The sequence below is a fragment of the Chryseobacterium sp. WG23 genome, from assembly GCF_024586575.1.
In the GTDB taxonomy this organism is placed as follows: domain Bacteria; phylum Bacteroidota; class Bacteroidia; order Flavobacteriales; family Weeksellaceae; genus Chryseobacterium.
Window position 1 is genome coordinate 115,344 of sequence record NZ_JALCZE010000002.1, and the last position, 115,343, is coordinate 230,686.

Sequence of the window (115,343 nt, forward strand, 5' to 3'; positions counted from 1 at the left end):
CAAAAGGATTTTCTTTTTTTAATATCTCTTTTAATACTTCGTTTTCTACTTCTAAAGTACTGTCTACCCCTGTATTTAATTCCTCAATCCTTTTCTGATTGATATCGAAACCTACAACCGGATATTGGGTTGCAAATAACCGTGCTAAAGGTAAACCTACGTATCCTAATCCGATAACGGCAATTTTATATTGTTTTTCCACAAAGACTCGATTTAAAGTTGTTTATTTTAAATTTTCCCAATACCAGCTGATAGCTTCTTTTAGTCCCTTATCTATAGTATGGGTAGGCTGGTATCCTAATAGTTTTTCTGCTTTTTCAACTGATGCTAATGAGTGCGGGATATCTCCTACACGGTTCGGGCCATAGTTTATTTCTACTTCAGCAATTTTCTCATCAAATTCACTTAGATATTTTTTAAGGTATCCCACCAGATCATTCAATGTTGTGCGGTCTCCTACTGCTGTATTATAAACCGTATTCACGGCTTCCAGATTCTCTGTAAGCATTGCCCGTTCATTCATCTGAATAACATTATCGATATAAGTAAAATCACGTGAATAATCTCCTGTACCGTTAATTGTAGGGGATTCGTGATTGATTAGCTGCTTTACAAATAATGGAATAACTGCGGCGTAAGCCCCGTTCGGATCTTGTCTTCTTCCAAATACATTGAAGTACCTTAACCCGATGCACTGCATTCCGTAAGTTTTTCCAAATACATCAGCATACAGTTCATTTACATATTTAGTAATGGCGTATGGTGATAATGGTTTTCCGATCACATCTTCCACTTTGGGTAATGATGCAGAATCACCGTATGTAGATGATGAAGCAGCATATACAAAACGTTTCACATTGGCATCGCGCGCTGCAACAAGCATATTTAAAAAACCTGAAACATTAACATCATTACTTGTAATAGGATCTTTAATTGATCTTGGAACAGAACCTAATGCTGCCTGATGTAATATATAATCTACCTTTTCTACCGCCTTCCGGCAAACTTCCAAATCACGTATATCTCCTTCAATGAGCTTATAGTTTGGGTTTTTAAGAAAAGGCTCAACATTATGAAGGTGCCCTGTTGCAAAGTTATCTAAGCAGACCACATCATAGCCTTTATTTAAAAAATACTCCGTTAAGTTAGAACCAATAAAACCAGCTCCCCCTGTAATTAAAATTTTATACATTTCTATGATTTAAAAATTTTTTTCAACCAATTTTTTTTATCCTTGGTCTGGCTGTAGCCATATCCATAGCTATAATTATATCCATATCCTCCTGCACGTTTAGAAACATCATTAACGACAAAAGATACATTGGTCAGTTTAGAGTCTTTCACCAGATCGTTTGCAAAATCTATCAGGATATTTTTAGATACTGCAGATCTTACTACATAAAGCGTAGCGTCAGCAGTATCAGCAATACTAAGGGTATCCGAAACCAACATAAGTGGTGCAGAATCTATAACTATATATGCATACTGAGAAGCCATCTGCTCAATAAGTTTTTGGTACCTTCCATTGGAAAGCAATTCCTGAGGATTAGGAGGAATAGCTCCTGCATAAATAACATCACAGAAAGGATTGGTGGTGGATGTATGGATAAGCTCCTCTACATTCACTGACTCATCATACAAATACTCTGTAAGACCTTTTCTTTTAGTAGGTTCACTGTCATATCGCTGAATCTGGGGATTACGGATATCTGAACCAATCAGAAGACTTCTGCCGTTTTTATTGGCTAATGTAAGGGCCAGATTTACCGACACCAGGGTCTTCCCTTCTCCTTTTACCGATGAGGTTACCATAATTATTTTGGCAGAGTCTTTTACCGGCAAAACAAATTTAAGATTGGAAACAAGTACCCTGAAGGCTTCCGCCAACTCTGTAAAGTCATTCTTCTGTACTAAATGGTTTTCGTTATCTTTAAGCGAAGGTATATCAACCAGTACCCCTAGTCCGGAACGCTCCTTAATATCATCTCTCGAATAAATCTTATCATCCAAGCTGAACAATAAATAGAAAATAGCAAAAGGAACTAATAATCCCAGAAAAAATGCCCCTAACAGAATAATATTTTTCTTAGGGAAAACCGGAATTTCCTCAGTAAACGCAGGATTCACAATTTTAGCCTTCGGTACATTTACTGATAAATTGATGGCATTTTCCTCTCTTTTTTGCAGAAGAAATAAAAACAGCTGCTCTTTAAGGTTCTGCTGGCGTTCTATTCCTCTGTAAATTTTGGATTGACCGGGAACCTTTTCTATAGCACTCTTGCTTGTGGTAATCTGATTCTGCAATTGGGAGATACCCGCCTGTACACTTACCTTCTGCTCGCGAATATTGTCCCGGATTATATCTTTTAAAGCAGCAATCTCCCTGTTCATTTCTATTACTGCAGGGTTTTCATTGGTTGCCTGTTTAAGGGTTTTATTTCTACTGATGAGAAGTGAATTATACTGGGAAATAGATTGCTCCAACGAAGGGCTTAATCCTAAATTGGATGGCATAAGCTGATTGTTACTTTTTGAAGCTTCTGCAGTAAGAGAATTCAGAAGATCAAGCTGCGTCTGCTGAAGAAGAAGAGCCTTGGTGTTATCACTTGTATTCTGAAGAGCCAACTCAGCCTGTGCCTGCAAGTCAACAATATGATTACGATTTTGGAAATCTTCTTTCTGATTTTCCACCCCGGAAAGATCTTTTGTAATTACTTCCAGTCTTTTATCAATAAACTCCTGAGTATTCTGAGCCTGCAAGTTTTTATCTCTCTGACCATCCAGGTTATACTGTTTTGTCACTTCATTAAGAATAGCTTCTGACTTTTCAGGCAGGGAGCCTATTAGACTGATTTCCATTAACATAGCTTTTTCCTCCGGTAAACTTACCCGTACTGTTTTTTCAAGTTTTTTTACCTTTTCAATAGGGTTCCAAAAAATAACCTTATATTCAGATTTAATGTCAACAGAAGAATTTCTTTGAAATATCACTGTTCCAAAATCCACTTGTACAGGAATATTGAATTTACCTACAATATCTTTTTTCTTTTGGCTATGAAGGGTAAACTGGTCTCCTTTTATATCAGTTAAGGTATATGCAGAGGATACAAAGTTTTCTTTAGTATAAGCTAATATTTTTGCGGTAATAGGAGCTTTGGTAAACAGCTGTGAATCTTTAATTTCTCCAGTGTTGAAATATTCAACATTGAGGTTAAGATTTTCAACCACCTGTATAAGGATAGGCCTCGAGTTCACTACTGCTGCTTCACTTTTCAGTTCATCTGCGTTCCCAAGACCAATTCCGAGATTATTAAGGTCAGACAAAGCTGAGGAAAGGTCATTTTGTTTTTTATCAAATTTAAGGGTTGTTTTGGACTGATATTGAGGTACACTATACCTAAGGTAAATAAAAGCAACGATTACAAATAACAGAACAGAGGCAACAAACCATGGCCATTTGTAAAGGTATTTAGAAATAGTCTTTTTTATATTGAATTTTTCTTGTTTTGCCTGAAATTCCATCTGCTGCATATCTATCGTGTTAAAGCAATAATAAGAGTACCTGCCGTTAGTAAAGCACCAATAATCTGGAAGGTAAGGGCTCTGTTTGGGTTAGTATTGGCCTGAACCTGTTTATTTTTATCCGGCTGTACATATAATATGTCGTTTTGCTTCATATAATAGTACGGTGAATTCACAATATCGGATCTGCTAAGGTCAACATTTACAATCTGGTCTACCCCATCATCTCCTGTACGGATAAGCTTCACATTCGTACGGTCTCCATAATCTGTCATATCTCCGGCAAGACCCAATGCCTGAAAGACATTAATCTTTTGTGAAACACTTTCTTTCTGGCCAGGGTTTTTCACTTCCCCTAAAACGCTTACGTTAAAATTTTTCAGAGTAATAGATACCATAGGATCTGTAAGGTATCTCTTGAGACGGGATTCCAGCTCTTGTTTAAGCTGTACCTGAGTCATTCCTTTGCTGTATACATTTCCCAATACCGGAAAAGAGATATACCCTTCTTCATTTACTAAATATTCACTTGGCTGTACATATTGATTGATTCCGGTATTTCCTTCACTACCTACCTTATTTACTGTATTAAGATTGAAAGGTTTTACAGCTGTTTCATCAAGTGCAGTAACAAGAATAAGAAGAACATCTCCTTCCTGAATATGCAGCCCCTGAAATTTCGCTCTGGTAACTTCCTCTTCCATGTTATGCTTGGACATGTATACCATATTCTGTTTCGGCTTACATGATAGTAAAATAACCGACAACAGCACTAGATACGTAATAATAGTTCTCTTCATATATTTTTTTAGTCTATTGGTGTTAATGCTCAATTTCTCTAGAATACGTATTTGTATTGCAGTGAAGCGAGCTACGTATACTTTAATACAAATATCAATTTCACTTTTTCGTGAAAATTTTCAATGTATTATGTGGTTTTTAGATTAATTCTTCTCGATGCAATTTCCGTTCCGATTAAGGTAATTTAGCAAAAATAATTGCTTATTTTTTTATTATTTACACGTTTATTACACTATGTCACTGATATACTTCATATTCCGGTGTTTTATCTAATATTTCAAATTCTGAATTGTTACTTATAAATTCCGGTACAATGATCTTTAAAATCTTAACCACCTGTAACCCGTCTTTTTTTATAGCTGATCTCATAATCTGCTTGCATAAAATTTCTATATCTCCAAACTCCATTACCGGATCTTTTGATATCATAATTTTCTCATGATGCGTAGGAATAGTAGTGGAATTATCCGTTAAAAGTTCCTCATATAACTTTTCACCAGGCCTTAAACCGATAAAGTCAATTTCAATATCAACATTTGGTGTATATCCTGATAATTTGATCATCCTTTTTGCCAGATCAAGAATTTTAATAGGCTTACCCATATCAAAAACATAAATCTCACCTCCATTTCCCATTGTTCCTGCCTGAAGCACCAATTCACAAGCCTCAGGAATCGTCATAAAATAGCGGATGATATCGGGATGGGTAATGGTAACCGGACCTCCCTTTTCAATTTGTTTTCTGAAATGCGGGATGACAGATCCATTAGAACCCAGTACATTTCCAAAGCGTGTTGTAATAAATTTGGTAGTATTATCAGGCGTATTTTGCAAAGACTGCACAAAAAGCTCAGCAGCTCTTTTTGAAGCTCCCATTACATTAGTAGGGTTTACAGCCTTATCCGTAGATACCATCACAAAACGATCAACATTATATTGTCTGGATAGCAACGCCAGGTTTTTAGTCCCTCCGATATTTACAAAAATAGCTTCGTGTGGATTATCTTCTATTAAAGGAACGTGTTTATAAGCTGCTGCATGATACACTATTGAAAACCGGTAATCGTCAAATAGTTTTTCCAGTCTGTAGAGGTTGGAAATATCTGCCAGTACAAATTTGAATTTTTGATTGGGAAATCTATCCAATAATTCAAGTTTCAGCTCATGCAAAGGCGATTCTGCCTGATCTACAACAACAATAAGTGATGAACCCAGCTGAGCAACCTGTCTTACAATTTCGCTTCCGATAGACCCTGCTCCCCCAGTAACCAAAATACTTTTATTAAAATGACGGCCTTTTACCTCTTCACTTTCTATTTTTATTGGGGTACGGTCTAACAAATCTTCAATCTGAAGAGGACGAATTCCCCCGATAATCCCATCTTCCTTCGTTTTGTTTACTTTAGGTGCTTTGAGTACCTTCCATCCATTGTCTAATGCAAAAGCCGTCCATTCTTCCATCTTAGGTCTGGACATTGTCTCGTTGATTAAAACTGCATCAAACTGACGTAGCACATGATCATTTTTAAGAAGCTTCTTTTTATTATAAATTTTATGCCCCAGCAACATTGCTTTTTTAGAGTCTGATCTGGCACTGAGAAATCCCGCCAGCTGATAAGGATGATCCGGATTATGAATAATAGCATTCGCCAGTGAAACAGATTCACCTTCTATTCCTATAACAGCAATTCTTATTTTGGATGAATCTTTCCTGGAATCCATAAGCAACTTAAAAAGCTGTTTGGTAACCATTCTGAAAAAGAACATCAAAAAAGTAGAAATAAAGAAAAATAAAAAAAGAACAGGATACAGATATACCGCTTTTCCCAGTATAAATTCTGATATAAAATTCAACCCCAGCAAAACAATAAGCGTGCTGCCTGAAGCCCATACAATTTTGAAAAAATCAAAAAAGGTAGAATACCGTATAATTCCTGCATATGTTTTGAATAAAAACATAAAGAAAACATTGACTGCGATAATAACAAAAACCTTTTCATTGAAATATTCAATAAAATTAATCTTTACCTGAAGGTTTTTTAAAAACAGATATGAAATTAAAATTGAAAAAGAAAAAATCGAAATATCAATAAAAAAAACCAGCCATCTAGGTAAATACCTTAACTCTTTGATCCTGAAAACATTCCCCATATTAAAAAAATAGAACTAAAAAGTATTAAAACTTTATTTAATTCAACATTTGGTGTCTTTTTTTTTCAAAGCAAATGTAACAAATTATTATTTACATTTTCATTACCATAGATCAATTTTTGTTCACAAAAAAATAATATATTTACTATATACTTTAAACTGAATCATATATGTTTTTATTATTTTAAAAATTTAACAAATTTCATAAATATCTAAAAAAAATGTTAAAAAAAGTAGAGATATACTATCGCTAAAATCAGCTAAACACCTTCCAATACAAGAAAATTTACGCTTAAAAATTTTGCGTTATGAATAATTTTATTAAGATTCAGACAGGTCCAAAAACTTAATTATTCACAATAGGCATGAGATATTATAATTTAATAAATAATAAAATTAGTTATTCATTAAAAACAGATTAATCAATTAACCCATTTAACAATAAAAATTAAACGAGACTTAAATAAAGCTTAAAAAAAAATTAAAAGATCAAATTTTGTATTTTTTGAACTGTATTTATAAGGTTTTTACAATCCAATTTTTTTTAATATTCCCAATTTATCCCGATAATTTTTTTACCGAATATATTTTATATTTATTAACTGTTTGAAAAAGGGAAAGTCTTCAAAAACAGGGAAGTTTACCCCACCACCATTTTCTGCTCTTTTTAATTTCTTACAATACTCTACTCATGTATGTTGAGGAGAATTATATTTATAAATTCTCTCAACATACATTCGGGAAAAATTTGTGTTTTTAGACAATTTAAAACACTGTCTATTTACAGGATTTCAAAAATGACATAATATGAAACTTTCCCCATAATTAGTATAAAGCAATCCTATGGATATTTTACGGCATCTGACAGCTCAATAGGGTTATTATTTTGTTTTATTACTTCCTGTTTATTTTTCGCTAATTCGTTCCAATTAACATTTTTAACTTCATTCCCTTTCTCATCAACAAAATTCATTTTTATTTTCCCCATTTTGGCTTCTTTGTAAGGATCAAGATAATTATTTAAATATATTTTATTAAGTTGATCCCCATTAACCTTTATAATATTATGATTTCTGAAATTGACTCCATCATATGGGTCAAAAAAGCTTTTAAATAATTTATTTAAAAAAAAGTCATAGTTACCTTTATCATCATACATCCAAATAATTAAACCCGGTAACCCTTTAAATAAAAAAGGACCTTCAGAAATAGGGATATCTTGCGTAAACCAAGCTGTCCATTGTCTGTTTTTATATTTCAATGTTGCTTCCTGGCATTCATATTCTCCTATCTTTTTTTTACCTGAAGCTATTTTCCACTCTAACTGAGGTACTTCAGTTGTTACTTCGTAAACATCTACGAGTAAACGATAATATTTTTTTAAAGTGTTATTGTTTTTAACAACAGCATTATTAAAATTTATAGAAAAAGATTGGGGGTTTGCTCCACTATTTCTAATTGAATCGCTCTTATATAGGTTCTCTGCATAAAAACGAGACGAATTTGTGTCATAAATATCTAAAAACATGATGCTTTCTTTAGTTGCAGTTTGAGTAGAATCAGGTCTATATTTCATCTGATATGTTACTCTTATCTTTTGAGCTGCGAGCAATTGAATGGTAAAGGCTAAAAATAAAGTATTAGTTAATGTTTTCAAGTTCATAATATTTAATAGCATTAAATTTTAAAGGATTTTTACTCCAATCTTCCCAGATTCCTGTATATGGATCGTAACCACACTTTAAAGGTTTAGAGAAAATATTTTCTGGATTTTCTCTATACATCCGGCAATCAGTACAAAAATATCTATATTCACAGTCTTTGCAAACATCTATTTGATCTTTGGTAATAAACCTTTCTTTTTCAGTATTTATTTCCTGAGTTAAAGAAGAAATTGAAGCTGTATCTATATTGTTAGTGATTTTTTCTGCTGACGGACAGTTTTTTAAATCACCGCTTGAGGAGATAAATAATTTACCATAAAGGCAATTATTAACAGTCTTACTTTTGGATATATTATTTATATCATTCAGAAAATAATCCTCCTGAATTATGCCACAGTATTTTGGGTTTGTAATATTTTTTTCGTAATAAATTACAGTGAATAAGTTATCATCATCGACAATTGATTTATTTTTAGGAGCATTATAAAAATAAACCGTTTTTACTCGAAGATTTTTTTTCAATATTTCTATTGCGGTCATATCCTGTGGTAGTCCTGTATAAGGAAGTAAAATTTCAACTGTTCTTATACTGGAAAACTCAATAAAAGATAAAATTTCGTCCAATCTGGCCAAGGAAAATTCTAGGAACCTAATTTGAAGAAAGCTTGTTGAAAGATCCTCTATGATTCTGTATGCTCCAGCAGTTTCAAAATCATCTTTAATTTTATGTTCAATTATAACTTCGTTGATCTTGTTCGCTGTTCTCCATTTAAATTTTTTGCGGAACTTCTCCGGGGTAAAATTTTCTGTAAGGCTTCCGAATTTTTCGGCTATTAAAAAAGAAATTATTTCTGAAAGATCATCATCTACAGGGAAATAATAATCCTCGAAAAAAATGTCATAAAAATCTGTGATGTCTATAATTTTATTAAAATGAACATCGCAGAGTAAAATATTTTTAGCCCCCTTAACGATAAAGCAGTCCTGATATAATTCAAAATATTGTTTCATCTTTCGAACAATTTTAAATCTATAAACGGTGTGCATACCTTGTCATATACTTTTACCTTATAATTTATAGAATTATATTTATTAGAAATAACTCTATACTGTTCCTTCTCTGAAATGAATTTTTTAAGGGTATTGGCAAATTGATCATCAAGCAAAAAGTGAATGAGATTTATGTGTTTTTTATACTGCATCTTTTAATATTTTTTTTAATGCCAGGGCAATTTCAATTTCTAAATAGGTATTATTAAACACTGAATGATATGTGAACTGTCCTACAGGGTTTACTTCAAGAAAATAATATTCATTTTGGTTATTAACAATAAAATCTACAGAAGCGCAGTTCAGTTGGAGAATATCTAAAAGACTTCGGAGCTTTTTCTCCACATCTTCTGGAAGTTGGCAAATTTCAAAACGACAGTCATCATTAGCTACAGAAATGCGATGATCCACCATCTCATTATTATTGGTGATTATTTTTGTAGAGAAAAAATTCCCCAGAAGATAAAATACCCGAATTTCGTACTGCCGTTCAATTTTTGACTGAACTAAAGCCGGCCTAAAATAATCAGGAATAGAATTGATCTTATCATTTATTGAGGTTGTTTGCATCGTAATAATCCGATTTTCTGATCTAAAATTGATACAGTTTTCAAATGGCTTTGTAATAAGTTCCTTTCCTTCCTCCAGAAGAGATTCGACTGTTTTTTTATTATTGATAATAAAAGTTTCAGGAGTCAACAGACCACAAGCTTTTGCCGTTTGCATTTGAATAAGTTTATTTTCTGTCATAAAAAATGGATTGGTCAGCCAAACCACATTTCTTTTTTTTAGCTCAAATAATAGGTATTCACGCAATGCTCTTGCTTCAATCAGATTGTATTCTACAAGTGAAAAATATAAATTATTTCTAATATCTTTCTTCTGGTTTTCCCGCAGAGCATAAGGAAATTTTCTGAACCAAACGACTTTAAAGACATTAATAGAATGTTCACCAATAAATATCTCTCCGCTTTCGAAATTAATAGTTAAGACGTCATAAATATTATCATTGAGCACATAAAAGGGAACATTGTATTTGTTTAGCCAATTTGCAACCTGCTCGGTTGGGGTATCATCTGATTTTGAAATAATTAAAATCATAATATATTACTCTTTCAAGCATTTGAAATCTTTAAAATAAAATTGCATTGTTTCATCAAATGTAGTTCTGGATATTTTAAATGATAATGCAGAATTACCACATTGTATGGTTTTAGTGATGAATTGTTTTGATTCTTTTGTCTGTTCCGAAAGTTTTTTATTCTCAACCACTAGAGCGCAATCATATGTTTTGTACGTAGAATTTTGAAGATAAAATAGTTTATCCCCTTTGTATTTATGGATAGGCTTATGAAGTGCTTTTTTTAGAGAATCGAATTCTTTTTTATTTTCTGCCATTTCAAAACCTCCAAATATTAGCATAGTTACATGAAGAGAATCATTTTTAAAACGATAATAATCACCTTCTCTTTCAAAAGAATTATATTTAGATAGATGACTATATTTATTAGTGTTACAGCTGTATAAAAAAAGAATGCACAGACCTATTATTAATTTATACATATAGTTTAGAATTAAATTTGAAAAACTAAATAGTGTGAAATACAACTACCTCAGATTAATCTGAGGTAGTTAATTTTTTAAATATTAAATTTTAGTAAGGACCATCGTTAGTTTGGTCAATAGGTGCGTCATCATCTTCCTGTAAATGATGAACTGTAATTACAATTTCCTTAATTGATCTTGTAGGAGCTCCTTCTCCACCGAATACTTTTTTACCAAAAGTTTTAGTAAAATTTCCTAGTTCTTTTGCTTCAAGATTCTTGATAGATTTTTCTTTTTTCATAATTGATTTTGTTTACAAGTTAAAAATATAAAATATTAATTAAATAACTCTAATCAATAGTGAATTTTTTATTATGTTAAATCCTTTAAACAAAGGCATTTACAAGAAGCGACAAACGTGTCGTTTTTTTTCTTATTTTGTACTAATCGAAAGTAGACAATATTTTTATATAAGTTTATAACGTATTTTCTAATTTTCATAAAAAAAATTCCTTAATTATTTATCTTTACAATATGGTAATAGGTGCAAAGCTTAAACAAGCAAAAGAAAGTAAGAGGATAAACCAAGAGGAATTCGCACTCATGCTAAAAAACCACGCAAAAAACAATCTCCAACTGGGAGAGTGATAAGAGTATTCCCTCGTTAGGTTATTTAGCAAAAATAGAAACTGTTTTGGAAGTTGATATTTAACCGCTTTATTTTCGTTTCCGGATTGTTCGGTGATGTCAATTCAATAGTGCTTTTAATTGCCAAAAGGTCTAATACCCCTGCTTTTGTCGGAATAATGATAACATCTGCAAGATTACACAACTCAGGTAGTGTATTGGATAAATATGGGGGAGTATCAATAAAAAGCAAAAGTCCCAACTCATAAAGTCAAGTTCAATGCTACAATAAATATCCACTGTAAATATTCCCATTGTTATACCTGATATTGATTATAGCACTTTTACTTTTGCTTATCACGAACTTTTACTACTAAAATATAACCTTATTTCTATGCATATAGGGTTCAGTGTATAAAACAAAATGCCTATCTCGAGCACAACTAGCAACATCAATAAATTTTAATCTTACTAAAATTATCAACATGACAAATTCACAAAATTGTCTCGACAATTCCTCCGTTTATTGTGGGACTTATCACAAGCACAAAAATTCAAGCCTTTACGGCAAATGGTTAAATTTTTTACACTATTCAAGCTATGAAGAATTACAGGAAGCAATGTACAAGCTGTTTGAAAGCTAGGATTAATTGGAGAAAGTTTTAATTAGGTATAACCGAGCTTTTAAACTACACATAAACAAAAAAGCCCCTCAAAAAGGAGCAATTTGTGACCGCGAAGGGATTCGAACCCCCAACCCTCAGAGCCGAAATCTGATATTCTATCCAGTTGAACTACGCAGCCATATTCATAAATAATGAATGATAAGTAATGAGTAATTCCAGGATTACTTATCATTCATTGTTTATTATTGATGATTAGAAAGTGATCTTCACTCCTCCCAAAATCTGTGCACCCAGGACTTTATATCCTTTGTATGTTTGGTATTTTGAGCTTAGAAGATTATTTCCGAGTGCGAAAATACTAAAATTTTTGTGAATTTTATACTCTGCGGAAAGATTTAAATCAGCATACCCCCCAACTTTATCGTTGGTATTCTCCGTAGACTGGAAAACCATGTCCGGATTAGCTATGCCTTCGATCATATAAGAGTTTGTAGTTCTGTCACTTGCGAAAATTCCTTTGAAGCCTAACAACAATTTCTTATCCAGCATTGTATATTTGGCTCCGATGCTTGCATTAAACAAAGGAACGTTATAAATGTCATTATAATTCTTCAGGTTGTATTTTGTAAACCTTAATTCTCCATCCAATACCAGGTTTGCCAATGGGAAATACTGTACACTTCCTTTGATATCGCTTACATTTCCATCGTCATACACCGTAGAGAATGTGTTGGCAAAGTTATAAGATGAACGGTTCAAAGTAAAGTCATTATCAAAAAGTCCATTCGCTTTAAAGAACATAATATCTTTCATCTTTCCATATCCTGCTGAGAAGTCATATTTCAATGTTTCATCGATATCACCTCTCAATCCTACATAAAAATGATATTGGGTCTCTGTAGGCTTTAAATATTGATCAGAAACCAGGAATGGATTAGCCTGCAGAAGGTCTGCATAGGTATTCAGCTTCAGACCTCCATCTACCCCACCATAGAATTTAAATTCTTTAGCTGCAGCAAACTGGAATTCCGCCTGTGGAAACCAATAGGTTTTATTAGTTTTCAAACGCTCTGCCATGAGATCATTTGAATTTTTAGCATTCAGGAAAGAGAATGAAGAACCTAACATCAAATAAGAATCTCCCTTTCTGAAAGTTACTTTAGGAGTCAGATTAGTGTTAAAAAAATTAGCCGAATTTTTATCCCGGATTGCAAAATCTGTTTTTACCGCATCTATTCCTACTCCTAAATCTGCATTCAGGTTAATTCCGGATTTACCAAGCTCAACAGCATGTTTTGAGAAATTAGCCAAAATAGAAACCTGATTTTCCTGGGCATCAAAATGATCTTTCAGGAATGATGATTTCACTCTTACATCATTTAAAATTTCATTGGAATAGAAATCATAATATCCGTTCACCTTAAACTGATTAACCTTTTGTTTCAGATCAACATCAGCAGAGGGCTGCAGGGCATAAATACCATAGTAATTGTAGTTATCCAATCCATATTCAGCGTTGATATTGAATTTTCCTTTATCTCCGTAGGAATTAAGGAAAGCTGCAAAATTCGCTGATGTCTGCTTTGACTTCCAGTCATAGTCTTTTTTAAGGCCATTTGTAGAAAGTACATGCAGATCTCCACCTACTTCAATTTTGTTCTCCAGCGTCTTGGAAATATTTCCATCCGCCAGTATTTTACCATAATTACCCATTCCGAACTGGAAATAATTATTCTGTGCCGTTCCATCGAATTTCGGAGCTACATCCTCCCCCTGAATCGTTGAAGTTTTAAAATCTGAAACCGCAGGAACATCCGTGATGGTATATTTCACAGGGCTCTGAGATTTCTCTTCCGGTGGATAATTTTTAATAGTTTCCACGGAAGTTTTCTTCTTCTCGATCTTCTTCACTTCCGGCTCTCTCTTTTTGTTAAGAACAAGCTTTTCCTCCTTGATCTGGGAAAACGCAAACTGCGAAGCCCCTAAAAATAATATGGATAATAATTGAATTTTTCTGTTCATATTTTCTTTATTTGAAAAATATAATGGGATCTATTTACTGGAAGCAATATAATTTCCCAACAAAGCTTTCCCTGACTGTTTTGAAAAAGTTCTGCCTAGCCTGAATATATTAAACAGCCAAAGGCTCTGATAAACTTCTAAATTATATTGATAATTTTTCGTGGTACTGTTCTCCGCTACATCATAACTGTAAGCAATAGTGTATGGGAAGCCTGAAGGCAGCAATCCTGCTGTGATCATAGTTCCAATCATAGGGTTTCCACATGAAGGAGTACGGGTAAGCATCGGATGCAGAGTTATTTTAGCTGCATTAGTACTGTCTTCCACCATTTCATAAATACCAGCATGCTTTAAAATATTATACTCTTTTTTAAGATCTTTATTCACCACAAAAGCTTTTTGCTTCGGAAAATCAGCTTTAGCTTTCCTGTATTCTTTGGGATAAGCACTGTATGAAGGGATGCAGCTCCAAAGGGACGCAGAAATCAAAAAAGAATATATTGTTATTTTAAACATCTTTAATTCTTATTTTTTAATCTGTTTTTTAACTTCTTTTGCTTCTGCAACAATTTCCGGGAAATCTTTATAATTGGCAATAATCTGATCACAGGTATAACTTGCCTGGTAATTGTCTTTCAGACCGATATAGTTTTTCGCCATCAATACCAGCGCTTTTGCTCCCCAATATTCTTCTGATGAATAATTGTTGGCAAGCTTAAAGATGGCTTCGTTGGAAGATTTGAAAGCTTTTCCTTTATTCTGATAATACGCTTTTGCATACAGTGCTTCTGCAGCAACAGAGGTATTGGATGATTTCTCAAGAGCAGTATAGGCAGACTGGGCGTCTTTATCTTTTCCTGAGTTCATCAGGCTTCTCGCCTTAATTACTTTAGCCGTCTCTATAACAGCTGCAGAGTTTTTAGAATTGGCAATAACGGCATTTGCTAATTTTTCAGCTTCAGAGAAGTTCTTTTCATCAGCATAGAGCTTCATCAGTTCAACATTTGCATAGTTTTTAATGCTGATATCGGAAGAGTTTTTAATTCCCTCCAGATACTTTTTAGCTTCAGCAGTATTCCCCTGTGCAAGGAAGATCTGTACTAAGCGGGTTTGAGCATCATCCTGATAATCATTCTGAACACCAGCCACCTCTTGAAGAACAAGCAGCGCTTTTGTTGAATTATTGGTTTGGTAATAGCTTTCCCCAAGTTCATATTTCGCCTGGTAAAGCCCCTCACCTGTTGGATTCTGCGTCAGATACTTCTCGTAATAAGAAATTGCGTTTTTATAATCCTTCTTAGAGAAATACTGTTTTCCTGTAGATAAGTTGATCTCATCAATTTCGGAAGCATCCACATTAACTCCAATCGTCCTGGCAAAATTTTCATAACCGGAAACATCTCCGTTCTTCGTGAAAATAGGTTTTGCTGCCTGAACGATCTTTTGAGCATATGCTGTATTTTTATACTGCTCACCCAAAGATTTCAGCTCAGAAAGCGCTTTGTCATTCTGGTTCTGATCGATATAATTCTGTGCCCTGTAAATAGAAGCATTCGCAATCAGATCTTTGTCTGAAGATGTTTTAATCACCTTTCCAAAATAATCATTGGAATTGGCAAAATCATCCTGAGCAGCATAAGCAGTTCCTATTTCGTATTGTGCATCATCATAATATTCAGAGTCCGGATATTTTGATATGAGATTTTTTAAATTATTGATTTTTGCCTGCGTATCTCCTTTAAATCCTAAAGCCATTGCTTTCTGATATACGGTATAATCTGTAGCATCTTCATTTTTATCATAAATGGCGATAGCTTCGTTCAGATCATTATTGGCGTAATGAATATCTGCCAGACGAAGTTCTGCATCATTTTTAAACTCAGGTTTAGGATTCGTAAGATACTGTTTGAAATAAGCTGCGGCCTGGTCAAATTTCTTAGATTTAAAATAAGCATATCCTAAATCATAAGGCAATTGTTGTTTTTCAGGGAAGCTCTCGGTAAGAAGTTTTTCATAACGGCTTATAGCAGACGGATAATTTCCCTTCTGGTAATATACCTGTGCCAGCCAATATAAAGCTCTGCTGTTAAATTCTTTATTGATATTAAATCCAAGGCTTCTCAGAAAATACTTTTCAGCTTCGTCATAATTCCCTTTGTTGAACTCTTCTGTTCCCAATAAATAGGAAACCTCCTGATCTACTTTATTGATTTCCGGGGTAGAGCTTTGTAATCTGTCGATAGCATTCAGGGTTTCTTTATAGTTACCCGAATACAGATAAGATTTTACCAATAACGATCTCATCTCTGAGGCATTGGCAGCGTTCTGATTCTCGTTGATGTAGCTTTGGATTACCCCTGAAGGGCTTTCAAACGGGTTTCCGATATCATAGCTTAATTTAGCATATTGTTCATGGGCAAGCTTTTTCACTTTCGCATCATAATCCATCTGATAAGAAGAACGGAATGCCGAAAGTGCCTCCTGTTTTTTATCTACTGCCAGATAAGCATTTCCTAACTGGTAGTAAGCATTCTGTGCCAGTGCTGAATTACTGTTAACAAGCTGGTTGTAATAAGAAACTGCCTCATCATATTTTTTAAGCTGAGCGGCTACGAATCCCATTTCATACAAATCATTTTCAGATGGATTCTGCTGCACGTTCAGATAGTCTTTTAAGTGAGGATAAGCAGACGTGTAGTCATTTTTCATAAAGTAACTTTCCCCAATAATCTTATGAACCTCTGCTTTATAAGAATCTGAAATATTTTCGTTCAGTAAGGCATTCCCTTCAGAAATAGCCTGGTCATAGTTCTTATCATTATAATACAGTTGTACATAATAAGGACGCACCAGTTTTGAGAATTTATCCTGATCTTTTATAGAATCAAAATATTGGAAAGCTTTATCATTTTGCCTGTTGCTGTAATACAAATGCCCCAGCATATAGGCAATATCCCCTTTTTGAGACTGATCAGCCGACTTATAGGCTTCTTCCAATGCGTCGGTAGCACCTTTAGAATCTCCAGTCATAAATTTGGCATAGCCCAGTTTCAGAATGTACTGTGTATTCTCCTCTTTGGAAAGCTGATACTGGTTTACTTTTTTCAAAGTTTCCAATGCTTTATCAAAATCTTTCTTTGCCAGATAATAATCCACTAAAGGGAGATTAGCCTGGGCGAAATACGCAGAATTAGGATATTCTTTAATAAAAGCAGTTAAACCTTCTTCAGCATGATTTTTCTGGAGAATTACCCCAATCACATTGTCAAAAAACTGAGCCGCTTCCTTCTTTGAACGGGACAAATTCTGATTGTAGAAATATTGTCTTGCATATTCATATTGGGAAGCGTTGTATATTTTGGTCTGATAAAGATTTTCTGCCAGATTAAATCTATAATTTTCTTTCTGTGTAAAATATTGGGACTGTTGGGCATCGGTAATTCCGAAATAGATCACAGCAGCCGCTAAAAGTATTTTTTTTGATTTCATTCTTCTTGATATAAGAAAATTAGTCTAAATAAGTTAACGAAAATATTAAAAACTTATTGTTTAAGCAAGTTTTAACAGATTTAATAGCTTGGAATATCAATTCAACAACAATAAAAACTTTTCACTGTCTCATGATAAAATTTCTTACTTTAGTCTGATAAAATGTAAACAATTTTAGTAACCAGTTATCAAAAATACATTTTGATCTGATCCTTTTTCTACAGCAGCTAAAAACATACCATTACATGGAAATTAAGATACTTTTAGCATTAATTTTTGTAAACCTGATGCAGGCACAGAAATTTCACTTCCCCCAAACTGCTGTAACAGACTCTCTTGTTTTAGAAAAGCAGATGCGGGGTCTTGCTATGGAAACATGCTCCTGATCTTGATAAAATGCATAATACTACGCATAAGTTTTAACTTCAGGATCGTAAAAACAGCTCATCCGTTTTTGACAAACCCAACAATAGAAGTTTCACAACGCACACTGTTGATTTTAAAGACCGGGATAAAAAAGGTTCTTATTATACAGTCAGTAAAAAAGACAGCTTCAAAATGACAAATTCCGTATATTTTGAAAGTAAAACAATAGATAAAGATTTTATCATCAGTGGAAACCTGTCAGGATTCTTCAATATCTCCATCAATAAAAAAGACTTTGATACGGATACTTATTTATACCAGATAAAATCAGAGGGTAAAGCATTTTTATTGTCTACTCATATTGCAAGAGCCAGCTATGCAAAAGACCATTCTGTACGCCAGCTTCTGAAACCCGGGAAAGATGAACAGATTCCCATCCATAACTCGATCTTCATCAGCAAAAAAATAGAAAAAGGAAGCAAATTGGTGTTATTAGTAGGGGCAAATAAAAATCCAAGCTGGCAAATCAATTACGGAACGGTAAGGATGTAAGAAACCATACAGAATTCCGCGGAACCTTTGGAAATAAATGGTATAATGACAGCTATGTGGAAATACCTGTTTATAAAGACTAACAGCTTTTGATTGAGCATTTTTACCTAAATGTTCTTAACAACTGTTAACATCAAAATAAAAAATCATTACATTTGCTTTTTTTCAAATCAAATATAGTTATTGAATGAGTCAACTTTTTAGAAGAAAAATCTATTCAGATACGGATACTTCAACGGGACTTTTAAGGGTCTTGGGTGTATGGGACATTGTATTTTTTGGGATAGCGGCCATTATTGGAGCCGGAAGTTTCAGTAGTTTGGGAGAAGCTGTTTTCAGAGGAGGTCCCGGTGTTATCCTTCTATATTTGATTTGTGGTTTTGCCTGCGGGTTTACCGCTTTATGCTATGCTGAGTTTGCCAGCAGAATTCCTACAGCAGGTTCTGCTTATACGTATGCCTATGCCAGTTTCGGAGAATTGATTGCCTGGATTATCGGATGGGCACTGATTATGGAGTATTCCTTCGGAAATATTTACGTTGCTTTCTCCTGGTCGGATTATTTCACCAGCTTTCTAGGCCGTCTGGGAATGCATATCCCCGATTATCTTACCTGCAGCTATACGGAAGCCAGCAAAGCCGTTGCAAATGGCTCAGAAAATAAAGAATTACTGAATGCATGGAAAACTGCTCCATTAATTGGAAGTTTAAAGTTTATTGTAGACATTCCGGCCTTGGTGATCAACGGTTTGATTACCTGGCTTTGTTATGTAGGGGTAAAAGAAAGTAAGAACTTCAATAACTCCCTTGTTATCTTAAAACTGGGGGTCATTATATTGGTAATTCTGGTTGGTTTTTCCTATATCAATACCGATAACTGGACTCCAATAAGCCCGGTAACGGGAGCTCCATCCTTCATGCCTAATGGTTTTGCAGGGGTCATGAGCGCCGTATCGGGAGTATTCTTTGCCTATATCGGATTTGATGCTTTAAGTGTTCTTTCTGAAGAAACCAAAGATCCTCAAAAAACCTTACCAAAAGGAATGATCATATCGCTTGTTTTATGTACGGTAATTTATATTGCCCTGACCTTGGTATTAACAGGTATGGTAGACTATAAAAAGTTTGACGGTGTTGGTGATCCGCTATCGTTTATCTTTGAAAAAACCAATGCTAATGTAGCATGGATGGAACTTGTTGTTTCTTTTGTTGCTATTGTTGCTATTACAACCGTATTATTGGTTTTCCAGATGGGGCAGCCAAGAATCTGGTATGCCATGAGCCGCGACGGATTAATGCCTCAAAGATTTCAAAAAGTACATGCTAAATATAAAACACCTTCTTATGCCACTGTGGTTACCGGAATTGTCGTAGGAATTCCTATTTTATTTACAGATAAAACATTTATCCTGGACTTTACCAGTATCGGTACTATCTTCGCCTTCGTATTAGTTTGTGCGGGAGTGCTTATGCTTCCGGCTAAAGAAAAAATAAAGGGAAGGTTTCATCTTCCTTATATTAATGGTAAAATCATCTTCCCTGTTGTTTTCATTGGCGGACTGATTGTATTCTACTACTGGCAGCCAGAATTTTTCCAAACTTTAATGGACTGGAAAGATCCTAAAGAAGGGGAATTCAGAGCTTCAATTTTCTTCTTTATTCTGATCAATATAGCCTTGTGTATTTTGACTTTTATAAAGAATTTTTCATTAATTCCATTAGTGGGTCTAAGTTCCTGCCTCTACCTTCTTACCGGTATGAGTCATGAAAACTGGTTCTGGTTCGGAATGTGGTTCCTTGTAGGAATGGTCATTTATTTCTGCTACGGCTACAAGAACAGTAAACTTGGAAAAGAGTTAAGAAAAAAATAATGAATAATTAATATATATCAAGGCGAACGGGCATTACGGCAAGTTCGCCTTTTTATTGCTTACCATTTTGCTTTTCATAAACTTAGTTTAAAAACCGGCAACATTATTGCTATCAATTTAACATAACCAATAAACTAATGTGCCATGTCTGAGAGAATAAAAACATACAGAGAATTTTATCAGTTTTATCTTACCGAACATAGTAAAACAGGAACACGGATCTTCCACTTCATAGGAACCCTACTCGTATTTGCAGTGATTGGATATGTGATCAATTCCGGAAAAGAAAGATTTCTATGGTATATTCCTATTTTCGGATATGGTTTTGCATGGTTTAGCCATGCGGTTATCGAAAGAAATAAGCCTGCAACTTTTAAATATCCTGTATGGTCTTTGATCTCAGATTTCCGGCTATTTTTTGAATTACTGATTGGAAAACAGAAATTTATAACCCCTGTTCAGCCGAAGGCATCCCAAAATCCTGAAAGCTCACTGTAAGCCTAGATTTATTTTCTTTAATAAGATTAGCCTAACGTAATCTATAAGGGAAATAAGATTTATCGTCAATATTGTTTCTCAAGGATATCATAATGGATTGTATTCACAACCTTTTCTGTTCGCGAATCACCTTTCACTTTAATCGGTTCAGGGATATAGCTTGAGAAAGTCATCGTTTTATCTTTATTCAAAGTGACTGTTACTTCTTCCAGAATAGTGTTATCATCTACATAAAACTGAATTCTGTTTTCTACGATTCGCCAAAAGGAAAGTCTTGGCTCGGAGGGTATGCAGTCTCCTATGCTCCCTTCTATATAATTGTAAACAGCAAAGCCATCTTCCCTTATGGCATAATTCCTCATGAGACGACAGTTATCAAAGTCCTTCACGGTCTTTTCTTTATTTTCATAAAATCCGGCTTCTTTTAACTTCCAGAATCCAATTACATTTTCTTTTGCTAATTTTTGGGCATTTACAAATGAAGAGGCTGCCATAAGAAAAGCAACCGGCAATAGTTTATCAATCATTGAAAGAACAGGTTTGTGTTATTTTAAACGAAGATACAATAATTGAAATAAAAAGATTTGGAAATGGGTTCGGCGGGCAGCTTTGCTGCCCGCCGAACCTTATATCTTTATTTAAATCTTTTCTTAAAACTGAATTTAAGACTGTTCATCAATCCGGGTTCAATGATATCAATTCCCAGTCCGAAATTACTGTCTGCAACCGTGTGATGATCCGTTCTGAACTGTTCAAAGTCTTTTTGCGGAATTTCAATGTTAACTAAAGGATTGGATTCTATATAGACACTTGCTCCATTCTTAGTCACTTTCTTACGGCTGCTATATTCGAAATAAGGATTTTTTATGGTGCTTTCCTGCATCGTATATTTTTCTGCGGTATCAATTTTCTGATCCGTATACAAATTGATTTCATATTTTTCACTGTCGAAACTATGCCAGAAAGGAAGGTCTTTATGCATAAAGTCCCTTGCGCTGGCCTTTATTACATTACGGTCAAAATACATCAGAAAACGATTATTCTGCGGATCAACATAATAAGGATTTTCTACTGTAGCAGTATACTGGATCTTCATTTCATTCAGTTTTTTATCATCACTTACTACTTCTATTTCCGCATCTTTGAATACATTTCTGATATCTGTACCATTTCTGTCATTGGAATAATTAAAACCATAAAAAAGGAAACTATTCCAGCTGTCTATGATCTCCCTTTTATTAGTACTTTTAAAATATCTTCTCATGGCATTTGCCCGATTCCCTTTATAGGTAGTAACCAGATTAAGCTTGCCAATATTGCCTTTTACATTGAAATCCACCTTTTCATCTACGCAATAATAAGGAAACTTATAAGGTGTTCTAACTTGCAAGTCCTGATCTTTCTTCGTCTCCAGATAATGTATAAAGAACATAAACCCTCTGTTTTCAATCAATCCAAATTCATCACGGGTAGTAGCATCTACAAAATATTCTTCTCCTTTGTAATTAATCTTCACGACCACATGATTGAAACTTAACAGTGAAGGCAGATAGTATTTAATATAATAATCTGTATTAAAATTTACCAAAACCACCGATGCTTCCACACCGATATAATCAAGGATAACTTTCAGTAAAACCGATTTTGCCTTGCAGTCTCCCTGCTTATTTTCATAAGTTACTAAGGGTTCCTGGGGTTTGTGACCATTCATTTCATCTGCATTGAAAATATAGTAGATATGATTCTGAACATATTCTATGGCAAACTGAATTTTCTCGCCCTGGTCTGCAATAGCATCAATCTTTTCAACAAGATTAGGTGCAAAGTCTCGTAAAGCAGCTTTATTAAAAACTTCATCATAAAGGGGAGCAATATAATTGGAAAGATCTTTCCAGCTACTTTCTGTTGCAAAATCTACATAAGGAAAAATTTCACGCCCTGAATCCACAGGGTTGATATAATTAGGCTTTTCAATCACAAAGCATTGTCCCTGCTTCAGAAATTTGATTTCGGGTTCCAGCACTTCACCTCTTTCATTGCGGAAGAAAGTTTTCTTATAGGCTATGGTCTGCTCCCGGGCATTGATAAAGGTAAATTTAAAATGACCATAAGCCCAGTAATTATCAGGGCTCACCCATACGTATTTTGAAAATTCCTTTCTCAGAAAATCACGGTCTGTAAATTCTTTAATCCGCGAATCTTCCAGAATCAACACATCATATAACCTCAGATCTTTGATCGTAATATTGATCTTTTTATTGCTGCTCAGCACTCCTCCGCTACTCTGGTTTTCACTATCCAGCACTTTAATCCGGGTATCTGGAATTTTGTCCACCAGGACACCATCTCTTAAAACACTGATTCTATGGATCTGATAGACTTCATTTTCTTCTACCACAACATCAGAAACTGAGGCTCTTTCTAAATTTCCGGGCTCATTCAGGGTATAAGCCATGCAGACATATTCACTGTTTTCATTATTGCTTGTATAATATTTTTTATCTAAAAAGTAGCAGTAATCTTTACCTTCTTCAATTTGTTTCCTGGCAAATTCCGAGTCCTTGATTCTATCTATAATTTCCTGGTCTCCAATATTTCCTGCCCACACTTCAGGTTTTTGAATCTTATAATTTTCCATTTGAATTTGATTATCCGTATTTCTATTTAATAGTTTTGTTTTTTGGGTATACTTATTAGAAAGTTCAAATTAAATAATTAATAAAATAAAAAACAATAGAAGAACTGCGACAATTCAGGCTGGAAATTCGGCATGGTAATTGCGAGTAAGGTTTTAAAATCAAGTTTTATGAAAAGTATAGCAACAATTCTAAAAGGGACAGTTCCCGCGTTAGCATTATTTGCAATGACACAATGTACAACTACTGCAGGTGCCTCCGCAGCTGATGAAAAAACTTTCATCGTAGGACCACAAACAGCAGACTGTACAGGAGTGGCTCCTATGAAATGTCTGCAGGTAAAAGAAAAAACTTCTGAAAGCTGGACTAATTTCTACAGCAATATTGAAGGATTTACGTATGAACCGGGGTATGAATATGTATTAAAAGTAAAAACTGAAAAAATTGCCAATCCACCAGCTGACGGGTCTTCTGTAAAATACACATTGGTAAAACAGGTTTCTAAAACAAAAAAAGAAGCAGCAGCAAGCAATGAAAAAACACTTATTATAGGAGCACAGACTGTAGACTGTTCGGCAGGTGCAGGACGTATGAAGTGTTTACAGGTAAAAGAAAATGCTTCTGAAGGCTGGACAAACTTCTACACCAATATTGAAGGATTCACTTATGAACCGGGATATGAATATGTTTTACAGGTAAAAACTGAAAAAATAGATAACCCACCGGCAGATGCGTCTTCTATAAAATACACATTGATCAAACAGGTTTCTAAAACCAAGAAATAACACTAAAAAAGCTACTGAAATTCAGTAGCTTTTTTTCCGAAAGAATGAAGTTAAAACTTCGTTCCTTTTTAATATCCTGATTCTTTTTGAGGAGGTTCCGGGTATTTACCTTTGGTGGCTTCCCCTACGGTATTTGCTGTGGTCATGGCAACTACCAGATCATTCAGCATACTGCTTGCTGCAGTAGGTGAATTGGGAAGAAGCACCAGATTACTGCGGGTGCTTGCCCCTACAGAATGTAAAGTATCATAGTGTTGGGTTACCACAATAAGAGCAGATGCTTCATGTGAATTAATCTCTACATTGTTCAGCATTCTTACAGATTCTTCAAGACCTTTTGCAATTTCTCTTCTTTGATCTGCAATCCCCTGCCCCTGCAGTTTTTTAGATTCCGCTTCGGCTTTTGCTACGGCTACAATTCTTATTCTCTGCGCTTCTGACTCATATTCGGCAGCTGTTTTCTCTCTTTCTGCGGCATTGATCCTGTTCATGGCATGTTTCACCTGCTCATCAGGATCTATATCAGTTACCAACGCTTTGATGATATCATATCCATAACTGTTCATAGCTTCCTGAAGCTCTCCTTTTACGGCTACTGCAATATCATCTTTTCTTACAAAGACATCATCCAGTTTCATCTTTGGTACTTCAGCACGCACCACGTCAAAGACAAAAGAAGTAATTTGATTTTCAGGATTTTCCAAACGGTAATAGGCATCTCCCACCTGGTTTCTGATGACCTGGTACTGAACAGAGATTTTCATTTTTATAAATACATTGTCCAGCGTTTTTGTGTCAATCATAACATCCAGCTGCTGAATTCTAAGATTCAGTCTTTTGGCAATCTGATCAATAATAGGAAGCTTAAGGTGAAGCCCTGAATGTTTTACTCCCTGGAATTTTCCAAAACGTTCTATAATAGCAGCTGTTTCCTGTTTTACAACAAAAAATGATGCAAATAAAATAATAAGCCCGAAGAAAATAACGGGTGCAAGATAAATTCCCATAGTTTAAGTTTTTATAATAAGTAGTAATAATTGATGTTTTGTTAAAACACTGGAAGTTATTCCTAAGGTTTTAAACAATTTAAACTCTTTCTATAAATATACTACTTATTTTCAAACTAAACGGTCATTCCTATATCGATACCTTTAATCTTTCTATAGAGATCCGTAGCATAATTATCCGTCATTCCTGAGACAAAATCAATGATTCCAAGGACTTTCTGATAATCTGTTCCGGTTTCATATACAAACTGTCTTGGAAGCAGCTTCAATGCTTTTTTATCATATGATTTTCTTTCGTCCTCAGGTTTCAGGATAGAAGGAATAAAATGATCCAGCAATTCATACATTACATTATATCCTGCATTTTCAATTTCCACTACTGCTTTGTGATTGTAGATCTTTTCTATAGAGAACGATTCTATATCCTGTAAAGCTTTATTCTCAGATTTGTACATATCCAGCAGACCATTATCCAAACCGCCTTTAAGAATAGTTTCAAAATTCTGTTTATAGATTTCAAGTGATTTATTGATCAATGCATTGATTGCTTTTGCTCTCAGGTAAGAGATCTTTTCGTTTTCATTAGAAATGGAAACCAGCTTATCTTTCACTTTATTAATATCGTTACTTTCGGATTTTACCAGCTCAAAAAACAGGTTTTCACACTCGGCAGTTGATACTATCCCCAGTCTGTGGGCATCTTCCATATCAATAATATTATAACAGATATCATCAGCAGCCTCTACCAACCATACAAATGGGTGTCTTTTGAAAATATAGGGCTCCTCGCTTTCAGCAATCAGATGGGTTCCTTTTGCGATTTCCAGGAATATATCTTTCTCATTCTGGAAAAATCCGAACTTCTTTCTATGGATAACTCCTTTTTTCCTGGCAACCGCTTCACATGGGTATTTGGCGATACTTGCCAGTGTGGAAAAAGTAAGCTGAATACCTCCGGCATCTTTTCCCTGCTGCTGCTGGGCCAATACTCTTATAGCATTTGCATTTCCTTCAAAATTAACCAGATCTGCCCATTCCTTTTCATTAAATTTTGATTTCAGATCTTTCTCATTCCTTTCAAAATAACTTGCAATAGCATCTTCACCGGAATGACCGAAAGCCGGGTTTCCTACATCATGGCACAAACATCCCGCAGCAATTACATTTCCTAAATTATAGAGATAAAAATTCTTGGAATCTTCACTAAGTTCATTTTTAAAATCTTCAGCAATAAATTCACCAATAATACTTCCTAAACTTCTTCCTACCGACGACACTTCTAAGGAGTGTGTAAGCCTGTTATGCACAAAAACGCTTCCGGGAAGAGGGAAAACCTGGGTTTTATTCTGAAGTCTTCTGAAGGCAGAAGAAAAGATAATTCTATCGAAATCCCTTTGAAAATCAGTCCTTGAAGCTTTGGTATGCGGATTATTTCCTGTACGTTGATTGGTGAAAATCTGGTTTAAATTCATCATTTTTCAAAATTACTTCAAATTTTAGTTTTATGGAATACTATTTAGATTTTTATTAAACAGCAATCTCATTCAAAAAATCTATTATAATCACTGTTTTTTCGGTAGAAAAAACCAGCAGAAAAGGCTTTACATTTGGGAAGACTTTAAAAACTTGGCTTTACCTATTATTGATTTAAAAAAAATTACCAATGAAAGACAATGCATGGCTTGAGAAATGGGATGAAAGATACAACAATGAAGAGTTCGTATACGGAACAGATCCCAATCTTTATCTGCAAGCACAATTAAAACAATTAAAGCCCGGTTCTATCCTCTTCCCTGCCGATGGTGAGGGACGAAATTCCGTTTATGCTGCTCTTCAGGGATGGAAAGCATCAGCATTTGACATCAGTACTGAAGGGCAGAAGAAAGCACTGCAGCTCGCAGAACAAAACCAGGTAGCTATTGATTATCAGGTAGGCGAATTATCAACCTTAGGATATCAGGAGCAACAGTTCGATGCTATTGCTCTTATCTATGCTCATTTTCCTGCTGAAATAAAATCATCAATCCATAGAATACTTGATGTGTATCTTCGCAAAGGCGGTTTTATTATTTTTGAAGCTTTCAGTAAGAATCATCTTGATTATATTGCAAGAAATGCCAGTGTAGGAGGTCCGAAAGATATTGAATCGTTATTCTCCATTGATGAGATCAAAGCTGATTTTCCTGGTTATGATATTGTGGAGCTGATAGAAACAGAAATAGAACTTAAAGAAGGTTTATTTCACAACGGAACCGGTTCTGTAATACGGTTTGCAGGAAGGAAGCAATAATTACAGATAAAGAATAAGCACAGGTCAGCATATTTTTTGAATATTCTGACCTTTTCAGTATTGGATAAAACAATGATTCACTTGGAATAGTATTTGGACTTTTCATAAAAAAGAAAGCTATGCCTGAAGGACCATCTATAATTCTAATGAAAGAAAACCTGCAGCAGTTTGTCGGCCAAAAGGTAACAGAAGCTTCAGGTAATGCCAAATTTGACAAAGAACCATTTGTGGGTCAGCCCCTTCTGGAAATCCGTACTTTTGGAAAGCAGACGTATCTGGTTTTTGAAAAAGCGGCTATTCGTATTCACTTGTTAATGTTTGGCTCTTACAGTATTAATGAGCAGACGAAACCGGACAAAAGCTTACGTTTAGCCTTAATCTTTTCAACGGGTGGTATATACTTTTATACCTGTTCTGTAAAACCTGTTGAGAAGGAACACCTTTCTTCAATAGACTGGGAAGCCGATGTACTGAGTGACTGCTGGAATCCTGCAAAAGCAAAAAAGAAACTGAAGTCAAACCCTGAAATGATGGTTTGCGATGCCCTGATGGATCAGAATATATTTTCGGGAGTAGGTAATATTATTAAAAACGAAGTGCTTTTCAGAATCGGCGTTCAGCCCGAAAGCTTACTTGGAAACCTTCCCGATAAAAAGCTAAAAGAACTTATTGCAGAGGCCAGAAATTACAGCTTCGATTTCCTGGAATGGAAAAGAGAATTTACGCTGAAAAAACACTGGCAGGTTCATACAAAAACAATATGCCCAATATGCGGATTAAAACTGGTCAAGAAACAGACCGGCTTAGGCAAAAGACGAAGTTTCTATTGCGAAAAAGACCAAAAACTGTATGGATAACCATTAATCCGATTTAAAAATCCACCGGCATATTTTGTGAAAAATTCTTCCCTGTATACTTCCCCTATCGGAATTTCCGATACATCAATGTATAGAGTATGATTATCAAAGGAGTCAATATAGTTTATATTGACAACATATGATTTGCTGACCCGTATAAAAGTTTCTCCGGAGATCTTCTGATGGATGGTTTTCCCAAAAAAGTATTAGTACGGAAAAACATTCTTGCCAACGGAAGACTTTCTCTGGGAACGGAGATGGATAATACTTCCTTTTATATGTACAAGAATAGCAGGACCTATGAATTCCGTCAGCTGGAGATCAATTCCGGGGTTATTTATGAACACAGCCTTGGCAATAATTTAACAGGAACATTAAAAACCGGAATGAGGACCGTTCCGCAAGCCAGAGCCTTTGATAAAGAAGAATCTTTCAAAGACTATATTTTTGAAGCCCGCTACAAACCTTCATTCTATTTCAATGTCGGAATATCTTATAATCCTTTTGGAAAACCCAGAGTAAAATAATCTCCGGTTTCCGGAGAAGCCTGAAAAATTCCGTAAAATAAGGCTTAATGGGTTCCCATTTTTGAAAATACATTGATGATAATTACTCCAAGCACAATAAGTACAATCCCAATAATGGCAGGAAGATCCGGCACCTGTTTAAAGACAATAATTCCAATCATGGTTATAAACACAATTCCTACTCCAGACCAGATGGCATAGGTAATGCCTACAGGAATATCACGAAGGGTAAGGCTCAGACAGTAAAAAGCAGAAGCATATCCTATTACCGTGACAACGGAAGGCCATAGTTTAGAAAATTCTTCCGATTTTTTCAGAAAAGTAGTGGCTATAATCTCAAATACAATTGCTAAAGCCAGAAAAATATAACTTCGTCCCATCATTTATTCTTTATACAAATGTAATAAAAACAGATCTGTATTCTTTCAACTCCGTTTGAAAGTAAACGAACCTACTATATAAAGATCAGCAGATCCCTCAATCAAATATTTTTCTTTTATTAAAGGGTGTAAACACTAGTTTCTGCTAAGATCATCCCCTGGCAGACATCAAAAACCCAACTCAAGCTTCAACACCTTTTGCTAAACAATTATAATAAAGCATTTTACCTTAGATATAGGTATGACTCATTTTGCAATAATTCCAGCAATAAAGATTTATGACTTCCTATTATCTCTCTCCATATTGACATAAAAACAAGCGCTAAGGTGTCATATAATCGGACAACTGACAAAAAATCACTGCATAAAAACTAACGGTAAAAATAATTTTTCTTAACATAGAGATCTGTTTTACGCTCAAATTTCACATTCAAAAACAGGTCAAACGGACGGTATTATGCATTACATTATTTATTTCTTGTTTTATCAAGTCCAATATAGAAAGCTTTAAACGTTTAACATTTTCACATAATTTTACGGACAGGACAATAAATGCATTAATAAATTCTCAATAATGTATTAATTTTTTGTAAACAAAAATTAACAAATAAGTGAACAAAAACCCTCGCAATACACTGATATACATCATAATATTTTACTTTGGCACGTGATTTGAAAACTGTAATATTGCAATTGAAAGATTGATAAAAAAAAGTCAAATAATTAAAAATAATACAAAATGGTAACTTATATCGGTATCGCAACATGTTTAGTAGTGTTCACATCATATTTCATGACAGTAAGAAGAGAAAGAAACTAATTTTAAAAACACAGTAAGCCTATAGAATATCTATACTAATTATATTGTTTTATGTTTTTAGTCTGAAAATCAGGCCTTGCTCTTTTACTCAACAGGGTAAAAGGGCCCAAAAACATAACAAAAAGATCTTAGTTTCATAACACATTTTAATATCCAAAAGAAAAGCTGAACATACGTTTGGCTTTTCTTTGTTTTAGAGGGTACCTAAACTTTACGATATCCATACATCTTATAGAGCCTGATTATTTTTATCCGCAATATGTCTCTACTGCTGACCTACCTATTTATTCTTTTTCAGGATGAAACTTCATTCAATAAAGTTTTATCTTTGTATTCCTTAAGAATTAACTATTTGAATTGCCACCATGAATCTGTACAATCTTATTATTCAGGACAAAGAACAAGTAAATCTCAATGATGTATTCCTCAATGAAACCAATAAAGGCTTACTGATACAGCTTATCAAGGAAAACACCTATGTGAAAGAGCTACAGGAGTACGGCCTTCCCGTGAATAATAAGATCCTTCTCCAGGGGAGCTCAGGATGTGGAAAAACAATGACGGCAAAAGCAATAGCCAATGCTTTAGGTAAAAATATTATTATCCTCAACCTGAGTAATATCGTTTCCTCGCGTATCGGGGAAACTTCCCAAAATATTAAAATGATATTTGATAAAGCCGCAAGGGAAAGGTCTGTCCTTTTTCTTGATGAACTGGATCAGATCGGAAAAGCAAGAGGCAGCGATGACAAGGATGTAGGTGAGATGAGAAGGCTTGTAAACACCCTGATTCAGTTGATTGACTATTATCCTGAAAATGCACTGCTGCTTTGTGCCACGAACCATCCTGAAATAATAGATACTGCCATATTGCGGCGTTTTCAGCTGAAGATCAATTATGAAATGCCTTCCGCAGAATTCCTGGATACTTTCTATGATCAGCTGCTGGCTTCATTCCCTGAAGGCCTGAATCATATCGAACGAAAATACGGAATTTCTTTTGCTGAAGCGAAAGACCATGCATTCACTGCTGTAAAATCTGCATTAATCGAAAAGCTGGAAGCTAAGGAAGCTCTTCAGTCAGGAGTTGAGAGTTATGAGTTATGAGTTATTAGTTGAGAGTTGAGAGTTGAGAGTGAAAAATAAGGTTATATGTTTCCATTTACCTATACATTTAAAAGAAAAATCACAGCAGACAAAACATTAGAAGATGTAATCAATGCCGTATGCAGCTCATTCACAGAACGGGGCGTGAATGATATCCATATTGACGGCAATACCATCACAGGAAAAGATAATCTTATAAAACTGGATTTTTCACAAAGATCTCTGCTTGTATTATCTCCTGGCAAAGAATATTTTATTTATAATGAAAACACGAAAATTTTAACCTTTAAAACAGAAGCATTTTACCCCATCCTGTTTAATGTAATATATGCAGGAATTCTTTTTTTACTCTTATATAATTTTGTTATCACTTGATCATAGAACTTGTAGTGCCTATCTTATTTTTTATTTTAATCACTATTGTCAGCTATTTTCAACATCAGGAAGTTATTGATAAAGCTTCCAGAATTTTAAATGAACACCAGGTTTAAACCTTATTAAAAAACACCCATCCTTTAGTCTACAAATTCGGTATACTTTTTGATTCATAAAACATTAATAACCAAACAAATGCATTTATGATTAAAAAATTACTCTCGGGCTGTCTGCTGATGACAGTATTATTCTTTTTTTCATGTGAAAAGGAAAACACACAGATGAAAAGTGAAATCTCCATTGAAACTATTTCAATTATAACCTGCCTTACTATGGGTGTTGCCATATTAGTTGCATACAGCTATAGAAGAAGGTAACTAAATAACAAACTATAATACATTAAGGGCACCTCTTAAAACTGAGAGGTGCTTTATTTTTTATCATAGAAGAACAACATTAATGATATCTCAGCCGGATTACGGTAAAATCCTTAGTTGAAAAAAGCAGCATTAAAATTCAACTTAATAAGGAATATTTTAATGAAATTATTACTGTTATTATTTTAAATATAAATATAAAAAAAGCCATTATACAAATAAAATAAATCAATTTTCAAACAGCACAAACCCGGTATAATTATTGATTTTAAAATATTAAAAATCAAACAAATGCACTTATGAATGAAAAAAAACCATTGAGATATCTGTGGATCACAGTATCTTTTCTTTTTTCGTGTTCCCAGCAAAATACATCAGAAAACAAAAGCGAAATTTCAATGGAAACCATTTCGATGATCACCTTCGTTTTGGTGGGAATTGCAATTTTAGCGGCTTATCCCCGCAAGAAAAAGTAACAGGGCTTGAAATGTTCAATAAAGAAGCTGTCCCAAAAGGTCACTGTGTTCCGCCAAGTCTCCTGACTTTGAGGCAAATAAAAACCACTATAAAGTATATAATTTACAACTTCGTTAATTATCTTGATAAAAACCAAATATGAAAGAAGGATATGTTATCAGAGAGCAGAAAAGACCTCACTTTTTCACCTGTACTATTATTGACTGGATAGATATTTTTACCCGAAAACATATCGGGATACTATTATAGAATGTTTAGGATTCTGCATCAAAAACAAGGGAATGGTTCTTTACGGCTATGTCATCATGAGCAACATTTACCTTTTATTGTACGGTCAAAAGATGGAAAACTTTCTGATCTAATCAGAGATTTTAAAAAATTTACAGCGAAACAAATATTAGAAAAAATGCAAACAGAAGCGGAAAGCCGAACAGATTGGATTTTAGAACGATTTGCCAAAGCTATTGATACTCATTCAAGAAACAAAAATTTTCAGGTTTGGCAATATGGAAATCATGCTGAGGAAATCTTCAGCTTAAAGTTCTTGTGGGATAAATTAAATTATATACACCTGAATCCAGTTCGTGCCGGAATTGTAGCAAAAGCAAATCATTATATTTATTCTTCAGCAACCAATTATTCTAATGGAACAGGAATAATCATTAATTGAAATTGCAGAAAATCCAGTGATTAATGTAAATAGAAGTTCTGAATGCTGGAAATACAACAATTATGATGAATAATAACTTACTCAAAGTCAGGAGACTTTGCGTAGCTAAGTTGTCATTGGAAGGCAACCGGAATTTTCGCAGGAAAAAACTGAATATCCAAACGATATTATTGGAAATAAATTTTTGATCGAAGGAACTGATATATTAAAGCTTAGAAACGGGAAAATTTATGAATGCTGGACACAAAGCAATATTGTTACAAAAAATTAATAAAAAACAAAAATCCCTCTCATTACGAAAGGGATTTGTTATATCTGGAAAAAATTCTATTACATATAAGCTTCGATAGGCTCACAAGTACATACTAAATTTCTATCTCCGTATGCTTCATCTACTCTTGATACAGAAGCGAAGAATTTGTGGTCTCTTACCCAGTCTAATGGATAAGCTGCCTTTTCTCTGCTGTATGGCTTATCCCAGGAATCTGAGATCACCAGCTGCTCTGTATGCGGAGCATTTTTCAATACGTTGTTCGCTGCATCCGCTTCTCCGTTCGCAATTTCATCGATTTCTTTCTTGATAGAGATCAACGCTTCTGCAAAACGGTCTATTTCAGACTTGCTTTCAGATTCTGTAGGCTCAATCATCAATGTTCCTGCAACAGGGAAAGAAACGGTAGGAGCATGGAAGCCATAATCCATCAATCTCTTCGCTACATCAGCCACTTCAATTCCTAAAGATTTAAACTGGCGGAAATCTACGATACACTCATGAGCTACTCTTCCGTGTTCATTTGAATATAGAATAGGGAAATGTGCTGCCAGGATCTCTTTAAGATAGTTGGCGTTCATGATAGCATGTCCTGTAGCTTTTTTCAGACCGTCTGTTCCTAACATTTTAATGTAAGCATAAGAAATGTTAAGGATCAATCCAGAACCGTAAGGTGCTGCAGAAATACCGTCAATAGCTTCTTTAGCTCCAATTCTGATATTAGCGTTAGAAGGAAGGAAAGGAACCAGGTGTTTAGCCACACAGATAGGACCTACTCCAGGACCTCCACCTCCGTGAGGAATGGCGAAAGTTTTGTGAAGATTCAGGTGGCAAACGTCTGCTCCGATGTTCCCCGGACTTGTAAATCCTACCTGAGCATTCATGTTGGCACCATCCATGTATACCTGTCCTCCGTGTTCATGGATTAAGTTGGTAATTTCTTTAATGTTGGCATCAAAGAATCCGTATGTAGAAGGATAAGTGATCATTACAGCTGATAAATTCGCTGAATGCTGTTCTGTTTTAGCTTTAAGATCTTCAAAGTCGATTTCTCCGCTTTCAAGGTTTTTAACGACTACGATTTTCATTCCTGCCATTGCTGCAGAAGCTGGGTTTGTTCCGTGTGCAGATTGTGGGATCAATACTACATTCCTGTGTGCATCTCCTCTTGAAATATGGTATTCTCTGATTACCATTAATCCTGCATATTCTCCCTGAGCTCCTGAGTTAGGCTGCAATGAAGTTCCGGCAAAACCGGTAATTTCAGCAAGATCTTTTTCAAGTTCTGCGATCATTTTCTGGTAACCTCCTGCCTGATCTACCGGTACAAATGGGTGTACACTACCCCAATCTGCCCATGATAACGGTAACATCTGCGTTGCTGCGTTCAGCTTCATCGTACAAGATCCTAAAGAGATCATTGAGTGCGTCAGTGATAAATCTTTTCTCTCAAGACGCTTGATATAACGCATCAATTCTGTCTCTGTATGGTATTTGTTGAAGACCTGTTCCGTAAGAATTTCGTCTTTTCTTAAATTCTCTTCAGGAATACTGTATCCTTCTTTGATTTCTAATTTGAAAGTCTGCTTATCTTTAAACTGGGCAAAAGAAGCCATCAGATCATTTAATTTCTCCAATGTTGTACTTTCGTTGATCGCAATACTAACAACATCTTCTGTGAAGTAATTAAGGTTGATTCTATGATCCTGCATCATTCTCATCAATCTTCCTTTCTCATCTTCATTCATAGTGATTTTTACCGTATCGAAGATCGGCTCTTCTACGGTTTCATACCCTAATGCTTTAAGACCATTTTTCAAAGCGTTTGCCTTGAAGTGGATCTGGTCGGCAATATAGTTTAGTCCTTTTGGACCGTGGTATACAGCATACATTCCGGCCATTACCGCCAATAAAACCTGAGCAGTACAGATGTTAGAAGTTGCTCTTTCTCTCTTGATGTGCTGTTCTCTGGTTTGTAATGCCATTCTTAGTGCACGTTTTCCGTACATATCCTGAGAAACTCCGATAATTCTTCCCGGGATATCTCTTTTATAATCTTCTCTACAAGCAAAGAATGCTGCGTGAGGACCTCCATACCCTAATGGAATACCGAATCTCTGTGAAGTTCCTACCGCACAGTCAGCACCCATCTCAGCCGGAGACTTCAGTTTAACCAAAGCCATAGGGTCACAGGCAACCGCTACCTGAAGATCAAGTTTTTTATAGTTTACGATATCTTCTGTGTAGTCTAAAACAACTCCGTTTTTACCTGGATACTGTAATAAAACACCATAATAGGTCTCGTCAAACTGATGCGTTTTATGATCACCGATTACCACTTCAATTTCCAGTCCTTCAGCTTTTGTTTTCAGTACAGAAACTGTTTGAGGAAGAACAAGGTCAGAAATAAAGAACTTATTGGCTCCTGCTTTTTTCTGATCTTTCGTCCTGTTGTTGAAAAACATATGCATTGCTTCAGCAGCTGCAGTAGACTCGTCCAATAGAGATGCATTTGCTAATCCAAAACCTGTAAGATCACATACTACAGTTTGGAAATTAAGAAGAGCTTCCAGTCTTCCCTGTGCAATCTCTGCCTGATACGGTGTATAAGCCGTATACCAGCTTGGATTTTCAAAGATATTCCTCTGAATTGCTGATGGTAAAAGTGTATTGTGGTATCCGAATCCAATGTAACTTGTAAAATCAGTGTTTTTAGATGCCAATTCTTTCGAGTGGTTCAGCATTTCGTATTCCGAAAGCGGTTCCGAGATCTCAAGATCTTTCTCTAAGCGGATAGAAGAAGGAATGGTTTGAGAAATTAACTCTTCAATACTAGAAACGCCAAGTTTTTCCAACATCGCCTGTTTATCGGCTTCATTAAGGGAAATGTGACGGCTCACAAACTGTTCTGTATTCATTTTTATTTATTAGATTTTGTTTGTAAAAAAGATGGCTAAAATTACAATTTTTTGAACGATTGTACAACAGCATTCAACGGATGCTCATTCACAGAAATACCTGACTGCTTTAATGAAATCTACTTTTAATAACATTAACACTTATTTACCACATTATAAATAACAAACATAGCTATTCTATACACAATACTTAAAAATACAGTTAATTCTATTTCAAATAAAACAGTACTGCATCCATTGAAATATTATAATATGCCAGCTCATATTATGATCCTATTTTTACATTATGAATTATTTATAATTTATCTAAAAAAAGCAGAGTCAATAGGTAAATATGAAAAATAAAGTATGTAATTGATGTAATTCAACAGATTGATTTATAGCTCCAAAAAGGAGCATCCACTGCTATTCATCAGGTTTTTAGAAAATTATGAAATTTTATTAATTATATTTATTCTAAATTAATATATTTGCAACATGAATATGATTACTCCATTTAAAGTACCGCCTCTGGCACCTGTGTATGCATTCCAGAATGAAGAGATGTTCTGTGAAAAGAAATCTTGCTGTAAAAAATTCAAGAAGGGTAAAAGATGTAAAAAATGTCCGGGAAGGAAGAAAATGGCATAAGAAATTAGCTGAAATTCTTTATTAAGATATATACAGCAATTGCCAGTATCACTATTCCCAGAATCAACATTACAATTTTAGGCTGACCAGACTTGTTTATCCTGGTTCTTGGTTGTGGCTTAAACATCTCTTCCACTGTGTTTTTGAATTTTTCTGAATCATTTTCAAAAACTTCTGTAATCGTAATTCCCTGAACGACGGTTTTATGCAAAAGAGAATTTGTGGCATGAAGTAAAAGCTGGAATTTCCCATCTTTAAATTCCGTAATCTTAAATATTCTTTCTCCATACGGCTTTTCCAATCCAAAAGGTAATACTTTCACTACATCTGCATTCATCGTTTGCCAGCTGATGATAATCTCCTCTCCTTTTTTAGCATGAATTTTATTGGCCGAAAAAGTTTTGATTGCAGGAGGAATATTATACCTGAAGCTTCTTTGATGACTTTCTAAATTCTGATCATAGGAATGTCTTCTTGCAGAGTCACTCAACGTTTCATAGGCTTCCTGAATCTCACGGAAACGGTCAGCAAAAAAATCGTCATTATCATTTTTATCCGGATGATACTTTAAAGACAGCTTCCGGTAGGCCTTTTTAATATCCTCTTCAGAAGCTTCCTGTGATATACCGAGAAAATAGTAGTAATCTTTCATTGAGCAGTACAAAAATAAGAATTTATTTTTCTTTGTGTTTGATGTTTACGGTAAAATTTTGTTGGAAGACCGAATCTAAAATCATTGTGAATCAAAGACGAAACAATCGCAATATTATTTTATCAGTTGAAGGCTGGAAACGCAAAGGCGCTAAGTCTTTTTACAACAATCTGTATACTTTTAAGGCGCAAGGATATTATCTGTGATAAAATTTCAGGCTAATCATATTGCTGTACTGTAACTGATCAGCTAAATCTATTCAATCTGTGGGTTAGTTTACATAACGAAAAGTTCCGGCGCGGGAAGCAGAGCTTCCCGCGCCGGAACTAAACAATTTCAATTTAGTATTTCACCTATTATGCTTCGCAGGTATTATCTTTTCTGCAGCATCTTGAACTGAATTCCTTTTTGAATTTCCCTTTCAGTTCCTGATAATCCTCTTCATTCATTTCTCTGATTTTATCTGCTAATCCGAAAGGTGATTTTTCTTTGATTCCGTATTCATCAAAAATACCTTTGATAAATCTTTTTCTTTGTACCGCTTTTTTAGCAATGAGTGCTACGCCTACAACGGCTAGTGCTCCAAGAGCTCCTTTTAATGCTGAATTTTTCATTTTTCTAAATTTTAAATTTTACTACTTCTTATTTTTTATATAGACGAATGAATTTTTAATTTACTTTACTACTTCTTAAAATTTTTAAATTATTCGTTGTTTCTGTTGAAGAATCCTCCGGAACATTTATTTCTCCAGACCTCCTTGAATTTTTCTCTTTCTTCAGGAGATAGCCCCTCCATTTTCTCTCTCATTTTTCTTTCCTTGAAATCTCTCATCCCTTTCCCAAAATGGAAACCTCCGAAAAGAATCTTACTTAAAATAAGTATTCCCATGGCCTGCCAGAATGTAATAGCTTTTACCCCTAAAATTTCGGGAAGCAGGCAGTTCCAAAGCATCATTACAATCCATGTAACGGCTAAGAGGATCAATGGCGGACATAACAATAAAAAAATCCAGCCCTTTTTGTGTTTATGATTCATAATTTCTTTTTCTAACTTTTTAAATCTTCGTATAATCTTCTCAATCTGTTTCTCAGATGCTTCACAGCATAATTTTTCCTGCTGATGATAGTTTTGATGTTTTCACCCTGTTCATCGGCGATCTCCTGGAGGGTTTTGTCGTTCAGTTCATTTTCTACGTAGACCAGTCTTTGTTTTTCGGGAAGTTCATCAAGTGCTTCAAACAGTTTTTTCCAAATTTCATCCTGAAACATCTTCACTTCAGGACCTGCGCTATCATCCATCAATAAAATATCTTTGATGGAAAAGCTTCCGTCTTCATCTTCATAGACGAAATCTTCAAGATTTTCTGTTTTCTTTTTCCGGTAGCGGTCTGTTATTTTATTCGCCGTCACCCTGTACAGCCAGCCTCCTACATTCACAATCTCAGAAAGATTGGTAAGGCTACTGAACTGATACCACACTTCCTGCAGAATATCTTCTGCATCTTCCGTGTTTTTCACTTTAGGACGAATATAAGACATCAGCTTCCCTCCGTAGTTTGAAACGGTTTGTGAGATGATACTTTCTTTCTCCTTCTGTGGCATTGTTACTTTTTCGACAACCTCCATACTGACAAGACGGCTATCCTTTTGGTTTTACTTTAATAAATTTAAAATATTTTTATTAAAATCCAACTTTTCTTTTATCCATCAGATTTTATTTCAGAAAATATATTTCCTACAGCCCAATCATTACTCATATTTCGGGGAGCTCTTTCCTGCTATCCGTTCATACTCCTCGCGCTCGCGCTTTCTTAAAAGAGCCATTGCATGCTGTGGGGTAACCACTGCTATCAGGGCTGGGGTATTTGCCGGCATACTCAATTTTATCGCAGATAAAAGCCTTGCGTCTTAAAACATTTAGTTATTCAATCTTCTTGCGCCTTTGCGCTTATTCCAACCTACACTTCTAAGCTGCTCTTTTTTAATAACACTGTTTAGATTCCTGCGGAATGACAAAGACAGCGCCAGTCAAAAAATTCTGTACTATCCCTTATAGAAAACACACGCCACACTGCAACAGCAAAAGGAAGCGGAAAACATTGAAAATACCTCTGGAACAATTTTATCGCAGATAAAAGCCTTGCGCCTTAAAAACGCTTAGTTACTCAATCTTCTTGCGTCTTTGCGTTTATTCCAACCTACACTTCTAACCTGCTCTTTTTTAATAACACTGTTTAGATTCCTGCGGAATGACAAAGACAGCGCCAGTCAAAAAATTCTGTACTCTCCATTATAGAAAACACATCCTACACTGCAACAGCAAACTGAAAATATTCAAATACCTCTGGAACAATTTTATCGCAGATAAAATCCTTGCGCCTTAAAACGCTTAGTTATTCAATCTTCTTGCGCCTTTGCGTTTATTCCAACCTACACTTCTCCCTTATAGAAAAACACATGCTACACTGCAACAGCAAAAGGAAGCGGAAAACATTGAAAATACCTCTGGAACAATTTTATCGCAGATAAAAGCCTTGCGTCTTAAAACATTTAATTATTCAATCTTCTTGCGCCTTTGCGCTTATTCCAACCTACACTTCTAAGCTGCTCTTTTTTAATAACACTGTTTAGATTCCTGCGGAATGACAAAGACAGCTAGTCAACAACTTTATACCTGTACTTATAAATAGACTTTATATAAGCAAAACGGAGAGCATTTAGCTCTCCGTTTCTTATAAAATGTTATCCTTCTTATTTACTTTTATTAAAGTTTTCTGCAAAAAATCCTAACATAGACTTATAAAGTTCTATCCTGTTGGGTTCTTTTCCAAATCCGTGTCCTTCATCATATTTTACCATATAAGGAACTTCAAATCCTTTAGCACGCATTGCTTTAACAATCTGGTCAGATTCATTGATATTCACTCTTGGGTCATTAGCGCCCTGAACCACAAATAATGGCTTTTTGATTTTATCAATCTGGTACACCGGTGAAACTTCCTTAGCGATTTTAGCCTCCTCAGGATTATCCAGATCATACCAGATCTGTTTTACCATTTCTTTATACGGTTTCCAATATTCAGGGAAAGAAGCAAAGAAGGTAAAGATATTGGATACCCCTACATAATCTACTCCACAAGCGTACAGGTCAGGAGTTTTAATCAAGCCCATCAAAGTAGCATAGCCTCCATGGCTTCCTCCATAGATGGCCACTTTATCTTTGTCTACCCATCCCTGGCTGATGGCATATTTCACGCCGTCTTCTACATCATCCATTGCTTTTCTTCCAATCTGTTTGTACCCTGCTTTTTGGAATCCCTTTCCATAGCCTCCTGAAATTCTGAAATTTACCTGAAGTGTGGCATATCCTCTACTGGCAAACAACTGAGTCTCAGGGTTGAATCCCCAGTCATCTCTGATTCCTTGCGGACCACCGTGAGGATTTACAACCAAAGGAACTTTTTTACCTTCCAAAGCGGCTTTAGGTAACGTAATATATCCATGAATGGTCAGTCCGTCTCTGCTTTTAAATTCAATAGGTCTCATTTCTGCCATATCCTCTTCTTTAAGCTGCGGCATAAGGTCATAAAGAAGTTTTAATTCCTTGGATTTTGTATCATATTCATAGTAAGTTCCGTAGAGTTTATCACTTGCTACAATAACCAGTAGTTTTTCATTATTATCATCTGAAGAAACAATTCCAAATTCTTTATCTTTAAACTGAGCTTTTAATTTATCATCAATTTCCTTGTAAAATTTACTTACAGGAACGGTCTCCCCTTTTACTCCGTTATAACTGATATAGTCCAGTTCATAATTTCTGTTTTTTCCGGCAACACTTATTGAGTTTACATCATATACAGGATGAGAGTATACCTCTTTGATTACCGCATTTTTCTTTAAATCATATAAAACGATTTTTGATTTGTCACTGTCTAAATTAGTAACCACATACGCTTCATCTTTGTTTTTAGAATTATCATTAAACCTGATAATACTGAATGTATCTGACCAATCTGTTGACTTCAGAAGGTTGAACTTCCCTGTTTGTAAATCTTTATAGTAGGTCTTAGTGGTAAGCCCGTTTTCCAGAACAGTATATCCTCTTAAATTTCCGTCCTTGTCGAAAATATAATCATCAATAGGGCTATTGACATCCTTATTTTCGTACAATTGGGTTATTTGTCCGGTAACAAAGTTGATTTTATAGGGTTCAAAGATTTGCTTATTATTTTTATTCATGGTCACCACCACAAAATCAGTATCTTTTATAGGTCTGATTGTTCCCAGGGTAATCCCATCAAACGGTGTTAAATCTTTAAGATTCCCACCGTCAGCATCGGCGGCATATAGGTGGATATTCTCATTTCCTCCTTTATCCTGGGTATAAAAAAGACGGCTTTTATTCAGCCAGCCATAGTTTTTAATCAGATCATCTTTTTCTACAATCGCTTTAGTAATTTTTCCGGTACTGAGCTCTTTGACGTATACGTGATTTTTCTTATCCGTATCTTTTTCTTTGTAGGAAAGGTATTTTCCATCAGGAGAGATTTTAAATGCCGAAGCTTTTGGTCTTGCAAAGTAATCTTCAACTTTATATTTGAACGTTCCTTTATCATAAGAAACAAGTTTCTCCAGATTAGCTTTTGAAGACGGTAATGTAGGATCACCAGGTAATTTGGCTGTTGTGCTTTGTGCGTGGATCATAATAGCTGAGATTACAATATTGGCGGTGGTTAAAATTTTGGAATTTAGATTCATAACTTATGTTTTAAAGTTAAAACTATGTTTTGTATTTACACTTTTAAATCAACAAAAGAATAAACACTTCTTTACAATTAGACATACAACAACCCTAAAACGTTACATTATTTAAGAAAAATTGAGAGAATAATTTTATAAATAAAAAAACAGTCAAAAAAGACTGTCATGCTATTTAGTGTAAATAAATTCCAAAATACCATGTCCAGGCAATTAAAATAATCTGCATTGGAATCCTCTGAACATACAGATACCTCATTCCGGGGCCCGTATAATCTGCCTTAAAAATATTAATTTTCTTTCTTGAAGAATTGATATTGGCTATAAATACCAATACATAAAAAACAATCAGTAAAACCGCTGTAATTTCCCTTATAGCCGGGATCATCAATCCTATTCCTGCTGCAATTTCCAACACCCCGGTGAAATATACCCAAAACATTCGTCCGGGAATAAATTCCGGGATCATCAGGGCCATTCCTTTTTGAAATTTAAAATGTGATAACCCTGTAAAAATGATGAAAACAGCCATTCCGAGGTTTCCTGAAAATAAAAAATCAGGTTTCCCCTGAAAGATCATTGTTCCCAATAACGCGAGAATAAATGTGCCGAAAAGGATTGTTAGTAGCTTCATACTTTTAGATTGCAGATAATAGGCTGCAGAGATCAGGGAAATTACAACTTTTTGATGATCTGCAGCCTAAATCTATAGTTTATACATGTTAATTATTCATTATTTATTCTATACGGAGTCACGATTTACTCCTTCAGCCAGGTTTTTCACGGTCATCAGCCCTTTTGTAAAACCTGTATTCATGTGGTCTTCCCATTCTTTTTCTACCTGTACTTCTGCATGAAGCTTTGTTTTTCCACCAAAATCGATTAGAAAATATTTTTCAAAGGCCCCGTTCCACTCCATTACTTCCTTGCTTTGGGTATCCTCATTACCGTCTTTATCTACCATTCCCAGGTGTTTAAATACGATCTGATTAGGCTCTTCCAGGCTATCTATGGTAGAAACCATGCCTTCTCCTTTGTCATTAAGAAAATATGTTTTTCCACCAACTTTCCAGTCGGATTTCATAGTAGATGATGGTCCAAAATATTTGGTCCATTCGCTATAAGTATCAGGGTTCCAAAGGATGTCCCAAACTTTTTGCTTGGGAGCATCTATTATTGTTTCATACGATAAGGTTTCCATATTTTAATTTTTGTGATTGGTTTTAATCATGGACCGTTTATACAGTCAATTCCTTTCTAAAGCTGGTTTTCTGAAAGATGTTTCACAATGTTTAATGCCTTTGGAAATTTTTCTTCAAAAAAGTCTTTAAATTCTGCCGGAGTCTGAATTTTTACAATCAGTAAGGTTCCGTCTTCCACTTCCTCAAGGAAATAAGATTCTGTTGCATCACCCCAGTTCTGAGCAACTTCAACACCTTCATAAATTTCTCCCAGATGCAGAAACTTTATTTCCTCATTAGGTATCATTTTCTCTACCCTGCTGTACATTCCGTTGAGCTTGGGATCATAGAATTTTATAATATTATTTTCTTCCAATGTTCCTTCATAAAAAGAGCCTTCTGTAAAGGCTGTTGTCCACTGCCTGTACGTAATATCTCCCCAAAGGACACTCCATACTTTTTCCGGTTCTGCATTAATCTCGATTTCGTATGATAACTTTTCCATAGTATTTTATTTATTGTAATTAGGTGGCGGTATCAATATCCGAAGCTTTCAGTCTGTAACTTCTAGCCTCCCACAAAATCACCCCCATTAATGTGGATCACCTCCCCCGTAATATAGCTTGCATCTTTAGAAGCTAAAAATACATAAGCAGGTGCTACCTCTGAAGGCTGTCCCGCTCTTTTCAGAGGGGTATCTTTTCCGAATGTGGAAAGGTCACTAAAGGCTTCTTTCACTAAAGGTGTCCATATGGGGCCGGGGGCAATCCCATTGACCAGAATTTCTTTTTCAGCAAGATTATCAGCCAGTGAACGGATAAAAGCGAGCACAGCTCCTTTTGTAGCCGCATAATCTATCAAATGGTCACTTCCCCTGTATGCGGTAACAGAGGTTGTACAGATGATCCGGCCACCTTTTCTGATCAGCGGAAGGAAATTTCTCGTCAGAGAAATCATAGAAAGAATATTCGTGTTAAATGTTTCCTGAATCTGCTCATCGGTAATCTTTTCCAGACTGCTTTTTGAGGTATGAATTCCGGCATTATTAATAAGGATATCCAGACTTTTCCATTCAGATCTGATCTTCTCTGCACATTTTGTCCTGAAAGCCTTTTGGGTTAAATCTCCTTTCATTAAAATACATTGCCGCCCTTCTTCTTCAACCAGCCTTTTCGTTTCTTTTGCATCGTCATCACTTTCTTTATAGATCACTGCAACATCCGCACCCTCTCTGGCAAAGTGCACGGCTACAGCCTGCCCTATTCCGCTGTCTCCTCCTGAGATCACTGCCTTTTTTTCAAATAATTTCCGGCTTCCCAGATAATCATTCCGGATAATTTCGGGAAACAGTCCTTCTTCAGGAACTTTTGATTTAGACTTTGACTTGTTCTGTGTTTTCATAAGCAAATCTTTTCTAAATCACATCAAACAGTAAGCCGAAAACTTTTAGGAATTATAAGCTTCCTCCAGATCCTGTATAGTAATTTTTTGCATTTTCATCATCGCCTGAACTACTTTAGAAGCTTTTTCCTGATCAGAATCATTCATTAACTGGATTAATCTTTTAGGAACAATCTGCCAGCTCAGACCATATTTATCTTTCAGCCAGCCACACATACTTTCCCGGCCTCCGTTTGAAGTTAAAGCATTCCAGTAATGATCCGTCTGCTCCTGATCATCCGTCATTACTACCATGGAGATCCCTTCGTTAAAGTCAAACTGATGGTCATAAGAATTATCCATGCAATACAGGTTGTAACCATCAATGCTAAACTGGGCATGCTGAACATTTTCAGCAGGTTCTGCTATACCGTGTCCTTCTCCTCCATCTCCGTATTTCAGTATATTTCCAATCTTTGAATTGGGAAACGTCTGTGTGTAAAGTTCCATCGCTTCTTTAGCTTTGCCATTATTCTGATGGATAAACATGAGTGTGGGAACTATTTTCTGATCAATTCCCTTTTCACCCAGCAATATCTGCCAGGTTACTCCAAACTTATCCTGAACCCAGCCATATTTTTTGCTCCACGAATAAGATCCCAGCTCCATTAGTGCTATTCCTCCTTCCAATAACTGATCCCAGTATTTCTGAACTTCATCTTCTGTTTCACAAATCACCATAAAAGAAATGGAAGGGTTTTTCTTAAATTGCGGGCCACCGTTCAGAAGCATTATTCGCTGCCCGAAAAGATCAACATTCATTACAACAGGAGTATCTGCCGTAATCTCACCATCAAAAACTTTGCAATAAAATTCTGCGGACTGTTTTGCATCTCCGTCATACCAGAGACACGGGAAAATATCATTATTCATAAGTTTAAATTTTAAAATAGGTTGATATCGTTTTTTGATTATTTTTCTTATTTAATTGCTTTTACTTTACTGTCGGGCAAAGTGTACAGAGTTCCGATCTTAAGCCTGGAAAGAAAATATATGGTAAAGGAAATCTTATGTCTATGCATTCACAAGAATGATCTTGCTTTTTTGCACCGACACAGCAAAAATCCCTGTAGTTTTACACTTTATATTTCCTTGAAAAACATCTGGTTTTCTTTCATATGATTCTTTAGTTTTTCTAGGGTATTTTTTCCAAAACCATGCATCTGCATAATTTCTTTTTCAGAATAATCCGACAGCTTTTCCAGGGAATCTATTTTCTCCTTCTCCAAAGCTCTTCTTGCAGGTATGGCAATCACTCCATGAAGAAAACCTTCTTTAGGATCATAATTAATAGTGTATATAGAGTTTAAACTCTTTGACATGATAACTAAATTGATCATGGCTGTAAAAAATGTTTTTTAATGATTCTCAACATATTTATGGAAATTATTGAGAATAGCATACCAGCCTTCTCTTTGCATTTCCACAGAGTTTTGCTTTTCAGGATCGAAAATTTCAGTAACCTTTGTTGTATTTTCATCTACTTTATCAAAGATCACCTCTACTTTTCTTCCGTCCGCAATATGGTATTGTATTTTTTGGTTAGGAATAACCTCATCATATACACCTTCAAAATCAAATCCAAAACTTTTATCCTTGGCTTCCATTCTGGTCTTAAACTTTCCTCCTACTTTCAGGTCATTTTCAGCACTTGGGCACTGCCAGCTTTCATGGGCAAAATTCCATTTTGTAATATGCTTAGGTTCATTGAAATAATTCCAGACCTTTTCTACCGGTGCTAAAATTGTAATGTCTATTGTAACTGGATCCATAGTTCTATTTTTAAGTGATTAGGTAAAGGGCTCCTCAAAAAATGAGTGCCCTTTATTTATAATAAGTTAAATATAAGATTATTTTGTGTATCCATCGTTATAGTTCACCATCCAATGAACGCCATATTTATCCTGAAAACTTCCAAAATAGTCTCCCCAAAACTGATCTTCAAGGGGCATTTCTATATTTCCACCTTCTGAAAGTCCTTTAAAAAGTCTTTCAGCTTCGTCTTTTGATTCCGGAAAAATAGAAACATAATTATTATTTCCTACCGTCAGCGTCTGCCCGAATCCGGGAACGATATCTGAAGCCATTAAAAGGTCATTTCCAATAGGCAGTGCTATGTGCATTACTCTGTTTTTTTCCTCATCTGAAAGATTTTCAGTACCCGGAGCATTCCCCATCTTGTGGATTTCACCCTGAAATTCTCCTCCAAAGACAGATTTGTAAAAATTGAACGCTTCTTCTGCTGTTCCATCAAAATTTAAGTACGGATTTAATTTTGCCATGATTTTTAATTTTAAATTGTTAAGATTATTGTTAAACACAAATAGCACAAATGAAGTTCACAAATAACACAACGATGATGTAAAGCATTGGTGTTACTTTTAAAACCTGTACTAGCTGTATTTTATTTATTTAAAAAATTTTCTATTTCTTTTACCGTGAAATCTATTAAGTGAGTATCTATACTTCCGTCAAAATCGGCCATCATATAAGTACCATGTGTTGCGGGAAGTATCATTAATTGTGAATTTTTTACCAGCCTCCACATAGCAACTGTATGTTCGGGTTTCATGACATCTTTGTCACCGCTGATAAACAGTGCAGGTGACGCAATAGAAGTCAGCACCTCATCATCCCAATCTTCAAAAGTCTGCATCCTTTTACAGTCTTTATCAAAGAGGTTTTCAAGCTTTGAGAAATCAGGATTTAAGTTTAAAAAGTTAATTTTAAAGGGTTCCGGCATGGTGTCAAAAGTAGCCTCCTGCATTCCTTCAAAAAAGCCATCAATCATTCCTGATCTTTTATAAAATGCTGAAGCCACCACCAGCTTTTCTACAATATCCGGAAAAAGATGAGCGATTTGTAAAACGGTATTTCCACCGTTGCTGAACCCCCAAAATGAAGCTTTTTTAATATCGATTTCTGATAAAAGAGCAGCAACATCGCGTGCATCCTGCTCAAATGTTTCAGGAATATCCCGGTGCTCACTTCTCCCGTGATTCTGAAGATCAATTCCAATCAGCTGAAATTTATTTTCCAGTCTTGCAATGGCTTCTTTGTAATCAAACAGAAAAGAAGAACCTCCACCGTGAATCAATACCAAAGGTTTTCCTGCACCATACATTTCATAATACATCTGAATTCCATTGACTTGTTTATAGCCCTTTTCTACCGGATTCATAAGTTAGTATTTTATATTTTCGTCCACATCATATTTCATTCCCGGATAGCCTAAAATTTTACGCATCAGCCCGATCTGTCCGCACAGATAATCTTCACGCCCAATGCACATTCCGACAAAATTGAGTTTATTTTCTTTGATAAAAGGAATATTCATCCCCATTTCAAATATTTCATCCAGCTCTTCATCCGTTACCTCCCATAATCTCTGGTATACTTTTGAAGAGATATCGTGAAAGTTTTTCTGTAGTTCAGCTAAAGTTGGATATTTGCTGCTTTCATCCAAAGCCTTTCCCTGAAAAAAAAGATCATTATTAGGATCCTGATCCTGCAGTCCCAATACCCAACCCAAACCATACCTCATATTCACGAAGTTTCCTGCCATCCATACGATATGATTGGTTTTATTTTCAATTCTTTTCAATGCATCTTCTTCCGAAATGCCGTCCAAAACATTCATAAAGCTTTGGGTATGCATCCTGTAAGCCGGAATAATAATTTCCAATTTTTTTGATTTTGGTGTGTCCATTTTTTTATTTTTTTATGGATTATATTTTTAAACCTTACTTTATCGCTCCCGGTTTCCCCAGGATTCTGCGCAGGTAACCGAGCTGTCCGCTGTGGTAAATTTCATGAAAGCAAAGCATTGAAATATCTGTCCTGTTTTCGGGATTAAAGCTTTCGTGGGTGTTAAGTTTTGCTTCCAGTAGATCCTGAGATTTCTTCAGATAAGATTTTAGTTCTTCAAAATTTACAAATTCAGCTTTCCGCTCCAATGGAATTTCTCCTCTGTTGTAGCAGGAGAATTTCTCTCCGTCCCAAACAGATTCTTCACCCAGGATATTCAGAAAAGCGTTCCTTATGTAAATTAAGTGTCCGAGGATCCAATTCATAGAATTAGCCTCACCATTGGGAAAAACCATAGATTCGTCATGCGTGATACCCTCTATATTTAAAGAGATCACCTTATAATTACTGGTCACTTGGTTTTTCACGAAGTCTATTCCGTTTGATATAGTTTCCATAAGATAAGTATTATGATTGGTCTGCAGGTAGTTGTGAGAGGTCTCCATACATCACTTCCCACTGATGCCCATCAATATCTGCAAAAGCACTTTGATACATCCATCCGTGATCGATCGGTTCACTATATGTTGAACCCCCGTTTTCAATAGCTGTTTTTACCATATGATCTACCTCATCCCGATTGTTTACACCTATTGCAAGAAGCACTTGTGTAGTATCTCCTTTGGCAAAAGGCCTGTTCGTAAATGTTTGAAAAAATTCTTCTTTCAGAAACATGGTGTAAATATAATCCTCCCGCATGACTACACATATTGCCTGTTCATTCGAAAACTGTTCATTTATAGAAAAGCCAAGCTTCGTCCAGAATTCTCTGGTTTTTTGTACGTCTTTTACAGGTAAATTGACATAAATCTGGTTAATTGTCATTTTGTAATTTTTAGTGTTGAACTTGTAACCTAAATGACCAAGGTTTAATAAAACTACCTTGGCATAAGGCAAGATTTAATTTATTTGAAAATAAAAACATCTGGTAAAGTTGAATAAGAAGCACTTTATGACAGTGATGTTCAGCAGGTGTTCTATCCTATTCAGCAGGCATTTGAGAAATATCGGCATAGGTTATATTCCAGCCATGTCCATCAAGGTCCCAAAAAGAATTTTGATACATCCATCCGTAATCCTGAGGTTCCTCATGTTGTGTGCATCCATTTTGCAAGGCAGTATTGACCACCTTATCAACTTCTTCACGGCTGTTGAGTCCAATGGCAACAAGAACCTGGCTTGTATTCTCTTTGGCAACAGGCTTATTGGTAAAAGTCTGGAAGTAATCTTCTTTCAGGAACATGACATAGATATTGTCATCCTTCATTACAATGCATACTGCCTTATCATCTGAAAACTGTTCGTTAATTTCAAAACCAAGGGTAGTCCAGAATTCTCTTGTTTTCTGTATGTCTTTAACCGGAAGGTTGACATAAATTTGATTGACTTTCATTTTGTAATTTTTAGTGTTAAACTTTTAACCAAAATTACCAAGGTATGATGAAAATCAACTTGCCATAAGGCAAGATTTAATTTTTCTTGGGATGGGAAACCAATTCTTTACGAATACGGCTTAAAGAAGTATCTGTAACCCCAAGGTAGGAAGCAATCTGCTTTAACGGAGCAAACTGTATGACTTTTGATTTTTGTTCCAGCAAATTCAGGTACCTTCTGGTAGCGGAAAGGGTAAACATTTCTACAGACCGCTGTTTATAGTCAAAAAGCTCTTTAGACATCCAGGATCTTCCCCATTCCCTGAGGTTTGGAATTTTATGGAATAAATCCTGAAAAGTATCGTAATCAAGCCTCCAGCATTCACAATCTGTAATACAGACAATGTTTTCCTGAGACGGTATTCTCTGAAACAATGATAAAACCTCAATAATAACTTCATTCTCTACAAAAAAATGTGTCGTCACTTCATTCCCGTTGAAATCATTAACAAATGAACGTGCCAGTCCACTGTCTAAAATATAATATTCATTGGCTGTTTTTCCTTCTTCCAGCATAAAGTCTCCTTTTTGAAATGTCTTTTTTTCGTGAGCCTGAAATATTTCTTCAAGCTCCTCATGAAGAAAAAAAGGAAAATCATAGCATGTTTCTAAGGCTTTATTAGTCATCAGGTCATTTTTTTTAAGATTTTAAAAATAAAATTTTTAATTCAAATAAAGATATAAATATTAAACAAATAAGAAAATCATTCATAAAAATCAATATATCACATTGAAATCAAAGACAATCAGTTATAACTAATAATTAAACAAATGTTTTGATTGTTATAAATCACCCCGTCAAATTAACCACCCCGTCAAATCGTTGATTTGACACCCCTCCAGAGGAGGGGAATGGTTATACCCTTATGGGTCGTGGTATAAAAGTATTTGGATAAAGGTATTATTAAAGTTTAATACAAACAGGCCGTTCGCAGATATATAAATCCACCTTTAGGCCTTTAGCTAAAACAGACAGTTTTATCATTGAGTTCTTTTTTAAACTTCAGAAGAGAGGTTTATGTCTTAAAATAAAGACAGCTGAATCGGTTTGTTTGGTTTTTGAGCGTCTCCAAAAACTGTTTTCCCTCCAAAACGCCACGAGTTTTGTCGTTCTTCTTCAATAACCTGCTGAATATCAAAATCAGGAGTAAAATCTTTTTCAGCTGATGCTACAATCTGATGCAGCTTGTGTAAAGAATTTAATTTATCTGAATTTCCAAGCTTTGACTTTTCTATTCCTTTTCTAAGAATACCAATGCTTTCGTCGTACGTTTTTGTAGGTACTGGAAAAGGATGACCGTCTTTACCTCCGTGCGCAAAAGAAAACCTTGCAGGATCAGCAAATCTTGCCGGTGCCCCATGAATCACCTCACTGACCAATGCTAATGACTGCATAGTTCTCGGGCCAACACCTTCCAGCATCAGCAAGTCTTCAAAATTTTGTGGCTGCTGTTCACGGGTAATATATAAAAGCGCTCCCAATCGCTTCAAATCTACATCAGAAGCCCGTACATCATGATGGGCAGGAAGAATTAATCTTGAAAAGTCTTTCATCACATCTATAGAGTCGGTATGGGAAATATCAAGAATTCCTTTCCTGTTTCCTGCAGCTTCGGAATCGGTAAGGTTAAGGATCTTCCCTCTTGAAATACCATTAATTCCGGTATGGGGTTCCTCTACAAATGATTTTACATTTTCCGAGTGCCAATGGTATCGTCTTGCCGTTCCGTCAGACTCGTGCATTCCCTGCTGGATCACACTCCAGTTTCCGTTATCTGAAAGCACAAAATTATGCAGGTATAGCTGGTATCCATCCTGTATAGCGGTATTGTCAACCTTTGCTGAAAGTCTACTGGCTCTTACCAGCTCTGTTCCATTCAGACCCGTTTTATCAGCTATACGAATCAGCTCCGAGGGAGTTTCTCTTGATAATTTCCCTTTACCTCCACAGATATAAAGTCCCAGGGATTGGGAATTGGGATTAATAGAACGTTTCAAGGCTCCCATAACAGAAGTGGTAATTCCCGAAGAATGCCAGTCCATCCCCATCACCGCACCAAAGCTTTGAAACCAAAACGGATCTGCCAAACGGCGGAGAACCTCATCTTTACCATAATCCATCAGGATCACTTCAATAATGGAAAGCCCCAATACAGACATCCGCTCGTATAGCCATGGCGGTACTTTGCCATAGTGAAGTGGTAGATCTGCTGTTCCTGAACGTTTCATTTTGATTAAAAAACAAAGTTAGTTTTAATATTCTAAATGGGTCATGATTTGAATCAACTTTAAATAAGGGATAAAAAATTGTTTATTCCTATTTTTTTTGTGATTTTTGTATATCTCCAATACCAACAAATTATTATGAAAAAACTTCTACTTTTTCTATCCGTAATCTTGTTATCGGCCTGCCAAAGTAAAAAAGAAGAGTCAACCAATACAGAAGATCTTCAAAAAATGCGAGAGGAATGGATAAAAAACAGGTTAGATTTCTTTCAGGCAGCTCAACCCAAGTATTTTTCAGCTAAAACAATTAATGGTCATTCGTTCAACTCAAAGGATTATCAAGGGAAAAACCTCCTGATCTTCATTTACAGTAAAACCTTTCTTAAAAAAGATCCTCAGGCCAGTTATAATATGGTGGATGATTTTAATGGAATTTATGCCCGTTACAAAGACCATGTAGGAGCTATAGGGATTGTAGAGGGGCTAGTGGATACAGATAAGGAACTTCAACAGATCTTTCATGATTCCAATTTTCCGTTTGAACAAATAGATAATACGCAATCTCCAGGCAAACCGGAACAACTGAAATATAATATCTACTGTACTCCGGCTAAAATACTGATTAACTCAAATGGAAAAGTGATCCATTCCAGTTGTGGAGGAGCTACAGATGAGGAGCTTATACGAAAGTTAGACAGTATTAAGAGTGCTCCAAAAGAGCTATAGGTCATTTGAGTAAAGCTTCAAATCCCCATGCTTTTCTTCATCAAACTCTTCATTAAAAATAATTTTGTTTCCAAACGGATCATTAACGGTAAAAGAAATGGCATTGTAAAAGGTCTTTTCAAGGCCCGGACGATTGTATTTGTAATTTTTACCGAGTAGTTCTTTGTGGTATTCGGGCACTCCTTCTCCCCAGATAAAAACATTGGTTCCCGGAGTTCCGTCCCCATGATGTTCACTCAGATGAAGAATAATATTGTCTTTTTTCACCTCCATATAAATAGGTATATTTTCTTCAAAATGATGTTCCCATACGATTTCAAAGCCCATCCAACCGATGTAAAATTCCAGCGTTTTCTGATAATCAAAAATTCTGAGAATAGGAATGACCTGTTTTGCATTCATTATATAAATTAATTAAATATTTATGTGGATTTTGGAAATTATTTTTAAGTTTTGGCTAAAGCCAAATGATGCTCTATTTTTATGAAAGCGGACTAAAGTCCGCTCCTATTGAATGATATGTTTTATTGGTGAGAAAGGATGTTAATCAGTTTTCCAAACGGATCTTTTACAAAGAATCTACGGACTCCCCAATCTTCATTGGTGATTTCATAGGTAATTTCAAAGTCTGCCTGCTTCATTTTATCATAAATTTCATTCACATTATCTACTTCAATGGATAAATCCGGAACTTCCGTGTTATTTCCACCCTGTTCAGCAAAACTGATCTGAACTTTTGCCTCTTCTTTATTTCCTAGAGTTTTGATCCAGCCATGATCCATCAAAACATCAAGTTCTAAAATATCCTGATAAAAATGACTGGCTTTTGACAGATCATCTGTTTTTATGTTGACTACGATTCTTTTGACCATACTGTATCATTTAAAAAGCCCTGTGAAATTACATAAAATTCCACAGGGTTTCACAAGATTTTTATATGTATTTAGTCCTTAGAGCGAAGAAGCTGCTTCCAAAATCAATTCGGTAACTTCTTTAGGATGTGAAGCTAATGAGGCGTGCCCTGCATCTAAAGTAATTATTTTCTTTGGCTGAAGTCTTTCTGCCATTTCTTTCTCTGTTTCTGCCGGGATCATATGATCTTGTGAGGAGATCTGATACCAGCTTGGTTTTGTTTTCCATGCCGGCTCTCCAGCAACGTCTCCGAAACATTGCCCATGAATAGGTTTTTGTGACAATGCCATTACCAAAGCTTTTTCGGCATCGAGATCCTGGCAAAAAGCAGATTGAAACTCATCATACTTAATCCACAGGAAGCCTTTACTGTCCGGATAAATACTTGTTCCACCCGAAGATTCTCGTCTTCCTAAAAGAGCTCCTAAACTGTCTCCTGCATCCGGAGCAAAGGCTGCAATATAAACCAGCCCGGCAACTTTATCATGGTTTCCGGCACCCGAAATAACAGCACCTCCATAAGAATGCCCTACTAAAAGTACTTTTCCTTCCTGGGCATCAATAAGATCTTTTGTCTTATTAATATCATCCTGTAACGAAGTTAAAGGATTCTGAACACTTCTTACTTTATACCCTGCTTTTACCAAAGAAGGAATAACATACTGCCAGTGTGAGCCGTCTCCCCACGCTCCGTGTACCAAAATAATGGTTAAATCTTTCTGTTCCATAATGATTATTTAAAATTTGATGATTGTAAAGCTACGTGCTAAAATCTCAGTAGGCGTTAACTTAAGTTAATTAACAATCCGGTTTCTTATCCGGCTAAGAGACTGCTCTGTTATTCCTAAATAGCTGGCAATATGTTTCTGGGCTATTTTCTGAAAAAGAAGGGGTTCTTTTTTCAGAAGGTTTAAGTATCTGTTTTCGGGGGAATAGCATAACAAATCATCAATTCTTTTTTTGGCATCCAGATAAATTTTTTCACTCATTACACGCCCAAACTGCTGCCAGTAAGCTTCTTTTTCATATAAAGATTTAAGATCTTCCTTTCTTAAAAGTAAAATTTCACAATCTTCCAATGCCTGAATATTCATATTGGAAACGGTGTCGCAAAGGATGCTTTCATAGTCTGTAAAAAATTCATTCTCAAAATAAAATCCGAAATTGATTTCCCGCCCCTGATCATTGATATAAAAGCTTCTTATCGTTCCTTTTTTGATAAAGCCTAAGTATTTACACTTTTCACCCTGTTTCAGAAAAAAACCGGATTTTAAAAGCTGTTTATGTTTAAGCAGGGCATAAAATTCTTCGAAATGCTCCCGATCTACCTGAAACAGTTCTCCATATTTTTTGTGATGGTTCAGCATAATCTATTTGTGTTTTTATATCTAAAAAAAGCCTTGCAAAAAAAAATTTCACAAGGCTATTACAAGTATTTTATTCCTGTTGTTTATCCTATTGGTTCAATGCTGTAAGTGCTGCATTATAATTAGGCTCATCAGCAATTTCTGAAACCTGCTCTGTATATACTACTTTGTTGTTTTCGTCTGTAACAATTACCGCACGGCTCAATAATCCCTTTAAAGGAGAATCTGTAATAGTCACTTCATAATCATCTCCAAAGCTGCTTCTGAAATCTGAAAGTGTTTCAACATTATTTAATCCTTCAGCTGCACAAAATCTTCCTAAGGCAAAAGGAAGATCTTTTGATATATTAATAACTACCGTATTATCCAATTTTGAAGCTTCTTCATTGAATTTTCTACTGGAAGCAGCACAGGTTGGCGTATCAATACTTGGGAAAATATTGAATACTTTTTTCTTTCCATCAAAGGTTTCAAGTGTTTTTACATTTAAACCGGAATCTACCAAAGCAAAATCTTTGATTGTGGTTCCTACTGACGGCAATGTTCCTATTGTGTGTACTTCGTTTCCTTTTAAAGTAATGGTTGACATAATTTTATTTTTAAAGTTTTTCAAATTTAATCAAAATAGATTTTTTTTCAATTTAATAAAGGTTAAATTAATCTTAAAGTGAAAAAACTCAGTACAGGAGTAAGTTCGAAAATTAAATTTTAACTAAATTTGTAGGACTATAATTTCAAATAACAAATAACAGTATAATGTCAGAAAAATCAAAAATCTATTACACGCTTACTGATGAAGCTCCAATGCTGGCTACACATTCGTTTTTACCTATCGTAAAAGCTTTCACAAAATCAGCAAACATCGAGATCGCAGTTCCGGATATTTCTTTGGCAGGAAGAATTTTAGCTAATTTTCCTGAATTTTTAAAAGACGATCAGAAAATCGGTGATGCTTTAGCAGAATTAGGACAGCTGGCTACTCAACCTGACGCTAATATTATCAAACTTCCTAATATTTCGGCTTCTGTCCCTCAGTTGGATGAGGCTATTGCTGAATTACAGGCTAAAGGTTTCGCAGTTCCCAATTATCCTGCAGAACCTAAAAATGATGATGAAAAAGCAATCAAAGCTAAATATGCAAAAGTTTTAGGAAGTGCAGTAAATCCGGTATTAAGAGAAGGAAATTCTGACAGACGTGCTCCAAAAGCTGTTAAAAACTATGCAAAGGCCAACCCTCACAGAATGGGTGACTGGGCTTCTGACAGCAAAACTGATGTAGCTCATATGAACAATGGTGATTTCTACGGGACAGAAAACTCTACAACCTTAGAAAATGCCACTCAATATAAAATTGTATTCAAAGGAAATGATGGGGCTGAAACTTTGTTGAAAGATTTCGCAGGTCTTCAGGCCGGAGAGATTATCGATTCTTCTGTAATGAATCTAAATGCTTTGAAAGTATTTGTACAGGAAGCTATTGAAGAAGCTAAAAATAAAAATGTACTTCTTTCCGCTCACCTTAAAGCGACAATGATGAAAATCTCTGATCCGATTATTTTCGGAGCTATTGTAGAGACGTTCTTCAAAGATGTATTTGCTAAATATGCTGAGACATTCAAATCTTTAGATGTCAACCCTAACAATGGTCTTGCTGATCTTTTTGAAAAAATCAAAGGAAATGCTCAGGAAGCTGACATCAAAGCTGATATCGAAAAAGCTCTTGCTGAAGGACCTAGAGTGGCCATGGTAAATTCTGACAAAGGGATTACCAACTTCCACGTACCTTCTGACATCATTGTTGATGCTTCTATGGCTGCTCTTGTAAGAGGTGGCGGTAAAATGTGGAACAAAGAAGGGAACGAAGAAGATACAGTTTGTATTATTCCGGACCGTTCTTATGCAGGTTTCTATCAGTCTGTCATTGACGATATGAAGGCACACGGAAAACTGGACCCTACGACTATGGGATCTGTTCCCAATGTTGGATTAATGGCTCAAAAAGCTGAAGAGTATGGTTCTCACGATAAAACTTTCCAATTGTCTGCTGACGGAACTGTAGAGGTTCAGGATGAAGCGGGTAATGTTCTTCTTTCTCAAAAGGTAGAAAAAGACGATATCTTCAGAATGTGCCAGACTAAAGATGCTCCTATCCAGGACTGGGTAAAACTAGCTGTAAACAGATCAAGATTATCTGATACACCTGCTATTTTCTGGCTGGACAAAGGAAGAGCTCATGACAGAGAAATCATCAAAAAAGTAGAAAAATATCTTGCTGACCACGATACTGCAGGTCTTGACATCAGAATTCTTGATGTAAAAGATGCTATGACTGAAACATTAAAAAGAGCAAGAGAAGGTAAAGATACGATCTCTGTTTCAGGAAACGTATTAAGAGATTACTTAACTGACCTTTTCCCGATCCTTGAACTTGGAACTTCTGCAAAAATGCTTTCTATTGTTCCATTAATGAACGGAGGTGGTTTGTTTGAAACAGGTGCCGGAGGTTCTGCTCCAAAACACGTGGAACAGTTCTTAGAAGAAGGATATTTAAGATGGGATTCTCTAGGTGAATTCCTTGCTTTACAAGCTTCTCTAGAGCATTTGGCACAAACTCAGGGAAATGCAAAGTCCCAGGTACTGGCTGATGCATTGGATGAAGCAAATGCTAAATTCTTAGCTACAGATAAGTCTCCTGCAAGAAAAGTAGGACAAATTGATAACAGAGGTTCTCATTTCTATTTAGCTATGTATTGGGCTGAAGCCTTGGCAAACCAAACTGTTGATGCAGAATTGGCGGCTAAATTTGCTCCAATTGCAAAAGAAATGAAAGAAAATGAAGAAGTAATTAATGCAGAATTAATTGGTGCTCAAGGTAAGCCTCAAAATATTGACGGTTACTACAAAACTGATAAATACAAAACGTATACGGCAATGAGACCAAGTACTGTTTTAAATGAAATTATTGACAGAATCTAATTTCTGATGTAAGTATAAATTAGAAAGCTCCTTTTGAAAAAGGGGCTTTCTTGTTTTTGGCCTATTCTTTAAAAGATATACCGAAAACCACCCCATCAAAAATTCTTTGAATTTTCGCCACCCCGCCGGAGAAGGGGAATGATCGCCATTACAAATTACAGTAAACATTTTACCTATTAGCTATTACATGTTTGGCTAAAGCCAGATCACACATTGATAATAATAAAGCGGACTAAAGTCCGCTCCTATTGATGTTTATTCTTCAACATCTGTTATCTATTATCTGCTTCTGCTATTTTTTAATTCATAAAGCTTTGGGGAAACCATTCAAAAGCGTTTGCTTTTTTCTTTGTGAATCCCAGCCCTGGCCATGGCAGGTGACAGGCAAAGGCTCTGGTTTGGGTATCAGCCAACTGTAGAAGAAGTTTTTTTCTTGTAGCGGTAGCAATGTCCAGGTCGGTATCTCCGGAAAAGCCCCATTCAGGATGCGGGAAAAGAATAACATCGGAATGAATAAGGTCTGCAATGTATAGTAATTTTTCATTGCCTGAAGATATTGTTGTAACTGTTAAACCTGGCGTATGCCCCGGAGCTAACTGAAAGCTGAAATAATCATACATCTTATTGTTCAAATCATAAAATTTCAGTTTGGGTTGAATTGCTTTTAAGATATTCTGAAGCGCCGGAACAATCTGATTGAGTAATTCAGGTCTGGCTTTCAGAGCACTGTTATTAAAATCTTTAAGGGAAGCCTGCATCCAGAAATCATATTCAATTTTTGAAATGAAGATATTTGCATTAGGGTAAACAAGGTTATTTTGTTTATCTATAACTCCTCCAATATGATCGGGGTGGGCATGAGAAATAAAAACGTCAGTAATATCCTTCGCAGAGAAACCTGATTTTTGGAGGCTTTTCAGTAGAAATCCTGTTCTTTCATCAGCAAAAATTCCCATTCCGGAGTCGAAAAGGATTAGTTTATTCTCTGTCTTAACAATCAGCGTGTTCATCGCCATATCAATATAATCTTCTGGCCTGAAATTATTTTTAAGAATGGCTTTCACTTCTGAAACATTCCCTCGTGGGGCAAATGAATTCACATCCGTTTCGTGAATGTATCCATCCGTGAGAACAAAAAGTTCCAATTCTCCGAGTTTCATTTTTTTAAACCCTGAAAGGTCTTCTTCTTTGTTGTTGGAAGTTATTTTCGGCTCTGCCAGTACACTGGAAAAAGGAACCAAGCTCAGTGTTCCTGCCAGTAAACCATTCTTTAACAGTTCTCTTCTATTCATAATATAAATATGTGATGTTGTGATTGTATTCTATTTAAAGAAACTGAGCTTCTGTTCCTATCCAGAAACCCAGTTTACAGTATAGTCTTTAGTTGTTTACTAATTTCATGGAGCCTTCAGTATATCTTTCACCTACATTGGGGTGTTTTTTCAGGATGGCATCAATGGTATCCAAATCGGATTGGGAAAGGTCTATATTTACGGCAGCAATATTTTCTTCCAGATATTTGATTCGTTTGGTCCCCGGGATCGGAATAATATCTTCACCCTGATTGAGTACCCAGGCTAATGCCAGCTGAGTCCCCTTTACTCCTTTGGAAGCAGCAAGATCATTGATTTCTTTTGCCAGCTTGGTATTGTTTTCTATATTTTCCTGCTGATAACGCGGTAAAGATCTTCTAAAATCGTCATCCCCAAAGTTCTGTACTTCATTGATGTTTGCAAAAAGACCTCTTGCTAATGGAGAATAAGGAACCAAACTAATTCCAAGTTCTCTGATCGTTGGCAGAATTTCTTTTTCAACATCTTTTGTAAGGATAGAGTATTCAGACTGCAATGCAGCAATCGGATGAATTTTATTGGCTTTTCTGATAGATTCTGCTGAAGCTTCAGAAAGTCCGATATATTTTACTTTTCCGGCTTTTACAAGTTCTGCCATTGCTCCTACTGTTTCTTCTACAGGGATATTCGGGTCTACTCTATGGGCATAGTAGAGATCAATAGTGTCTATTTTTAACCTTTGGAGGCTTAAATCCACTGCCTTTCTGATCCATTCCGGCGAACCGTCAAAATAGGTGCCTGGAGCTCCACTATGACTGGCTTTATCATCTTTAAATCTGAATCCGAATTTTGTGGCAATAAAAATTTTATCTCTGTTGGGAACCAAAACTTTAGAGATCAGCTTTTCATTTTCTCCATTAGCATACATATCTGCTGTATCCCAAAAATTGACTCCTAAGTCTAATGCTCTGTGTAAAGTATTGATACTCTCCTGCTCATCTGCAGGACCATAAGCAAAGCTCATTCCCATACAGCCTAACCCAATAGCAGATAACTGCTCTCCTGTATTTCCTAATTTTCTAAATTTCATGATGGTATGATTTTAATTTTACAATACAAAATTAGAACATAGAAACAGCATCTGTGATATATAATTCAAACTAAGAATTATAAAATTCAAACAGAATTCATTCTTAAGGTATTCGGAGTTAGCCCGGTTTGTTTTTTAAAATAATTGGTAAAATAAGCAGGCTCTTCAAAGCCCAACCCATAGGCTATCTCAGCGATATTCCAGTCTGTGTGTTTCAATAAAGCATGGGCTTCCTGAACAACTCTGGCTGTGATTTGCTGGCTGGTTGTCTTTCCGGTAATCTCTTTTACAGAACGGTTCAGGGAATTCACATGAATGGAAAGACTCTGGGCATAATCATTGGGTGTTTTCAATTTCAGATATGCTTCAGGACTGTCAATAGGAAACTGTCTTTCCAGCAGTTCCATAAATAAGGAAGCTACTCTTTGTGAAGCATTCTGATAAGGTTCAAAACTTTCTGCCGGGTTCATTTTCATTGTTTCATGAATCATCAGGTAAAGATAAGCCCTAAGCATATCGTACTTATGAACATAATCCGACTGAATTTCGGTCATCATTTTGGTATACAGGTCAGAGAGTATCTTTTGCTGATCTTCCTCAACAAAGAAAACCGGAGTTCCCCCTATTTTGAAAAGCGGAGAATCCTGAAGGTTTCCCATACGGCTGCCACTTTGCAGAAACTCCTCTGTAAAGAGGCAGAACCATCCTTTTTGATTTTCATCCTCAGATTCCCAGGAATAGGGAACAATAGGGTTCGAAAATAATAGTGCCGGGCGGTCTATCTCTATCCATTTATCTGCATAATGAAGTCTTCCCTTTCCTATAATCAATGAAATTTTATAATAATCTCTCCTGCTGTAGGGAGCTAATACAGCACAATATTCCCTTGAGGCTACATTGAAGTGCCCCATCCCATGTGTAACGAGACACTGGGGGCCCAGGCCGGGAAAATTTCTTTCATAAAAACCTTTTACTGATTCCTTGGATTCCATATATCAAAATTATAAAATTCAAACCAATATATCTAAAAAAATAATCTGTATCTATACAATAGAAATGGCTGACATTACTGCCAGCCACTTAAAGTGAATATATATAATTGATAATGGTCTAATCCCAGTCATCGCCATGCCCGTGTCCGTTCCCATGACGATTCTTATTTTGTTTTTTATAATATTTTTCCTGATTTTTATAATACTTTTCCTGTTGTTTACGGTATTTTTTCACATCATTTTTACGTCCATAAATGATCACAGGATTCTGTCCTCTATAATATTTCTTTTTAAATACGATGTATTTTTCCCTTCCAAGTATTCTCTCAAGTTCAGAGTATCTTTCGTCCTTCCATCTTCCGGGTTCTACTACATATACTCTATTCCATGAATTGTAATCACGGTATCGGTCATTTAAAGCATATACCTGGTTAGCCTGTGTTGTGGAAAGTAACAGATCTGCGATTACAGTCTGCCAGTTGATATCAGTAATACTTCTTCTATAATCATTATAATAATCTGACTGTGCATAGCTCATGCTAAAGGTCCCGATTAAAAATGCTGTTAATAATAATTTTTTCATTTCATTTCCCTTTAAAATTAAACATGATGACATAGACAATTAAAGTGCCAATTATTAATTCCAATTCCCAACATTTGTTAATAAAAATCGCAAACCATTGATTATCTTTTATAATATTTTCAAAATTCATGTGTATTTATTAGATGTTAGATGTTTAGCAAAGGCTCTTTATTCTTTATTCTTTATTCTTTATTCTTTATTCTTTAAATCCATTACTTATAAAATTCGTTAAGATTCCAAAAATATGTTATACCATATCATTTAAATTTGTAATTTTAAAATAGAGAATGCTTTTTATTGTTCTCTTAGAGCCATTATCAACTAAATCTCAGTAATTATGGAAAATATAAAATTTGAAGTATCTCCCTATCAGGATGAATTACAGCTACTCATTGATGATGAAAAAGTGGGTTATATGTCCATAGAGATCGACGGAAGGTTACTGATCGTATATTATACTAAACTGGATGAAGCCCGTGAAGGACAGGGATATGCCAAGCTGTTACTGGATGAATTGGTACGCTATGCAGAAGAAAAGGATTTACTTGTAGACCCGGAATGTGATTTTGTACGCCAGCAGTTTGAGAATCATCCTGCAAGATATAAAGATATCTGGCATGCATAATCAGTCTTCCCACCATACACTAAACTGATAATCTGACTGGTTCAGATCAACAACTTCTCCAATTTTTGGAGTAAGGATAGATAAGTCTTTTTCTTTTCCAAGATTTGTTATTTTTTGTAGAGGTTCATTCCAGGGATGAAGAGCCAGTGCAAATTTAGCAGCATGTACCGGAATAATATGTTTTGCTTTTACATCAATACCCGCCTGAATTACATCTTCAGGTAAGGTATGAATGTATTTCCATGCTTCACCATATTGTCCATTTTCAAGAATGGCATAATCGAAAGGTCCATATTTTTCTCCTATCATTTTAAAGTGAGAGTCATAACCGCTGTCGCCTCCTAAAAATATTTTTTTTGTAGAGGTTATCAAAACATACGAAGCCCAGAGGGTATCATTCTGTTTTATTCTTCTCCCGGAAAAGTGCCTTGCAGGTGTAAAGATTATGGTAGTATTATTTTTTAATTTCACTTCAGCACCCCAGTCTTCTTCAATAAGTTTATTTTCCGGATATCCCCATCTTTCCAAATGCGCTCCTACTCCAAGGGGTATAACAGCCATACCTGTTCTGTCTCTAATAGATCGGACAGTGGGATAATCCAGGTGATCAAAATGATCGTGGGTAATAATCAGGTAATCCAGCTCCGGAATGTCTTCGGGCTTAAAAATATCAGCTCCTTTAAATGCTTTATTGAAATATTTAAAGGGGGATCCATATAAGCTGAGTACCGGATCAATTAAAAAAGAGATTCCGCCAACCTGTAAATAATAAGATGAATGCCCCAGCCAGACGAATACATCTTTGTCTTTATCAATACTTTTTAAATCTGTGTGAATGGAAGGAATATCTTTCGAGGGTTTTAGCAACGGATCTTTCTTACCCAGAAAAAAGTCATAAGTGACTTTTGACATTTTGTAGCCTTCAGCAATTGATGGAGTACGACTGATATTCTGAAATTGTTTTTTTCTGTACAGTTTTGATTTTTTGATACGTTCCAGCCGCTTTCCTTTGGGTACAGCACCAAAGGCTTTCCCATTGATCACTATATAATAAACACTAAGCAATACAGCTATTCCTGTAATAATCCAGTACATCATCTGTTAAATAAAGATCAAATGTATTGACTTTTCATTTTAAATAAAAAATATAAATAATAAAGCTCTCAATTTTTAACTAAATTTATAAAGTCAAGCACAAAATTTATCATTCATTTAAGTGATGATTAATTTTAATCTTTCTATTTTAGCAGCTTAAAAAAACTCAAAGACATTGAAAAATTATTCGGCAATATTGCTTCTGGTTCTATTATCGTCATGTTCTTCTATCAGAAAACATAACGAACAAAGAGCTTCATGCATTCCTCCGGAACAACTTAAAGAAGATGTAGACTATGCTTATTCAAAGCTTCAGCAGATGCATCCTCAGTTATATTGGTATATTCCCAAACAAGAATTAGACTATAAATTTGATAGTCTTAAACAAACAATTACCGAACCTCTTACTCCGCTTCAGTTTTATTTCAAATTCCAGCCTGTCATTGCAAGTATACGTGAAGGACATCTTTCTTTGAGGATTCCAAGAAAAAAATTTACGAAACAGGAAATCAAAAAATTAGAGCATACAAAAGGGTTATTCAGCCGCTTTGAATATTATATAGATGGTGATCATATGTATATCATTCAAAATAGAGATGCTATTGAAAATATCAAACCGGGAACTGAAATTCTAAAGATTGACAATATTGCTGTTTCAGACTATATTAAAAAATACAGAAGCCTGATCAGCAGTGACGGATACAATACCACTTTTCATTCTTATTTTTTAAAGGATCTTTTTTTTAACTTCTATACTGCTGAAAACGGCCTATCTAATACTGCAATTATTGAGACACTTTATGAAGGTGAAAAACATACGTATACGTTAAGCAGGGAATCTAAATCAGAAACTGATCTTGACAAGGATAAGGAAATGAAAAAGAGGACACAGGAAAAAAAGGTAAATGATTATGTAGCCGCCAGCAATTCTTATAACAGAAGTTTTAAATTCCTGGATAAAGACAGCACTATCGCTTACTTACAGGTGAAAAGTTTCTCCCGGGATTATTCAGATAAATTTTACAAGGAAACTTTTGCTAAAATAAAAAATGCAAAGTCTTCCTATCTTATCATTGATGTCCGCAACAACTATGGAGGTTCACTTCACGAAATTAATAATCTGTATTCCTATTTAACAGATAAACCTTTTACGCTGATAAAACCGTCTCAGGTGACCTCAAAAACAACTCCTTTAAGAACCAATTATTTCAGGAAAAGCACTCCTTTAGAATATGCCTTCAAAAGTATTGCCTATCCGAGTTACTTTTTCGCCCAGGCTTTCAGCACCTATAAAAAGGATGGAAAGACCTTCTATAAAATGAAGGTGGATAAGCCTACAAAACCCAATAAAGAATCTTTCAACGGAAAAGTTTTTGTACTGATCAACGGAGGAAGTTTTTCGGCTTCTTCTATCATTACGGCAAAGCTTAAAAGTGATAAGAAAGCCATCCTGGTTGGGGAAGAAACAGGAGGTGCCAACGATGGAACGGTAGCAGGATTTTATTCTTACCAACAACTTCCCAATACCAAAATAAAGTTTCCCATAGGATTACTTTTTGTACAGCCGAATATCGACTTCCGGGACAGTAAGAAGGGAGTGACACCTGATATTGTAATTAAAGAAAGTATGCAGGATATTATTGATAAAAAAGATCCGCAGCTGGACTGGATAAAAAATAAAATAAACATAGAAAAAGAAAAATTTTCCCAATAAGAGACTCGGGCGGGCTTTCAGCCCGCCCGAGTCTCTTTATTTCTTTAGCTCATTTAAAAGGCCTTCAATATGTTGAATATGTCTTCCATAATAGCGATAGAACCATAGTCTTCCGGATAAAAACAATACAAATAGCCCTGCGATTACTGAACCTATCAGTATAATGGCAATTTTAGCCTCGCTTAAAGGTTTGGGCCAGGGTATAAACTCCAGGACGATAAGTATCTCGCATACCAGAAAAGGGGCAAAACTGATATAATAAGAGAGGTAATACTGTTTATTTAAATTAAACTGGGTAACCAGATCTTTCAGCGCCTCATAGGTCTTCAGTTCCGTGTTGCTTATCTCATTGTAAAGTTTAAAAAATTTACTGAAAAAGAAAACGGTGACAATTAGCATAGAAGCAATTAATACGGTAATATACAACTGAAGTTTAAAAGGCCTGCATACCGAGCAAACCATAAATGCAAAAATAAAAATCCCTATAATCCACCAAAACTCCTGACGCATATTTTTACGCATTTTTTCAAGTGGAAGATTAATTTTATTTCTTTGTTCAATGCTTATTTCCGGTGTTACCTCTGTAATATCCTCATTCCAGGTATTTTTCAATTCGTCTATATTCATTGGTTTGTTGATTTACTGATTATTTAAATTTAATCTGAGCCTAAAATATCTTTAAGTTTATTTTTTGCTCTGTTCATTTTCACTCTTACATTTCCTTCAGAAATACCCATTTGTTCGGCAATTTCTCTCCCTGAAAAATCTTCCAGGTAATAAAAAATAAATGCTTTATCAATTGGATTCAGCTGATGAATGGCTTTATACATTTTAGCTAACCTTTCCTCTTTATGATAGTCATACTCTTCATGAGCAATGATATAGTTGGAAATGTCATTATTAGCAATAAAGCTCCTTCTTTTTTCTGATTTAAGGAAAATAATAGCGGTGTTTAAGGCAATCCTGTAGAGCCAGGTTGAAAATTCACTATGCCCGAGAAAGCTGGGATATGCTTTCCAGAGCTGGTATATAATTTCCTGAAAAAGATCATCCCGGTCTTCTTTTTCAGACATATACATCTTAGAAATCTTAAAAATGATTCCTTTATGCTTTGTAATCTTATCCAAAAACTCTTGCTCTATTGAGGTCATAGCTTGTCAGTCTAAAGAGTTAGTTTCAGTTTAAAAAAAATGTTACAGAAATTTAGAAAAAATAAAAAAAACCTGACAGAAATCTGTCAGGTCCTCATTGTGTGTGTTTTTTAATCTTACTCAATAGCTATTTGTTCCAATAGTATCTTGCTCGAAATAATAATTTTCACAGTTAGTAGAAAAAAAACGGAAATGTTACATTTTTTTATAAAAAAACTGCTATAAAACTTCAAGGTATCGATTGATGGAATTTATCTATTATTAATTTTAAAAGGTAAAAAATTCTAATTCAGCCTATCTAAAGCCTTTTGCAGTGTATTCACATCAATAAAATCAAGTTTTGCACCTATAATGATAAAGACAAAAAGAACAAATGTTAAAAACAGAATAATGAATATATAGACTGACACAAACCAGATTACGGTATTAAGGATATTTCCTTTAATTCCAAATTTGTTCATAAAAAATCTCTGAGAACGTTCAAACCATGATTTTTTCTTACTGACAGCTTTTGGAGCTATGTCAATACCGTTAAGCTCATCTACCAACCGTATAACATCTTCTATATACCTGCCGTACATATAATAAATCCAGTATTTGATAATAAAGAAGACTAATAAAAGGGTAATAAGAAAACTGATTCCGAAAATAGCCAGATTATACTCCATATCGAAATGGAAATTAACTTTTATCAAAGATAAGAGGAAGGCCAATGGAATATAGGAAATATAGTATGAAATATAAATTTCCTTTGATATTAAAAGCTGAGCTTTAAGGTTAAAAAGATCATAATTGGTATTGATACTGTTTCTTTGCAGTAATTTATACAGTATAAGAAACCGGGAATAAAAATAAACAATAAAGGCGATCGTCAAAACAGTGACGAAAGTTGATATCGTTTTAATATTAGAATCAGGAGAAGCAAAAGGAAAACTGGTCAGTAGCATGGGTAATGTAATGACCATGAGCCAAAATTCAGTTTTCATATTGATTTTCAACATCTGTAGCGGAGAATGGATCTCCCGCTGCTTTTCAAGCGAAATTTCCGGCGGTTCCTGGCCGTTATCTTTATTCCAAAGTTCTTTAAAATTGTCTAGCTCCATGTTTTTCATGTTTTAATTTGAACCTGTCCTTTGTTTTTCAATGATCTCTTTCAGTTTCGCTTTTGCCCTTTTAAGTTTTACCCTTGCATTGACTTCGGTAATACCTAGCTGATGGGCAATTTCTTTTCCGGGAAAATCTTCCAGAAAGAAAAAAATAAGAGCTTTATCAATTGGGCTCAGCTGATGGATCGCTTCATACATCATCTTCATATTTTTGTCATCCGTATCATTATAGGGCTCCTGCTGAACACCTAGTCCGTCTACATTTTGGTTCCGGATAAAACTACGCTTTTTTTCGCTTCTCAAAAATACAATTGCTGTATTAAGCGCAGTTCTGTACAGCCACGTTGAGAAATCACTCCTTCTCTGGAAATCTCCATATGATTTCCACGCCTGGTAAATGATCTCCTGATAAAGATCATTCTGGTCGTCCCAATTATCCATATACATTTTAGAGATCTTGAAAATAACACCTTTATGTTTTTCAATTTTCTCTAAAAATTCTTTTTCCAGTGAAGACATGATTTACAAACTAATCCTTAAAGTAACATCAATAAAAACACTACTTTTATATAACACAAAAACTAAAATTCCAGAGATTAAGTTAAAAAATTCTTAAAAAACAAAGGCATTTATTAAGAATTTTTATTTTATGTTAAATCGATGTCAGAATTTTCTCTAGAAAATATAATCTGTACTTAAAAAGTTGGAATCGTGATCTCTCACAATTGTATTGAGCAATTCTTTATTGGATTCCGTAAGTTTTGCGGCTACCAGGGATCTTATAGAGAATGAACGAAGTGCATCAAAAACAGAAAGTGTACCTTCGGCACTGTCTTTTCTTCCGGTAAAAGGAAAAACATCCGGTCCACGCTGTGCCTGACAATTGATATTAACACGGCTCACAAGATTCACAAATGGGTCAATCAGTCTGGAAACTTCCTGTGGATCTTCACTGAAAATGCTCACCTGCATCCCGTGAGAAGCATTCACCTGATATTCTATAGGCTCTTCAATCTCCTCAAACGGCACTACAGGAATTATAGGTCCAAATTGTTCTTCATGATATAGTTTCATCTCACTGTTCACAGGATAAACTACCGCCGGAAAAACAAAAGATTCTTCTGTATAGCCTCCCTGCTTATTTAAAACTGATGCTCCTTTTGCCAATGCATCATCAATACATTCTTTTAGATAAGGAGGCTTATTCACCTCCGGAAGCGGAGTCACCTTGACATCTTTTTCCCATGGAAGTCCCGGCTTCAAAGCAGAAACAGCTTCACTCAGTTTGGCGGTAAACTCTGCGGCAATTTCTTTCTGCACAAAGATGAGTTTTAAAGCAGTACAACGTTGTCCGTTAAAGGAAAGTGCTCCTAAAATACATTCACTCACTGCCACATCAAGGTCGGCATGTTTTGTAACAATAGCCGCATTTTTAGCATCCAGACTTAAAATAGCTCGTAAGCGGTTAACTTTCGGATGTAGTTTTTTCAACCCATTCGCTACTTTACTGGAGCCAATGAAAGCCAATACATTCACCTTTCCGCTTTCCATAATCGGAGTGATGATCTCCGAACCTTTTCCATACAGCGTATTCACGGTTCCTTTCGGGAAGGCTTCTTTAAATGCATTCAACAGTGGATAATGAGCCAATACTCCATGCTTCGGTAACTTGAACAAGATTGTATTTCCCATGATCAGCGCAGGAATCAGTGTGGTGAAAATCTCATTCAAAGGATAATTGAACGGCCCCATACTCAAAACAACGCCCAATGGCGCTCTTCTGATCTGGGCGATTGTTCCTTCGGCCTGCTGAAAACGGGAAGATTCCCTGTCAAGATCTTTTAATGCATCAATTGTCTGGTTGATATAATCTACGGTACGGTCAAATTCTTTGGTGGAATCAGCCAGGGTTTTTCCGATCTCCCACATGAGTAGCTTAATAACAAGATCACGCTGCTGAATCATCAGGTATACGAATTTCTGCATGCACTTTATTCTTCCTTCCACAGACATGGTGGGCCACTCGCCTAATCCGTTATTATATGCTTTTACACAGGCATCAAGAACTTCCATTGCTTCTGCAGGTCCTATATTCGGAATACTTCCCAGCAGCTTCCTTTCCAATCCGTTTTCTGTAAGAATACAGACCGGCGAATAAATGTTCTGCATTTCTCCTTTCCATTCTACCAGTTCTCCATTAAGCAGATACTCCCTCTGATGGATCTCGGGAACTTTATATTCTTCGGGAATTTCATTTTCACTTTTAAAAATATCCTGAAATGACGGTGTGCTGTTCGAGTTCATATTTTCTAAAATTTTAATAATCTGAATCTAATTTTTGAAGAATAAAGGTAGATGTAAAAAACGATTTTAGAATCTATGGTTTAATAGATTTGTTCTATTTGCAAGCTGTTTGAATGAAAATTAAAATTGACTTTAAGATAAGACCGCTTTAGTCTGAGAATAGATTTAATCTATTTAAATTGACTATTGGCAATCGAAAAAAGAATAATTTTGCTAAAAAAATAAATTCATGTTTTTAAAAGTAATTTTCAGTACATTATTTTTCTTATCAACATTTAGTTTTGCTCAAAATTCTAAAGCAATCAATACTGTTTTGTTAAAAGGAACACCAGTACGTACCTATTCCAAATTACCGGAGATTAATAAACCTGCTCCTAAGTTCACCCTTACGGATGTTAATATGAATGACCAGAGCTTGGATGCTTATAAAGGAAGGTATGTGATCCTCAATATCTTTCCAAGTGTAGATACGGGAGTTTGCTCAGCATCTGTTCATCATTTCAATGAGGATGCCGGAAATCTTCCCAATACGGTAGTTCTTTGTATTTCCAAAGATTTACCTTTTGCTCAAAAAAGATTCTGTGGTGCTGAGGGGATCAGCAATGTGGTGATGCTTTCGGATTTCCGTTCCGATTTCGGATGGAATTATGGGGTAGAAATGATAGAATCTCCGATGAAAGGACTTCTCAGCCGAGCTGTTGTAGTGATTGACCCTTCAGGAAATATTATTTATGAAGAGCAGGTACCGGATATTTCTCAGGAACCGAATTATGAGGCAGCTATTGCAGCGGTAAAAAATTAATTAGTTTTTTGCTTACCATAATAAACATCTCCGGCGATCTTCGATCGCCGGAGATATTTATTAATACCAATAAGATTGCGTATATCTAGAACGCTTTAGAACACTAATAGGAATATTGACTATCGGGACTAAAAATACAGCGATATACATATGAAAATCAAATAAAAAACCTGCCTCACAGCAGGTTTTTATTCCTTTTAACATGATCATTAAGAACCAGTCGTAAGATGAAAATATCGTGGATCCGGATAATGAAATTCAAAATCCAGGTCTGAAATTAATTTTGAGGAGGATATTGTTCTGCCTTGGGTAGTACGGTCACCTGAATACGGCAGATTTTTCTGGGCATTGATAATCTCTTCCTTATTAGGATGCACAGGAGCCACCACATTATAAACTTTGGATTGCGATTGATTCTTCAGCATTTTTTCAACAACTGAACAAATATCTGCATAATGAATATGGTTGACCAACAGATCCAGATTGGATATATTATAATTCTTAAGCAGTCTCAGGTCTCCCATTAATCCGGCCAGTCTTAGAATATTAACCTCAGGAAATCTGCTTTTTATGATACTCTCGCTTGGAACATCATCCGCGGAACAGTCTTCTTCTGTAAATTCTTTTTCAGCATTCGGATATACTCCTGTAGAGCTCATCAGGTAGAGCTGTCCTTTATAATCTCCAAGAAATGCCAGTAAATTCTGAGCCCTCTCATGCAACGGAATTTCAGCACCCCTTATTCCTGAAAACGGAACCGTGATAATTACAGCATCCAGCTGTGGTACCATAGCCCATTCCTGCATTGTTTCGGATATATCATCGTCCGGAAAGCTGACCTGTGTCACACGGTATCCTTTAGCTGATAAATCTTCTATTTTAGACTCTGATGTAGTCGTTGCAAAAATCTCATATTGCCCGGATAATCTCTGTGCAATATGACCGCCCAACCAACCACAACCTATAATTCCTATTTTTTTCAATTTTTAATGTATTAGTCTGTTTGTTAAAACAAATAATCGTCTATGAATTCATCACCACCTCTCCATCTTTATTATTTACAGTAGGTTTTCATCTACAAGATTAGGAAGCGTCACTTTCAGGTTCGGCTCAATTTCCATCGCTCTTTTTATCGCGAACATAGCGCCTTCATTTCTGGCCCAGCTTCTTCTTGAGATTCCGTTATTAACGTCCCAGAACAGCATAGATTTTAATCTTCTGTCTGCATCATCACTTCCATCCAACAGCATTCCGAAACCTCCGTTGATTACTTCTCCCCAGCCTACACCGCCTCCATTGTGAATAGAAACCCAGGTAGCACCCCGGAAACTATCACCTATCACATTATGAATCGCCATATCTGCTGTAAATCTTGAACCATCATAAATATTGGAAGTTTCTCTGTAAGGAGAATCTGTTCCTGATACATCATGATGATCTCTTCCCAATACTACAGGTCCTATCTCTCCTTTTTTAATCGCTTTATTGAAAGCTTCAGCAATTTTCATTCTTCCTTCTGCATCTGCATACAGAATTCTTGCCTGGGAACCTACCACTAATCTGTTTTCCTGAGCCCCCTTGATCCACTGGATATTATCTTTCATCTGCTGCTGAATTTCTTCAGGAGAATTTTTGATCATTTCTTCCAATATCGTACAGGCAATAGTATCCGTTTTCTGCAGATCTTCCGGTTTTCCGCTTGTACATACCCAACGGAACGGTCCGAAACCATAGTCAAAGCACATAGGCCCCATAATGTCCTGAACATAACTAGGATATTTAAATTCTCTTCCCAATGTTGGATTTTCAGCCATTACATCAGCGCCTGCTCTGGAAGCTTCCAGTAAGAAGGCATTTCCGTAATCAAAGAAATAAGTACCTTTCTTTGTATGTTTATTAATAGCTGCAGCATGTCTCTTTAAAGTTTCCTGTACTTTTTCTTTGAATAGCTCAGGATCTTCAGCCATCATTCTGTTAGATTCCTCAAAGCTTTGCCCTACCGGATAATATCCTCCGGCCCACGGATTGTGAAGTGAAGTCTGGTCTGAACCGATATCAATCCTTAGATCTGCTTCATCAAATTTTTCCCAAACATCAACGATATTTCCAAGGTAGGCCAAAGAAACAGCTTCTTTATTCTGCTGAGCTTCTCTTACTCTTTGTACCAGTTCATCAAGATCTTCATGGATTTCATTCACCCATTTCTGATCGTGACGGATTTTTGTGATCTTTGGATTCACTTCTGCACATACGGTAACACATCCTGCAATATTTCCGGCTTTTGGCTGAGCACCGCTCATTCCCCCTAAACCTGAAGTTACAAAAAGTCCTCCCTGAGGTTCTTTATTTATTTTTCTGAAAGCATTTAAAGCGGTAATTGTTGTCCCATGAACAATTCCCTGTGGACCAATGTACATATAACTTCCTGCAGTCATCTGACCGTATTGAGTTACCCCCAATGCATTGAATTTCTCCCAGTCATCAGGCTTGGAATAATTTGGGATCATCATTCCATTCGTTACTACCACTCTTGGAGCATCTTTATGTGACGGGAACAACCCCATCGGGTGTCCAGAGTACATTACTAAAGTTTGTTCATCTGTCATTTCAGACAAGTACTTTATGGTTAAAAGATACTGTGCCCAGTTTGAAAAAACGGCCCCATTTCCACCGTAAGTGATCAGTTCATGGGGATGCTGAGCTACTGCATAATCCAGGTTATTCTGGATCATCAGCATAATTGCTTTTGCCTGCTCAGATTTTCCAGGATAATCCGTAATCGGTCTCGCCTTCATTTCATAATCCGGACGGAAACGATACATATAAATTCTTCCGTAGTCTTCCAGTTCCTGCTTAAATTCAGGAATTAATGCTGTATGAAATTTGGGTTCGAAATAACGTAAGGCATTCTTCAATGCCAGTTTTTTTTCTTCTTCCCCTAGAATTTCTTTACGCTTCGGAGCATGGTTAATATTTGTTTCGTATGGTTTTGGCTGTGGCAGCTGATTAGGTATACCTTGTTGTATCTGTTCTTGAAATGTCATATTGCTATTTAAAGTTCTATGTTTAAACAATGTTTGAAGTTTTAAAGATATTCAAATTATAAAATACCTGCAACAAAACAGGGGAAAAGCTGAATAAGGGAAAAGGGTGAAAGGGTAGATTTGTTGTATCTATTATCTCTTGTATGCTTTTCTTACCACCCCGTCTTCTCCTTTCAGTCGAATCCACCCCTCCGGGAGGAGGGGAATTTCTTTCTTAGAAAACGAAGTGTAGAGTATAAAAATAAAAAAAATTACTGGAATTAAGACGGCAAAATATATCTGTTACACATATTGAAATAGTGTCTACCATTTGATTTTTGAAAAAGCCTATATTGAATAAAACACTCAGATTCCCCATCCTTCGGAGGGGTGGATTCAAAATTCAAGGAATTTTGGAAGGCGGGGTGGCTCCATAATGCAGAATAATAAATTCCTCCAGCTCTCTCATCACTATACTAAGATTATTCCTGACATCAAAATCATCAATCCTGAAAACCATTAATCCTAAAGACTCTAAATATTCCTGTCTGATTCCGTCGTAAACGTCTTTCCCATCATGACTTGAACCGTCACTTTCAATGACCAGTCCTAATGTTTTCACATAAAAATCAACAATATAGTTTCCAATAATTCTTTGTCTGTCAAAATCAATATTGTGAAATACTCTTGCACGAACTTTTTTCCAAAAAAGTACTTCTCCAAGAATTCTTGCTTTTCGTTTTTCTTTCAGTAAAATTATTAAATGAGGATTAAAGGGTAGGTTTTCTACAAAATTCCTCTGAATCGGAATATTCTGTATATGTGTTAGAGTTTGTTCCATTGTTGTGTTTTTTCGTTTGACCACCCCGTCTTCTCCTTTCAGTAGAATCCCCTCCTCCGGAGAAGGGGTATTTCTTTCTCGAAAAACGAAGTATTAGGTATAAAAATAAAAAAACTTACTGAAATTAAGATGACAAATTACTCTCTTGCATATATTGAAACATTACCCGTCATGTAAAATCTGAGAAAACCTATATTGAAATGAAAAACCTCAGATTCCCCTCCTTTGGAGGGGTGGATTCAAAATTCAAGGAATTTTGGAAGACGGGGTGGTTCCATAATGCAGAATAATAAATTCCTCCAGCTCTCTCATCACTATACTAAGATTATTCCTGACATCAAAATCATCAATCCTGAAAACCATTAATCCTAAAGACTCTAAATATTCCTGTCTGATTCCGTCGTAAACGTCTTTCCCATCATGACTTGAACCGTCACTTTCAATGACCAGTCCTAATGTTTTCACATAAAAATCAACAATATAGTTTCCAATAATTCTTTGTCTGTCAAAATCAATATTGTGAAATACTCTTGCACGAACTTTTTTCCAAAAAAATACTTCTCCAAGAATTCTTGCTTTTCGTTTTTCTTTCAGTAAAATTATTAAATGAGGATTAAAGGGTAGGTTTTCTACAAAATTTCTCTGAATCGGAATATTCCGTATATGTGTTAGAGTTTGTTCCATTATTGTGTTTTTTCGTTTGACCACCCCGTCTTCTCCTTTCAGTCGAATCCACCCCTCTGGGAAGAGGGGAATTTCTTTCTTAGAAAACGAAGTATTCAGTATAAAAATAAAAAATCTTACTAAAATTAAGATGACAAATTACTCTCTTGCATATATTGAAATATTACCCGTCATGTAAAAGCTGAGAAAACCTATATTGAAATGAAAAACCTCAGATTCCCCTCCTTCGGAGGGGTGGATTTCAAAATTCAAGGAATTTTGGAAGACGGGGTGGTCTCATAATTCTGAATAATAAACTCTTTCAACTTTCTTGTGTGCTTCTAACCACCCCGTCTTCTCCTTGCAGTCGAAGCCACCCCTCCGGAGGAGGGGAATTCCATTCTTAGAAAACGAAGTGTTAGATATAAAAATAAAAAACCTCACTGAAATTCAGTAAGGTTGGTATTTTTGGTTTCAAAACTTAAGTTAAGACATCATCATTTTCTTCTTCATGGTCATCTTCATTATCGCTGAGGCTCCAATAATTATTTTCTTCATCCTCCGCTCCTATTTCTTCCATATCGTCATCATCTTCAACGCCGGGAATATCTAATCCTTTATCAATTTTATCCTCCTCCTCTTCATTCAATATAGGATTTCCATCTCCGTCAAGCGAAATATGCTTTTCCTTTTTGAATATATCTTCGTTGGGATCATAGTCCATACGCTCCAGCCTTTTGTTCTGTTCATTAATATTGTTTTCAGGTGCCATACTATTTAGGTTTTATTGTTTATATGATAAGAACAAAAATAATTCCAAGTTGCTATATAGTATCAGAATAAACTTTAGGATTGGCACAATGTGGCATTTTTTCGCCTCTTGAAAAAGCGATGATATTTTCGGCAGCCAGCCTTGCCATTCCGTTTCGGGCTTCCATAGTGGCAGAACCAATATGTGGCAGTACACAGACACTTGAAAGTTCCAACAGCGGATCCTTTTCAGACATAGGTTCGGGATTAGTAACATCTAAACCTGCTCCCCAGATCTGTTTTGAGGCCAACGCTTCGTACAAATCTTTTTCGTTCTGAAAACCTCCTCTTGCTGTATTGATGAAAATAGCATTAGACTTCATTTTTTCAAAAACAGAGCTGTTAAAAAGATCTTTCTGTTCAGGAGTAAAATTAGCATGAACACTCAATACATCTGATCTTTCTATGAGTTCTTCAAAAGAAACATAAGCGGCACCCAGCTCCTTCTCTGCTTCTTCATTTCGGTGGCGGTTATGATAAATGATTTCCATATCAAAGGCTTTTTGGGATTTTTTAGCCATTTCGAAACCTATTCTGCCTAATCCTAAGATTCCCAAAGTTTTTCCATACAGCTCCTGTCCTAAGCCATGCAAAGGATCAAACGTTCCCCATTTTCCTTCTTTCACTTTCTGAAAATTATAACTTGCCCTTCTTGCTACCGACTGCATCAATAAAAAAGCCACATCGGAAGTAGCTCTGCTCAACACATCAGGGGTATTGCCTATAGGAACATGCTTTTGAGTGGCCTCTTTTATATCAACATGATCGAACCCTACCGAATACAGCGCTATTGCTTTAACATTGGGGCATGCTTCAAAAAATTCCTTATTATATTTAAAATCATTTCCTATGCTTAAGATGGCATCCACATTTCGGCAATAGCTTAACCATTCTTCATGAGAAAGGATTTCATTTTTTGGAAAGAGCACCTCCAATCCTTCCTGTTCCAGTAGTTTGATTCCTATTTCAGGAATTCTTTTATTTACAAAAACTTTCATTATGTCGTTCATTAGTTTACACAAAAAACCTCACTTTGTTAGAAGTAAGGTTAAACTTTAATATTAAAAATTATTTTTTTTCATCAGAATGATTTTTATTTTTATCCCATGCTTCTGAGGCCATTTCCTGGATCTCTTCCCAAACTTCTTTTGCTGATTTCTGCGCATGGGACATGAACCCCTGTTTGGTTGCTTCCTGATTCTTACCTTTCATCTCATTGATGTAATCTTTTACTTGCTGGGAATAGCTTTCTACACTATATCCCGGGTTATTATGCAAATTTTTCTGAAGATTACTGAAATCGTGTGACGCCTTGAATCTATTCGTATCCATAATAATAAGATTTAAGTGATTAGATTCTAAAGAAGTTCAATTTTCATTCCGAAAATGCGTTAAGATATTTTAAATTTTGACTAAGTTTTATTGTATAAAAAAACGGACTAAAGTCCGTTTCTATATAATTAAAAGGTATAAAATTGATGTTTAAGGCATCTCCTCTACATTCTAATTCTCTTATTGATTGGTATTTCCCAGCATCGGAACAAATTTATAAGCCCCAAACTCTTCTTTTTCAAACTCTGTAGATCCTATTTTCGTAAATCTATACAGTACCTGTTCATCTGTAGGTCCCAAAGGAATAACCATTTTACCACCTACATTCAGTTGTTTCAACAATTCTGTAGGTAAAGTTGAAGCTCCACAGGTTACAATAATTTTATCGAAAGGAGCAAATGTTGGCAGCCCTGCAAAACCATCACCAAAGCTTTGAAATTTTGGAAACAGGTGCATTTCCCTTAGTTTCTTTTTAGAGAAATCAAAAAGGTCTTTTTGTCTTTCCACGGTATATACATGGGCCTTCATTGCGAGTAAAACAGCAGTCTGATATCCGCATCCGGTACCAATTTCCAACACTTTTTCCCCGGCTTTCACCTGTAGCAATTCCGACTGTTCCGCTACCGTTGAAGGATGCGAAATGGTCTGATGTGCCAGAATAGGGAAAGCCCTGTCTTCATAGGCAAAATCTTCAAAAATGCTTTCGATAAAAAGGTGTCTCGGAACTTCACTCATTGCCCGGAGTACATTTTCATCTGAAATTCCAATTCTCCGCTGAAGATACTCAACTAAAATCTTTCTTTTTCCTTTATGTACAAACGAATCCTGCATTTGACAAAAGTAATAAATTAGAAATTAGATTTCAGAGATTCCCGGAAAGAATTATCCACAAAAACTAATTTCCGGCTTCTACAATCTAACTTCTTTCTTATCTTTACAAAAATATATTACAACTATGTTAAAAGCAGGTTTGGTAGGTGCCGGACACTTGGGGAAAATACATTTAAGACTTCTTAATCAGTCAGATAGATATGAGCTTGTAGGTTTCCATGATAAAGATGTTGAAAACGGAAAAAAAATAGAAGCCGAATTCGGGTATAAATATTTTGAAAATTTTGAGGAATTACTGAGTCAGATCGATATGCTGGACATTGTAACGCCAACGGTTTATCATTATGATTATGCTTTAAAGGCCATTGAAAAAAAACTGCATTTCTTCATAGAAAAACCTGTTACACAAACACTTGAACAGGCAGAAGAAATTTTACGGTTATGTCTTGAAAACAACATTAAAGCACAGGTAGGACATGTTGAAAGATACAATCCCGCTTTTATTGCCACTAAAGAATATATCAAGAATCCGATGTTCATTGAAATCCATAGGCTGGCAGAGTTTAATCCGCGCGGTACGGATGTTTCTGTGGTATTGGACCTTATGATCCATGATTTGGATATTTTATTGAGTATGGCAAAATCTAAGGTAAAAAACATTCATGCAAGTGGTGTTTGTGTGGTGAGTAAGACTCCGGATATTGCCAATGCCAGAATAGAATTTGAAAATGGATGTGTGGCCAACCTTACCACTTCAAGGATTTCTATGAAGGCAATGAGAAAAAGCCGGTTCTTCCAGAAGGATGCTTATATTTCTGTAGACTTCCTGGAGAAAAAAGCTGAAGTCATCAGGATGAAAGATGCTCCTGAAAACCCTACTCCATTTGATATGATTATAGAAAATGCTGACGGAGAGAAAAATCAGATCCTTTTTGAATATCCAAACATTGAACCTAATAATGCCATTTTGGATGAATTAAATTCTTTTGCCGATGCAATTACCGGTGACAGAAATGTAGAAGTTTCTCTTGAAGACGGAACTGAGGCATTGAAAGTCGCTTTAGAGATTGTAAGACTTATCAGCTAAGAATGAAAATAAAATCTGCTTTGTTTACATAAGCAGCTATTACAATACTATCTTGTAATTAGAAGAAAAATGGTTATGAGATAGATTGTAATAAATAGAAAATTTCAGTGAATTTATAAGAATCCATTTCTTAAAGCTTGTAACGAAGTCTTCACACTATCTATTTCCAAAAAGATAAAATGAAGCAATTTTTTCTCATTGGTGATTTTCATTCTCGTTAAAATCTAAAAAGATTAAAGTTTTATCAAAATAAAGTCATTTATAAAACAAAAAAAACAATATATTTGAAAAACAATCAATAAGCAATTGAAAATTTTTGTTTTACATATTCAATGGATTTCTGACAAAATAAGTGAGCTTACCACAAACTCTTGCTGTGCTATAATCCATTCTAAATAACCTTCCTTAACACATTTAAACTACTATGAAAAAAACCGTTTTATTTTCCGCTTTATTATTGTCTCAATTTGGGACATCACAGTTATTAAAGACCTCAGGACAAAAAATCGTTAATGATAAAGGCGAAAATATTCAGCTTAGAGGTCTTGGCCCGGGCGGCTGGATGCTTCAGGAGGGATATATGCTTAAGACAGCTGATTTTGCAGGTCCCCAATATAAAATAAAGGAAAAAATTGCTGAGCTGATTGGCGAGGATCGGATGAATGAATTCTATAAAGCCTATTGGAAAAATGGAATTACCAGGCAGGATATTGATTTTTTGGCAGAGGCAGGTTTCAATTCGATACGGCTTCCTATGCATTATAATCTGTATACGCTTCCTATTGAAAAAGAGCCCGTAAAAGGTAAAAACACATGGCTGGAAGAAGGTTTTAAGATGACAGATGATCTGCTTCAGTGGTGTGCAGACAATAAGATATATCTGATCCTTGATCTTCATGCAGCACCCGGAGGCCAGGGGAATGACGTGAATATTTCTGATAATGATAAGTCCAAGCCCTCTCTTTGGGAAAGTGAAGAAAACCAGAAGAAAACCATTGCCCTTTGGAAAAAACTGGCTGAACGGTATAAGGACAGTCCGTGGATTGGAGGCTATGATCTGATCAACGAACCTAATATTAACTTCACGGGAAAAAATCCAAATGGTACCGACGAAATGTCAAACGCTCCGCTTTGGAAACTGCAAAAAAACATCACCAGCGCTATCCGTGAAGTAGATAAGAAACATATTATTTTTATTGAAGGAAATGGATGGGGCAACAATTATAACGGACTGATACCCATCTGGGATGACAATATGGTCTTTAGCTTTCATAAATACTGGAACTATAATGATGACTCAACTTTGAAATTTGCTTTAGACCTTAGAGAAAAATACAATATGCCGATCTGGCTTGGGGAAACCGGTGAAAATTCAAATGTCTGGTTTACAGAACTGATCCAGCTTTTGGACAAGCATCATATCGGATATGCATTCTGGCCCATGAAAAAGATAGATAATATTGCAGGAATCACTAATGTGAAAACCACTCCTGAATATGAAAAGCTATTGGATTACTGGAAAAACGGAGGTGAAAAACCGTCTAAAGAATATGCCAAGAAAGCATTAATGCAGATTGCTGAGAATTATAAGTTCAGCAATACCGAAATTAAAAACGATGTCATTGATGCCATGTTCAGACAGGTAACCGATCCTTCTACTAAGCCGTTTAGAAATCACCAGGTCCCGGGAAGAATTTTCGCTTCAGATTATGATTTGGGAAGAATGGGTGCTGCTTATCTTGATAAGGATTTTATCAATCTATGGGTAAGTGATCCAGCCAAAAGATCAGAATGGAATTCCGGCCAGCAGATGAGAAATGATGGTGTAGACCTCTATAAGTGTACTGATGCAATTACGAACCAGTATTATGTAGGTAAAACAGAATCCGGAGAATGGCTTCAGTATACGGTAACTTCAAAGACAGACAAAAATTATACTTTTAGCATCCGATATGCTGCTGAGAGCAATTCCAACATAAAAATTGAAACGGCTTCAGGAAAACTGCTGGCTTCTGTGCCTTTAGCTTCCAGTGGAGGAAAAGAAAACTGGAAAACAGTATCTGTAAAAAATGTCCGCCTTCAGAAAGGAGAAAACAAAATCAGGATATCCTTTGAAAACGATGGTACCAATCTGAATTATTTTGAAATAAAATAGCAATAATTATCTTAAATTGCAGATCCCTTTTAGTCTTTTAAAGGGATCTTTTTAATTCTATTATTATGAAAAAAATAGCATTCATTTTTCTCTTTATTTCGGTATTTATATCAGCACAAAAATCAATATTGGACCAAAGAATAAGCGCTGTCACCAAAGGTAAAAATGCTACGGTAGGAGTTTCTGTTCTTGGTTTTGAGAATACATTCAGGTATAATCAATATGGGGATCAAAAATTTCCAATGCAGAGTGTCTTCAAATTTCACATTGCAGCAGCTATTTTGAATCTTGTAGATCAGGGAACACTTTCCCTGAATCAGAAAGTTTTACTGGATACATCCAATTTACTGGAAGACACCTGGTCTCCTCTCCGCGATAAATATCCCAATGGAAATGTTGAAGTCCCCCTAAGTGAAATTCTTGAATTTACAGTGGCCAGAAGTGACAATAATGGCTGTGATATCATATTGAAATTACTGGGTGGCACTCAAACCGTTCAAAAATTCATGGACTCTAAAGGGATAAAGGGTTTTCAAATCAAATATAATGAAGCGGAAATGCATAAGAACTGGAATGTTCAGTATGAAAATTACAGTACACCCAATTCGGCAGTGGATGTTCTGAAAAAGTTTTATGATGGAAAACTGTTGTCAAAAAAATCTACGGATTACCTGATGAAGGTGATGCTCTCCACCTCAACCGGATTAAATAAAATGGTTGAACAGCTTCCCAAAAATACTCCTGTGGCAAGAAAAACCGGAGCTTCCGGGAAAAATAAAGAAGGCTTAACGGGTGCAGAAAATGAAATTGGAATCATCACTTTACCGAATGGCAAACATTATGCACTCGCTGTATTTGTAAGCAATTCAATGGAAACGGATGCTGTCAACTGCAAAATAATTTCAGACATTTCAAAGGAGGTTTGGGATCATTTTAATAAATAAAATATTAAGCTTATTTTTAGAGTCAATTTAACATGAAAAAAATAATAGTAACAGCAGCCCTGTTTTGTGTCACATTCTTTTACTCGCAGAAGAATCAAAACTATCTACAGATTGGCTATGCGAGTGTCTGTTGTGGGCCCCCTTCTGAGAAGCCTGTCATCAGTTATCTCAAAGAGTTTAAGAAAAAAAACCAGATAAAATCTCTGGAAATATTGATACAGGGTGGTATGGGAAGGGAAGGTGAGTTTAATGTGTACGTAGGTACCGATTATCTCACTGTCAATCAAAAAAGCCGCCTTATAAGAGGCCTTATGGCTACTGTTTCCAATCAAAACAACAGAAGAGAGCAAAAAAGCAATGGTATTGTAAATTTTGACTCAGAAATTACGGTAAAACAACAGGACATCAATACTAAAAATCTAACTATCTATAAAAAATAAAGGAAAAATGATCAAAAACATTGTAGTTATAGGAGCAGGAACCATGGGGAATGGTATTGCACATACTTTTGCACAAAGCGGTTTTAAAGTAAACCTGGTAGATGTATCGCAGGAAGCTTTAGACAGGGGATTAAAAACCATTACTACGAATCTTGACAGGATAATTGCAAAGGGAAACCTTACTGAGGAACAAAAAGCGGAAACATTAGGAAATATCAGTACTTTTACAGCACTTAACGATGCGGTAGGAGCAGCTGACCTTGTGGTAGAAGCGGCTACAGAAAACCTTGATCTGAAATTAAAGATCTTCGGTCAGATGGATGAGCTTGCGCCTGCAGACTGTATCCTGGCTACCAATACTTCTTCCATTTCCATCACTAAAATTGCAGCCGCTACCAAGAGAGCGGATAAAGTCATTGGAATGCACTTTATGAATCCGGTTCCTATTATGAAACTGGTAGAGATCATTAAAGGCTATTCTACTTCTAAGGAAACTTTTGATGCGATCTATGAAATGAGCCAGTCGTTAGGTAAGATTCCTGTAGAGGTAAATGATTATCCTGGTTTTGTGGCCAACAGAATTTTGATGCCTATGATTAACGAGTCTATTGAAACTCTTTACAACGGTGTAGCCGGAGTAGCAGAAATTGATACGGTAATGAAATTAGGTATGGCACATCCAATGGGCCCACTTCAATTGGCGGATTTTATCGGGCTTGATGTATGTCTTGCCATCCTTAATGTCATGTATGATGGTTTCAAAAATCCTAAATATGCTCCTAACCCACTGCTTGTAAACATGGTAATGGCGGGAAAACTGGGCGTAAAATCGGGGGAAGGCTTTTACGATTATTCTGAGAGTAAAAAAGCTGAAAAAGTTTCAAAAATGTTTTTGAACTCATTTTAAGTCAATAATTTTATTTATCTTTGAACAAGTTAAAACATTAAAAAAATGAAATTACCAAAGTTTTTATTAGCAGATAATTCGGAATTTCCAGAAGATTTATTCGTAGTTCATACAGAATATCCAAGATTTATCTTAAACGTTGAGGAAGAAGAAGTTGAGTGGTTAGATGATCTTGAGGGTGACGATGAAGAAACTATGGCAGATGAGGCTACGAAAGTGGTAGAAGCAGCATTCAAATGGTGCGATGAAGAGTTGGCTAAGTACGACGAAGAAGAGGAAGATTAATAACAATCTAAGCATAAAAAAGGAACTCAATTGAGTTCCTTTTGTTTTTTATTCTGTTTTATTGAATTTCAATAATAAAAGATTGTCTTTATATAATTCTAAGGTATTTCCTGAAATTACATATTTGTTTGCTTTCGACATCATATCCATAAAGTTCTGCTCTACACTGATGTTGGTACACATCATTTTTGTAGATCCCATCTGGCCTGCAGTGAAACCTCCTGAAGACGGATCTACTGTAGCTGTTCCAAAGTAATTATTACAACCCGCATTCCCGGTGATCTTTTCTCCTTCAATATTCAGTGTGGGAATTTTACCTTTTACATTGTCAGCCAGTGTCCATTTTGTATTGGCAAGAGCCGGCTGGGCTTTTCCTACTTTAGAAGCGGAAGGGCTGGTCATGGTTCCACATGACGCCAATACTGCTGCTGTACATATACTTAAAAAAAGATTTTTCATTTTTTTCTTTTTGAATTAATCAAATTTACGGATTTTATATTATTTAAACGGATTGCGGTGAATTTTATTATTCATTAACAGTTGATATCTGAGATATTTTCCGGGATCTTCTAGCTACAGTACTATCGCAATTCTTTCCGGGGTACAATAAAAAAAACGGGCTTAAAGCCCGTTTTGTATATATAAATTATTTTTCTTACAATTAAGATCTCAATTCAGCATTGAATTCTTTCTGGAAAGATTTGATCAAAGAATCCATTACTTCTGTAATTTCTTTTTCTTCCAGCGTTTTTACTTCATTTAAAAGCTCAAAGCTCATGGCATAAGATTTTTTACCTTCCGGAAGATTCTTACCTTCATAGACATCGAATAAGTTAATTCCTTTGATAAATGGAGATTTATTCTTTTTTGCTGTCTGGTATAATTCTTCGTAGCTTATATTTTTATCAATCAGTAAGGCAAGGTCTCTTCTGATCTTATTGAATTTTGGAATGTCCTTAAACTTCAGCTCATTCTTAGAACGTAATTCCTGAGCCCATTCCAGTTCAATTTCAGCATAGAAACATTCCTGATCGATATCTGAGTCTTTCAACAATGCGGGCGCTACTTTTCCAATTCTTACTAAAGTTTTTCCATCTGCTTCATACGCTAAAGCATCAGAGAACCTTCCGTCAGTTAAAGGCACTTCTTTATAATTTACCGCAAGTTTTTCTAATAAAACTTTTACATATGCTTTAAGATTGTAGAAACTTACCGCAGATTTAGGCTGTAACCAGTTTTCTGCAACATCTCTTCCTGTTACCAGAATTGCCAGCTGCTTTCTCTCTTCGTACTTATCTTTTTTATGATAGATCTTTCCAAATTCGAAGAACTTAATATCCTGATTTTTTCTGTTGATGTTGTAAACAGCATTTTCAAGAAGCCCTTCCAATAAAGATTTTCTCATGAATGCCAAGTCCCCACTTAAAGGATTCAACAGCTTTACAGCATCAGTTTCATCTTTTACAGAAGTCAGTGAATTATTCATTACTTCGTTGAAACCAAGGCTCTGTAAAGTTCTTGCCCAGCTGTTTTCCAGCTCATCCTGATCGTTTGCGCTTAATTTTACAGGGGTAAATGAAATCTTTTGCGGAGCATCAATTTTATTATATCCATAGATTCTTAAAATCTCTTCAATAACGTCAATCTCTCTTGTTACGTCAGCTCTGTAAGCCGGTACTGAGATTTCAAAACCGTTAGGAATTTCATTTAAAACCTGGATTTCCAATGCTTTTAAGATTTCTTTTACTTTTTCTCTGTGAATTTTTGTTCCTAAAATCTGCTCAATCTTAGAGAATCTAATGATCACATAGTTATCCTCAATTTTCTTAGGATATTCTTCCAACAAATCACCTGCCAGTTTTCCTCCTGCCAGTTCCTGAATTAATTTTATAGCGTGAGTGATTGCTGTTCTTGTAATATTAGGATCTACTCCTCTTTCAAATCTGAAAGAAGCATCGGTATTTAAACTGTGTAATTTTGCACCTTTTCTTACTGCAATCGGATTGAAGTATGCACTTTCAAGGAATATGGTTTTGGTAGCATCAGACACTCCTGAAGTAGCACCACCGAAAACACCGGCAATACACATTGGAGTGTCTTTACCGTCTTTGATCATGATTTCAGTACCGTTCAGGGTTCTTTCCACTCCGTCTAATGTGGTGAACTTTGTTCCTCCTTTTACTACTCCTACCTTCACTTTTTTATCGGCAATTTTATCGGCATCAAATGCGTGAAGCGGCTGCCCATATCCATGAAGAATATAATTTGTAATATCTACAACATTATTGATCGGGCTTAATCCGATAGCCTTCAACCTGTCTTTTAACCAAGCCGGAGATTCTTCTACTTTTACATCTTCAATCACGGCTCCGATATATCTTGGGCATAATTCGGCATCTTCAATGACCAGACTGAAATCATTTGTCCCTTCATTATTTAAAGCTTCAGAAGCAACTTTATTAAACTGAGATTTCAGCTGATTCGTAGAAAGATAAGCATGAAGGTCTCTTGCTACCCCGTAGTGGGACATTGCATCCGTTCTGTTCGGTGTTAAGCCAATTTCAAAAACCTCATCATTAGCAAGCTCAAAATAATCTGCAAAGCTCTTCCCTACTTCATATTTCGTTTCATCCAATACCATGATCCCTCCGTGATCTTCGCTAAGGCCAAGCTCATCTTCTGCACAAATCATACCCTGAGAAACTTCGCCTCTGATCTTTGCTTCTTTGATTTCAAAAAAGCTTCCGGTTTTATCATAGATTTTAGTTCCTGCTACAGCTACCGGCACTGTTTGTCCTGCTGCCACATTCGGAGCCCCACAAACAATGTTCAATACTTTTCCGTTTCCTACATCTACTGTAGTTTTGTTTAGTTTATCAGCATTAGGATGTTTTTCGCAGGTTACTACTTTCCCTACAACAATTCCCTCAAGACTGCCTTTTACACTTTCAAATTTATCTATCCCTTCAACTTCAAGACCTATATCTGTAAGAAACTCACCGATTCTTTCAGTTTTTAATTCCGTTTTCACAAAGTCTCTCAGCCAGTTGTTTGATATTTTCATCTGATAATTTTATTTTTTCTAAAGTCAGACGCTCCCTTAATGGTTTCATCTGAGTATATTTTCAAAAATTTATTTGAATTTTGTACGATTATAGCCGTACAGTTTTAAGCGTACAAATGTCGTGTTTTTTTGAGAAATACAGAAATTTAGAATCAACTTTAAGATAATAAATTTTCGTTAATTCCACTTTCACAGGGTAAGGAAACGGCTCAGGCGTCAGGTCTTACTTTAGTTAAAAGATTCTCAGCCCCTAATCACAATATTGAGTTCCTATCATTCGGCGATTTAACCACCTTTTTTAAACTGTCTGAAAACAATAAGAGCCCCGCTGCCATCATGATAACATCTTTTATTACCAAACGGCCTGCTCCCGACAGATAAGGAAATCCATATTGAGGAGTAGGAAAATCTCCGCCAAGGTCAGGAACATAGGCTTCTGAAGTGGTGACTAGAAATGACAGAGTCACCAAGGACATCAGAAAGGTGAGGCCACCTCCCAAAGCTCCTGTTTTGGGAAACCAGATACCAAGCAGTACTAAGCTTCCAATGATTACAATCATTGTTCCCAAGCCATATGAAAATACATAAGTTCCGTTCTGCATATGCCATTCTATATTTTTCTGTACCGTTTTCCCTTCCGGGTTTTTATATAAAGTATATTCGGAAACCTGTTTCTGATCTTCATTAGGAACTTTATTTCCCGCATTTTTATAGAAAAAACTCATGAGGGGACTGTTCGCAACAAACGGAACAATACCGTCGGCCTCGTAATGGAATGCCTTAAGTCCGCCAATCCAGGCCATCACGATGAATATTGAAATTCTCAGAAAATTGAAAGAATAAACGTCCAGCTTTAATAAATACGCGAATAATCTGCTGTTCTGCATATGATTTACTTTTTCTTACAAAAGTATTCAGATACAAACCTCCCGGGAATAGATATTTGAGGACATTACATGGACATTTTTGCCACTATGGAAATCCCTACCTTCTCTCTGTACTTTTTGGGAGAACATCCCACCGATTTTTTGAAATACCTGCTGAAGTAGAATTCATCACTGAATCCCAGCTCTGAAGCAATTTCTTTAACAGACCGATACGTCAGGTGAAGAAGCTTTTTGGATTCCAGAATAATTCTTTCATTAATAAGCTGGCTGGGTGTTTTAGCAAATTCTTTTTTAACCGCTTTGCTTAAAGTATTATTGGTAATATTAAGTTGGTCACTGTAAAATGAAAGTTCTTTTTCATGTTTAAAAGAAGATTCCAGCAGTTTTTGAAATGCCGCAGCATTTTTGTTAGGAAGCTTTTCATTGGAAACATACCCGTTACTGACTGTATTTTTCTGTTTACTTCCTATGGCAAGAATAAGCTGTATATAGGTCTTAATAATTGATTTTGAAAACTTATGATTTTCAGAATTTTCTTTTTTTATATGGTTAAAAAGTTCAAGAATATATTCGTAGCTCTCTTTGATCAGTTCTATCCCCGGATTCAGATAAATAGTATTGAAAAGAAGCCCATTGCAGGCCACTTCTTCTTTATGATACTCTATGCAGTAGTAATCCCCATGAAAGAAAAGCACAGAAACCTCTTCATCGGACTCTGATGCCAGTTTCAGCTTTTGGTAAGGTGAAAGAAATAAAATGGTATAGCCTTTATATGGGTAATTGATATCATCTACAGAGTAGACTCCATCACCTTTCCATACAACAACAGTATAATTTTCAGTGGAAAATTTTGCAGGGAAAACGGAGGTATGATAGGTCTGTATTTCTACTTCCATAATTAAAAGAGGACAATTATCTGTTTAAGGATGGTAAAAGATAAGTATAAACTTCGGAAAAAATAAAGTTTCTAAATGTAAATGATCCCAATATTTTTTACAATGATCTATTTATGACAATCTTGTTTGTGATTTTTATGTCAATTTCGTGACTTTTGTGCAATTGGTGTTTTTTAAACGCAAAGGTTTAATAGCCACATGTATATTTTAGGGGAGCAAAGATGGAATCAACTTTGTTGATCCTTTTTAAGCTGGCGTTTAGATATTCTTTATGATCTTTTTGTTTATGGAAAAAATAAAAGCCGGAAAATTCCGGCTTTTACTGATGTATTTTAATCTCTGTTTTACAATCCGATTACCGGCATTGATAACATTAAGATATTTTCGTTTTCTTCAAGACCATCAAGGGGCTCAATGATACCCGGTCTGTTTGGCTGAGACATTTTCATCGTTACATCATCAGAACCAAGAATTGTCAGCATTTCAGTTAAAAACTTAGAACTGAATCCGATATTGATATCTTCACCGTTGTAGTCACAAGGAATCTGCATATCTGCTTTGTTTGCATACTCTGTATCTTCTGCATGAAGATGAAGGATGTTTCCCGAAAGCTTAAATCTTACCTGGTTGGTGGATTTATTAGACATAATAGATGCTCTTTTGATAGCTCCAAGCAAAAGGTTTCTGTTGATCGTCAATACATTTGGATTTTCTTTTGGAATTACCGCGGTATAGTTTGGATATTTTCCGTCGATCAGTCTGCAGATCCAGATATGTTTATCAAAAGTAAACTTGGCCATATTCTCATTGAAGTCGATTTTAACGTCTTCATTAGAGCTTGCCAGGATATTTTTGAAAATGTTCAAAGGTTTTTTAGGCATGATGAATTCCATAGGTTCGGCATTCATCAGGTCTGTTCTTTTATAAACAACCAATCTGTGAGAATCTGTAGAAACGAAATTCGTTTCATTTTCTCCAAACTGGAAAAGAACTCCCGTCATTACCGGACGAAGAGAATCATTACTTGTTGCAAAAAGTGTATTGGTAAGGGCTTCAGATAATACTCCCGCTGGCATTGTTACATTTTGAGAAGCATCAAATTCCGGCAATTCAGGATAATCATCCGCATTGTCTAATGCTACTGCAAAGTTGTCTTTTTCATCTAAAATCTCAAGCTGGCTTCCGGTTCCTTCAGCATTGTCCTTCACGGCAAATGTTAAAGGCTGTTCGCCATAGGTCTTGATAAAATCCTGAAAAATTTTAGCAGGAACAGCAAATTTACCTGTATCATCAGACTTTACGTCTAAAGAAGTAACAAGAGTTGTCTCGCCATCAGATGCTGTAATGGTAACATTATTTCCGTCTAGTTCAAAAAGATAATTTTCTAAAATAGGTCTCGATTGAGAGCTTGATATTACGCCACTTACAGTTTGCAAAGCCTTCTGCAGTTCACCACTTGAAATAATAAATTTCATAGATTTAAAAATAAGTTTCTACAAATATAATAAATAGATATAACAAAGAAAAAAATAATCTCTAGGAGTTTTTAACAAACATCAACAATCTGTTTCCAGAGCTGACATTATACCTGATTTCTGCTGCCTTTATTTCCGCTTCAAAAGCACAAGCTGTAGTCCCCTACATTATTTAAAAACATCACTATTAACGGGAAAACTCACATTATACAAATTATTTCTTCCTATCGCTACTATCTTCTCTCAAATATAACAGATTATCTGCAACAATCAAAATACAAAACCTATCTTTGTTAAAAAAGTAACCACTCATGCAAAAGCTTCCTATTCATAAAAGTTTTCTGAATGCTTTCCATGGAGTCTTTTTAATGATCAAAACGGAGAGGAATTTTCAGATTGAACTGCTGGCCTTTTTTGCCAACTTATTTTTCACCTTTTATTTACACCTGTCCGCCACCGATGCAGCCATTGTTATTTTTCTTTCATTTGCTGTTTTAAGTGCTGAAATTTTCAATACCGCCATTGAAAGGATCTGTGATATCATCCAACCTGATTTTGATCAAAGAATAGGCTTTATTAAAGATATTGCTGCCGGGGCTGTTCTATTGCTGGCTATAGCTTCTGTAATTGTTGGGGTTCTTGTTTACTGGAAGTATATTTTTTAGCTAGGTTAAGAGAAAGAAGTATGTTTTTTATAAATGTGCAACTCTCCTACTTTACCGCAATAAAAATATCCACTTCTGCATCTGAAGGATTCTGTGCTTTTTCTCTATACACCTCAAAATCAACAGTAAAAACTCTCCCCAGATCCATTTCCCAGATTTTTAGCCATTGATTGATGACCAGATCTTTTGTAAGATCTCCCTTTGCTGTAAATTTCACATAATTTCCCCCGTTAAAAGAATACCCCACCATTCCGTCAGGAATATGATCGAGATTTTTCACCTTACATCCAAGAACTGTGGTATAAGGTTTTGTATGATCTTTTTCGTAATCTGTGTAGATTGCATAAACCGTAGTATCCATTTTATCCGGAATGGCATCCGGGATACTTTCTTTCATAAACTTTTCCCATAGTACCCCGATATCTGCCGCTGCCTGATTATTTTCATTAGTTGTTCTTACCGCAATACCGATAACCTGGCAAGGTTCTGTTTTTACATTGTTCATTCTTCAATATTTTATTGCGATCAAAGATAACCTTGGATCGTGACAACAGTATGTCAACAGGGGTTTTCGGGGTTGGATTTTTATGTTTTGGCTAAAGCCAATTGAAATGGGCAATTAAAAAAACAGGCTGAAGCCGTTTCTATTGATATTGATGCCGTATCAATTGTATTTTATTATTTTCCCACATAAATAAATCCTTTCTTGCCTGATCTGAAAACGGTTTCAATTCTTTTATAATCATCCACTTCATATTCATCAGCCTGAAGAATTTCTTCTTCTGTAACTTTAAAAAGGATACCTTCCACGTGGTCTTCTTCATTTCCGGAAAGGGTTAAAACAGGGTGGAATTTCTCTCCGCTTTTACGTACTACTTCAGGATCTGTAATTTTAATCATCCCCAGTATGTATCCGGAAAGAACATCTTCTTCTCCCTGTAAAATCCGTCCGAATGTTTCAAGCTGTACCCGCTCTTTCTGCAGGGTTCCGTAAGAAAATAAATGAGGCATTATAAGTATTTTTCAATGATTGGTATGGCTATTTCAGCCATCATTCCGTAGCCTTTCTCATTAGGATGAACTCCGTCTGCAGAAAGCAGGACCTCTTTATCATCTAATAACGCTGCATAAAAATCAATATACCCCAAAGAGTATGCTGTTGCAATATCTTTAAGGATTTCGTTATAGGCACTCACTTCCTCATTAGACCTTAGTTTCCCGGAGCTTACCTTTACCCCATCTATATTTTTGGAAATGGGAAGAATGCTTACCAGGTAAATATCTTTGGAAAACTGTTTTGCAAGCTGAACAGCTTCTATGATATTATTTTTAAATTTTTCAGGCTCTACGACCTGTACTCCTTCTTTTATGGCAAGGTCATTAGCTCCGTAACTTAAGAAAACCAGGTTTCCATCTGCTGAATTTCTGGCACTTAATTCTACAGGCATTCGCTTCAATAAACCTTCTGTGGTTTCGCCGCCGATTCCCAAATTGAATAAAATCAGTTCATCACCATTTCCTTCGTGGAATTTTTGCAGGGCATATCGCTTTAAAATATCTACCCAGCCTCCAAAAACACCATCATATTCTCCATATGTTATACTGTCCCCAAAGAACAGTCCATATACTATTTTCTTCATTCAGTTAATTCTTTTTGATTTTTGATTTTGCTTCTTATTACAGCTTTTCAAATATTTTTCAAAGTAAGATAAAATCTGCTGAATGAGCTTAATCTGCGGGAGATTTTTATAAAATTATATTGAAGAAGTTTTTTAACCATTAAGATTTTAAGTGGTTAAGGGAATAGCTGAAGTTATCTATTAAGTGACGCTATAAATTCATCTTTGATGAACCTTAGCTTGCCTTAAAATTATTTTCTTAATGGTTTACATTTCTTTATTTTTTGACGCAAAGGTTTTATTATGATTCTTTAGATTTCAGGGAGCTAAGAGGAAGCAACAAGTTGATTGGATGAAGCTACCGTGAAAATACTGAAAACAACGAATCATTACTTATAACCTCCACTCATTACTCATTACTCATTACTCATTACTCATTTATAACTCTTAACTCTTAACTCTTAACTCTTAACTCATAATTCATCAATCTAACCTTAATCTAATATCCCCATGCGACTCTATAATTTCCACCAGAATTTCAAACAAGGTTTGTCCTTTTCCTTCTGTTAAGTCCTTTAGCTTTTCCTGGGCGAGTTCTATATTGAAAGGTTTTCCCTGTCTGATTTTATTTTCATAAAATTCCTGAGTTGCTTCCAGGCCCAGGTCTTCTCTTGATTTTTCCGATTCTTTCCAGACGATTTCTATTTCTTCCTTATATTCAAATACGCCAAAACCACCATGCAGGACATCATTAAAACCGTCGAGTGTACCTACTTTCCAATCGGCATCTCTCATCAGAATACCTGAGACCTCCTCATAGAATCCTGCTAAAGACGAAAAATGACCGCCATTGATGACGATCATTTTTCTTGTATTGTTATTTGAAGTATTCAACACCGTTTTTGAATATATTGTGATAATTCGCAGTGGGTATGTTTTTCATGAGGCCGTCTGTAAAACGTTCCGGGTGTCCCATTCTTCCGTAGATCTTTCCACATGGGCTGGTAACTCCTTCAATTCCAAATAATGAATTATTAGGGTTAAATGGCATACCATGGGCGATGTTTCCATCAAAATCTATGTACTGGGTTGCTACCTGTCCGTTTTCATAAAGCTTTTTGATTTCTTCTTCTGAAGCCATGAAACGGCCTTCTCCGTGAGAAATAGGAATGGTAAAGATCTGATCTTTCATTCCTTTTAACCATGGGCTTTCATCATTCACTACTTTTACAGTTACCATCTGAGAAATATGTCTTCTGATGGCATTGTGAGCCAATGTCGGAGAATTTTCATCCAGATCCTTGATTCTTCCGTATGGTAACAATCCTGATTTAACCAAAGCCTGGAATCCGTTACAGATTCCGATGATCATTCCATCTCTGTCTAATAACTCGTGAACTGCATTTTTCATTTTCTCGTTTTTCAGAACGTTTACGATGAATTTTGCAGAACCGTCCGGTTCGTCACCTGCGGAGAAGCCTCCTGAGAACGCTAAAATCTGAGATGTTCTTATTTCTTCTACCCAGGCATCAATGCTTTCTTCCAGCAGCTGATGGTTGATATTGATCAGCGGTAAACTGTTCACAACAGCCCCTTCTTTCTGGAATGCATTCAGCGTGTCATACTCACAGTTGGTTCCAGGGAACACTGGAGCAAACACTTTCGGCTGTGCAATTCCGTGTTTTTTAATGATGATATTTCTTGGGTTGACTGAGTTTGATTTCTCATCTATTTCAACCGTTATTTTTTCTTTTTCTATAGTCGGGAAAAGGTTTTCGAAAGTATTTGTATAAACGGACACAAGATTCAGGATGTCAGATTCAAGACTATTAATCTTTACCATTCCGGAATCTTTTACTTCTCCGATCAATTGAAGAGTTGCTGAGCTTAGCTCTTCCTTTGCTTCAATGATCAGGCTACCGATATTTTTTGCTAATAAAGCTTTTTCATCAGCATTAATTTCAGCACCCAATCTGTTTCCAAAGCTCATTTTTGCTAAGGCTACTGCAATACCACCTTCTTTCACTGTTTTCACAGAAACAATTTTTCCGGCTTTGATATTTTCAAAAATAAATTCAAAAGCTTCTTTTAAGCTGTTATAGTCCGGAAGACCACTTTCCTGCGGAATATGGTTGAAGAAGTACAGTTTATTTCCTGCATTTTTCAATTCAGGAGAGATGATATTCTGTTTTTCCCCGTTAGCACAAGCAAAAGAGATCAATGTAGGCGGAACATTCAGATCCTGATAGGTTCCACTCATAGAATCTTTCCCTCCGATGGCTGCTAAACCAAGGTTGATCTGAGCGTCATAAGCTCCCAACAGGGAAGCTAAAGGTTTCCCCCACTTTTCAGGGCTTTGTCCTAATTTTTCAAAATATTCCTGGAAACTAAGTCTGATATTCTTATAATCTCCACCCATAGCCACAATCTTTGCAACACTTTCTACTACAGCATAAGATGCTCCCAATAATGAGTTTTGTTTTGAAATTCCAGCATCGAATCCCCAGCTTGCCAAAGAAACGGTTTTAATATCTTTTGCTCCCAGAATCGGCAGCGTCTGAACACTTCCTTCCATTAAAGTCTGCTGATATTTTCCTCCTAAAGGCATCGCTACGGTAGTTCCTCCTATTGAAGAATCAAACATTTCCAGTAATCCTTTCTGAGAGGCTACGTTTTTATCTTTTAGGATATTCAGGAAGTTCTCTTCTGTGAAAGCCTTAGTTTCTTCTTTTACTTCTTCAAGGTGGTTAATTTTTACCTCCTGAGATTTTGAACATCCGTTGGTATCAAGGAATTCTCTTGAAAGGTCAACAATTTTATCTCCTTTCCAGAACATCTGCATTCTCCCTGAATCGGTTACTTTTGCCACTTCTACAGCAACAATATTCTCTGCTTCACAGAATGTAATGAACTGTTCTTTATCTTTTGGATCCACTACAACGGCCATTCTTTCCTGAGATTCGGAAATGGCAAGTTCTGTTCCGTTTAATCCTTCATATTTTAATGGTAATACATCCAGGTTTACTTCTAAAGAGTCTGCAATTTCACCGATAGCCACGGAAACTCCTCCTGCTCCAAAGTCATTTGATTTTTTGATCAGCTTTGTTACTTCCTGGTTTCTGAATAATCTCTGGATTTTACGTTCTTCAACGGCATTTCCTTTCTGAACTTCAGAACTCATGGTGTGAATAGAGGTTTCATCCTGTTCTTTTGAACTTCCACTCGCTCCCCCAACACCGTCACGACCTGTTGCACCTCCTAAAATGATGATAGAATCTCCATTGGCAGGTTTTTCACGTCTTACCCAGTCTACAGGAACGGCTCCGGTAACGAAACCAACCTCCATTCTTTTTGCTTTATAGCCTTCATCATAAATTTCAGAAACCATGGTAGTTGCTAAACCAATCTGGTTCCCATACGATGAATATCCGTTGGCAGCCTGTTTTGTAATTGTTTTTTGAGGCAATTTCCCCGGTAAGGTTTTATCTACCGGTTCCAATACGTCTGCAGCTCCCGTTAACCTCATCGCCTGGAATACATATGATCTTCCGGACAATGGGTCCCTGATTGCTCCTCCCAGACATGTAGAAGCTCCTCCAAAAGGCTCAATCTCTGTTGGGTGGTTGTGGGTTTCATTTTTAAACAGTAAATACCACGGTTCTTTTTTACCGTCGTATTCGGCTTCAATCTGGATGGTACATGCATTAATCTCATCCGAGATTACGAGGTTATCCAGGTTACCTGTTTTATGGAAATATTTACCGCATACTGTTGCCAGATCCATTAAAGAGATTGGCTTCAGCTCACGGCCTAAGAATTTTCTTTTTTCGATATAGTCATTGAAAATAGTTTCCAATGTATGTTTGAACTGGCCTTCAAACTGAATGTCTGACAATTCTGTTTCAAACGTAGTGTGACGGCAGTGGTCACTCCAATAGGTGTCTAAAACTTTCAGTTCGGTTTCTGTAGGGTTTCTCTGTTCTGTTTTAAAATAATCCTGAATAAATTTCAAGTCATCCAATCCCAGTGCAAAACCATGGTTGTTATAGAAATCCTCCAGCTCAGCATCATTGAAATTGATAAAATTTTCGTGAATTAAAACTTTTGACGGGAGTTCATCTGCAGGGATATTCAGTATAGACAGGTCTTTTTCCTGAGATTCTACTTTATTGATCAAAAGTTCTTTGATCTTCACCAGATCAGCTTCTGAAACTCCTTCAAACTCGATCAGTTTACCACTTCTTACTTTTGACTTTTCATTTTCCGTCAATAATGCAATACACTGTTGTGCAGAATCTGCTCTCTGATCATACTGGCCCGGTAAAAATTCCATTCCAAAATGAATCGATTTTGCAGGGTTTTCTGTGTGTAAAATATCAGTAACAGGGTCTACAAAAGTATTATTCACTACTTTTTCAAATTCTCCGTTATTCAAGTTGAAAATATCATACACATTGTACACTTTCACGCTTTGAACCGCCGGAACAACCGCTTTTACTTCATCAAAAATTTTTGGACTTTCCACATCGAAAATTCCTCTCTTTTCTACGAAAATTCTTTTGTTATTAGACATTAGATGCCAGATTTTAATATTAGATTTATTTTTCTTTTTACTTTTTCAGAACCAACGCTATGATTCTTTATATCTTACAGCTTCAATAACAGGCTATTGTATTTTGACCCGTCTGTATTGGAAGCATTTTTAGGGGCTGCAAGCCACCCGCTATTATTAATTACAAATTTAAAGGAATAATCTTTTCCTTTTTCAAAATTGGATTGGGGAACTTCCAATTCGAAGCGGTTATTTTCTTTTTTTATGAGCTTAAAATTTTTATCCTCAGATCTCCAGTCATTAAAACTTCCTGCTACAGAAACGGTATTAATGAGTTTTGCGTCTAAATTTTTAGGGTGGATATAAGAAAAAACAACCTTATTTCCTTTCAGGTAATATCCATATATTTCTTTTTTATCGGATGTAGAAATGAGATCATCTGCTAATCCTGACGCAGCAGTTTGAAGTGCATCTCCTGTATTCATACCACTGATGTTTACAATCATACAAATCCCTAAATTAAGCTCGGGATACACTGTAAACCATGTTTGTGTACCATATGCCCCACCATGCTTGCTTCCTACTTTTCCTTTTTCTGATATGTAATAATTATCCCAAAAATACCCAGACCAGCTTCCTTTGCTGTTATTGATATTCCGTTGAGATTCCTGGGCTATTTTATTTTCTGAATTCAGCTCTTCCTGTAAAAATTTCACCATATCTCCCATTGTCGATTTGGTTTTTGAACCTCCGGAACCCCATAAAAGGCTAATGGAAGAAGGCATCAAACGACCGCTGGTATGATATCCATTTGCTGCTACTTCTCCTTTATCAAGGTCCAATTTGGTGTGATTCATCCCGAGTTTTGAAAAGATATTTTCTTTCAGAAGGCTTTCATAGTTTTTTCCATAGATATTTTCCAGGATCAGCCCTGTAAGTTCTAAGCTTAAATTGCTGTATCCGTATTTAACTCCGGGAAGGGTATCCGGTTTTACGGTAGCCAGATCTTTCTTAAACTGTTCTTTTGTATAGTTTTCGTTCAGTTTATTGTATAGGAAAGGAGTTTCATCAGTCATATTTTTCCTCAGCGCATCATCATTGGGCAGCGTTCTTGGTAATGCTGTTTTATAGGAAATAAGATCTTTAATTGTAATGGGAGTTCCTTTATATTCCAAATTCGGATAAGAGCCTTTCAGATACTTACGGATATCATCATCCAGCGTAATCTTTTTATCCAGCACAGCTTTTGCCAATAACTGACCTGTGAAAAGTTTGGTAACCGATGCTATTTCAAAATAGGTATTGTCATCCGCTTTATTTCCTTTCCCTTTATCGAGTTCCCCAAAATGTCTGGTGTATACTTTACCGTCTTTCACTACTCCCACAGATACGGAATAGGCTCCTGAACTTTTGGCAAGCTTTTCAGCATTGGCATCCATTATTGAGTATATTCTCTTTTCGCTTTGTGAATAAGCTTTCACAAATACTAAGGCCAATACAAGTATCAATACATTTTTCATGGGAATGATTCTATTCGTTAATGAGTTTATTCGGATTATCGGGGTGTTCTTTCTGAAATTCTTCTGCGCTTTTTATTTCTGCTTTCAACCAGTTTTCAAAAGGAATCTTCTTTTCATTAAAATCCTCTATCCCATAAAATGCTTTTCCATCTTCTGAGACCAGGAACTTGAAACGATAAAGCATATCCAAGTCCTTCTTTCTGTGATTATAGGTATTTACCTGATAATAGGGAAAGTTTTCTTTTGGTCTTTCTACAATTTCAAAAAACAGATTCTTTTCATTTTCAGACAGTTTATTGTAAAAATTCACATAATAAAGATCTGAAAGTTTTTTCTTCTGCTTTTCAAAAAACTGAAGGATATTCTTCTCTTTTTCATTGTATTGAAATGGGTTCGGATAATATTTCCCATCTATTTCAACATCCTGGGCTGTTGGGTTTGCCAATGACTGAACGGTTTGTCCTTTGATATTCATCACCCCCCATTTACCTCCTACAATGGACCTGTGTTCGTCATTTGTTTTTTCCCAATCGCAGCCGTCACAAAATGCAGCGTATCCGTAATTAAAAGGTGATACAAAATCATGCTCAGCTTCAATAATGATCTTACCGTTACGGTCTGCAAATCCTACTTTACCATTTTTAACCAATCTTCTTAGTCCCTCAGAGAAATAATCCGCTCCATTGTCATAAAGGAAAGGCTTGTAAAGGAATGTACCATTTCTGTCATATACATTTCCCCATGCATTTTTCTCCGGTTTTTCACCTTCTTTATTCCCATCAAAAAAAATGGTTTCTCCTTCTACGGGATCTCCATCTTTAAGGTAGGAAAAGACTTTGAACTGTGCAGGAACGATTATTCTCCCTGCTTTATCTTTCACTCCAACCAGGGAATCTTTGGATTTAAAATATCGTAAGACTTCCTTTTCCTGAGAAAAAGTAATCATGGGTATCAGTAAAATGGTCAGTAGTAGTTTTTTCATATAATGGCAGGAAAAAAATATGCAGCCCGAAAGGCTGCACACTGTTTTATACTTTAAGATCGGCCTCCAATCCTATTAAGTCTTTATTTTGGTCCAGAATCGGCTGAACTTCATTCTGAACGAATTCTACCGTCTGAATCGGTGCAAAACCGACAAAGTTCTTAGGATCTAAAACTTCTTTTAATTTTGATTTATCTAATTTTAAAGAATCATCATTTAAGATTCTTTCAATAAGGTCATTTTCTTTTCCTTCTTCTTTTACTTTCTTCGAAGCTTCCATAGAATGAACTCTGATTACCTCATGGATCTCCTGACGGTCACCCCCGGCTTTCACTTCTTCCATGATAATATATTCTGTTGCCATGAAAGGAAGTTCTTCTTCGATATGCTTATTGATTCTGTTTGGATAGACTACGATTCCGTTCATAATATTGTTCCAGATCAGTAAAATAGCATCTACAGCTAAGAACGCCTGTGGAATGGTTAATCTCTTATTTGCAGAATCATCCAGTGTTCTTTCAAACCATTGTGTAGAAGCTACCATGGCAGAACTTGTCGTTAAAGACATTACATACTTTGACAAGGCTCCGATTCTTTCGCTTCTCATCGGGTTACGTTTGTATGCCATTGCTGATGAACCGATTTGGCTTTTCTCGAATGGTTCTTCAATTTCCTTAAGATTCTGAAGTAAACGTAAGTCATTAGTGAATTTATGGGCCGACTGAGCAATGTTACCTAATAAAGCCACCACTTTAGCATCAATTTTTCTGTCATAGGTCTGTCCTGAAACACCAAAAACTTTCTCAAAACCGAATCTTTTTGAAAGTTCTTTATCTAAGTGTTTTACTTTGGAATAATCACCGTTGAATAATTCAAGGAAACTGGCAGCCGTTCCTGTAGTTCCTTTTACCCCTCTGAAACGAAGTGTTTCAAGGAAGAAATCAAGTTCTTCAATATCAAGAACCAAACTCTGTAACCAAAGGGTTGCTCTTTTTCCAACTGTCGTCAACTGAGCCGGCTGAAAATGCGTGAATCCTAATGTTGGAAGGTCTTTATACTGAATAGCAAAGTCTGCTAAGTTTTTCATGACGTTCACTAACTTTTTCTTTAGGATCAAAAGTCCGTCACGGATCTGAATTAAGTCTGTATTATCTCCTACAAAAGCTGAAGTAGCTCCCAAATGGATAATTCCCTTTGCTGAAGGCGCCACATCTCCATAGGTGTGAACGTGAGCCATTACATCATGACGGAATTTCTTTTCGTATTCTGCTGCTTTATCATAATCGATATTTTCAGCATTCGCTTTCAACTCTGCAATCTGCTCGTCTGTAATCTCAAGACCAAGGTCTTTTTCAATCTCAGCTAAAGCGATCCAAAGCTTTCTCCAGGTACGGAATTTATTGTTATGTGAGAAATTAAACAACATTTCTTCACTGGAATAGCGCTCTTCCAATGGATTTTTGTAGGAATTCATTCTTTCTTTTACTTTTAGATGTACAAAAATACGGTTTTTCAGTGAGAGATAAAAATCCTGTTTTTATGATTTTTAAACCATATTCCGAATCAGATAAAGGATTTCATTTATACTTTTGCTTTGAAGCAAAAGTATACAAAAATTCAAGACGGGAATCATCCGCTAAAAATTTGATTGTACTCCTAAAATTTCCAAACTCGCATGGATCATACGATTCTGCTTCGGTTTTATATTATAACCCATGCTCAGACAGTGGAAATTTTTTAACGGATTACCTTCAAATTTTCTTAACGCTCCTGGTTCTTAAGTCGATTAGTGGATAGGATACAAAATAGGCTGTCCATTTCTGAGACAGCCCCGTTCTTTACCTTATTTTCATGAATCAAATTAATCAATAAGTCCACATGGTGATCCTACTGAGATACATTTTTTCACAAATGAACACCAAAAGTATCCTGGCAGACACATAGGTATTCCTCCCTGAACTGTTTTCAATTCTCTTTTTGAAAGTTTTCTTAGATTTTTCATAGTCTTAATTTTTGATTTTTCTCCTACTCTATATGCTTTTCGGATTACGCTTTAATTTCGTACTCCCAATATACATATTTTTCAAATATAAAAACATAATCCATTCATTTCATATTATTTACAAATTAAAATTCGCTTGGTGACATTATTTATACTTTACCTTGAAACCGAAGCTTGAGTGATTAAACTCGTCAACCTTTTTTTAGAGCTAGCCAATTTGCGGGAGAGCAGGATATTCTAAAACAGCACATTTCCATTCTTATCAATTTCAGCTTCCAAATATCCAATAATTTGATCCCAATTTTGACCTAGATAAAACATTCCACAATATTGATCACCTGAAATATTTACGAACCTTGAGTTATTATCCAAACAATTTTCCAGACTTGAAACTAAGATTTCTATTTGTTGTGCTAATTCATAATTCTCATTTCTTTTAGCTGAATAGTTTCTGATCTTATATATTCCGATCAGATTTTCCCTTTCAAAATTATTACTGGTACTTATTTTAATTGTATAGTTTTTAATATCATCAGGAAACTTTCGTTCTTTTTTAATTAAAGTAAAAACCTCTTCAGTGGCTACCATTGGCTCTATAGTTTATTATTTGATAAACTTCCCAGGTTAGAATACAATTAATCACTTTAGAATGTAAAAACCTCACTTTTCGTGAGGCTTTGTTATAGCAGCTCAAAGTTATAAACTTTGCGCAATTAAATATCAAATGCTCTTGTATCTTATAGCTTTGGGTTAATAAATTGCAGCTTTTTTGTATTAGTTTTTAGGACTAGACATCCGGTGTAGTCCTGATTTTTTGTAGGTATTACCTTAAGTGCTCTTTTTTTTAAGAATTTTATTTTGATCGTAATTATTATATACAACTATACTACCCTTCTGGATATTTCCATAAAAACATCCGAAACTATGATTGGTACCAGAAAGCCTATTGAAGCATTGAATTCAGTCCGTCATATTTAACAAGTCCACCATCCGTTGAGATTATACCAGAATGAAACATATTGTCCATTAGCTACAAAATATAAAAAAGAATTATTACCACAATTCCTTTACGCAAAACCATTTTCAAAATTCAATATCCAAGTTTAGTAAATTTAACATAATATCTGTCTACAACAATAGAATTAATTCTACGTTTTTACAAACAAAATCGCACGCTTTTTATTTTAACAGATTGTTTAGAGCCTTTATCTTTGCTAAGAAATATTATCTGTTCCCTTGCAATAATATTTTTATCAGATTCTAAAGACACAAAAATATACAAAGATTTAACAAGAATGATGGAAGAAAAGCTAATACCATTAAAATATGTTGACAATAGAATTTTATCTTTCCCAAAACAATCTACTTAGAAGAATTTATCAGGCTGCTGCTATGAAAACTGATTTTAGTCCTCCCAAAATTTCGCATTCAAAACACGATTAAGAATAGTCTGTGATCATTTTATATCCCAAAAAGTCTCTGTGAATATTTATTTTAAGAAATACAAAAAAAGCAATGTAAAATCTTATGCATTGAAATGAGAATTGCAGAATTTGTCATAAAATTAAATCATTTATAAAATTTCACACTTTTACCCTGTATTATGCAATACCAAATTGCATTTTCCAAAAATATTGCCCAAAAACTATAATGTTAAGACAATACAATTTCTGACTAAAACTATAATTATTCTAACCTAAATTTTACATCATGAAAAAAATCTTACTCTCTATTGTGATGCTTACCATCATTAATAGCAATATTATTTACGCCCAGACAGGAAATGTGGGTATTAACACACCTATGCCAGCAAATACACTGACGGTCAACGGTAATACTTCTATAGGTACTGCGTACATTAATACTCCCGCACCTGCAAATGGGGCCATTATTGAAGGAAATGTGGGAATAGGCACTGCTTCTCCTACTGCAAAATTAGATATTAGCGGTAATATCAGAATAGCAGATGGAACTCAGGGTGATGGAAAAATTCTTACATCTGATGCCAACGGAATTGCGAGCTGGCAACCGGCTCCAGGCTCCACCATTAGTGGAGCCAACAACCTTTCTCAAGATTTTACTTTTATAACTCTTCCTACAGCAGAATTTATACCAGATACCCCGCTAACCTTAAATAAGGGAGTATATACTCTTTATTACTATGTACAGTTCGATTATTACAAGGCAGGCAGTACTACTGACTACAGAGTATTAGACCCAGCTGATTTAGCAGGTACTTTTCCAAGATGGATTTACTTTGATTTTATTACCAGCTCGGGCTTTGCTGAATTCCCAAGCTATGGCGGAAGTAATTATGGCCCTCATGTAATTCCTATTATCAGTACTTTTCAGGTAGCAGCTAAAGTTAGCCAGGTTGCTATCGTTCACCAGGATAATACGGTAATACGCCCAAGGTTTCATGGTTTTGCTGCTTATGGAAGAATATCCAATCTAGGCCCGATTCTTGCGGTAAAAATGTAATGATCAATATAATAAATAATATAAACTCCTGGCTGTAGTCGGGAGTTTTATGCTTCTCCAATATTTGGAAAGAAGAATTCAAAGGTCTTTCAGGACGAGACAAACCTTAAAATGGTCACTGATTCCTGTTTAAATTGACCACTGAGAATGAAATCAAAAAAGATGTCAAAGATCGTTTTTTGAGATTATAAAATAATCGTTAGATTAATTTCTATCAGAACCCAAAGTTCCATCCCCAGTTAATCCATCTATTCATCCCCCAGGTTCCTACTTCTATTACTTTTTGATACTTAGAAAAAAAAGCCGAAAATAAGATAATTGCCACTATTATTGCAAAAATATAAAGCTTCTTTTTTTTCATAAATTATTGAGATTTTATTATAAATTTAGTGTAAAATTTAGTGCAAGCAAATATGAGTGACATTACTTTTAGTTTTTCCTTTTGGGAAATCCTCTTCTTTCTTATTGGTTCAGCTTGGTATATCAGTTTACCAATTTCTATTCTTTTAGGATGGTTAGCTTTGAATCGAAAATTTAAAATTATCTGGCGAATATTTTCTGGCCTAGGCTGTGTTACCCTTTTTGTTGTTGTATTTTATTTTCTCTATTGTTTCGGTTTCTAGCAATTTGGCCTAGTGACCATATAGCTGCTAAAACGGCAACTTTTTTTGAATGTATCCATTTCTTACCTACTTATCCAATTTCACATCTTCTATTGTAATTGACTTCTATTATCATTTCATGATTTGATAATTGGGAATAAAATCCTGATTCTCTTACTTCTTTTTTTAATTTATCAATTTCTTCTTTCTCTGATTTATTTTTGCAGAGTGAATTTTATTTGTATCGTTTTTTGAGATTTATAAGCCTTGTTTGTAGTTTGCTCTTTTTCGATTGTTTATGTTATTAGGTATTTTGCATTGTATAACACATTGTCTTTGTTGTAGGTTCTATAAAAATGTATAAATTTCCATCACACCAAAAGTTTAATTTTTCGAAATATTCTTCCATCCCTTTTGTTGGCTCAACGTTGCTAAATGTCGCTTCAATATCACTAAAACTTCCTAATTGATACAAAAATCTTATAGATTTTCCACTTTTCGGACATTTTGGAATTTCCGCTTCTTGTAGCCAATCTGGTTGGCCACAAATTCCTATATTTTCAAATTCGTCAATTTCTTCTTTTTCCTCTAAACTTACTTTAACTCCTTCCCAAATAATTTTTGAGTTTTTTGTATTTGTCCACGTAGTTCCGGGAGGAGCGTCCAATAGTTCATCTATAAATGCTTGTGATACCATTCCGTTGGGATCAAACAAATTGATCGGGTTATTCATCACGTAAGCATAAGGAGAATGAGAATAATAACTTTCCGCTAATTGGTCTATACTATTCCATCTGGCAATATCCGGCATATATTCTCTCCAGCCGTAGCTGTACATTCCGGTTTCCTGCAGTTCCTTGCCGTTGTATTTGTTGCTTTTATAGCTGCCCTGGGCAAAATAGGAAATCCCCGTTTTTAAATGATTCATCCCGAATGGGTAGTAATCATTGGAATCTGTAATCTCAAGAGCTCCTGTGCTGTTTCTTACGGAAGAAACCCTTACATTTCCAAGCTGGTCTATGTATTGGTAAATATTTTATACCCCCAATAATAAATTCAAAAACATTTCTGGATTAAAGTTCTCTTTAGAATGCAAATCAATCATTTTAAAATGTAAAAACCTCACAAAAGTGAGGTTTTGGTATATTAGCTTTAAATTATAAACTTTGTTTTTCATTAAAAATTTAATTGTTAATACTATTGAATGCTGACAAATTAAAAAAACATTCCTTTATCTTTTATCCTCCCCATAAATTTTTTTAAGTTTTTCAATTTGCTGAACTTTCTGTAAAGAATCTTCTCTATTTTCTTTTGCCACAATTTCTGGAGCATAAGGCCCTATTTGATCGCGCTTTGCACGTTGATCCATGTAATATACTGAATATATGATATTAGCGATTACAAGAATAATACCTATCCATACTATTAGTTTAAATTTATTGTTTTTTTCTTTTGGAAGTTCATCAAATTCACTTATATATTTTTTGTATGAACTATTATGTTCAAAAACAAAATAATTAAATATAACTATCATCAACATTATTAGTAAATAAAGTTCTTTTCTTAAATTAAGATCAAAGTAATAAATAAAAGAAAAACAAAAGATTAATCCTAGAAAATCTAATGAGATACTAGCTACAAAATTATAAGAAAAAAGAGTTGGTGACTTTTCTGCATTCTTATAAAGAATATAATATATATAATAATATATTTTTTTTATTTTATACATATTTGTAATTAAAATTTAATTGCTGAATTACTAAAAAGTGGATGCCCTGTCATTTCTTGTTCGTATGCTTCAGTTCTTGCAGCAGTTTCAGATGCCCCAACCCAGCCACCTGGATAGAAATTATCAACTCCAAAGTATAAAGTCCCGATTATAGCTCCTGGAACACCACCTTTCAACCCAACATAGCCCATTATAGTATTCAATCCAGCCTTACTAGGAGGTACTGCATTAGATGAGCTTGGATCTTTATAGTAGGTTTTCACTCCCAAGGCATCCATTGCCAAACCAGCTCCAAAAGAAACTTTACCTAATAAACTTCCAATTTTTCCAAAATTATACGTAGTAATTCTGGCACGGCTTCCTCCAGTCCATGCACTAGAATAATATTTAGGACTCCAAACATTTCCATTATAAACTCCATTAGTAAGTCTAAATGAACCTTCTATATATCCCCCAGCTGTAGCAGAAGTTCCAAATAACCAATTTGCTTTACTTCCTGTACTATACCAACTATTTGGTGTTGTATTAGAGGAATTCAAATCCAGCTTCCCAGAATATCCTACTATCCCTTGCAAGTTTTGGTAATTCTGTCCTCCTGAATTAGCATATCCACTGGCAGGTGCACCGTTTGTCCAATAGGTATAACTAAGCACGCCGTTTGTTACAGTACCGTAGTGGGAATTAAAGTTACCCGCAAAGTCTACAGTAGATCCTATTCCATATCCTGCTGTTAAACCGGCAGTTCCTCCTGTATACACAAAATGTCCTCCGCCTCCACCTGAGCCTGAGCCACTATTTGTCCAATAAGAATTTGTCCATCGGGGGTATTATTCCACGTCTCTTGTAACCATGCGGGAGCATCTTGTAGCCAAGCCTCATTTTTTCTGCCATCCGGATCAAACATATTGATGGGGTTGTTCATTACATAAGCATATGGGCTTGTCGAAAAATATTTTTCCGCTAACTGGTCTATACCATTCCATCTGGCAATATCCGGCATATATTCTCTCCAGCCGTAGCTGTACATTCCGGTTTCCTGCAGTTCCTTGCCGTCGTACTTATTGCTTTTATAGCTGCCTTGGGCAAAATAGGAAATCCCGGTTTTTAAATAATTCATCCCAAATGGGTAGTAATCATTGGAATCTGTAATCTCAAGAGCTCCTGTGCTGTTTCTTCCGTAAGAAACTCTTACATTTCCCAGGTGGTCTATGTATTGGTAAATATAAATATTTCATAACACCCAATAATAAACTTAAAAACATTTCTGTATTAGAGTTCTGTTTAAAATGATAAAACCTCACTTTTTGTGAGGTTTTATCATATAGCTCAAAGTTATAAACTTTGCACAGCTAAGAGGTTCATAAAAAATGCTATTACTTCGACTTTTCTATCTATTTTAATTATCATAAAAAATTATTCCCAGAATAATACTGTAGTCTTCGCTACTAAATATAGAACAACCTTTCTTATTTCCTTCAATATAGGATAATCGTATATTTTCTAAGTCTGAATTTTTCATCTCTGCTACAACCTCAGCTAATCCTTCAAAATAATCCCCCCGATAAATACTAAAATCTAATCGGTCATTATAAATGTCATATAAATGTTCTCTGGTTTGAACGAAAGAGTCTAAAATACTTTTTTTTGATTTTAGACTATTTAAATAATCTTTAAGCTGTATATCATCTTTAAGATTATAAATTTCATTAATTATTATATCTTCCATAACTATTATTTAATATATGGTGTCCAAGTTCCACCATTCCATGGTTTAATTATTTTAGCTCCAACTACAGGACCAAATACTTGTACCTCACCTTCACCATGTCTATCATAAAAAGAAAGTCTGCTTATAGGAAATGATTGTTTTAAAATCACTCCTCCGGGACCTCTTCTGGATGCCGAATAATTTGCTACATGAATATTTGTCGACCAAGAAAGTGTACATACTATTATTTAATCCAAAATTATGTTCTTCAGCGGTACGTGGCCCTCCCCAAGGAATAGCCATTCCTCTATATGCATTTGCTAAATCTGGGTATATTAGCTCAAAGTTATAAACTTTGCGCAGCTAGGCTATAACCTAATTGGTAAATCTGGTAATTTAAAATCATTTCGATAACTTATAATTAAGTTGTCTCCACCTAGCCCCTTTATGCAGCTAAAATTTGCATAGTGATTAATTAATAATTTTTCATTCCCTATATCATGAAACCTATTCTTTTTTTGAAAGGTTATATAATCAAAAAAATTAAATTTTTCAGTTGGAATAAAAAAAGTGCAACTGTAAAAATATTTCCAAACATCAAAAAGAAAGTTATATGTATGATCATTTATGTTAATTCTGCCAACACTATCAAAGCGAGAACTATCAAGTTCTTTAAGTATAATATATTCTCCATAGTCCTTAAAACTTTCAAGTATCCTAACTTTAAGTTTTTTAAGTTCTTTCTTGTCAGTTAAGTTCTCTTCCCTGCGGAAAGCAAAAAAAAGAGTATTACTATCAGAAAACAAACATTTATATATTCTTTTTAAACGAATTAAATCCTCAAATATATCTAAGTCAAAATCTTCAATAGAAAGAAGATTTATATCTTTATTTAAAACACTATTATTGATTTCCATTTATATTATTTTATAGGTTGCCCCCAACGAAATGGATTTACACTTCTATGAGGAGAATTAGTATATCCCCAATAATTTGTATGAAAATGTAAAGTTTTACCTCTATTTAATGATGGTAATCCATGATAATCTAATCTAAATTTTTTGTTGGTTGAAGATACATATGAAAATATTGTACCTCCACCAACACTTGGATTAGAATATAAAAGCTCTACTCTTCCAATTTTAAATCCATATCCCCCTCTAAATGCAAAAGGATTTATTTGAGATGCTTCTTTTAATATTATTGCTTCAGCAGCTTTTTCTGTTAAGTAACCTGCAGCATATGAGTAATCATTTGCTGTATAATTAGGAACGTTACGAGTAACATCTATTAAGCTATTAATCGTTTTTACTGTTCCATATGCTCCTAAAGTAAAAGTATTAGCTAGCCCATCCCAATAACTTTCACCGTAAAATTGTCCTTTAATATAATTCCAAGATGACTGAGCCCCTCCTAAAAAACCATCAAAATAACTATCAATCAAAGTTGTATTTCCATACTTCTCCATATGACTTCTAAACTGATCTGCCCAACCGGATTTATCACCTGCAAAAACAATTGGAGGCAGCGCATATGTTCCATCTCCCATGGTAAAGGAGCCTCCATATCCTACAGAAGAACTATAAGCAAGACTTCCGCCTCCACTACCCTTAGGTCCTCCGTCATAGCTTGTAAAACTCCCGTTATCATTAAACCAATAAGAATTGGTTCCGTCTGGTGTGGCATTCCACATCGCTGCTGTAACGGCTTCCATAGTTAGCCTACCATCTGGATCAAAAAAGTTTACTGGATTATTTAGCACATACGCATAAGGAGAATGAGAATAATAACTTTCTGCTAACTGATCTATGCCATTCCATCTGGCAATATCAGGCATATATTCTCTCCAGCCATAGCTGTACATTCCGGTTTCCTGTAATTCTTTACCGTTGTATTTATTGCTTTTATAGCTGCCCTGTGCAAAATAGGAATTCCCCGTTTTTAAATGATTCATCCCAAATGGGTAGTAATCATTGGAATCTGTAATCTCAAGAGCTCCTGTGCTGTTTCTTCCGTAAGAAACCCTTACATTTCCCAGCTGGTCTATGTATTGGTAAATATACTGATCTTTTGCATAATCATAAAATCCTTCTGCGGTAGCAAAAAACTGGAGATCCGGAGTTTTAGGAGCAACCCTTCTTGTTTCATCAATTGAAAAAGCTTCCGGCTCCATGGCCCTGCCGGATAAAGAAAACATCTCTATGCCGGTGCCTCCCCCTGTATCTACATTTTCAGTGGTCAGATACTGAAAGCCATCCAGGTAATCTGTCGTTTTTTTGGTAGTAGTAGATCCTACAACTCCTGTTATACTGGTACTGCTTTCTTTTCTTAATTTTGTTCCGTCTGCCCTGTATAAGGTCTTTACCGCAACAAGTTCATTACTGTTTTTGGTCATGAGCATTTCAGCGGGAAGATCAAGGAAATTATATTTAACAGACTGTATTCCTTTATCCAGCATGGTGAGCATATTTCCATTCACATCATAAGTGATGGGGCCTCCACCCCCTTCATAGCCGGCAAAATTTTGAGAATCATCAGTAATCTTTATCGCCTGATTCCCTGAATAGGTATAGCTTAGATTGTCTATCACCGTTGCGGTATTGCTTCCGGATGCTATTACCGAAGTCCTGTACAGGCTATTGATATTCCCATTCAGGTCATAGTCTAAAGATTCCGTATTCTCTTTACTGTAAGGATTATTCGGGTTTTGGTAATATCCTGCCTGAATCCTGTTCATACTGTCATATGAATACCCATATCTTTTTGGGGTCAGGGATGGATTTACCCCTACTGTTTCTACAGCTCTCCAGTCGATCTCCGCAATGCTTCCGTCGTATCTCGGAGTCACATTCTTTCCTGAGAACTGAACAGGATCAGGATTATCAATCCCTTCTTTTTGATGGTATTTGATTCTGTAAGCAAATAACTTCCCTCCAAGATCAGCTAGTCCCATCTGGTTTTTATTAATGTCTGTCAGCCAGCCACGGACATTATAGGTATAATCAATACTCTGCAGATTGTTTCCTACTTTTTTGTTGATCAGTTGGGAAAGCTCATTATAGGTGTTTTCTGTCAGCAGTTCCTCCGGCTTAGTGTTGACCTGATGATAATGCTGTTTAAGCCTTTTCTGGGCATCATAGATGAACCGTTCTTTAATGGTTACCCCCGGTTCATTTGCTTTACGGGCATGATAGGTAATGGTTTTTTGCGGTGTTCCGGAAAAATCCAGTTCAGCTTCTGTTTGCGTAAATCCCCCTAAATGATTTTTACCATAGGTCCCAATTATTCTTCCCAGCGTATCATACCAGATAAATGCTGACGACCAGCTGTCATTCTCTACATTCTTGGTATAGCTTGCAGTAGGAAGTGTTTTTGTGCTTCTCACTGAGCTTAATCCGTTAGAAACACTGGTCGTTGGAACAGATCCTAAAGTAGCCTGATTCTGTATTTGTACCGGTTGAGCTGGTGATCCTACAGGATATTCATCATAATAATCAACACTCAAAATCGTCATGCTTTCTGTTGGAAAAGCTGTCTTTGTATAGTAAATATCCATCCCGTTAAGGGTAAATGGAGTGGTACTTGGAGCTTCATTATTGTTGGCATTAGCAGACATATTATTCAATGCAGCCTGCATTGCAGCTCTTTCTGCTGTACTGGCAAAGAATCCCGTATAGACTGTTCTTCCAAATTTATCATACTTAGTAAACAGCCAGCCTCTTTTGGTGAAATTATTGCCTGTCGTTCTCAGATTAGCATCCTGAGAAAGCACAACGCGGCCCTGCTGATCATATACCAGGTATTCCCAGCCCCTTCCGGGAAGTTTCTTTTCTACAACCCTGTGGTATTTGTCATATTTATACTGGTAGCAGAGCTGGTCCTGTAAAGCTGGAGTTAATGCTGAGACTGAGGCTTTCGGGGGAATCACCAGCGAAAGGTTGCCAAATTCATCATATACATAATAGGTATCTACATTTTCTGTCGTTCCATTGGCTTTTTTGTTAATCTTTCGCGATAGCAGAGTTTGTTTCCCTGAATTAGTAAATACCTGGGTTTCGTTATTATTCTCATCCCTGGTAACCGTTTTATACAATGTATTGGCATTATAATACCCGTTGGTGGTATACGCGTCATTGGGAGCTGTAATGATAGAGACATCATTGATTTGAGCCGATGCATTCCAACTGGTTACTGCTTTATATCTTTTAACCTCACCCGTATTATTGGATAGATACTCTAACTTTTGGGTATGGGTGCCGTTCATCTGCCACTCAGTTCCTGGAGCGGCTGCTTTTACCGCTCTGGATAAAGGTGACTGCTCATACTGAATTTCTGAATAGGCATTGGGAACTCCATAATAGGCATTTATTGAACTTTCTCCTATGCCCGGAATATAAGCTCCATTTTGACTATCTACTGGCTGAGGCATAAAATCTTTGGTCTTCCTGCCTGACTGATCATACATAACCAGAACGGCTACATCTTTGCCATTGGGAGATGCTTTAATGGCAATACTTTGGGTAGTTCTTCCCAATCCGTCAAAATACTGGACTCCCTGAATCTGTGCAGCACCAGGCTGTTCTGAGGTAACAGGTTCCAAATAGGTCCTGCTGTATATATAATTTTCTGTAGTTGTTAAACTTTGCGCATGAAACAGAGCCACAACAAGAAAAGGTATGATTGATATTATTTTTTTCATAGCTGATTAATTGTAATAAATTATTATAGCTGCGGCTTTGTATTGTATTTATAATCCTTAATAATATTTCCGTTAACATCCACTACTGAAGTTAATTTCCCGTTTTTATCATATTTATAAATCTCCCTTAGCCCATTGGCAGGAGTTATGGTTGTTGCACCTATCAGCGGGTCATAGGTATATGTGGTAATCATAAAATTCTTTAATGCAGGATTAGTCCTGAAATTGTCTAATGCATTGAGAAGAATACTTTCTGAAGAAGCATCTACATCTGCATTGGACTTTAGAATAATATCGTCTGCCAGCGTTCCGATATCGGAAAGTTTGGCCCCTTCTATTTTTGCAATGGGAAAGTTTTGATAATACCCCCATATAATAACACTTGGAGTTCCGGTACCTGCCGTAGCATCATAATTTGAAGTCAGTTGTTTTACATTTCCTTTGGAATCATATTCATCATATTTAACAGCAACTTTGTTACTGCTGTCATTAGGATTAACAGTGACTACAGAAGACGGATATAAATTGTCTGAATTTTCATATTTTACCAGCGTGTTTGAAACCAGTTTTCCATTGTTTTTAATTTCTGTTTTTACAGGAACCCCTGTCATAAAAGCATTTTCTAAACGTTGATATTCCGAACCAACAGCAGAGTAGGTGACCAACTTTTCTACTACATTTCCATCTGATGAAGTTTCCTTAACAGTGGCTGCTTTGAAATTAGCAGGATTAAACGCTGTCTCAACTGTATTCTCTATAAATCTGTTAGTCCCTGTATAATCTTTTGTAATGACTTTGGTATTTTTGATATAGGCATTTTTTGTAACGGCTCCATCAAGGAATATTTCCGGCAATTGATCCAATGTTTCAAAAGTAAAATCATAGTTAGTAGCAGATACCAACTGATTCTGATTATTAAAAACTTCTTTCTTCTCCATTACTCCTGATTTGGTTAAATTGTAATACGGCCAGAAGCTAGTACTGAGACCATTAGAAGTATATGGAGTTTTGGGATAGGCGTCCGGTGTTTTAAAATAATAGTTTACATATCCATTATTTTCACTGTCCGTTACTTTTACATTTTTATATAATACAAAAGGATAAAGCGTAGCGGATATACTTTCCATTTCAGGGTAAAAAACATATCCACTGATACTGAGGGGATCATTGAACACATTATAATCATAAGCTATTGTTTTTTGCAGGGTGCCGGTATACTCTGAGTTATAATATTTAATATCTTTAATACGAGCTCCCAGTTTATAATTGCTTGTACTAGCATTTCTGAAAGGAGGTGGGATTGTTTTTATATCCGAGAACTTAATATCTCCGTGCCCACCAGTACCGGATATTTTTAAAGTATGTGTTCCAGGATACAAATTAAAAGCTCTTAATGACGATGTAGTACCCTCAAGATCTGCCGGATCATTATAACTGGAACAAGTGTTATCATTTACTACCTGATCATCTATCGTATAATTCATAAAGGAATCATCTACTCCGGTTGAGAAAACAGGTTTATATTTGATAGCATCTAAGTAAACATATATTTTTTTCAGTACCCCAGGTTCTCCTGTAACCTGAAAGGTATAGTTATTTGTCTGTTTGGTATTAATAGCCATCTCTGCCATTAGATCAGTATGTTGTATACTGATATCTGTAAAACTGTCAGGAGTAACATAGCCGGGATAATTTTTATTTACATAAGATTCATTAACTTCATAATTGTATTTTATCATTCCTCCTGTTGGCATCACCATCGTAGAAAGTGAATGTACCTTATATGATCTAAGATCAGCCCCAGTCACACAGAGTCCATAGCCATTTTGAAGTAAGGTGTATAAAGTATAATCGTAAAACAGTTTAGTAGTTTCCAATGGCACCCCTGCAGGATTTAACAGATTAATTTTGTTAATACCTATAAGCGTCCTCTTGCTTACTTCTTCATTCATGCTCATACTGGAATATCCCTCCATTGTGTATTTAAAACCATATTGCGA

Annotated in this window: 112 protein-coding genes and 1 tRNA gene (2 of these 113 cut by a window edge); 26 read left to right on the plus strand and 87 right to left on the minus strand. The window is 35.7% G+C overall.

The window, feature by feature from the left end; genetic code table 11:
* From MP477_RS03230 to MP477_RS03275, 10 genes are all read right to left on the minus strand, one after another.
* On the minus strand, positions 1-202 hold the 5' end (the start) of the coding sequence (locus MP477_RS03230) for a nucleotide sugar dehydrogenase (protein WP_257189127.1). It extends 1,091 nt beyond the left edge of the window; only the first 202 of its 1,293 coding nucleotides appear in the window; its start codon is at positions 200-202; the stop codon falls past the left edge of the window.
* 21 nt (positions 203-223) lie between these two features.
* A complete protein-coding gene (locus MP477_RS03235) occupies positions 224-1,192 on the minus strand; it encodes an SDR family oxidoreductase (RefSeq protein WP_257189128.1) in 969 nt (322 codons plus the stop codon).
* A gap of 2 nt (positions 1,193-1,194) precedes the next feature.
* Complete coding sequence (locus MP477_RS03240) at positions 1,195-3,531, minus strand: polysaccharide biosynthesis tyrosine autokinase (RefSeq protein WP_230040208.1); 2,337 nt, start codon at positions 3,529-3,531, stop codon at positions 1,195-1,197.
* Between the two features lie 2 nt (positions 3,532-3,533).
* Entirely contained in the window at positions 3,534-4,322 is a 789-nt protein-coding gene (locus MP477_RS03245; protein WP_257189129.1) for a polysaccharide biosynthesis/export family protein, read from the minus strand.
* A gap of 238 nt (positions 4,323-4,560) precedes the next feature.
* Positions 4,561-6,474, minus strand: coding sequence for a nucleoside-diphosphate sugar epimerase/dehydratase (locus tag MP477_RS03250; protein WP_257189130.1), 1,914 nt, complete (start codon positions 6,472-6,474; stop codon positions 4,561-4,563).
* An 841-nt stretch (positions 6,475-7,315) separates the two neighbouring features.
* A complete protein-coding gene (locus tag MP477_RS03255; protein WP_230040214.1) occupies positions 7,316-8,131 on the minus strand; it encodes a GLPGLI family protein in 816 nt (271 codons plus the stop codon).
* Positions 8,115-9,149 carry a grasp-with-spasm system SPASM domain peptide maturase gene (gene gwsS / locus MP477_RS03260; RefSeq protein WP_230040216.1) on the minus strand — a complete coding sequence of 345 codons (1,035 nt, stop codon included), beginning with the start codon at positions 9,147-9,149 and terminating at the stop codon, positions 8,115-8,117. Before gwsS ends, MP477_RS03255 begins: the two co-directional genes overlap by 17 nt.
* A 180-nt stretch (positions 9,150-9,329) precedes the next feature.
* Positions 9,330-10,289 carry a hypothetical protein gene (locus tag MP477_RS03265; protein ID WP_230040218.1) on the minus strand — a complete coding sequence of 320 codons (960 nt, stop codon included), beginning with the start codon at positions 10,287-10,289 and terminating at the stop codon, positions 9,330-9,332.
* Between the two features lie 6 nt (positions 10,290-10,295).
* The gene (locus MP477_RS03270) at positions 10,296-10,751 is read right to left on the minus strand and encodes a hypothetical protein (protein ID WP_257189131.1); all 456 of its coding nucleotides are present in this window, start codon (positions 10,749-10,751) and stop codon (positions 10,296-10,298) included.
* Positions 10,752-10,842: 91 nt separating this feature from the next.
* Positions 10,843-11,034, minus strand: a complete 192-nt coding sequence (locus MP477_RS03275) for a hypothetical protein (protein ID WP_257189132.1) — start codon at positions 11,032-11,034, stop codon at positions 10,843-10,845.
* 327 nt (positions 11,035-11,361) lie between these two features.
* Between MP477_RS03275 and MP477_RS22800 the strand changes: the two genes are divergently transcribed.
* Positions 11,362-11,445, plus strand: coding sequence for a helix-turn-helix transcriptional regulator (locus tag MP477_RS22800; protein WP_354961243.1), 84 nt, complete (start codon positions 11,362-11,364; stop codon positions 11,443-11,445).
* A 645-nt stretch (positions 11,446-12,090) separates the two neighbouring features.
* Here MP477_RS22800 and MP477_RS03280 read toward each other — a convergent pair.
* The 4 genes from MP477_RS03280 to MP477_RS03295 all read right to left on the minus strand — a co-directional run bounded on the left by MP477_RS03280 (position 12,091) and on the right by MP477_RS03295 (position 17,497).
* Positions 12,091-12,164 (minus strand) — tRNA-Arg (locus tag MP477_RS03280).
* 74 nt (positions 12,165-12,238) lie between these two features.
* A complete protein-coding gene (locus MP477_RS03285) occupies positions 12,239-14,008 on the minus strand; it encodes a TonB-dependent receptor (protein ID WP_257189133.1) in 1,770 nt (589 codons plus the stop codon).
* A 30-nt stretch (positions 14,009-14,038) separates the two neighbouring features.
* Positions 14,039-14,524: a hypothetical protein gene (locus MP477_RS03290; protein WP_257189134.1), complete on the minus strand. Its 486-nt coding sequence runs from the start codon at positions 14,522-14,524 to the stop codon at positions 14,039-14,041.
* 9 nt (positions 14,525-14,533) lie between these two features.
* Positions 14,534-17,497, minus strand: coding sequence for a tetratricopeptide repeat protein (locus MP477_RS03295; RefSeq protein WP_257189135.1), 2,964 nt, complete (start codon positions 17,495-17,497; stop codon positions 14,534-14,536).
* A gap of 245 nt (positions 17,498-17,742) precedes the next feature.
* On the opposite strand from MP477_RS03295, the gene MP477_RS03300 reads away from it, so the two are divergent.
* From MP477_RS03300 to MP477_RS03315, 4 genes are all read left to right on the plus strand, one after another.
* Positions 17,743-17,883, plus strand: coding sequence for a hypothetical protein (locus MP477_RS03300; RefSeq protein ID WP_257189136.1), 141 nt, complete (start codon positions 17,743-17,745; stop codon positions 17,881-17,883).
* Positions 17,884-18,055: 172 nt separating this feature from the next.
* Entirely contained in the window at positions 18,056-18,415 is a 360-nt protein-coding gene (locus tag MP477_RS03305) for a CocE/NonD family hydrolase C-terminal non-catalytic domain-containing protein (RefSeq protein ID WP_257189137.1), read from the plus strand.
* Positions 18,416-18,602: 187 nt separating this feature from the next.
* Positions 18,603-20,285: an APC family permease gene (locus MP477_RS03310; protein WP_257189138.1), complete on the plus strand. Its 1,683-nt coding sequence runs from the start codon at positions 18,603-18,605 to the stop codon at positions 20,283-20,285.
* Between the two features lie 144 nt (positions 20,286-20,429).
* Entirely contained in the window at positions 20,430-20,783 is a 354-nt protein-coding gene (locus tag MP477_RS03315) for a DUF962 domain-containing protein (RefSeq protein WP_257189139.1), read from the plus strand.
* A gap of 65 nt (positions 20,784-20,848) precedes the next feature.
* On the opposite strand, the gene MP477_RS03320 is transcribed toward MP477_RS03315, so the two are convergent.
* Both MP477_RS03320 and MP477_RS03325 read right to left on the minus strand, forming a co-directional pair.
* Positions 20,849-21,310 carry a lipocalin family protein gene (locus tag MP477_RS03320; protein WP_257189140.1) on the minus strand — a complete coding sequence of 154 codons (462 nt, stop codon included), beginning with the start codon at positions 21,308-21,310 and terminating at the stop codon, positions 20,849-20,851.
* A gap of 107 nt (positions 21,311-21,417) precedes the next feature.
* Positions 21,418-23,421, minus strand: coding sequence for a hypothetical protein (locus tag MP477_RS03325; protein ID WP_257189141.1), 2,004 nt, complete (start codon positions 23,419-23,421; stop codon positions 21,418-21,420).
* A 168-nt stretch (positions 23,422-23,589) separates the two neighbouring features.
* On the opposite strand from MP477_RS03325, the gene MP477_RS03330 reads away from it, so the two are divergent.
* A complete protein-coding gene (locus MP477_RS03330; RefSeq protein ID WP_230040241.1) occupies positions 23,590-24,204 on the plus strand; it encodes a DUF4377 domain-containing protein in 615 nt (204 codons plus the stop codon).
* A gap of 68 nt (positions 24,205-24,272) precedes the next feature.
* On the opposite strand, the gene MP477_RS03335 is transcribed toward MP477_RS03330, so the two are convergent.
* Positions 24,273-25,211 carry an SPFH domain-containing protein gene (locus MP477_RS03335; RefSeq protein ID WP_230040243.1) on the minus strand — a complete coding sequence of 313 codons (939 nt, stop codon included), beginning with the start codon at positions 25,209-25,211 and terminating at the stop codon, positions 24,273-24,275.
* 116 nt (positions 25,212-25,327) lie between these two features.
* The gene (locus MP477_RS03340; protein WP_230040330.1) at positions 25,328-26,683 is read right to left on the minus strand and encodes a deoxyguanosinetriphosphate triphosphohydrolase; all 1,356 of its coding nucleotides are present in this window, start codon (positions 26,681-26,683) and stop codon (positions 25,328-25,330) included.
* A gap of 191 nt (positions 26,684-26,874) precedes the next feature.
* Here MP477_RS03340 and MP477_RS03345 point away from each other — a divergent pair, with 191 nt between their 5' ends.
* Both MP477_RS03345 and MP477_RS03350 read left to right on the plus strand, forming a co-directional pair.
* A complete protein-coding gene (locus MP477_RS03345; RefSeq protein ID WP_257189142.1) occupies positions 26,875-27,501 on the plus strand; it encodes a bifunctional 2-polyprenyl-6-hydroxyphenol methylase/3-demethylubiquinol 3-O-methyltransferase UbiG in 627 nt (208 codons plus the stop codon).
* A gap of 119 nt (positions 27,502-27,620) precedes the next feature.
* Entirely contained in the window at positions 27,621-28,358 is a 738-nt protein-coding gene (locus MP477_RS03350) for a DNA-formamidopyrimidine glycosylase family protein (RefSeq protein ID WP_257189143.1), read from the plus strand.
* Here the strand turns inward: MP477_RS03350 and MP477_RS03355 are convergent.
* Positions 28,325-28,546, minus strand: a complete 222-nt coding sequence (locus MP477_RS03355; protein ID WP_373567403.1) for a LytTR family transcriptional regulator DNA-binding domain-containing protein — start codon at positions 28,544-28,546, stop codon at positions 28,325-28,327. The genes MP477_RS03350 and MP477_RS03355 overlap by 34 nt on opposite strands.
* Here MP477_RS03355 and MP477_RS03360 point away from each other — a divergent pair.
* A complete protein-coding gene (locus tag MP477_RS03360; RefSeq protein WP_257189144.1) occupies positions 28,541-28,885 on the plus strand; it encodes a DUF6268 family outer membrane beta-barrel protein in 345 nt (114 codons plus the stop codon). The genes MP477_RS03355 and MP477_RS03360 overlap by 6 nt on opposite strands.
* Positions 28,886-28,929: 44 nt before the next feature.
* Here MP477_RS03360 and MP477_RS03365 read toward each other — a convergent pair whose 3' ends face one another.
* Positions 28,930-29,265, minus strand: a complete 336-nt coding sequence (locus tag MP477_RS03365; RefSeq protein WP_257189145.1) for a multidrug efflux SMR transporter — start codon at positions 29,263-29,265, stop codon at positions 28,930-28,932.
* Between the two features lie 1,185 nt (positions 29,266-30,450).
* On the opposite strand from MP477_RS03365, the gene MP477_RS03370 reads away from it, so the two are divergent.
* The 4 genes from MP477_RS03370 (at position 30,451) to MP477_RS22735 (ending at position 33,090) form a co-directional block, all read left to right on the plus strand.
* Positions 30,451-31,191 (plus strand): AAA family ATPase, encoded by a 741-nt coding sequence (locus tag MP477_RS03370; RefSeq protein WP_257189146.1) that lies wholly within the window; start codon positions 30,451-30,453, stop codon positions 31,189-31,191.
* Between the two features lie 45 nt (positions 31,192-31,236).
* The gene (locus tag MP477_RS03375; RefSeq protein ID WP_257189147.1) at positions 31,237-31,566 is read left to right on the plus strand and encodes a hypothetical protein; all 330 of its coding nucleotides are present in this window, start codon (positions 31,237-31,239) and stop codon (positions 31,564-31,566) included.
* A gap of 676 nt (positions 31,567-32,242) precedes the next feature.
* Positions 32,243-32,419 carry a hypothetical protein gene (locus MP477_RS03380; protein ID WP_257189148.1) on the plus strand — a complete coding sequence of 59 codons (177 nt, stop codon included), beginning with the start codon at positions 32,243-32,245 and terminating at the stop codon, positions 32,417-32,419.
* 407 nt (positions 32,420-32,826) lie between these two features.
* Positions 32,827-33,090 carry a hypothetical protein gene (locus MP477_RS22735; RefSeq protein ID WP_306552704.1) on the plus strand — a complete coding sequence of 88 codons (264 nt, stop codon included), beginning with the start codon at positions 32,827-32,829 and terminating at the stop codon, positions 33,088-33,090.
* Between the two features lie 330 nt (positions 33,091-33,420).
* On the opposite strand, the gene gcvP is transcribed toward MP477_RS22735, so the two are convergent.
* The 21 genes from gcvP to MP477_RS03490 form a co-directional block, all read right to left on the minus strand.
* Complete coding sequence (gene gcvP, locus MP477_RS03390) at positions 33,421-36,279, minus strand: aminomethyl-transferring glycine dehydrogenase (RefSeq protein ID WP_257189149.1); 2,859 nt, start codon at positions 36,277-36,279, stop codon at positions 33,421-33,423.
* Between the two features lie 634 nt (positions 36,280-36,913).
* The gene (locus MP477_RS03395; protein ID WP_230040262.1) at positions 36,914-37,561 is read right to left on the minus strand and encodes a J domain-containing protein; all 648 of its coding nucleotides are present in this window, start codon (positions 37,559-37,561) and stop codon (positions 36,914-36,916) included.
* Between the two features lie 356 nt (positions 37,562-37,917).
* On the minus strand, positions 37,918-38,175 hold the full coding sequence (locus MP477_RS03400; protein ID WP_230040264.1) for a hypothetical protein: 258 nt from the start codon (positions 38,173-38,175) through the stop codon (positions 37,918-37,920).
* Positions 38,176-38,264: 89 nt separating this feature from the next.
* Complete coding sequence (locus MP477_RS03405; protein WP_230040266.1) at positions 38,265-38,597, minus strand: hypothetical protein; 333 nt, start codon at positions 38,595-38,597, stop codon at positions 38,265-38,267.
* Positions 38,598-38,608: 11 nt separating this feature from the next.
* The gene (locus MP477_RS03410; RefSeq protein ID WP_228408944.1) at positions 38,609-39,163 is read right to left on the minus strand and encodes an RNA polymerase sigma factor; all 555 of its coding nucleotides are present in this window, start codon (positions 39,161-39,163) and stop codon (positions 38,609-38,611) included.
* Positions 39,164-40,312: 1,149 nt separating this feature from the next.
* Entirely contained in the window at positions 40,313-42,322 is a 2,010-nt protein-coding gene (locus tag MP477_RS03415) for a S9 family peptidase (RefSeq protein ID WP_257189150.1), read from the minus strand.
* A gap of 175 nt (positions 42,323-42,497) precedes the next feature.
* Positions 42,498-42,956 (minus strand): hypothetical protein, encoded by a 459-nt coding sequence (locus MP477_RS03420; RefSeq protein ID WP_230040272.1) that lies wholly within the window; start codon positions 42,954-42,956, stop codon positions 42,498-42,500.
* Between the two features lie 108 nt (positions 42,957-43,064).
* The gene (locus tag MP477_RS03425) at positions 43,065-43,523 is read right to left on the minus strand and encodes an SRPBCC domain-containing protein (protein WP_230040274.1); all 459 of its coding nucleotides are present in this window, start codon (positions 43,521-43,523) and stop codon (positions 43,065-43,067) included.
* 56 nt (positions 43,524-43,579) lie between these two features.
* A complete protein-coding gene (locus MP477_RS03430; protein WP_257189151.1) occupies positions 43,580-44,008 on the minus strand; it encodes an SRPBCC domain-containing protein in 429 nt (142 codons plus the stop codon).
* A gap of 62 nt (positions 44,009-44,070) precedes the next feature.
* A complete protein-coding gene (locus MP477_RS03435; RefSeq protein ID WP_257189152.1) occupies positions 44,071-44,904 on the minus strand; it encodes an SDR family oxidoreductase in 834 nt (277 codons plus the stop codon).
* A 45-nt stretch (positions 44,905-44,949) separates the two neighbouring features.
* Positions 44,950-45,816 (minus strand): VOC family protein, encoded by an 867-nt coding sequence (locus MP477_RS03440; protein WP_257189153.1) that lies wholly within the window; start codon positions 45,814-45,816, stop codon positions 44,950-44,952.
* Positions 45,817-46,025: 209 nt separating this feature from the next.
* Positions 46,026-46,265 carry a DNA-directed RNA polymerase subunit alpha C-terminal domain-containing protein gene (locus MP477_RS03445; RefSeq protein WP_257189154.1) on the minus strand — a complete coding sequence of 80 codons (240 nt, stop codon included), beginning with the start codon at positions 46,263-46,265 and terminating at the stop codon, positions 46,026-46,028.
* A gap of 36 nt (positions 46,266-46,301) precedes the next feature.
* Complete coding sequence (locus MP477_RS03450; RefSeq protein WP_257189155.1) at positions 46,302-46,715, minus strand: SRPBCC family protein; 414 nt, start codon at positions 46,713-46,715, stop codon at positions 46,302-46,304.
* Positions 46,716-46,793: 78 nt separating this feature from the next.
* Positions 46,794-47,225: a VOC family protein gene (locus tag MP477_RS03455; RefSeq protein WP_257189156.1), complete on the minus strand. Its 432-nt coding sequence runs from the start codon at positions 47,223-47,225 to the stop codon at positions 46,794-46,796.
* Positions 47,226-47,347: 122 nt separating this feature from the next.
* Positions 47,348-48,124, minus strand: coding sequence for an alpha/beta fold hydrolase (locus MP477_RS03460; RefSeq protein WP_257189157.1), 777 nt, complete (start codon positions 48,122-48,124; stop codon positions 47,348-47,350).
* 3 nt (positions 48,125-48,127) lie between these two features.
* Positions 48,128-48,652: a DinB family protein gene (locus tag MP477_RS03465; RefSeq protein ID WP_230040289.1), complete on the minus strand. Its 525-nt coding sequence runs from the start codon at positions 48,650-48,652 to the stop codon at positions 48,128-48,130.
* Positions 48,653-48,686: 34 nt separating this feature from the next.
* Positions 48,687-49,148, minus strand: coding sequence for a hypothetical protein (locus MP477_RS03470; protein ID WP_257189158.1), 462 nt, complete (start codon positions 49,146-49,148; stop codon positions 48,687-48,689).
* 10 nt (positions 49,149-49,158) lie between these two features.
* Positions 49,159-49,575, minus strand: a complete 417-nt coding sequence (locus MP477_RS03475) for a VOC family protein (protein WP_257189159.1) — start codon at positions 49,573-49,575, stop codon at positions 49,159-49,161.
* A 157-nt stretch (positions 49,576-49,732) separates the two neighbouring features.
* Positions 49,733-50,143: a VOC family protein gene (locus MP477_RS03480; RefSeq protein WP_230040294.1), complete on the minus strand. Its 411-nt coding sequence runs from the start codon at positions 50,141-50,143 to the stop codon at positions 49,733-49,735.
* A 76-nt stretch (positions 50,144-50,219) separates the two neighbouring features.
* Positions 50,220-50,810: a Crp/Fnr family transcriptional regulator gene (locus tag MP477_RS03485; RefSeq protein ID WP_230040296.1), complete on the minus strand. Its 591-nt coding sequence runs from the start codon at positions 50,808-50,810 to the stop codon at positions 50,220-50,222.
* Positions 50,811-51,206: 396 nt separating this feature from the next.
* On the minus strand, positions 51,207-52,412 hold the full coding sequence (locus MP477_RS03490) for a DUF763 domain-containing protein (RefSeq protein WP_257189160.1): 1,206 nt from the start codon (positions 52,410-52,412) through the stop codon (positions 51,207-51,209).
* A gap of 135 nt (positions 52,413-52,547) precedes the next feature.
* Between MP477_RS03490 and MP477_RS03495 the strand changes: the two genes are divergently transcribed.
* A complete protein-coding gene (locus MP477_RS03495) occupies positions 52,548-53,135 on the plus strand; it encodes a peroxiredoxin (protein WP_257189161.1) in 588 nt (195 codons plus the stop codon).
* Here the strand turns inward: MP477_RS03495 and MP477_RS03500 are convergent.
* From MP477_RS03500 to tpx (MP477_RS03520), 5 genes are all read right to left on the minus strand, one after another.
* Complete coding sequence (locus MP477_RS03500) at positions 53,130-53,537, minus strand: glyoxalase superfamily protein (RefSeq protein WP_257189162.1); 408 nt, start codon at positions 53,535-53,537, stop codon at positions 53,130-53,132. The genes MP477_RS03495 and MP477_RS03500 overlap by 6 nt on opposite strands.
* A 122-nt stretch (positions 53,538-53,659) precedes the next feature.
* On the minus strand, positions 53,660-54,007 hold the full coding sequence (locus MP477_RS03505) for a VOC family protein (protein WP_230040304.1): 348 nt from the start codon (positions 54,005-54,007) through the stop codon (positions 53,660-53,662).
* A 78-nt stretch (positions 54,008-54,085) separates the two neighbouring features.
* Positions 54,086-54,775: an alpha/beta hydrolase gene (locus MP477_RS03510; protein ID WP_230040306.1), complete on the minus strand. Its 690-nt coding sequence runs from the start codon at positions 54,773-54,775 to the stop codon at positions 54,086-54,088.
* 66 nt (positions 54,776-54,841) lie between these two features.
* The gene (locus MP477_RS03515) at positions 54,842-55,414 is read right to left on the minus strand and encodes a Crp/Fnr family transcriptional regulator (protein WP_257189163.1); all 573 of its coding nucleotides are present in this window, start codon (positions 55,412-55,414) and stop codon (positions 54,842-54,844) included.
* An 88-nt stretch (positions 55,415-55,502) separates the two neighbouring features.
* A complete protein-coding gene (gene tpx / locus MP477_RS03520; protein ID WP_257189164.1) occupies positions 55,503-56,003 on the minus strand; it encodes a thiol peroxidase in 501 nt (166 codons plus the stop codon).
* A 167-nt stretch (positions 56,004-56,170) separates the two neighbouring features.
* On the opposite strand from tpx (MP477_RS03520), the gene MP477_RS03525 reads away from it, so the two are divergent.
* Complete coding sequence (locus tag MP477_RS03525; protein WP_257189165.1) at positions 56,171-58,390, plus strand: NADP-dependent isocitrate dehydrogenase; 2,220 nt, start codon at positions 56,171-56,173, stop codon at positions 58,388-58,390.
* A 299-nt stretch (positions 58,391-58,689) separates the two neighbouring features.
* Here the strand turns inward: MP477_RS03525 and MP477_RS03530 are convergent, their stop codons facing one another.
* From MP477_RS03530 to MP477_RS03545, 4 genes are all read right to left on the minus strand, one after another.
* Positions 58,690-59,682 (minus strand): MBL fold metallo-hydrolase, encoded by a 993-nt coding sequence (locus MP477_RS03530; protein ID WP_257189166.1) that lies wholly within the window; start codon positions 59,680-59,682, stop codon positions 58,690-58,692.
* Between the two features lie 88 nt (positions 59,683-59,770).
* On the minus strand, positions 59,771-60,772 hold the full coding sequence (locus tag MP477_RS03535; protein ID WP_257189167.1) for an aldo/keto reductase: 1,002 nt from the start codon (positions 60,770-60,772) through the stop codon (positions 59,771-59,773).
* An 86-nt stretch (positions 60,773-60,858) separates the two neighbouring features.
* Positions 60,859-61,764 (minus strand): AraC family transcriptional regulator, encoded by a 906-nt coding sequence (locus MP477_RS03540; RefSeq protein ID WP_257189168.1) that lies wholly within the window; start codon positions 61,762-61,764, stop codon positions 60,859-60,861.
* A gap of 118 nt (positions 61,765-61,882) precedes the next feature.
* Complete coding sequence (locus MP477_RS03545; RefSeq protein ID WP_257189169.1) at positions 61,883-62,347, minus strand: hypothetical protein; 465 nt, start codon at positions 62,345-62,347, stop codon at positions 61,883-61,885.
* A 337-nt stretch (positions 62,348-62,684) separates the two neighbouring features.
* Between MP477_RS03545 and MP477_RS03550 the strand changes: the two genes are divergently transcribed.
* Complete coding sequence (locus MP477_RS03550; RefSeq protein ID WP_230040321.1) at positions 62,685-62,972, plus strand: GNAT family N-acetyltransferase; 288 nt, start codon at positions 62,685-62,687, stop codon at positions 62,970-62,972.
* On the opposite strand, the gene MP477_RS03555 is transcribed toward MP477_RS03550, so the two are convergent.
* Complete coding sequence (locus tag MP477_RS03555; RefSeq protein WP_257189170.1) at positions 62,973-64,070, minus strand: MBL fold metallo-hydrolase; 1,098 nt, start codon at positions 64,068-64,070, stop codon at positions 62,973-62,975. It lies immediately after the preceding gene.
* Between the two features lie 172 nt (positions 64,071-64,242).
* Between MP477_RS03555 and MP477_RS03560 the strand changes: the two genes are divergently transcribed.
* Positions 64,243-65,781: a S41 family peptidase gene (locus tag MP477_RS03560; protein WP_257189171.1), complete on the plus strand. Its 1,539-nt coding sequence runs from the start codon at positions 64,243-64,245 to the stop codon at positions 65,779-65,781.
* 36 nt (positions 65,782-65,817) lie between these two features.
* Here MP477_RS03560 and MP477_RS03565 read toward each other — a convergent pair whose 3' ends face one another.
* The 5 genes from MP477_RS03565 to MP477_RS03585 form a co-directional block, all read right to left on the minus strand.
* A complete protein-coding gene (locus MP477_RS03565) occupies positions 65,818-66,408 on the minus strand; it encodes a hypothetical protein (protein ID WP_257189172.1) in 591 nt (196 codons plus the stop codon).
* 29 nt (positions 66,409-66,437) lie between these two features.
* The gene (locus MP477_RS03570) at positions 66,438-66,932 is read right to left on the minus strand and encodes an RNA polymerase sigma factor (RefSeq protein WP_257189173.1); all 495 of its coding nucleotides are present in this window, start codon (positions 66,930-66,932) and stop codon (positions 66,438-66,440) included.
* A 284-nt stretch (positions 66,933-67,216) separates the two neighbouring features.
* Positions 67,217-68,035 (minus strand): hypothetical protein, encoded by an 819-nt coding sequence (locus tag MP477_RS03575; protein WP_257189174.1) that lies wholly within the window; start codon positions 68,033-68,035, stop codon positions 67,217-67,219.
* 12 nt (positions 68,036-68,047) lie between these two features.
* Positions 68,048-68,557 (minus strand): RNA polymerase sigma factor, encoded by a 510-nt coding sequence (locus MP477_RS03580; protein WP_230041253.1) that lies wholly within the window; start codon positions 68,555-68,557, stop codon positions 68,048-68,050.
* A gap of 156 nt (positions 68,558-68,713) precedes the next feature.
* Positions 68,714-70,342: an NADP-dependent glyceraldehyde-3-phosphate dehydrogenase gene (locus MP477_RS03585; RefSeq protein WP_257189175.1), complete on the minus strand. Its 1,629-nt coding sequence runs from the start codon at positions 70,340-70,342 to the stop codon at positions 68,714-68,716.
* A gap of 301 nt (positions 70,343-70,643) precedes the next feature.
* Between MP477_RS03585 and tpx (MP477_RS03590) the strand changes: the two genes are divergently transcribed.
* Positions 70,644-71,144, plus strand: coding sequence for a thiol peroxidase (gene tpx, locus MP477_RS03590; RefSeq protein ID WP_373567404.1), 501 nt, complete (start codon positions 70,644-70,646; stop codon positions 71,142-71,144).
* A gap of 209 nt (positions 71,145-71,353) precedes the next feature.
* On the opposite strand, the gene MP477_RS03595 is transcribed toward tpx (MP477_RS03590), so the two are convergent.
* The 8 genes from MP477_RS03595 to MP477_RS03630 form a co-directional block, all read right to left on the minus strand.
* A complete protein-coding gene (locus MP477_RS03595; RefSeq protein ID WP_257189176.1) occupies positions 71,354-72,127 on the minus strand; it encodes a hypothetical protein in 774 nt (257 codons plus the stop codon).
* Between the two features lie 75 nt (positions 72,128-72,202).
* A complete protein-coding gene (locus MP477_RS03600) occupies positions 72,203-74,188 on the minus strand; it encodes a urocanate hydratase (protein ID WP_257189177.1) in 1,986 nt (661 codons plus the stop codon).
* A gap of 382 nt (positions 74,189-74,570) precedes the next feature.
* The gene (locus MP477_RS03605) at positions 74,571-75,008 is read right to left on the minus strand and encodes an endonuclease domain-containing protein (protein ID WP_257189178.1); all 438 of its coding nucleotides are present in this window, start codon (positions 75,006-75,008) and stop codon (positions 74,571-74,573) included.
* Between the two features lie 246 nt (positions 75,009-75,254).
* Entirely contained in the window at positions 75,255-75,692 is a 438-nt protein-coding gene (locus MP477_RS03610) for an endonuclease domain-containing protein (protein ID WP_257189179.1), read from the minus strand.
* Between the two features lie 460 nt (positions 75,693-76,152).
* Positions 76,153-76,443 (minus strand): hypothetical protein, encoded by a 291-nt coding sequence (locus MP477_RS03615; protein ID WP_230041247.1) that lies wholly within the window; start codon positions 76,441-76,443, stop codon positions 76,153-76,155.
* A gap of 52 nt (positions 76,444-76,495) precedes the next feature.
* A complete protein-coding gene (locus MP477_RS03620) occupies positions 76,496-77,491 on the minus strand; it encodes a D-glycerate dehydrogenase (RefSeq protein ID WP_257189180.1) in 996 nt (331 codons plus the stop codon).
* A 58-nt stretch (positions 77,492-77,549) separates the two neighbouring features.
* A complete protein-coding gene (locus MP477_RS03625; RefSeq protein ID WP_230041245.1) occupies positions 77,550-77,813 on the minus strand; it encodes a prevent-host-death protein in 264 nt (87 codons plus the stop codon).
* A gap of 180 nt (positions 77,814-77,993) precedes the next feature.
* On the minus strand, positions 77,994-78,644 hold the full coding sequence (locus tag MP477_RS03630; protein WP_230041244.1) for a protein-L-isoaspartate(D-aspartate) O-methyltransferase: 651 nt from the start codon (positions 78,642-78,644) through the stop codon (positions 77,994-77,996).
* Positions 78,645-78,768: 124 nt separating this feature from the next.
* Here MP477_RS03630 and MP477_RS03635 point away from each other — a divergent pair, with 124 nt between their 5' ends.
* The 6 genes from MP477_RS03635 (at position 78,769) to MP477_RS03660 (ending at position 84,462) form a co-directional block, all read left to right on the plus strand.
* Complete coding sequence (locus MP477_RS03635) at positions 78,769-79,731, plus strand: Gfo/Idh/MocA family protein (protein WP_230041243.1); 963 nt, start codon at positions 78,769-78,771, stop codon at positions 79,729-79,731.
* A gap of 424 nt (positions 79,732-80,155) precedes the next feature.
* Complete coding sequence (locus MP477_RS03640; protein WP_257189182.1) at positions 80,156-81,886, plus strand: cellulase family glycosylhydrolase; 1,731 nt, start codon at positions 80,156-80,158, stop codon at positions 81,884-81,886.
* 65 nt (positions 81,887-81,951) lie between these two features.
* Positions 81,952-82,830: a CGA/CIA family class A beta-lactamase gene (gene bla-A, locus MP477_RS03645; RefSeq protein ID WP_257189183.1), complete on the plus strand. Its 879-nt coding sequence runs from the start codon at positions 81,952-81,954 to the stop codon at positions 82,828-82,830.
* A 32-nt stretch (positions 82,831-82,862) separates the two neighbouring features.
* Positions 82,863-83,270, plus strand: a complete 408-nt coding sequence (locus tag MP477_RS03650; RefSeq protein ID WP_230041240.1) for a hypothetical protein — start codon at positions 82,863-82,865, stop codon at positions 83,268-83,270.
* Between the two features lie 10 nt (positions 83,271-83,280).
* Positions 83,281-84,177: a 3-hydroxybutyryl-CoA dehydrogenase gene (locus MP477_RS03655; protein ID WP_257189443.1), complete on the plus strand. Its 897-nt coding sequence runs from the start codon at positions 83,281-83,283 to the stop codon at positions 84,175-84,177.
* Positions 84,178-84,222: 45 nt separating this feature from the next.
* A complete protein-coding gene (locus MP477_RS03660; RefSeq protein ID WP_002977986.1) occupies positions 84,223-84,462 on the plus strand; it encodes a hypothetical protein in 240 nt (79 codons plus the stop codon).
* Positions 84,463-84,510: 48 nt separating this feature from the next.
* On the opposite strand, the gene MP477_RS03665 is transcribed toward MP477_RS03660, so the two are convergent.
* From MP477_RS03665 to dnaN, 5 genes are all read right to left on the minus strand, one after another.
* The gene (locus MP477_RS03665; protein WP_230041239.1) at positions 84,511-84,921 is read right to left on the minus strand and encodes an META domain-containing protein; all 411 of its coding nucleotides are present in this window, start codon (positions 84,919-84,921) and stop codon (positions 84,511-84,513) included.
* A gap of 202 nt (positions 84,922-85,123) precedes the next feature.
* Positions 85,124-87,526: a phenylalanine--tRNA ligase subunit beta gene (gene pheT / locus MP477_RS03670; RefSeq protein WP_257189184.1), complete on the minus strand. Its 2,403-nt coding sequence runs from the start codon at positions 87,524-87,526 to the stop codon at positions 85,124-85,126.
* 254 nt (positions 87,527-87,780) lie between these two features.
* Positions 87,781-88,413, minus strand: coding sequence for a YkgB family protein (locus tag MP477_RS03675; protein ID WP_257189185.1), 633 nt, complete (start codon positions 88,411-88,413; stop codon positions 87,781-87,783).
* A gap of 65 nt (positions 88,414-88,478) precedes the next feature.
* Positions 88,479-89,309, minus strand: coding sequence for an AraC family transcriptional regulator (locus MP477_RS03680; RefSeq protein WP_257189186.1), 831 nt, complete (start codon positions 89,307-89,309; stop codon positions 88,479-88,481).
* A gap of 344 nt (positions 89,310-89,653) precedes the next feature.
* Positions 89,654-90,784 (minus strand): DNA polymerase III subunit beta, encoded by a 1,131-nt coding sequence (gene dnaN, locus MP477_RS03685; RefSeq protein WP_230041237.1) that lies wholly within the window; start codon positions 90,782-90,784, stop codon positions 89,654-89,656.
* A gap of 311 nt (positions 90,785-91,095) precedes the next feature.
* On the opposite strand from dnaN, the gene MP477_RS03690 reads away from it, so the two are divergent.
* Entirely contained in the window at positions 91,096-91,449 is a 354-nt protein-coding gene (locus tag MP477_RS03690) for a diacylglycerol kinase family protein (RefSeq protein WP_257189187.1), read from the plus strand.
* A gap of 46 nt (positions 91,450-91,495) precedes the next feature.
* Here the strand turns inward: MP477_RS03690 and MP477_RS03695 are convergent, their stop codons facing one another.
* The 10 genes from MP477_RS03695 to MP477_RS03740 all read right to left on the minus strand — a co-directional run bounded on the left by MP477_RS03695 (position 91,496) and on the right by MP477_RS03740 (position 102,712).
* Positions 91,496-91,954 carry a GyrI-like domain-containing protein gene (locus MP477_RS03695; protein ID WP_257189188.1) on the minus strand — a complete coding sequence of 153 codons (459 nt, stop codon included), beginning with the start codon at positions 91,952-91,954 and terminating at the stop codon, positions 91,496-91,498.
* Between the two features lie 173 nt (positions 91,955-92,127).
* Positions 92,128-92,460: a gamma-glutamylcyclotransferase family protein gene (locus MP477_RS03700; protein WP_257189189.1), complete on the minus strand. Its 333-nt coding sequence runs from the start codon at positions 92,458-92,460 to the stop codon at positions 92,128-92,130.
* Complete coding sequence (locus MP477_RS03705; RefSeq protein ID WP_257189190.1) at positions 92,460-93,089, minus strand: GDSL-type esterase/lipase family protein; 630 nt, start codon at positions 93,087-93,089, stop codon at positions 92,460-92,462. Before MP477_RS03705 ends, MP477_RS03700 begins: the two co-directional genes overlap by 1 nt.
* Positions 93,090-93,551: 462 nt before the next feature.
* Positions 93,552-93,965 (minus strand): ribonuclease inhibitor, encoded by a 414-nt coding sequence (locus tag MP477_RS03710; protein ID WP_257189191.1) that lies wholly within the window; start codon positions 93,963-93,965, stop codon positions 93,552-93,554.
* The gene (locus MP477_RS03715) at positions 93,946-97,641 is read right to left on the minus strand and encodes a phosphoribosylformylglycinamidine synthase (RefSeq protein WP_257189192.1); all 3,696 of its coding nucleotides are present in this window, start codon (positions 97,639-97,641) and stop codon (positions 93,946-93,948) included. Before MP477_RS03715 ends, MP477_RS03710 begins: the two co-directional genes overlap by 20 nt.
* Positions 97,642-97,715: 74 nt before the next feature.
* Complete coding sequence (locus MP477_RS03720; protein WP_257189193.1) at positions 97,716-99,140, minus strand: serine hydrolase; 1,425 nt, start codon at positions 99,138-99,140, stop codon at positions 97,716-97,718.
* Between the two features lie 10 nt (positions 99,141-99,150).
* The gene (locus MP477_RS03725; protein WP_257189194.1) at positions 99,151-100,122 is read right to left on the minus strand and encodes a WG repeat-containing protein; all 972 of its coding nucleotides are present in this window, start codon (positions 100,120-100,122) and stop codon (positions 99,151-99,153) included.
* Positions 100,123-100,168: 46 nt separating this feature from the next.
* The gene (gene purB, locus MP477_RS03730; RefSeq protein WP_257189195.1) at positions 100,169-101,596 is read right to left on the minus strand and encodes an adenylosuccinate lyase; all 1,428 of its coding nucleotides are present in this window, start codon (positions 101,594-101,596) and stop codon (positions 100,169-100,171) included.
* Between the two features lie 387 nt (positions 101,597-101,983).
* Positions 101,984-102,124, minus strand: coding sequence for a hypothetical protein (locus MP477_RS03735; protein ID WP_153816321.1), 141 nt, complete (start codon positions 102,122-102,124; stop codon positions 101,984-101,986).
* 237 nt (positions 102,125-102,361) lie between these two features.
* Positions 102,362-102,712, minus strand: coding sequence for an enoyl-CoA hydratase (locus MP477_RS03740; protein WP_257189196.1), 351 nt, complete (start codon positions 102,710-102,712; stop codon positions 102,362-102,364).
* A 1,122-nt stretch (positions 102,713-103,834) separates the two neighbouring features.
* On the opposite strand from MP477_RS03740, the gene MP477_RS03745 reads away from it, so the two are divergent.
* On the plus strand, positions 103,835-104,605 hold the full coding sequence (locus MP477_RS03745) for a hypothetical protein (RefSeq protein ID WP_257189197.1): 771 nt from the start codon (positions 103,835-103,837) through the stop codon (positions 104,603-104,605).
* A gap of 906 nt (positions 104,606-105,511) precedes the next feature.
* On the opposite strand, the gene MP477_RS03750 is transcribed toward MP477_RS03745, so the two are convergent.
* The 8 genes from MP477_RS03750 to MP477_RS03785 form a co-directional block, all read right to left on the minus strand.
* The gene (locus MP477_RS03750; protein WP_373567400.1) at positions 105,512-106,135 is read right to left on the minus strand and encodes an RHS repeat domain-containing protein; all 624 of its coding nucleotides are present in this window, start codon (positions 106,133-106,135) and stop codon (positions 105,512-105,514) included.
* Between the two features lie 303 nt (positions 106,136-106,438).
* The gene (locus MP477_RS03755; protein ID WP_047486171.1) at positions 106,439-106,936 is read right to left on the minus strand and encodes a hypothetical protein; all 498 of its coding nucleotides are present in this window, start codon (positions 106,934-106,936) and stop codon (positions 106,439-106,441) included.
* A gap of 8 nt (positions 106,937-106,944) precedes the next feature.
* A complete protein-coding gene (locus MP477_RS03760) occupies positions 106,945-107,694 on the minus strand; it encodes a hypothetical protein (RefSeq protein ID WP_257189198.1) in 750 nt (249 codons plus the stop codon).
* Positions 107,667-108,164 (minus strand): RHS repeat domain-containing protein, encoded by a 498-nt coding sequence (locus MP477_RS03765; RefSeq protein WP_373567405.1) that lies wholly within the window; start codon positions 108,162-108,164, stop codon positions 107,667-107,669. Before MP477_RS03765 ends, MP477_RS03760 begins: the two co-directional genes overlap by 28 nt.
* A gap of 168 nt (positions 108,165-108,332) precedes the next feature.
* On the minus strand, positions 108,333-108,662 hold the full coding sequence (locus MP477_RS03770) for a hypothetical protein (protein WP_257189199.1): 330 nt from the start codon (positions 108,660-108,662) through the stop codon (positions 108,333-108,335).
* A 350-nt stretch (positions 108,663-109,012) separates the two neighbouring features.
* A complete protein-coding gene (locus tag MP477_RS03775) occupies positions 109,013-109,561 on the minus strand; it encodes a hypothetical protein (RefSeq protein ID WP_257189200.1) in 549 nt (182 codons plus the stop codon).
* 5 nt (positions 109,562-109,566) lie between these two features.
* On the minus strand, positions 109,567-113,343 hold the full coding sequence (locus MP477_RS03780; RefSeq protein ID WP_257189201.1) for an RHS repeat-associated core domain-containing protein: 3,777 nt from the start codon (positions 113,341-113,343) through the stop codon (positions 109,567-109,569).
* Positions 113,344-113,366: 23 nt separating this feature from the next.
* Positions 113,367-115,343 carry the 3' portion of a hypothetical protein gene (locus MP477_RS03785; protein ID WP_257189202.1) on the minus strand. 912 nt of this gene lie beyond the right edge of the window, so 1,977 of the gene's 2,889 nt are visible here — the last part of the coding sequence; its start codon lies off the right edge, out of view; the stop codon is at positions 113,367-113,369.

Bases quoted from the DNA above. Each gene is read 5' to 3' on its own strand.
- MP477_RS03235 (WP_257189128.1), bottom strand. From the start codon at position 1,192: ATGTATAAAATTTTAATTACAGGGGGAGCTGGTTTTATTGGTTCTAAC.
- MP477_RS03240 (WP_230040208.1), bottom strand. From the start codon at position 3,531: ATGCAGCAGATGGAATTTCAGGCAAAACAAGAAAAATTCAATATAAAA.
- MP477_RS03245 (WP_257189129.1), bottom strand. From the start codon at position 4,322: ATGAAGAGAACTATTATTACGTATCTAGTGCTGTTGTCGGTTATTTTA.
- MP477_RS03250 (WP_257189130.1), bottom strand. From the start codon at position 6,474: ATGGGGAATGTTTTCAGGATCAAAGAGTTAAGGTATTTACCTAGATGG.
- gwsS (WP_230040216.1), bottom strand. From the start codon at position 9,149: ATGAAACAATATTTTGAATTATATCAGGACTGCTTTATCGTTAAGGGG.
- MP477_RS03265 (WP_230040218.1), bottom strand. From the start codon at position 10,289: ATGATTTTAATTATTTCAAAATCAGATGATACCCCAACCGAGCAGGTT.
- MP477_RS03270 (WP_257189131.1), bottom strand. From the start codon at position 10,751: ATGTATAAATTAATAATAGGTCTGTGCATTCTTTTTTTATACAGCTGT.
- MP477_RS03275 (WP_257189132.1), bottom strand. From the start codon at position 11,034: ATGAAAAAAGAAAAATCTATCAAGAATCTTGAAGCAAAAGAACTAGGA.
- MP477_RS03285 (WP_257189133.1), bottom strand. From the start codon at position 14,008: ATGAACAGAAAAATTCAATTATTATCCATATTATTTTTAGGGGCTTCG.
- MP477_RS03290 (WP_257189134.1), bottom strand. From the start codon at position 14,524: ATGTTTAAAATAACAATATATTCTTTTTTGATTTCTGCGTCCCTTTGG.
- MP477_RS03295 (WP_257189135.1), bottom strand. From the start codon at position 17,497: ATGAAATCAAAAAAAATACTTTTAGCGGCTGCTGTGATCTATTTCGGA.
- MP477_RS03300 (WP_257189136.1), top strand. From the start codon at position 17,743: ATGGAAATTAAGATACTTTTAGCATTAATTTTTGTAAACCTGATGCAG.
- MP477_RS03305 (WP_257189137.1), top strand. From the start codon at position 18,056: ATGACAAATTCCGTATATTTTGAAAGTAAAACAATAGATAAAGATTTT.
- MP477_RS03310 (WP_257189138.1), top strand. From the start codon at position 18,603: ATGAGTCAACTTTTTAGAAGAAAAATCTATTCAGATACGGATACTTCA.
- MP477_RS03315 (WP_257189139.1), top strand. From the start codon at position 20,430: ATGTCTGAGAGAATAAAAACATACAGAGAATTTTATCAGTTTTATCTT.
- MP477_RS03320 (WP_257189140.1), bottom strand. From the start codon at position 21,310: ATGATTGATAAACTATTGCCGGTTGCTTTTCTTATGGCAGCCTCTTCA.
- MP477_RS03325 (WP_257189141.1), bottom strand. From the start codon at position 23,421: ATGGAAAATTATAAGATTCAAAAACCTGAAGTGTGGGCAGGAAATATT.
- MP477_RS03330 (WP_230040241.1), top strand. From the start codon at position 23,590: ATGAAAAGTATAGCAACAATTCTAAAAGGGACAGTTCCCGCGTTAGCA.
- MP477_RS03335 (WP_230040243.1), bottom strand. From the start codon at position 25,211: ATGGGAATTTATCTTGCACCCGTTATTTTCTTCGGGCTTATTATTTTA.
- MP477_RS03340 (WP_230040330.1), bottom strand. From the start codon at position 26,683: ATGAATTTAAACCAGATTTTCACCAATCAACGTACAGGAAATAATCCG.
- MP477_RS03345 (WP_257189142.1), top strand. From the start codon at position 26,875: ATGAAAGACAATGCATGGCTTGAGAAATGGGATGAAAGATACAACAAT.
- MP477_RS03350 (WP_257189143.1), top strand. From the start codon at position 27,621: ATGCCTGAAGGACCATCTATAATTCTAATGAAAGAAAACCTGCAGCAG.
- MP477_RS03360 (WP_257189144.1), top strand. From the start codon at position 28,541: ATGGATGGTTTTCCCAAAAAAGTATTAGTACGGAAAAACATTCTTGCC.
- MP477_RS03365 (WP_257189145.1), bottom strand. From the start codon at position 29,265: ATGGGACGAAGTTATATTTTTCTGGCTTTAGCAATTGTATTTGAGATT.
- MP477_RS03370 (WP_257189146.1), top strand. From the start codon at position 30,451: ATGAATCTGTACAATCTTATTATTCAGGACAAAGAACAAGTAAATCTC.
- MP477_RS03375 (WP_257189147.1), top strand. From the start codon at position 31,237: ATGTTTCCATTTACCTATACATTTAAAAGAAAAATCACAGCAGACAAA.
- MP477_RS03380 (WP_257189148.1), top strand. From the start codon at position 32,243: ATGAATGAAAAAAAACCATTGAGATATCTGTGGATCACAGTATCTTTT.
- MP477_RS22735 (WP_306552704.1), top strand. From the start codon at position 32,827: ATGCAAACAGAAGCGGAAAGCCGAACAGATTGGATTTTAGAACGATTT.
- gcvP (WP_257189149.1), bottom strand. From the start codon at position 36,279: ATGAATACAGAACAGTTTGTGAGCCGTCACATTTCCCTTAATGAAGCC.
- MP477_RS03395 (WP_230040262.1), bottom strand. From the start codon at position 37,561: ATGAAAGATTACTACTATTTTCTCGGTATATCACAGGAAGCTTCTGAA.
- MP477_RS03400 (WP_230040264.1), bottom strand. From the start codon at position 38,175: ATGAAAAATTCAGCATTAAAAGGAGCTCTTGGAGCACTAGCCGTTGTA.
- MP477_RS03405 (WP_230040266.1), bottom strand. From the start codon at position 38,597: ATGAATCATAAACACAAAAAGGGCTGGATTTTTTTATTGTTATGTCCG.
- MP477_RS03410 (WP_228408944.1), bottom strand. From the start codon at position 39,163: ATGCCACAGAAGGAGAAAGAAAGTATCATCTCACAAACCGTTTCAAAC.
- MP477_RS03415 (WP_257189150.1), bottom strand. From the start codon at position 42,322: ATGAATCTAAATTCCAAAATTTTAACCACCGCCAATATTGTAATCTCA.
- MP477_RS03420 (WP_230040272.1), bottom strand. From the start codon at position 42,956: ATGAAGCTACTAACAATCCTTTTCGGCACATTTATTCTCGCGTTATTG.
- MP477_RS03425 (WP_230040274.1), bottom strand. From the start codon at position 43,523: ATGGAAACCTTATCGTATGAAACAATAATAGATGCTCCCAAGCAAAAA.
- MP477_RS03430 (WP_257189151.1), bottom strand. From the start codon at position 44,008: ATGGAAAAGTTATCATACGAAATCGAGATTAATGCAGAACCGGAAAAA.
- MP477_RS03435 (WP_257189152.1), bottom strand. From the start codon at position 44,904: ATGAAAACACAGAACAAGTCAAAGTCTAAATCAAAAGTTCCTGAAGAA.
- MP477_RS03440 (WP_257189153.1), bottom strand. From the start codon at position 45,816: ATGAATAATGATATTTTCCCGTGTCTCTGGTATGACGGAGATGCAAAA.
- MP477_RS03445 (WP_257189154.1), bottom strand. From the start codon at position 46,265: ATGTCAAAGAGTTTAAACTCTATATACACTATTAATTATGATCCTAAA.
- MP477_RS03450 (WP_257189155.1), bottom strand. From the start codon at position 46,715: ATGGATCCAGTTACAATAGACATTACAATTTTAGCACCGGTAGAAAAG.
- MP477_RS03455 (WP_257189156.1), bottom strand. From the start codon at position 47,225: ATGGCAAAATTAAATCCGTACTTAAATTTTGATGGAACAGCAGAAGAA.
- MP477_RS03460 (WP_257189157.1), bottom strand. From the start codon at position 48,124: ATGAATCCGGTAGAAAAGGGCTATAAACAAGTCAATGGAATTCAGATG.
- MP477_RS03465 (WP_230040289.1), bottom strand. From the start codon at position 48,652: ATGGACACACCAAAATCAAAAAAATTGGAAATTATTATTCCGGCTTAC.
- MP477_RS03470 (WP_257189158.1), bottom strand. From the start codon at position 49,148: ATGGAAACTATATCAAACGGAATAGACTTCGTGAAAAACCAAGTGACC.
- MP477_RS03475 (WP_257189159.1), bottom strand. From the start codon at position 49,575: ATGACAATTAACCAGATTTATGTCAATTTACCTGTAAAAGACGTACAA.
- MP477_RS03480 (WP_230040294.1), bottom strand. From the start codon at position 50,143: ATGAAAGTCAATCAAATTTATGTCAACCTTCCGGTTAAAGACATACAG.
- MP477_RS03485 (WP_230040296.1), bottom strand. From the start codon at position 50,810: ATGACTAATAAAGCCTTAGAAACATGCTATGATTTTCCTTTTTTTCTT.
- MP477_RS03490 (WP_257189160.1), bottom strand. From the start codon at position 52,412: ATGAAACGTTCAGGAACAGCAGATCTACCACTTCACTATGGCAAAGTA.
- MP477_RS03495 (WP_257189161.1), top strand. From the start codon at position 52,548: ATGAAAAAACTTCTACTTTTTCTATCCGTAATCTTGTTATCGGCCTGC.
- MP477_RS03500 (WP_257189162.1), bottom strand. From the start codon at position 53,537: ATGAATGCAAAACAGGTCATTCCTATTCTCAGAATTTTTGATTATCAG.
- MP477_RS03505 (WP_230040304.1), bottom strand. From the start codon at position 54,007: ATGGTCAAAAGAATCGTAGTCAACATAAAAACAGATGATCTGTCAAAA.
- MP477_RS03510 (WP_230040306.1), bottom strand. From the start codon at position 54,775: ATGGAACAGAAAGATTTAACCATTATTTTGGTACACGGAGCGTGGGGA.
- MP477_RS03515 (WP_257189163.1), bottom strand. From the start codon at position 55,414: ATGCTGAACCATCACAAAAAATATGGAGAACTGTTTCAGGTAGATCGG.
- tpx (WP_257189164.1), bottom strand. From the start codon at position 56,003: ATGTCAACCATTACTTTAAAAGGAAACGAAGTACACACAATAGGAACA.
- MP477_RS03525 (WP_257189165.1), top strand. From the start codon at position 56,171: ATGTCAGAAAAATCAAAAATCTATTACACGCTTACTGATGAAGCTCCA.
- MP477_RS03530 (WP_257189166.1), bottom strand. From the start codon at position 59,682: ATGAATAGAAGAGAACTGTTAAAGAATGGTTTACTGGCAGGAACACTG.
- MP477_RS03535 (WP_257189167.1), bottom strand. From the start codon at position 60,772: ATGAAATTTAGAAAATTAGGAAATACAGGAGAGCAGTTATCTGCTATT.
- MP477_RS03540 (WP_257189168.1), bottom strand. From the start codon at position 61,764: ATGGAATCCAAGGAATCAGTAAAAGGTTTTTATGAAAGAAATTTTCCC.
- MP477_RS03545 (WP_257189169.1), bottom strand. From the start codon at position 62,347: ATGAAAAAATTATTATTAACAGCATTTTTAATCGGGACCTTTAGCATG.
- MP477_RS03550 (WP_230040321.1), top strand. From the start codon at position 62,685: ATGGAAAATATAAAATTTGAAGTATCTCCCTATCAGGATGAATTACAG.
- MP477_RS03555 (WP_257189170.1), bottom strand. From the start codon at position 64,070: ATGATGTACTGGATTATTACAGGAATAGCTGTATTGCTTAGTGTTTAT.
- MP477_RS03565 (WP_257189172.1), bottom strand. From the start codon at position 66,408: ATGAATATAGACGAATTGAAAAATACCTGGAATGAGGATATTACAGAG.
- MP477_RS03570 (WP_257189173.1), bottom strand. From the start codon at position 66,932: ATGACCTCAATAGAGCAAGAGTTTTTGGATAAGATTACAAAGCATAAA.
- MP477_RS03575 (WP_257189174.1), bottom strand. From the start codon at position 68,035: ATGGAGCTAGACAATTTTAAAGAACTTTGGAATAAAGATAACGGCCAG.
- MP477_RS03580 (WP_230041253.1), bottom strand. From the start codon at position 68,557: ATGTCTTCACTGGAAAAAGAATTTTTAGAGAAAATTGAAAAACATAAA.
- MP477_RS03585 (WP_257189175.1), bottom strand. From the start codon at position 70,342: ATGAACTCGAACAGCACACCGTCATTTCAGGATATTTTTAAAAGTGAA.
- MP477_RS03600 (WP_257189177.1), bottom strand. From the start codon at position 74,188: ATGACATTTCAAGAACAGATACAACAAGGTATACCTAATCAGCTGCCA.
- MP477_RS03605 (WP_257189178.1), bottom strand. From the start codon at position 75,008: ATGGAACAAACTCTAACACATATACAGAATATTCCGATTCAGAGGAAT.
- MP477_RS03610 (WP_257189179.1), bottom strand. From the start codon at position 75,692: ATGGAACAAACTCTAACACATATACGGAATATTCCGATTCAGAGAAAT.
- MP477_RS03615 (WP_230041247.1), bottom strand. From the start codon at position 76,443: ATGGCACCTGAAAACAATATTAATGAACAGAACAAAAGGCTGGAGCGT.
- MP477_RS03620 (WP_257189180.1), bottom strand. From the start codon at position 77,491: ATGAACGACATAATGAAAGTTTTTGTAAATAAAAGAATTCCTGAAATA.
- MP477_RS03625 (WP_230041245.1), bottom strand. From the start codon at position 77,813: ATGGATACGAATAGATTCAAGGCGTCACACGATTTCAGTAATCTTCAG.
- MP477_RS03630 (WP_230041244.1), bottom strand. From the start codon at position 78,644: ATGCAGGATTCGTTTGTACATAAAGGAAAAAGAAAGATTTTAGTTGAG.
- MP477_RS03635 (WP_230041243.1), top strand. From the start codon at position 78,769: ATGTTAAAAGCAGGTTTGGTAGGTGCCGGACACTTGGGGAAAATACAT.
- MP477_RS03640 (WP_257189182.1), top strand. From the start codon at position 80,156: ATGAAAAAAACCGTTTTATTTTCCGCTTTATTATTGTCTCAATTTGGG.
- bla-A (WP_257189183.1), top strand. From the start codon at position 81,952: ATGAAAAAAATAGCATTCATTTTTCTCTTTATTTCGGTATTTATATCA.
- MP477_RS03650 (WP_230041240.1), top strand. From the start codon at position 82,863: ATGAAAAAAATAATAGTAACAGCAGCCCTGTTTTGTGTCACATTCTTT.
- MP477_RS03660 (WP_002977986.1), top strand. From the start codon at position 84,223: ATGAAATTACCAAAGTTTTTATTAGCAGATAATTCGGAATTTCCAGAA.
- MP477_RS03665 (WP_230041239.1), bottom strand. From the start codon at position 84,921: ATGAAAAATCTTTTTTTAAGTATATGTACAGCAGCAGTATTGGCGTCA.
- pheT (WP_257189184.1), bottom strand. From the start codon at position 87,526: ATGAAAATATCAAACAACTGGCTGAGAGACTTTGTGAAAACGGAATTA.
- MP477_RS03675 (WP_257189185.1), bottom strand. From the start codon at position 88,413: ATGCAGAACAGCAGATTATTCGCGTATTTATTAAAGCTGGACGTTTAT.
- MP477_RS03680 (WP_257189186.1), bottom strand. From the start codon at position 89,309: ATGGAAGTAGAAATACAGACCTATCATACCTCCGTTTTCCCTGCAAAA.
- dnaN (WP_230041237.1), bottom strand. From the start codon at position 90,784: ATGAAATTTATTATTTCAAGTGGTGAACTGCAGAAGGCTTTGCAAACT.
- MP477_RS03690 (WP_257189187.1), top strand. From the start codon at position 91,096: ATGCAAAAGCTTCCTATTCATAAAAGTTTTCTGAATGCTTTCCATGGA.
- MP477_RS03695 (WP_257189188.1), bottom strand. From the start codon at position 91,954: ATGAACAATGTAAAAACAGAACCTTGCCAGGTTATCGGTATTGCGGTA.
- MP477_RS03700 (WP_257189189.1), bottom strand. From the start codon at position 92,460: ATGCCTCATTTATTTTCTTACGGAACCCTGCAGAAAGAGCGGGTACAG.
- MP477_RS03705 (WP_257189190.1), bottom strand. From the start codon at position 93,089: ATGAAGAAAATAGTATATGGACTGTTCTTTGGGGACAGTATAACATAT.
- MP477_RS03715 (WP_257189192.1), bottom strand. From the start codon at position 97,641: ATGTCTAATAACAAAAGAATTTTCGTAGAAAAGAGAGGAATTTTCGAT.
- MP477_RS03720 (WP_257189193.1), bottom strand. From the start codon at position 99,140: ATGAAAAATGTATTGATACTTGTATTGGCCTTAGTATTTGTGAAAGCT.
- MP477_RS03725 (WP_257189194.1), bottom strand. From the start codon at position 100,122: ATGAAAAAACTACTACTGACCATTTTACTGATACCCATGATTACTTTT.
- purB (WP_257189195.1), bottom strand. From the start codon at position 101,596: ATGAATTCCTACAAAAATCCATTGGAAGAGCGCTATTCCAGTGAAGAA.
- MP477_RS03735 (WP_153816321.1), bottom strand. From the start codon at position 102,124: ATGAAAAATCTAAGAAAACTTTCAAAAAGAGAATTGAAAACAGTTCAG.
- MP477_RS03740 (WP_257189196.1), bottom strand. From the start codon at position 102,712: ATGGTAGCCACTGAAGAGGTTTTTACTTTAATTAAAAAAGAACGAAAG.
- MP477_RS03745 (WP_257189197.1), top strand. From the start codon at position 103,835: ATGAAAAAAATCTTACTCTCTATTGTGATGCTTACCATCATTAATAGC.
- MP477_RS03750 (WP_373567400.1), bottom strand. From the start codon at position 106,135: ATGAATCATTTAAAAACGGGGATTTCCTATTTTGCCCAGGGCAGCTAT.
- MP477_RS03755 (WP_047486171.1), bottom strand. From the start codon at position 106,936: ATGTATAAAATAAAAAAAATATATTATTATATATATTATATTCTTTAT.
- MP477_RS03770 (WP_257189199.1), bottom strand. From the start codon at position 108,662: ATGGAAGATATAATAATTAATGAAATTTATAATCTTAAAGATGATATA.
- MP477_RS03775 (WP_257189200.1), bottom strand. From the start codon at position 109,561: ATGGAAATCAATAATAGTGTTTTAAATAAAGATATAAATCTTCTTTCT.
- MP477_RS03780 (WP_257189201.1), bottom strand. From the start codon at position 113,343: ATGAAAAAAATAATATCAATCATACCTTTTCTTGTTGTGGCTCTGTTT.